The following is a 113960-nucleotide window of genomic DNA, read 5'->3' as shown; positions in this document are numbered from 1 at the left end:
CAGCGTCCGGATGTCGCGAAGACGTCTGACATGATACTAGCTCATGCGAAGTTCCTCGGCCTTCAAGCCGCATTTATCGGCGACGACAGAAGCCTTCTTCGGATCAGCGGGAGGCCCGATCAAGCTGAACTGATCGACGAATTTTTGTTCTTCATGGACCCCACGCAATACAGCCATCGGATTGCAGGCCTTCAATGAAACAAGGGATTTCGGTGTTTGAGACAAGAGAGGCGTCGATCCTATCGCCTCGCGACCTAGCGATCTGCCAGCGCGTTTTTGACCACGTTTGTGTGACGAAGCAAATCGCATTGGACATGCATCGGGAAGAGCTTGCCAAACGTATTGTGCTCGCATTCCGCAGTGGTCTGAGAGACGAGGGCACGCTCATTAAGGTACTGCTTGATGAAGATGGCGCCGCCTAGGGAGGGTCGGGCGAGCGCTCGTCAGCTGGCTTCACGCCCTTCCGCACGACGGATCGGAGCCACAATCCTCCCAGCATCCCTCCGTCCCCCGAATTCGCAGATGGCTCCATAGCTAATCTGAAGGAACTGTTCAGGGATTTCGGCGGTGCACTGGGGCCAGTCGTCGCCGGGTTGCGCAGTGATGTGCAGGTCCATCGCGCGGCCCTCCAGGAGGTGCAAGCACGACGCTGGATAGCAGACCGCCACGTCTTGATCGGGGACGCCGCACATGCCACGTCTCCAAGCGTGGCGCAGGGAGCGGCGATGGCGCTCGAGGACTGGGTCGTACTTGCGAACATCCTCACTCCGATGAACCTGTCGACCGAGCGCTGGAGCAGTTCCACACCGTTCGTTCCCCGCGGATCGCGTTGGTGCTGGAGAAATCGCGGAAGAGAGACGGGTTGCGGACGGGATCGGGATTCGTCCAAGATTCGATGCTCAGGCTGTCAGGCAACCACATCTACCGGAAAACCTACCAATCGCTTACCGGGCCTATCGTTTGATCGGGTTATGAAATCCCAACGCCAATTTCCTGCGCGACACGCTCGACCTTGGCTTCTGTCTGCGACGTGCACCATTAGCCAAGGCAGGTTGACGGTCTCGACGATGCGAGGAAGGCATTACGGACGTACGCGCCGGAGAGGTTTTATCTGTCAAAGCTGGCTCCAAGCTCCTACCCGTGTCACCGCCTTCGAAAGAGCACTCCGAATTCGCAAGACGATGCTGACGATCCAGCTCCATGCTTGCGAGACGTCTAGGTATACGCCGCACTTGTTCGGACGCTCTAGGCGACCGCGCGTCGGTGACCAAGAGGCCGGTACATGACGCTCTCGCCTTCCGCCACCACGGTGTGGATAAATCGAGTGCGACGAAATGGTAACAAAGGGCTTTGCACTCGCCGAAACGGGATCTGGTTTAAGGGGCGATAAGACTATGGTCGCCAACGCTTTACTTAGGAGCAGGCGGCGGACCCCGGTGAGCGCTACAGCGAGCACTCGATGCTCCCGCCGGTTCCACGCCCTGCTGAAAGGGCCATCTTCCACTATCTACGTTCTGAAATCGAACCCCACTCGCCGAGCTGTGCAAGGCGTCATCTTCCGTCTAGGCCCGACACTGAGAGAGTAAGCTTGGATTTAAAACGGTGGCACCTTGTCGAGATCGCGAAACGCAAGATTTCGGGCACTGTTGGAAAGATATCCCCAGTCGCTCGGCGACGGCCTTTGGGACAGCCCTGCCCTCTTCCTGACTTCCTTTAGGCGCGCACCAATAAGAGCATCGACAGACTTAGTCCCGCTCTTCTCGTCTCCAAGCCGCCACCGCTCCTCGATGCCAAAATCCACGTCGCAAATTTAGTGCATCCTGGACAGGCTTCACTAGCCCAGGAGGACATTGGCCCATGTATGCTGCGACCATCGGATTAGACATAGCGAAGAACGTGTTCCAAGTATATGGAGCCAACGCCGCCGGCGACCCGTTGTTCAATCGACGGGTTTCCCGAGCAGCCATTTTGGATTTCTTCAGCAAATTACCACCATGTGTGGTTGCAATGGAGTCGTGCTCGACAGCCCATTACTGGGGGCGTTCGATATCGGCGCTGGGCCATCAGGTGCGGCTTATCCATCCAGCATACGTGAAACCCTTTGTGAATCGCGACAAGACGGATGCCAATGATGCTGAAGCCATCCATGAAGCCTTGTTCAGGAGGTCAATGCGTTTCGTCCCATTGAAGTCCACGAGCCATCAGGCGTCGACAATGCTATTCAAAACAAGAGCGCTCCTGGTTCGCCAACGCGTTCGTGCTGTGAATGCGCTGCGCGCCCACCTCGCTGAACTGGGTATCGTGTCGCGGCCCGGGACATCGAATGTCTCGTCGTTGATCTCGATTGTCCGCGATCGACAAAGCAAGAGCTTACCGCCTTCAGCTATTACAGCATTAAAGATCATTGCCAGGCAGATCGATACCCTTACCAAAGACATCGAAAGTCTCGAAAAAACATTAAAAGGCCAAGCGAAGGAGGATGACGAGATGAGGAGGCTGATGACCATCCCGGGTGTTGGACCAATGACCGCTACCGCCATCAAGGCTTTCGTGCCAGACATTGGCGTCTTTAAATCTGCCCGCCACTTCGCTTCATGGACAGGTCTCACGCCCAAGTCTTTCTCTAGTGGGGAAAGCATCAAGATCGGCGGCATAACAAAAATGGGGAATGCGGATTTGCGGTCGCTTCTCGTCACAGGAGCTATGTCGGTAATTCGGAACACGAAAACGGATGACAACAAAAGCTGGACTGCGTCCTTAAAGCGACGAAGACCGTTCAAGGTGGCGGCGATCGCTCTGGCAAACAAAAACGCGCGCACGATTTGGGCCATCCTTACAAAAGGCGGTTCCTACGAGACCGCGCCCACAAGAGCCTGAGCCGCAACGGATGACCGCATGTCGGTCGTCGATCGGAGTTCGAGATAGCGGAATGCAAGAGTAGGCAAGCAACACCGGCGAATACCATGTGCCCATGAGCACGCTCGAGTGACGGGTGCTTGCCCCGCGTAAGTCGCTGAGGCTCAGCGCGGGTTTCGCGTGGAAGCCGTACACTTGGTTGCAGCATTCAAGAAATCGCTCATCGAACTCCGATCGGGCGGATCGTAGGCAACTGCGGTCCGCCTCTATCGTCAAGCCAAGGCGTCAGAAATACGCAGTTTGACTACTTGCGTTGTAGGACAGGTTCGGATCACATGTGAACAGCACGATATCCTTGGAGAAGAAGATGCCCCGTTTTTTGACCCGCGCCGCCTTCGTTCTGACCACGTTCATGATACCCGCCGTTGCATCCGCGCATACCGGGATAGGGCCGACATCGGGCTTCGTCCATGGCTTCGCCCATCCGATCTCCGGCATAGACCATACGCTTGCCATGGTTTTGGTGGGCCTACTCGCATACCAACTCGGCGGCCGGGCGATATTCCTCGTGCCAGCGGCTTTCGTAGGCATCATGATGGTTGGCGGCGTGCTTGGTGTCGCGGGCGTCGATCTCCCGATGGTCGAAATTGGGATCGCATTGTCGGTTGTTGTCCTGGGAGCCGCGGTCGCGCTTAGAATTAAGACGCCGACGACGGTTGCAATGGCGGTCGTCGGCCTCTTCGCTCTTTTCCACGGGCACGCGCATGGATCAGAAATGCCGGCGAACGCGACCGCCTTCACCTATGCTTCGGGCTTTGTCGCGGCAACTGCACTGCTGCACGGACTCGGCCTTGTCGCAGGTTTCATAACCGCACGCCTGAGTGACAGCAGGGGCGAACTCATTGCCCGCACCGCTGGAGGTTTGGCAGCTCTAGCGGGATTGGGACTCGCAATTGGCTTGGTGGCGTGACGCGCACATCATCATGTCAGGCGCGCCCGCATCGACTGTTGGAGGTTCTCGAACTGGGATACCCGACTGAAGCCGACATTATCATCTCTAGGTCGCCTTAATGCCCCATACTGAGAAACCGAGCTTGGGGTTTGGCGCTAATGAGTTTCGACCAGGGAGAACATGATGGCTCAGGAACCTCTAATTGGTAATCCAATCACAGTCGGGATAGTAGGCGCGGATGGTGAAGTCGAACAAGTCGCACTTCCCGAGCGAGGCGTAGCATGGCCGGAGACCACGGGCGTCGATACGCTAATCGTTACCCCGCTGAAAATCGCTCTGACGACCTCGCTGGTGACCATCGCAATCGCCTTCAATCCACTCGTTGTTCGGTATCGGCAACGCGCGTTGAAGGGGTTCGGATGGAGGTCCGTTGGGATAGCGAGTGGTCTGATCGATTGTTCACATCGGTGGAATATCAGCATCAGGCGATCGACGACGTGACCAATCTGCAGCCCACGCCTCGCCTGCCATGGTTGGAAGGAATTTCTGCGGACGCGTGTCGTTCCGCTTAACGAGCCCCATGAGCTCGAGAACGCGCAACGTGGAAAGATCGGACCCCTTCGGCGCAATAAACCCCTGCTCTACGCATGCAACCATCACCCGTGTCTGCGCTCTCGTGAGTCTTGTCGATATCGCCAAAACCACCGCCCTTCCCCTCGTGGCAGCTTCGCTCATCTGACGACCTGAAGCGCAATCAGACCAAAAATCCCGACGGCAATTCGCCACCAACCGAATGGAGCGTAACCTCTTTTGGAGACGAATTCGAGAAGTTGATGGACAACGAGAAGCGCAGTCAGGAATGCAAATACAAATCCGATCACGATCATCATGCCCTGGTCGGCGGTCAGGCCGTGGCGGCTCTTCCAAAGATCGAGCGTGAACGCACCGAGCATGGTCGGCATAGCGAGGAAGAACGAGAACTCGGCTGCTGATCGCTTGTCGGCACCCAGTAGAAGAGCGCCGACGATAGTCGAACCGGATCGAGATGTGCCCGGGATCATCGCCAGGCACTGAACGAATCCTATAGTAATCGACATTGGCCAGCTGAATTGCCGAGCATCGAAGTAGCGTGGCTCCGGCGCGACGCGATCAACCACAAGAAGCACTATACCCCCGAGTATCAGCACGATGCACACGAGGACCGGGCTCTCGAACAGCACCGCCTTGATGAAGTCGTGTGCGAGCGCTCCGATCACCGCTGCGGGAAGAAAGGCGAGGATAATTGCGGCGGCGAAATGCCGTGCCTCCCGGCTCGTCGGCAGCGCGGTCACGATGGCGATGAGCCGATGGAAGTAGATCGATATGATCGCCAGTATTGCTCCGAGCTGAACGAGGACGTCGAAGGTCGCGGCCGATTGGAGGCCAAGCAGTTTTCCTGCCAGGATGAGATGCGCGGTCGACGATACAGGAAGGAATTCGGTTAATCCCTCGATGGAGCCGAGCAGGGCGGCGGTCAGAAAATCGGGCATGGTCTCTCTCAGAAATGAATACGAGATCAGCGGTTTGCCACCCGTTCTTCGAAGGCGAGCATGCCGACAAAGACAGTGACGGAGAGGAGCAGACCGAGTGTCGCGTCGGATGCGTAGTGTGCACCGACTGCCACGCGAAGCCCTGCAGTTCCGATCGAAGCCAGGATGACCGGAGGTGCGATCCAAGTGCGATAGCGGGGCGGCAGCAGGAAAAGAAGGCAAATCAGCCAACCCGCTCCCGAGGCCTCGCCCGATACGAACGAGCAGTTCCTCTCACAGGCTCCGTCAAACGATCCCGCCGGCATAAACTCCATCTTGCCGCCGAACAGATCGGTCTGGATCGGACGTGGGCGGCCGGAATGTGCCTTCAGGAACACGTTGGCGATCAACCCGGTGCCGATGCCCAGACTGACCAGAGACGCCCAAAGGCGATGAACCGGCATCTGGTGCCGCAGCCTGGGTGAGAAACCCGCGACTGCCAAAGCTACGACAACCATCCCTGCGGCGACGTAAGGTAACGCATAAAGGATCCATCGAAGGGTCGTGATCGATGTGTCCCTGCTCAGCGGGAAATTACCGCACTGATCCCCGGCAGGCAGATTCACGCAGAGAGGACTGCTAAAGAATAGCTCCGAGATCTGGACGTCAATCATGGGCCAAGCGTGAAAAATGGCCAATAGCAGAAACCAGAACGCCGTCAGAATCAGAAATGAATCGAGGTATTTGCGCTGCCGAGCAACCGCGTGAAAAATGGCCATGAATGGGCTCTCTTGGTTCTAGGGAACGCCCGCCATATTTCGGCTCCGCCTGACACCAACCTGAACGAAGGCCGCCGGGTTGTTTACGGATTTGTAAAGAATTCCGAAAGCTCGGAGCTTCACCGAAATACCGGATGACCAGGTGTGGATGAGACACGATTGGAATGAGCGGGTTGCAGGACACAAAAGGGAGCCCGTGCCTCGGTGACGGGCTCCCTCTTCTTCAATGAGAAAGCCCCGTTGTTTCTCGCTGATCCTGGTTGGCGGTCATGTAGACGACGATCAGGATGATCGCGCCGAGGAAGGCGAAGCTCGTGTAGATCGTTCCGAAGCCAAGGCCTCCGTATTCGCTCGGTTGCGACAGCAAGTCCCCGAACGATGCGCCAAGCGGCCGGGTGAAGATGTAGGCCAGCCAGAAGGCAGCGATGCCATTCACCTTGAAGATGAAATAAGCCGCAGCGATCGTTGCAATCAGCGCCACGAAGATGAGCGCGGTCGTCAGATATCCGAAGTCGAACTTCTCGGCGACCAGATCGCCGGCAGCCGTTCCAAGTGCGAACGTGAACAGGATTGCAAGCCAGTAGAACCCTTCGCGACGGTTGGTGAAGATCGTGTGGATCGAAAGCGTACCTTCCATCAGATACCAGGCGAGGAACGTGACGGCCAACGCGACTGTGAAGAAGATCGTCGATGCTTCCAGCGGCACGCCGAAATTGTCCGTCAGGTTATCAGTCACCAGCGTGCCGACGACGCTGATCAGAACGACTGCCGCCCAGTAGACTGCCGGCACGTAGCGCTTTTGTGCGAATTGCGCTCCAACCACCATCATCAGGACGACAGTCATCATGATGGACGTCAATGTCAGGCCGAGGCCAAGATTGACGGCAAGGTAATCAGCCGCGGTTTCCCCCATGGTAACCGCCATGAGTTTGATGAGCCAGAAATCGACAGTCACTTCGGGAACGCGATTTTCCGGCTCGGCAAGGTGTTGGTTTGCCATGGTCATGCTCAGTCCTCCTATTACTTACCCATGATCTGCATGGCTTCAGCGAGGAACTTGTCCGAGCGCGTATCATCGTCAGCGTTGCAACGCTCGACAGCCTTGGTCTCGAGGTCCTCGACCTTCTTCATGTCGGCGTCTGACAGCTTGGCGGATCCCTTCGCAGTCCGCATTTCCTTCAGCATTTCTTCGCAGGGAACGGCGGCATGAACAGGCATGGCGAGCGCGATGAAGCCGAGCGCCACGACAGAGTTCAGAACGGTAGCGGCAACGATTGTTTTCATAATAGTATCCTCTCGGAACAGTGGGTGCCGCACCATTGCAGCGAGAGGGACGATATCGGCGGGGTCATACGGGCGCCTTGCCGGAACCATACGGTTTGGTAAGGTTTCGACATCCCACGACTTTACAAAACCGTATGTTGTAGCAGCGGCATCACAGCGGTTACATTCACCGAACGGACACAAACTGGCGAAGACACGACATGCGCATCCTCCTGGTTGAAGACGACCGCAAGACATCGGAATACGTGGCCAAGGGATTTGCCGAAGCCGGACACAGCTGCGACGTTCTGGGTGACGGCCGGGACGGGCTGTTTCAGGCGCAGCGCGAGTCCTACGACATGCTCGTCGTCGACCGGATGCTGCCGGGGCTGGACGGCCTGTCGATTGTCCGGTCTCTTCGCGCCGCCCGCGTCGGCACCCCTGCCCTGTTCCTCACGTCCGTTGGTGGCGTAGACGACCGTGTCGAAGGGCTGGAGGCAGGAGGCGACGACTATCTGGTCAAGCCATTCGCTTTTTCGGAGCTGCTCGCCCGCGTCAACGCGCTCGCCCGGCGCCCGCCCGTGCAGGAGCAAAAGACTGTCCTGAAAGTAGCGGATCTGGAACTCGACCTGATCCGGAGAGAGGCCCGGCGGGCCGGGCAGGTTATCGAACTACAGCCACGCGAATTCACCTTGCTCGAAGTCCTGATGCGTGGCGAAGGCCGGGTAATGACGAAAACGATGCTTCTCGAACGCGTCTGGGATTTCCATTTCGATCCGAAGACAAGCGTCGTTGAGACCCATGTCAGCAGGCTCCGGGCCAAGATCGACAAGCCCTTTCAGGCGCAACTCCTCCACACCGTGAGAAACACCGGATACAGCCTGCATGCGCCTCGCTAGTCTGCGACACAGCACGCCCTTCAGACTGGCCCTGACCTTCGGCGTCCTGTTCATCGTCACGTTCATCGTCAGCGGCGCGGTCATGTACCATATGCTGAGCGCTGGCCTTGCCCGCCAGATGGACGCGTCCCTGCACGAAATGAACTCCGTTATCGCCTCGACCTATGCTCCTGATGACATGGAGGATCTCGTGGCCACGCTGAACAGCTACGTAAACCTCCAGACGACAAAGGATGGCCTCTACTCGCTGGTCGATCCAAAGGGTGTAAGGCTGGCCGGCAATTTCACGGCAATCAGAATGCGGCCCGGCATCTACACAATAAAACCGGAAGACATCGGCCTTCCAGGCTCGGGCAGGTTCAGGATCGAAGTCACGCAGCTTGGCCCCAACATGCTCGTCGTCGGCGAGAGTTTCTCGGACATGGATGACCTCCTGAGGATCGTGCTCGTAAGCCTCGGCTGGGCGGCGGTACTCGTCGTCGTCGCCGCGCTCGGCGGTGGCATCTTCCTGGCAGCCAGGGCACAGCACCGTCTGGATGCGGTGGCCCGCACAATGCTCGACGTCTCCAACGGCCGACTCGACAGCCGGATACCTCTCCAGGGCCGCAGCGATGATCTCGATCGCGTGGGAATGCAGATCAACAGCGCGCTCGATCGCCTTTCTGGAATGGTCGAGGGGATGCGCCAGGTCAGCGCCGATATTGCCCACGAGCTCAAGACGCCGCTCAATCGCCTGAAGATGACTCTGGACGACGCCATTCGTGGAGCCGCGCGCGGCCGCGATGTGGGACAGCTGCTGGCGGATGCGCGTGCCGAAAGCAATCAGATCAATGCGACATTCGAAGCGCTTTTACGCATATCGCAGATCGAGGCGGGCGCTCGTCGACAGCGCTTCCAGAACGTTGATCTCACCGAGATCCTGACTTTCGTCGAGGAAGTCTATGCGAGCGTTGCCGAGGACAATGGACAGGCACTGAACCTCCTTCCCTCACCTATTGCCGCGTTCCAAGTCCAAGGCGACAAGGAGCTTCTGACCCAGATGGTCGTCAATCTCGTGGAGAACGCCATCAATCATTGCCCGCCTGGTACTAGGATCGACATGTCGCTCGTCTCGGCGCATGCCGAAATCGTGCTGCGCGTAGCCGATAACGGTCCGGGCGTGCCCGCGGAAGAACGAGACAAGGTATTCCGGCGCCTGTATCGGCTGGATAAAAGCCGCACGACACCCGGCAGCGGCCTCGGCCTCAGCCTCGTCAGGGCGATCGCCGATCTGCATTCCGCACATATCGGCCTCGCCGATAACGCCCCAGGCCTGGCGGTCACCGTCTCGTTCCAATCGGTGTAAACGTCCGCTTGACGGAATCCAGCCTTACAAAATCGTAAGAACCTGTCGAAGCCACGGTAAGAATGGTTGCCTAGGCATGCGTGGTGCCGCCCGTTCCCACGCGAGGCGGCAATCCTCTGACCCTGCCGCAACGGCACAAACACTACAGGAAAGATAATGCATCAACAGCTCAAGTATGCCGTCACCAAAGTGCCGGAAGTCACGTTGGCATTCTGGATCATAAAGATCCTCGCCACCACGCTCGGCGAGACGGGCGGGGACGCAGTGACGATGTCGATGGATCTGGGAAGACCTGGAAGAGCATTTCGAGCGCAAGGGTTGATCAGCAGATTAAGATCGATGCCCGGAAAAAGCGCCAGCAGAGCAACGTCCAACTGGTTCCAATGATCCAGCCCGCGAGCACGTCACTTGGATAATGGACACCAAGATAAACCCGGCTCATTCCGATCATGATCACAACCAGAGCTGCAGCACCGTAGAAGATTGGCCGGTGCGCGGGAATGCTTCCCAGTGCAGTACCAATGAGGGCAAGCGCCAAGTAAGTGGCCGCCGAGACCGTGGAGTGGCCGCTCGGAAAGCTGGCATCATGAACCTCGACCAGATGCGGGACGATGGAAGGGCGGGGTCTGTTGAGAAGCGTCTTCACCACATTGCTGATACACCACGCTCCGAATGCCGATAAGGCCAGAAAACCAGCAGCAGCGCTCCGTTTCGCCAAATACAGAAGCAAAACAGTGAAGAACACTATCGTCGCCAGAACGGCCAGACTGCCGAGGCTGGTCATGTTCTCGAAGTAGTTCTGTAACCAGTGGGGACCTGCCGGAACGTTCAGATCACTTGCCTTACGCAGTGCAAGAAGGACACGTGTATCGAGGCTTGCAGTCTCGCCTTCGACGGTTTCGTGACCGAGCCATGGGACAGCTACCACTCCGACAAAAAGCGCGACTGTGATCGCAATCTTTGACGGATGACTGCGTCGAACCAAGTTGTGCAAGCTGGTCATTGCTGACGCCCCTCTCCCACCAGACGCGATATCCTGATGCCGAGATCGGGAAGAGAGAAGGGTTTGATAAGGTAGTCGTCAGCCCCGCTCGCCAATCCTTCCATGCGGTCGCTGAGTTGATCGAATGCCGACAAGATCAAGACAGGGACATTGCGATCAAGCTTCCGAATATGCTCGAGAACCGACAGACCGTCGCCGTCAGGCAATCTGAGATCCAGCACGACGCAATCATAGGTGCCCTGCCCGGCTGCTGCCATCCCGTCCACCGCGTTTTGGCACCAACGCACGGAGTCACCACCGTCAGCCATGTGGCCCACGATAGCGTCACCGATCAGGTTGTTGTCTTCGATTAATAGGATGTCCACTCGGATCCCCGGAACACATGTCAGACTCCGGGGCCAATGAACTTCCAAACCTGACACCCACCTGAAGTCGACAGCATCGAATGGCCGTGGGCGGTCAGTGTGTTTCAGGTATCCGTCAGGTTCATCGGCAAAGCGACAGGCAGCCTGGAATCGGAACGGTAGCGTGATTGCGCTGCCGCGTCCGATCCGCCGATCGACAGTCGCACCGTGGGGACACCAAGAGGCATGAAACAATCTATTTGGCACCAGCGTCCCAGTGTCGGAAGCTTTACGATCAGTGCCATCACGACCGCATATCTCCTTTTGGTTGCCAACCACACCTTCTGGGCGCGCGCCGCTAACTATTTCAAGGACGACCAATTTGCTCTTGGCCTGTTCGTGACGGGCATCACCGCTGGAGCCATGGCGATACTCACGCTCGTATCGGCAAAGTACGTCACCAAGGCTTTCCTGATCTTCTTCGTTCTCACCGCATCCGCAGCGTCCTGGTTTACAGACCAGTTTGGCGTGATCGTCGACCGCGAGATGATCCGAAACATGTTGCAGTCCACGTCCGCGGAGACGGCTCACCTCATCACACTAAGGTTCATCACCCACTTCGCGTTGACCGGAATTCTCCCCGCCCTGCTGATTCTCTGGGTGCGGATCGTCCACCGACCGGTTCTCTCGAAACTGCTTCACAACAGCGCGATCATTGCGGCATGCCTCGTTGTCCTGGCAGGCTCCGCAATCAGCGACTACAAGTCCATCGCTGGCGTGGGCCGCGCGCATCCCGACATCATGGATCCGTTGACGCCATTCTTTCCGATGACCAGCGCTGTCCGCTACGGCATCGATGCGATGAAGGGTCCGCGCGGCGCTCCAACAGCCCTCGGTACCGATGCGCACCGCACCGCAGCCGGGAAGCCGAGGGTCACCGTCATCGTCGCCGGCGAGACTGCCCGTGCAGAGGATTTCTCGCTTGGAGGCTATTTGCGCGAGACGAACCCCGAGTTGAAGAAGAGGGACGTCGTCTATTTCCCAAACACGTCGAGCTGCGGCACTTCGACGGCAGTCTCCATACCCTGCATGTTCTCGATATATACGCGGCAGAGCTACTCTCATGATAAGGCGCTTGCGAAGGAAAACCTTCTCGACGTGCTCATGCATGCCAACGTGTCGGTCTCCTGGCTGGATAACGACACCGGGAGCTACAACGTCTCGGACCGCGTCCCCTACCAGTTTCTTCCCAAGTCCGCCGATCCTCGCTTCTGCAGCGGCGGCGAATGCCTGGACGCAATCCTTCTGGATCGCATGGACGAGTGGCTGGACCGGATTCACGGCGACAGCGTCCTGATCCTGCACCAGCTCGGCAGCCATGGCCCAGCTTACTTCGCACGCTACCCTGATGAATTCAGGCGGTTCGTCCCGGATTGCCGCGCCGAGGATTTCGGCAAATGCAGTCAGCAGGAAATCCGCAATGCTTACGACAACACGATCCTCTACACAGACTTCGTCGTCGCGCAGGTGATCGACAAGCTCAAGTCTCGCGAATCGTCCGTCGCTGCATCCGTGATCTATTTGTCGGATCACGGCGAGTCGCTCGGAGAGAATGGTCTCTATCTGCACGGCGCCCCATACATTGTCGCGCCCTCCCAACAGACGCATGTGCCGTTTCTCGCCTGGGTCGCTACGGACGTGCAGAAGACCAATGGTTTCAACATGGGCTGCCTCAAACAGAAAGCCTCGGCTCCGACGTCCCATGACAACCTCTTTCACAGCGTTCTCGGGATGATGGACATTTCCACATCCGCCTACGATCCCTCGCTTGATGTGTTTGCCGGATGCCGCGTGCCCGGCGACCTGGCCGAGGCGTCGCCCGCGGCTTTCGGCGGCACAAAGTAGGCGCTCCATATTCGACGGATGAGCCGCGACGCCCGAGCCAAAAACTGCGATGTCTCGTAGAATGCCCGCCATGGCAAAACAATGCAGTAGCAGGTCATGGGCAGCTTGAACTGCCTGAGGCCGTTCTGGAAGAGGGAGCCACGCTCGGCACTCTGACGTATAGGCTGCGGTTCCATGAACAGACCTCGTAATCCGGAGAGATGCTCAAGATCGAACGCGAGGTCGTAAGGCAACCGCATCGGAACAAGCTCATCAACGATCTACTTTGCAGCTCTGCGATTGATGAGATAGGCGCCCGACCCCTTCTCGCGCGTCAGGGAAATAGCCAGGCCGCGATAGGGCGTAAGCGGCTTCAGTTTGAACTTCCGGCCGCGATTGACAATCGAGAGACGGAGGATGTCCGACTCCCTCTGCTCGTCGAGCGCCGCGCTGAGTGCCGCCACGAGATCCTCTTCGAAGAGGAGAGCGTCCTCGAGGATGAGAGCATGGGCCGCTCTAGAATTCTGCATTCTCTACGCCCATTCGACATGGCTGAGGAAACACCCGATCTCGAAAGGGTTCGGCTTTCGGCCGTGCCGCTTCGTCGAATGTTGAGAGGGGCATCGTGATCTCGCGCCCGTCGAGCGCGGAAATACGTTCAAAGTCCAAACCCCTGTTGAGTACCCGCGCCTCCATCCGAAAGCGACGCTCAGGCGATCGGTCCAGATTGATCAGATAGACCGAAAGTCAGGAATTGAGTGTGGTGCTCAGGTCATTGATGGACGCCTGAGTACTGGAGTGCACGTTCATGGGAGCCTAAAAACGCAATGATCAGGCCATGAACCTGCGCTTCGAAGTTCTCCCGTTCCTGTCTGCATCCATACGGATTTGTAAAGTCACAGGCGTCCACGTTACCGATCCGTATAATCACGGAAAGGAAACCTCAAACTGCGTGTTGCAGGCTCCTTGCGTCCCAATGACGGGCACCACAAGGAGAAGAAGATGAACCACTATCGCTCTCTCAAGGCCGCCATGGCGGCGATGATCGCAGCCGGCGCCATCGGGCTTGCAATGCCGACGTTCGGCCAGGCCGCGGACCAGCAAAACGGCAAGGACGACACTGCCGAATATTCGGAGCTGTCGGGGGCAAAGATCAGCCTCTCCCAGGCTGTCGATGCCGCCGAGAAGAAGTTCGGCGGCAAGGCCGTCAACGCCGCGCTTGATAATGAGCAGGCCAGTGCTGCCTTCGAGGTCGAACTCATGACCGACAAGGGCTCTCAGACGGTCGCGGTCGATGGTGTCAGCGGCGAACCGACCGCCGCGCCCGACCTGCAGGACAACGGCGGCGAAGACGTCAAATAACTCCATTTGAGCGGCTGCGAGCCTTGCGCTCCGCAGTCGCTCTTTCGCTTTATCCTCGGGACCCGCAATGACGCTTCCCCTATTGCCGCTCCTCCTTGAAATTCACTATCGGTGCGCCGAAAGGCGTTGCGGACGGGCTGGTATTGGAACCTGGAGCGAGCGAGCCATCGCGGGGCTGATGGCCGACGCCAGATTGCTGCCGAGATCCCGGCGGACTCGCCTTCACCCTTGAAGCGTTGTTGAGCGTATGCGCAATCCTTACTGTGCTCTCAACTCTTCGTTCCAGTCTTGTGCATGGGGTCTGAGACGCACGAAGTCACACCCGAGGTGATCGGCAATATTGCGCAGCCTGTCAGCATAGACCTCGCCCTGCGGATCGGCATCTGTCGCTGCAACCAGCATCCGACCGGTGGTGATCGCCTCTATATGGTGCGCAACCGCCGGCGCCCAACCTCCTCCGGTGCTGGCATAGAGCGTGTCGCCCCGTGCTCCTTCGAGAGCGGCCAGGCTCAAGGCATCGATCGCCGCCTCCGTTATGCAGACGCGGGGAGCATTGCGGGCACCGAAGCAGAATAGCGTCTTGGTGCCTCCCGTCGAAAAGCCGCGCCAATCCGGACCGCGTTCCTCCCAACCCGAGACATTGCCGGCATCGTCGTCGTGGCGAAACCATGCACTGGCAAATGGTCCCTGCCGGATCCGGTCGGCCCTGATCGCGCGTCTTAGGATGGGCCCCGGCAATGCTCTCGCCTCAGTCAGGTACCGGAAGCCGGGCGATACCGGTGTCATGAGCGGCCGGTTTTGCCACCGTTCGAGCACCGGCGCGGTGGCAACGGGTCTGTCTGGTGAATGACGCGGTACAAATGACGGCGTGTTTCTCCCGGCCAATTCGCAGATACGCTCGACGGCGGCGGGGAACGAAATCCCTTCAAGAAAACCTGCAAGCGCAAAAACGTCTCCCTTGTGATCCGAGAGCGGATCGAACCAGCCGGCGCCCTCGTGGGTAACGATCAGAATTTCGGGACTGCGCCGGAATTTACGGGCACGCCGGCTGCTCTCCTTCTCATCAAGGACAAAACCTGCCTGCAGCAATACCCCCTCGCATGACACGAGGCCGCGTAATCTCTCGAGCTTGATCCGATCCATGTTTGTCTCCTTTCTCCCCTCCTTTGACTGGGGCTATATCCCTCCCCCGCGCGAAGGCCGTGGCTGCAAGGGCGCGATGACAGGACGTACGAGAAGGAAAGTATCGGCGCGGCGCAGCTTCCCTTGCGGCTAGTAAGCCGCAAGCGCTACGCAGGTCTCGCCTGCGAGACCCTACGGCGGCAGCGCCGCCAACAAAGATGAAGAGTATCGGAGAAATCAGCATAGCGCCGCCCGCAGGGCGGGATTTCGGTAATTCTCGCCGCGCGGGACCGGGCGAAGGGCAGCCGCAGGAGCCTCAACATAGTGGCCCATAGGGGAGGCGGGACCGACTGCTCCCGATCTGAGCGCTCCTTGCCTACGCAGTCAACGCTATCCTCAAGCAGCGTGTCGAGTTAGCAAGGCTTGAGATCAAAATTTTTGGCCGAGTTGGCTACGGTCGCGATATCTGACCGAAGCAGAAAATCGCGACATCCCTTTTTGAAACTGCCGGTCTAGTGAAGGCGATCGTCTCTCAGTCCGACGGAAAGCTGAACCCCGTCCCGAAGGCGGTATCGAGGAGTCGACAATTGTGCTATCTATCCAACGTGTGTCGCGAGGGATCGTCTGCCGTCCCGGAAAACCGAGGCGGCGGCCTATAAAGTTCGAAATGCTTCGCGAGTGAGCAACCTGGGCCACTTAGATGCGCGATCTAGGGGTCTGATCAGCCTGTATATCTCCTGTTAACCAGAAGCGAAGTCGGGGTTTATTTCCGTCATAGCTATTCAATTCTTAAAACGGACATCCATCTGATCGCAAAGTCTCGCGCCTGAATTGGCGCCTGACATCGGCAAAAGGGGTCAACCGCCTGTATCTCGCGACCGCAACAGTGCGTGAAGCATGGGAGCTGGAGTGAAGGAATGGTGTCGCGCTTTGAGGGTCAGGCTGCGAAGATATCCGCCAGGCGACGTGATGCGCTCGGCGTTTTCGAGAATGCAGGCAGTAACGATCGACGCGCTTTCGGCTCCCATTGCCGCGACTGCATCGTGGAAGGCCGAGTTGCTGATGCCGAGCATTGTGCGGACGATGCTTGATGCAGATGCGAGATCCGACCAGTTTCGAATAGTGCCGCCGGGTCCGTAGGCACCGACCTGTGGGCATGCTTGGAGGACGGCTGCGAGGCTCAGCGGCCTGACTGGGTTATCTTCCGCGCTTTTTCGGTCTTCAACATTTACCGTTGGCGCTGGCCGATCATGGTTGCGGGAGCGTTCAATTTCAAAATGGGATTCTGGATCTGAATCCTGTATGTGGCGCTCACTCTGCGATTCATTGGCGCGCAGATCCTTTGCTTTTACGTGATTTTCCAATTGGTTGACGATTGCGGTGCGGATGTCTTCAAGCTGTCGCAAGGCGGTCTCGACTTGCATCAGCGTGGCCTGACGCGGCAAGCTGTCAATGACGCTGCGGAACTGCACGTAAAGGGGTGCCCACTCACCTGCCACGTCTTCGAGCTCGGCTGCCGAGATGAGTTTTGCGATATCGCGGCGGCAAATCGACACGCGCTCCTTGGCGATACGGAGCCGTTCGCGATCCAATTGAATGCGAGCGGCTAACCTCTCGATCTCTTCGGCGCGGGCCAGCAGTGGAGCGAGATTGAAGCCGAAAGCCTCGTCAATCTCCCCTCCCCTACCCCGCCGGGCGTAGCGCTTGCCATTGGGGCTGTCCTTCCTGGCGATCAGACCGGCATCGACGAGCATGGCGAGATGCCGCCGAAGGGTTGCCGGGGTCATGCCGCGGGCCCGAATGGAGAGCTGGACATTTGAGGGGAACACCACGAGGGAAGTACCGGTGGACATCTCATCCTCAGGGAGAAACGTCAGGAGCGCATCGAGCACCGTGAGGGCACGATCGGTGACTTCAAGCTCGCGGCGTGCTTCGCAGACCGATCTGAAAAGCTTCCATTTGTTGCGGCGCTCGCCTTTCGGCAAAGCACTGGCCTTGCGCTGTGCCAGCATCATGGCAAGCGTCATCGGCCGCCGCCCGACAGGCGTCGTCACATATGTCGTATCCATCTTTCTTTCACCTGCGTTGAGGCAAAAGAAATCCGCTCACCAAAATGGCGCCTAGACTCTTGACTGTGATTCGGGGAAATGCGATTCTTGATTTGCTTAAGATCGAGAAGGGCTTCCACGACGGCGACGTTTGGGGGCCTTTTTCTTTTGCGCGGTTCGACCTCTATTGTTTGGGTTGAGTGCTTCGGACGAATTCGCTGTGCAGCGCTTCCATGCGAGTATTCAGGAAATCGACGAACTCTGCCGGTACAGCTTTGGTAAAGCTGATCCGTGGGCCGGAACTCGGATAAGACACTGTCGCGAGCACGAAGCCATTGGCCTTGATCTCGCTCGGCGCGGCCTCAGTCTCATTTGCCACCGGTGCCTTGTCCTGCAGGGCCATAGAGGCCACCTGGAAGCGCAGATTGGTGTCTGGCTGGCTGTGATCGGCCAGGCGACCGGAAACGCGCTCTGCAGCGTCCTGGCGAATAGAAAAAGTCTCCGCGAATGCCAGCCAGCGCCGGCGCCCAACTTCGGGTGCGGGGCCGATTGCGAAAAGGATAGCTCGCGGAACGGCAGAAGCGATCTTCAGCATTTCTGAAAGATGGGACTTCTTCGTCGACAACGATGCGCAGATCGTATCGCGGCGATAGCCCGCCTCTTCCTGGGCAAGAGCGAAAACGCATTTCTCGATGAAGCTGAGGTCGTTGCGGTTGGTATTTTCCTCGCCCTGACGGACGATTGCTTCCTCGTCGGGCAACTCACGAAGGATCGCCCTGAACTTGATGCCGAGCGCGGCGGCTGCAGCCAGGCGCCTGCGGCCAAAAACGATCTGGTAGGGCTTGCTGCCATCCTTGAGGGGACGCACGAGACCCGGAACGATCTGGCCGCGCTCCTTGATGGATTCCTTGATGGCTTCGATCGCAGATCCTTCATAGGCACCGTCGAAGCGGTCCGGGATCGCCGATGGCGCTACTTCGGACGGATCGACCTCGATAATATGGTCGCCGTCCTTCAGAAGTTGATCGAGCGCCTCGCCCTTTTCCTGAATCTGGCGAACACCGGCTGCAACCTTCATCAGATGTGGAGACGGGGTTCGGCCCGCAACCGGCGCTACGCTCGGTGCAGGCTGGTCGAGGCCTCCAAGGACGTTGGCGAACATACCACGGGAATCTTTGCGGCTCATTCACGCCCCCATGCTGCCCAGAGCAGCTTTTCGATCTCGCTATTGGCAGCGTTGATCGATTCCATCGCGCGGTCGTAGGTCTTCGGCGCCGAGAACCTGGAACGCTGCACTTCGTAGAGGCTCTGCTTCCAGGTCAGAGCGTCGGCGACGGCTGTGGATTTGGACACCATGTTGAGAAGGAGGTCATCACCGAATACCTGGCGCATCAGTGCCGTCATGTTGGCCTGCGGGTGATCGTTCGCCTCGAATTTGGTGACGAGGAACTTTGCGAAGTCCCACTGTGCCGGAGCACCCATTTCGCTGAGGATCTGCATGTAGGTGGCAGCCAGCTCCAGGAACTTGCCGGTTGAATCGACATCGAGCATGTGAGCCGGAACCGGAATGATGACGGCGGTGGCTGCCGTCAGCGAAGACAGCGTCAGGAAGTTGAGCGACGGTGCTGAATCCATCAGGATAACGTCGTAGTCGTCGGCAACCTGTTCGAGCGCCTGGGAGACCCGCAAGAGGAAACTTGTCCCCCCTGCCCTACGCATCTCCAGAGCCACGGCGGTTTCGAACTCTGTGAGGTCGAGACCGGCGCAGATGACATCGAAGCCGGTGATGTGGGTCTTGTGGATCAGGTCTTTCGTCGGGCGCTGCTCGGAAAAGCGGATCGCCGCATAAAGCGTGTCGTCTTCGCGCGGATCAAAATCGGGAAGATTGCCGTGCAGGCTTGTCAGCGAGGCCTGCGGATCGAGATCGACCGCAAGCACGCGGTAGCCGCGAAGCGCTAGATAATGGCCGAGATGGATCGTCGTCGAGGTCTTGCTCGACCCGCCCTTGAAATTGGTGACGGCGATGATCTGGCATTCCTCGCCATCAACGCGGCGCGGGTTCATGTATTTCTTGCGACCCTTCTCGGCAAGCGTCATGCGCAACTCGAGGACCTGGTCCAGCGAGTACATGCGCCGTCCGTTCTGCGTGACCTCAGGGGTCGGGCCCTTGTCCTTGAGGACGATCTGGCGAATGTAGGCTTCCGACACTTCGAGAAGGGCGGCCGCCTCCGACGAGGAGAACTTGCGCATTTCGCGGCGCGCGTCGGGCGGATATTGCGCCATGCTCAGGTTCTGGAGAGCAAAGTCGAGCTTGCTCGAGAAGCTCTGCATAAAATCGAGACTGCTTAGATGCCGATTCACTGGATTTCCCTCGGTTCGTTCCGGATAACTAAGCGCCGCTTGTGGTTAACGAAGCGTTACACCGGCCGTTGTTTCGCGAAAGAACGATAATTCGCATATTTTCCGTAGTTAGAGAGGTATCGCGATTCGCATCCACCGGCAAATGGCCTCCAGCGGCAATTCATTGACATGATTTTGCTGTTCGACAGAAAGTTCCCCGCGGGGAACTTTCTGGTCGGGTTTCGATCAATAGAGATCGTGACAGAGTAGTCTGTCCCAATGCGGCAAGGCAGCGGTAACCTGGTTACGCCGTCTTTGGCATCAAGCGCCCGTCTGTCGACGACCGTTTTGCGGCGGCCGGCCAAAAGTTCCCCGCGGGGAACTTTTCGATCGGACGGCGGGCGCCACATTATCATTGCCCATTGCTGGAGCCCAGGCTGGGTTCGGCGCCACACCAGCCATCCCGAGAAAGGCGCTCCCGCGGGACGTTTCGCTCTTGGTCTTGTAGCGGCGGAGGGCGTGCGGCGGGTACTGAGCGTCGATCCGGGTTACATGGCAACGAGGCGGTGTTGGTCAGGCGATGGGAGACGATGGTTGGAAAAGAGTGCTTCGGGTATAAACCCCCTCCCCTGCTCGGGGGCATTTGCGCGACCCGTCAGCCTTTCGACGGCTTTGGTTTAGTCAAGTTCTGAAAAGTTCCCCGCGGGGAACTTTTTGAGAGTGCGGGCACCAAGCATGGGGCTTGAGTGCAATCTCTGTCCGGGGGGGGGGGGGGAGGCTTAATCTATGGCAGTCTTGAGCATCGCGAACGCCGCCGCGGCTCCTCTGATTGAGACTGGTAAATTTGGCTCCCTCGGTCGATAGGCACAAAAGTTCCCCGCGGGGAACTTTCAGGATTCCGAATGGCGGCAAAGCGCTGGATAATACTCGAGTAGGCGTTTGGCCGAAGCGAGAGGCGCGGATCCGGAGAGGGCGGACACCGTGGTGTCGCTTGATGTTCCGGCAGCTTCATCGTTTGGCGCGGCCGCTCTCTGGAACCCTTTTCTCAAAATGCGAGGGCGGATGGACGGAGCCCAAAAGTTCCCCGCGGGGAACTTTTCCAATGCGCTTCAAATTGTGGCATTCGGAATGACGGCGATGCGATCGCCGGCAGGGAACGGATTGCACCGCTTCTTGCGCTCGGTTCACCGGCAGCCTGGGCCGGACAGCGAGGGTAAAGCGTCCAGTTAGAGAATTCGGCAGGCGGGTTTTTCTGCTGGGAGCGAGACGGCCTCAAGGCAGGCCGTAAGCTGCAGCCTCGAAGGGTTCGGCACCCACTTTAAAAAGTTCCCCGCGGTGAACTTTTGACACTGACCTTTCCGGCCAGGGCCAATCCCAACGGCGATCAGAGTAACCGTGCGGCCAGTCCGGTCTTGCGACGTGCATCATTATAGTAGCTGCCTGCCTGCTGCATCGAACGATGACGGGGCTGGTCCATCGCCTCGAGAAGAGAGACATTGCGCAGCGCAGCCTCCGTGAGGAAGCCCGAGCGCAGGCCGTGAGCGGAATAGTCGCTGGGTTCCAAACCGGCGCTCTCGGCCCGCTGCTTGACGATGGCATTGATCGACTGCGCATCGATTGCCCGCCGGGAGATGTTGCCCCATTGGTCGATTGCGCGGAAGACGCTGCCCTTCTGAATTTTGGCTGCCGCCAACCAAGCATCCAGCGCATCGACTGGCGCTCCGGTGAGAAAGACGATCTCTTCGCGGCTGCCGTCGCTTGTCTTGGTGCGGCCAAGGTCGATCGAGATTGACGGGAGCTTGGTCCCGTCTTCGAGCTCGACGGGATCCAGCCTGGCAATCTGGTCATAGCGCAATGAAGCGATCTCGCTACGCCGGCGGCCACCCGATCCGAAGGCAACCATGAGCACGGCGCGGTCACGAAGGTCGCGCAGACTTCCGCCGGCACAGGTGGCGATCAGGCGTGCGACAACATCGCCCGTCAACGCCTTCCTGCTTTTACGCTGACGCGGTCGCCCGGCGGCACGCACTGCAAGCCGAATCGCCGACTTCAGGGCAGGGGAGGCGAAGGCGCCCTCAAGGCCGCGCCACTTCGTCAGCGTCGACCAGTGCGCCAGACGGCGCCGAACGGTCGAAGGCGAGTGTGGGCCTGTCATGCGCAGGCAGCCTCCGTCACGCAAATTCAATTCGACATCTGCGGGCATGCCGTGATTGGGATCGGTCTCGCGCTTCTCCGGCAACCAAAGATGATGGGCAACGAACTTGAGAAGCAGCGCTTCGGGTGCCGGCCAGGGCAGGGCGCTTCCCGTCGCAGCCAGCGCCCACGCCTGCAGATAGGATAGATCCGATGTGAGAGCCCGCAGGGAATTTGCGCCCATCCCCTCATTGACCAGATGACGAAGGGTTTCGACGTCCTGGTCGGTCAGCAGCTCTGCTAGCTCATCCCGTCGCTCGATCGGCAGGACCGCGGCGAGTGTGTCGAGTTCGATCGCCCGGCGGCTAACGATATCGGAGGCTGTACGGTCAGTCACTGTGTGAGAACGGGCCGAGAACCGCTACCCCTTCCTTACGCGCAGCAGCGGACAGCTTGCGGTCCAGCGTTGCGAGGGGAATGACTCGATTGAGGGCAAGCGCCAAATACGCAGCATCGTAAGCGCTCAGCGTATAGCTGGCTGCCGACAGAAGAACCGAACTGTCGCCGCCAATCCCGGCGTCGTCGAGCGGCAACCGGCGGACACGCTCCATATTAACAAGCGCACCACCCGGCCGGATCCGGCCGCGTCTCTCGGACATAGTCAAAATGTTGCGAATCTCGAACCAGAACAGTGACGGCACCGGGCAGGGCTCCGAAATCGAGGCAATGGCTGTCTCCGCTGCTTCAGAATACTCTTCCTGCAAAAGCCAGGCGGCGGCGAGCGAGGCGTCAACGACGAAATGCCATCAGCGGCGTCCTTCGTCGCGCCACGACAAGATTTCCTCGTGGGTGGAGACGGCAGCTTTCAGACGCGATGCCCGGACTTCAGCGAGCAGCAATTGTAAGTCGGTAGGCTTGCGTGCACGCGTGACATGCGCGACTGGATCGTTGCCGCGTGTGATGATGAGATCTTCGCCAGCTTCAACTCGAACTAGCAGCTCGGAAAGATGGGTCTTAGCCTCAGAGATCTTAACTATCGTCACCTTGTAACGGAGCCTATTGAGGTTGGTTTCGAGCACTTAGAGTATGCTCGCGTTGCGTGTCGGTCAACAATATGGTCTCATAGCCATCGATAATGGGTACTTATCGATGGTTATACCACCGACCCACAATCGTACCATGTGAGGAACCGTAATATTCAAATAGCGTTCGTGCAAGAAATAATTTGCAATGATTTCAATGGCTTACGATCTCGCGAAAATCAGCATGACAGCCCTGATGCGGCCGGCTTTCGACGCTGGTATCGCGCTCACGCGTTTGGACGAGCGCATCGCCCGCTCGCCGGTCGGCCAGGGGTGGATCGAGCGCTCCCACTTCGCCGATGCCTGCGCGTCCCTCTGGATCGACGGCGAACTGGTCCATCTCGAAGATCTCGTCCTCCACGACGATATCAGAGATATTCGCACACCCACCCACGAACTGACAATCGCCCGCGACGTCCTGCGCACTCGCCGGCGCATTGCCGCCCAACTCCCCGGCTGGGCACTGTCGGCCGACGGTATTCGGATGCTGCGAAAGACCTCGGAGATCACGGCGGCTGACACGGGCGAGGCGACGACCGCTGATGCCATTCGGCGCGCGGACGCGTCAGATCCGGAAGGGGAGGGGGAAGATATCGACGACATCGAGAATCTCCCCGGCGTCGACTATGCCGCCATCGATGCGGTGCTCGCCCGATCGAAGGCGGCGATCGAAAACGCAAGCCGGCCCGGCCGCGGAGGTGGCCAAGACAAAGATCCGATGATCTACGATCTCGATTGGGACGAAGACGCGCGGCTCGGCGAATGGCGCGGCGTGTTGCGTCAGTTCGAAAATCTGCCGCCGGTGCTGCAGGCTATCGTCGCCATCGATGCCTGGAACGAGCTTTCCGTCCTCCAGCATGCACCCTGGCTTGGCCGGCTATTGGCCGCCTCGATCCTGCGACAGGCCGGCATCACGTCAGGCCCCCATCTCGCCGCCATCAACCTCGGACTGAAAGCCATTCCCGTCGATCGGCGCCGACATCGTGATCGGGAGACCCGGTTGATCGCCATTGCTCACGGCCTGATCGCAGCCGGCGAAATTGGCTTGAAAGAGCATGACCGGCTGACGCTGGCCAAGACAATGATGGACCGAAAGCTGGACGGGCGCCGGACGTCTTCAAAACTGCCGGAACTGGTCGAGCTGGTGATGGCGAAACCGCTCGTGTCGGCCGGGATGGTGGCGAAGGCGCTGGAGGTGACGCCGCAGGCGGCGCGGCGGATCGTTTTAGAGCTGGGCTTGCGAGAGATGACCGGGAGGGGGAGGTTTCGGGCATGGGGAATTATTTAGCCGCGACGCGCGATCGGCCGCCGATACATGGCGGGGTCGGATGTCGCCAGCCGCCGCCGGCAGCATTCTCTTTACGTCTATGAAACAGCTGAAAATTACAAGCTTGAGGCACTCTCCACGATGCAACTGAAGCATTTCTTGGAGACATAACGCGGCCGTTAAAGCAGTTGTTGCCTCAATACAAAGAAATCGAGTCGAACGTGGAGGCGGCCATCTTTGAGCGCTTTCATCTTGACTTAAATGCTAGGCCGGAGGTTAAGCAGGCCGACCTTCGAGTTCTGGCAGCGGAACAAGCTCAAGTGATGCCTGAAGGGACTGATTATTGGACGGTGCCCTCAAGAATCAAGCCCGCAGCTATCGACGTTCAATTCCTGTCGCCGACGGAAAGCTCTGAGCGATTTTTATCGAAATTTTTCGAGCTAACAGATGAATCAGGTGCGCTCTAGGTTTCAGTTCGCGAGTGTAGATCGGCGGATAGTCTCTTTCCACACAAGAGCTTGCGTGATAAAACCTCTGCTTTAATCTGCAAGAGCAGAGGAAACGTCACCGTCCATGCCATCCACTAACGCCCAGCGGCTTCGTGCGCTGAAGCTCCTAGAAGCCCGGGGTATGCTCCGGCTGAAGGAGTTCGTTGCCGAAGGCATCGGCCCAGAGACGCTTGCGCGACTTGTCCGGGAGGAGGCGGTCATCCGCCCGGCACGGGGCCTCTATCAACTCCCCGACGCACACGTCGAAGCTGCCCATACGCTGGCGGAGGCGGCGGTTCTGGTTCCAAAGGGTGTAGTCTGCCTAACCTCAGCCCTCCAATACCACGAACTGACGCTGCAGATGCCGTCGGCTGTATGGATGGCGATCGACCGTGCCGCCTGGCGGCCCAAGATCGATTATCCCCCTATTCGGTTCGTGCGCTTCACAGGGTCGGCACTGACCGAAGGGGTCGAGCGTCACCGCATCGAGAATGTCGACGTTCCCATCACGGATCCGGCGAGGACAATTGTCGATTGCTTTCGCTACCGGACGAAGATCGGCCTCGACGTCGCGATGGAGGGACTGCGCGAGGGTCTCCGCCGTCGCCGATGCAAACCGGATCAAATCTGGCGTTACGCGCGCAAGGCGCGGGTCTGGTCGATCATGCGTCCTTACGTCGAGGCAATGGTGTCTGATGCCGCGTGAGCCTCGCAACATCGGCGCATCAGTGCGAGCGCGGCTCCTCGATCGGGCACGTGCCGAGCGATCGGATTTCCAGATTCTCCTGACGCGATATGCGCTCGAGCGTCTGCTCTACCGGCTAAGCGCGTCGCCGCACCGCGACCGCTTCATCCTCAAAGGTGCGATGCTCTTCGTGACCTGGGTCGCCGATCCGTTTCGGCCCACGCGCGATCTGGATCTGCTTGCCCACGGCGACAGCGACGCCGAGGCAATTGCCGAAACCTTCCGGGCCATTTGTGCGCAGCCGGTCGCCGATGACGGTGTGACGTTTGATGTCGCCGCGCTGATGGCGGCCCCGATCCGTGAGGAAGCTGAATATGGTGGTGTGCGGGTCCGCACGACGGCAACCATCGCCGGGGCGCGTATTCCGATCCAGGTCGACATTGGTTTCGGCGACGCCATCACACCTGCGGCCGTCGAGATCGACTATCCTACCCTGCTGGACGCCCCAATGCCGCGCCTTCGCGCGTATCCGGTCGAAACGGTGGTGGCCGAGAAATTCGAAGCGCTCGTAACGCTCGGCGTGGCCAATAGCCGGCTCAAGGATTTCTATGATCTCTGGGTGATCTCCCGAACATTCGAACTTCGCAAGGCTCCCCTTGTCGAGGCAATTCAGCGGACCTTCGCACGACGCGGAACTGTCCTCCCGTCTGTTGTACCGGTCGGTCTGACCGATGAATTCGCGGAAGCATGGACCGCTCAATGGCGCGCCTTTCTGGACCGGGACCGGATGGCAGCCGCACCAGATGCTTTCGCCGCTACCGTCGCCGATCTTCGCCTCTTCTTGATGCCGCTGGTCGTCGGATTGAAGGAAGAACGAATTTGGCCGCCGAGCGGGCCGTGGTCGCCGGGGGCAGCAATCGATGAGGCATAGCGGAACGAGAAAATTTCTCCGTTCCGCATGGCGCGACTGACGAAGAAAGGAGCCGCTGTCGCGGTTGGGGGGAAGTATGGATAAGAAGCACTTTTATCGCGTAGGCAGCCACTCAGGCGCCTGGGACGATCTACCCACTGACCCAGATGAACTGGATTCCCTGACCAATAGTGCCCGAAAGCACATCGAGCCGTGGCTCTCTGCTGTCTTCCAAGCAGAGCACCTCAACCTGCTGCTCGGCAGTGGGTTCACCGCAGCGGTTGGTTATCTCGCGGGCGTAGGGGCCACAGGCATGGCCAAGGTTACATTTGGCACGTCTTATGACGCCGCCATTGATGCGCACGCCCAGGCCGGAGCGACGGCCATGAAAAGAGGTGCGGCAAACATCGAAGATCAGTTTCGAAGTGCGCTTGCTCTGCTCGAGGGCCTGGGGGTCATAGACAAGGGAGCAGAAAAAACTCTCAAGGATGGCATTGATGCCCAGATGTCTGGCTTCCTCACTTCATTATTGAAGACGGAAAGCGGGATTGTTGCTGGAAAGGATCCGACATCGAAAGATGCTGCCCAGGGCGCTCTGCAATCATTCCTGCTGAGTTTTGCGAGCCGCGCTGCATCCCGTGAACGTTTGCACGTCTTCACAACCAACTACGACCGCCTGATCGAACATGGTTGCGACTTTGCGGGTCTTCGGATCATCGACAGATTCGTCGGCGCGCTGAATCCGGTCTTCCGCGCGTCGCGCGTTGAAGTTGATGTCCACTACAATCCACCCGGCATTCGGGGAGAACCGCGGTTCATGGAGGGCGTCATTCGCCTGACTAAGCTCCACGGCTCACTGGATTGGTTTTTTGATAGGGACGAGCGGCGAATCTATCGCAAGGGCATCCCATTCGGAGCGCCCGCGGATCATACCGACATTCCCAAAAAACCCGTCGACACGGTGATGATCTATCCCAATCCCGCAAAGGACGTCGAAACAACACAGTATCCCTATGCGGAGCTCTTTCGCGATTTTGCGGCAGCAGCTTGCAGACCTAACGCCGTTGTCGTGACCTATGGCTATGGCTTCGGCGACGATCACGTCAATCGAGTGCTGCTCGATATGCTCACGATCCCGTCGACCCATTTGGTGATCATGGCCTATTCGGCTGACGATCGCCTCAAAGCATTCGTTGAAAAGACGCGAGATGCGCAAGTCTCGTTGTTGATCGGGCCTCATTTTTCGGATCTTGCAACGTTGGTTGCAAGCTACCTGCCGAAACCGGCGCTCGACTACATATCGGGCCGAATGACAGAGTTGTTGAAGCATCGTCCAGGCGATCCAAAACTCAGCGATCCGCCTGCCACACCGCCTTCAGCGACTGCAACCGGGCCGGTATGAGGCGATCATGACAACTCCAATCGAACGACTGTCGGGCCTTGTTGTCGGTGTCGTCGAGTCGGTCGCGCCTGACGAAGTTCGGGTGCTCCTTGAACTGGACGCTCCGCATTCCACGGCATTGAATACCGGAGTGCCGGCGGGGTTTCCGCGTCTCAATGGGTATGTGCTCATCCCAAATGAAGCCGGTGCGACAGTCGCCTATATAACCTGGATTGGGATCGAACGCTCTCCTTATCCAAAGCGCTCTGGCCTGAAAGACTTTGGCCTGATCGATCTTCCATTTCCACTACGGAAGATGTCGTTATCGCCAGTGGGTACATTGACATCCCGGCGCGACCGCGCTTCGGGAATGACCAAATACGAACTCTCTCGTGGCGTGGTCGCGTTTCCGTCAGTGGGGGACCAAGTCCTTATCCCGACACCCCCGCAGGTCGAAGCCATCGTGGGCGCGAGAGACGACGATAAGAGAGTCAGAATAGGCTCCTCTCCGATGGCATCGAACGCGGCCATCATGGTCGACCCTGACAAGCTTTTCGGCCGGCACCTGGCGGTATTGGGAAACACCGGCAGCGGTAAATCATGCACGGTAGCGGGCCTGATTCGATGGTCCATGGAGACCGCCGAGAAGGCCATCAAGGATGCCGGCAAGACGGGTGTGCCCAACGCGCGGTTTATCATCCTCGATCCCAATGGCGAATACGCCAGGGCCTTCGCTGATCGCGGAGACGAGCTGCGGTTGTTTCGCGTTCCACCCGTTGCAGATGGAGAGCGGCCGCTCGATGTCCCTGCGTGGCTCTGGAGTGGGCACGAGTGGACCGCGGTCGCTCACGCCCAACCAGGGGCGCAACGCCCGTTGCTTATGCAGGGGCTGCGGGAGCTGAAGGCCGGTCAAGCGGAGGGAGTGCCGAGAGAGGCGATGATCCGCCGCTACCTCGGTTCCTACTCGATCCGGATATCGGCGATGTTGAACACCGGCACGCAGGCCTTCGCGGGTGCTCCGAGACCGAGATTCGAGTGCGCGCGGCTCCTTGAAACGATCGCGTCAGATTGTTCGCAGTTTGGCGGGGAGGCCCTCGATACAGCTAGCGGCGCTCTTGCCGCGATTTCCACCACGATCACGGGGATTGTCGATAACCGACGATCTGGAAATTTCTTCAACGATTTTGCGATTTCCGACCTGGAAACGGTCCGCAGCGCACTGGATACATTGGCTCAGACGCTGCCGGATATCGGTCACGCAGCCCTCATCAGTGAGGACGCTCCACAGTTCTTTGACGTAAACATTCTCGCCGAACATCTTGACCGGGTGGCAACCGAGCAGGGAGGTAACCTCGCAGGGTTTATCTCGACGCTCGGGCTTCGGATTCGCGGAATGCTCGCCGATCAGCGGCTCGGCGCCGTAATTGGTCGCGACCCGCCGACTTCCTTCGAAACCTGGCTGAAGGATTATGTCGGCGACGATGGCGCGAGTAACGGCCAGATCGCGGTCGTCGATCTGTCTCTCGTCCCATCCGAAATCGTCCACATCGTTGTGTCCGTTTTGGCGCGGCTGATCTTCGAATCGCTTCAGAGATACCGCCGCGGCCATCCGAAGGGCCAGACCTTGCCGACAGTCCTCGTTCTTGAGGAAGCGCATACATTCGTTCGGCGCGGCAAGGACGATGACGGCCCTGCATCATCTCCGACCCAGCTCTGCCGCGAAGTGTTCGAGCGTATAGCCCGCGAGGGGCGCAAGTTCGGGCTCGGGCTCGTCCTTTCGTCGCAGCGACCATCAGAGCTTTCTCCAACGGTTCTGGCCCAATGCAACACGTTTCTGCTGCACCGTATCGTCAATGATGCGGACCAGAATCTCGTCGCACGCCTCGTCCCCGACAATGTCGGTGGACTCTTGCGTGAGCTGCCGAGTTTGCCTTCCAGGCAGGCCGTTCTCCTTGGTTGGGCAGCGCCGATCCCGGTTCTGGTGGAGGTGGACGAATTGCCTAATGCACAGAGGCCGCAGTCGGCAGATCCGGATTTCTGGAACGTTTGGACGCTGGCCGAAGAGCGGAATGTCGATTGGGACTCAATTTCGAAAGCATGGTCGGGCTCTGCTCCGGTGCAACTGCCGGAGGAAGGATGATCCGTATTCTGCACACGGCTGATTGGCATATCGGTCAAACTTTACGCGGGTTCTCGCGGGAGCACGAGCACCGTAAGGTGTTTGAGCGGCTTGAAGAGATCGTCGTGGAGCGAGATGTCGACGCCCTCGTTATCGCCGGCGACGTGTTTGACAGCCAAAATCCCTCCGGGGAAGCGCAACAGCTCTTCTACAATACGCTCGTGCGGCTGAGTCGCGCACATCCGCGCATGGCTATGGTGATCGCTGCCGGCAACCATGATGCCGCTGGTCGGTTGGAAGCGCCGCGGCCTCTGTTGGAGGCATTCAACATCCGCGTCGTGGGCAATGTTCGGCGACGTGAAGGGCGGGTCGAGGCCGCACGCCATCTCGTTCCTATCGCTGACGCAAGCGGTGCGGTAGCTGCTCATGTGCTTGCAGTCTCTCACCCAACCGCAGCGTGCCTCCCGAATTTGACACGGCTGGATGGTGCAGCAGGCTCGCCCGTCATCGCCGGCGTTCGAAGCCTCTATGCCGAATTGGTCGATACGTTGCGGGGACCAATGGATGGTCTACCGTTCGTCCTAACGGGACACCTCCATGTCGCGGGAGGTATCGAATCGGAAGGCGCAGAGCGTCGAATTCTGGTCGGTGGCCAGCATGCCGTGCCGCATGACGTATTCCCGGCAGAAGCGAGCTACGTGGCGCTTGGCCACTTGCATAAGGCTCAGGCTATCGGTCGCGATACCGTCCGCTATTCCGGTTCACTGATCCCTTTGTCCGCGACGGAGCTGCCCTACGCGCATGGGGTCACTCTTGTGAGCCTGGACGGTCCAACGGTTCTATCTGAGCACATCTCGATTGACCGGCCAGTTCCCTTCATCCGCCTTCCTGAAGCGGGCGACATGCGGTTGAGCGAATTTGGTGATCATCTGAAAGCAATGGACCTCTCATCGGACCTACCGCTTCATGAGCGGCCATTCGTCCAGGTCAGGCTTGCCCGCGAAGGGTTGTCTCCCGGGTTCAGAGAGGAGGTCGACCGCATCGCGGAGAGCTTCCCGGTGCGCATCGTCGATACCCGTGTTGCAGCAATACCCGGGGCGTTGAATGACGTGATCATCGCCGATCCTATGATGCGGCTGGCGGAAAGAGATCCGGAGGATCTGTTCAAGCTTGCATTTGAACGCACCCTCGGCGTCGCCCCGGATGCTGCTCACCTGGATGTCTTCCATCGAGCACGGGCGGAGATATAGCCTTGCGGATCTTGGCCATCCGCGGCGAGAATCTGGCAAGTCTTGGCGCTCCCTTCGAGATCGATCTTGCCGCAGAGCCTCTTGCAGGTTCCGGCCTCTTTGCCATCACTGGCGAGACCGGCGCCGGGAAATCGACTATCCTCGACGCGCTCTGCCTCGCGCTCTATGGCGAGTATCCGCGCGTCTCTGTTAACCGTCGTGAAAATACCCCCGATCCCAGCGGAGAGGCGATTTCAATTCATGATGGTCGGGCGATCCTGCGTCGCGGCGCTGGGAGCGGATATGCCGAGGTGGATTTCGTCGGGCAGGATGGCGAACGCTACCGCGTTCGCTGGGAGGCCAATCGGGCGCGGGGGCGAGCAAATGGGCGGCTGCAGAATGAGCAGCGCGCGCTGTATCGACTTGACGACGGCAGTGCGGTGGCGACCGGCAAGACCCAGGTCCGCGAGGCGGTGGAGACGAGAACTGACCTCACATTCGATCAGTTCCGGCGAACGGTGCTCCTCGCGCAGGGCGAGTTCGATGCCTTCCTGCTCGCCGCCGAAAGCGAGCGCGCGGAATTGCTCGAGAAGATCACAGGCACCGAAATATACGCAGCGATCTCGGTCCGCGTTCATGATGGCACGGAGGCACGACGAAGACTTGTCGTGCAATTGGAGCAGCGCCGAAACGACATCGGGCTTCTCGATGCCGAAGCCAGGCAAGCGCTGCTGGACGAGCAAAGTCAGCTTGTTTCGACCGTTGCTCAGAAAGGCACGGAGCGCGATCAACACAGCGAGCGGTTGGATCATTTCAAGCGCGTCGCTGCTGCTCGCGGCGATCTCGCACGGGCTGAGGCCCAGGCGGTCGCAGCGCGCGCCGCACGCGAAGCAGCCGCCAATGAGTATCAATCTCTTGCCGAGTTCGATCTCGTCGAGCCGCTTCGTCCGCTAGCGGGTAATGTACAAAATGCACGACGGACGGCAGCGGAGGCCAAGACCCGTCTCGACGGCTTGCTCATTGCGCGCGAGGAGGCGCGGACGCTGGATGCAGCGTCTACAACGCAATTGGCAGACGCTGTAACCGCCAACGTAGCGGCAGAAGACGTCCTCAAGAACTTCGGTCCCCTTTGGAGCGAAGCCGAGAGGCTCGACGCCGAGCTGACGACAGCTCGGACGGAGTTTAATGATGCGATGGAAAAATCGCAGCAAGCGGAAGCTACACTGCGCGATAAGGCCAATGCGCTGGCCACGATTGATCAGGCTCTCGGGCAGACATCAGAATCGTACCGCACAACCGCGGCGCAATTAAGCAATCAATCGGATCGCGTTCTTCTTGCTGATCGTCTTGGCGATGCGATGGACTTGTTGGCGAATCGGGGAGCGCTCCAGCAGGAACACGCTACAGCCACGGTGGCGGCCATTGGAGCGGAAGAAACAGCGACGCGATTGCAAAGTGAAATAACCACCCTGTTGGAAAAGCTCACCGAGGATCGTGAGCGAAAGAATGGCCTGAGTCGTGAAATCGCTGATCGAAGAGCCGGTCTTGCCGGCATCGACGAGGCGACGCTCCACGAACGAGACATCGATCTGCAGCGCGCGCTCGAGGCTCTGCGCGAGGCAAGTAGCGTCTGCGACCGGCATACTCGAGCATCGGCAGATCTAACACGGCGAGAATCAGAACACACGCTGGCGGCACAAGAGGTAAGCACGGCGAAAAGCCAAATTGTTGAAGCCGAAGCGGACCAGCTCCGCGATCGGACCGCACGTGCGGAAATTGTTCCAATCGCAGAGCTCGCCGACGAGGCTGTCTCATCTGAGGCCATTCATCTGCGCAGCCTGCTGGCCCCAAATTTGGCCTGTCCGGTGTGCGGCAGCACCGACCATCCGCATCTTGCGCATCCCAGCGCGCTGAATGAAATTGCTGCTAGGCTTCGCCGCCGACGCGAAGAACTCGATGCCGCGTTGACCACGACGGGCCAGCGTTTGGACGCTGCAACGCGCGCGCTCTCCGCTGGAGAAGCTCGCCAGACGGAGACAAACCGCGGAATCGATGTGGCGCGCGGACAAATTCTGGCTGCCAACAGCGCTTATGGCGAACAGTTGTCGTCCTTGAACGATCTCTGCACGAAGGCTGGGATCGAGGAGGGTGTACCTCCCGTTCTCGATGACCAGGCTGCGTCGAAACTGGCGGCCCATATCTCAGTCGCGATCGCAGAACGATCAGCCATTGCATCTCCACTCGCAAACGCGCGCCGTCTTCGGACTGAAATCGACGGTTTGCAACGGGAGCATGACGCGCTCGGCGAGGCGATCGAGACGACCGCGCGGTCCATCGACCAAAGACGTTCTGATTTCCACGCCGCGCAATTGAAGGCAACTGAGTACGCGGTTCAGGCGGCGGGCCTTGCTGAGCGCCTCATTTCCATTCGCCGTGAAATCACGCCGTTTCTCGCTGCAGCAGGTCTGGCCGTCGATGACCTCGATGTCGATCCCACCGGTGTTAGCGTTACGCTGTCAACAATCGCGACGGAGTATGCTGCCCTGCGCGAACAGGTTGGCCAACTTGAAATGACGCTCCAGCGTTTGGCGCCCGAGCGTGCAGCCGCGGGCGCCTCGCTTGAGCACGCGCAGGTGCAGGTGACGACGACAGCACTTCTTCTTGATCAACGTCGCATGGCCGAGGGAGAGAAGGCGCGCGCCAGAGCTCAACTTCTCGATGGCGAGGCGACAGCAAGCCACCGGACTCGGATCAATGAGGCTTGCCGGACCACCCGTGAGGCGCTCGCGCTCGCGCGCGAGACGAAATCCGCCACCGATGCAGCGTTCCAGGCGGCCGGCGCTCGTTGCGACGAGGCCGCCGCTGGATTGGAGACCGCCAAAGGCCGCAGTGCTTTAGCCGAAGAGGCATTCAACGCAGCGTGCCTGGATATTGCTCGCTCGTCAGACCAGGTTGCCGCGCTGATCGCAGCCGACCCAGCTTTGAGCAGAGCGTTGCGGGTCCGAATTCAAGAGATCGACCGAGGCGTGAACGATGCCGACACCGCAGTGGTTACGCGCCAGAATGACTTACACCGGGCGTTGGAAGGTTTCGACGAGACCACCGATGCAGAGGCGTTGGCCGCAGTCGTCGCGGCGTTGGCAACAGAAATCGGAGACTTGCAACAACGGACAGGTGTGCTTGCTGCTACGCTCGCGCGAGACGACGAGGCACGCCGCGCCACCGCAAATCTATCTGCGGAAATCGACACCGCGAAAGCTGAACTCGCAATCTGGCAGGCAGTCGACGATGCTGTCGGCTCGGCCAGCGGTGATCGTTTCCGCCGCTTTGTGCAGGGCATCACACTCGACCACATGGTGCTATTGGCGAATGATCACCTCCACGCATTGACCCCCCGCTATAGGCTCGCGCGGGGGGCAGCGTCCGATCTCACTCTGCATATCATTGATCGCGACATGGGCGACGAGGTCCGCGGGACGCGAAGCCTGTCAGGCGGTGAACGTTTCCTGGTCTCCCTTGCGCTGGCGCTCGCTTTGTCAGGTCTCGAAGGACGATCGTCCTTTGTCGATACACTCTTTATCGATGAAGGCTTCGGATCGCTCGATGCGGAGACGCTCGACCTGGCAGTAGATGCGCTAGAGACGTTACAGGGTAGAGGTCAGAAGGTTGGCGTCATCACGCACGTCCCCGCCATGATCGAGCGGATCGCCGTGCAGGTTCGTGTCGAAAAACGTGGGGCTGGCCGATCAGAGATTAGAGTTTCAGGCGGATCGACGCCGATGTGGCCTACGTAACGGTTCAACACAGTATTTGCATAAATATCAATAACCTGTGAAATTGGCCGAAGTGTTTGCGGTTCTGATCCTTTCAAGGCGACACCTCCTTAGGGCCAAACCGGGGTGCTATTGCGTCGAAAAATGCTGACGTTCCCCAACCCACCCATGACGCCGGTGCCTATTCCGTCTGAGTATTCAGTTCATCAAGAGTCTATGGTCTGCGACGGTGCGATCGAACTGAGCTTCGGTGATATTCAGATCAGAAGCAATCTCTCTAAGCTTGAACTGAAGATCGGTAGCCGCAGCGAGGTCATCCATCCACACTATGAACCTTTTCACCGTTTCGTCGACGCCGCCTTCTCCTTTAGCAAGCATAAAGATAACGGCGTCGACCGAATTGCGAAGGAAGGGCTTGTGGGGAATCTGCAACTTTCGGGATTCCACATAATCCTTCCTCAAGGCAGGCAGATAATTACGCTCAAACTCCAGACAATGAGAACAGGTTCGAGACGAATATACAGTGAGAGTGACAGGTGCTGGTGCTTGCCCATCGACGGTGTTTAACGGCTTGCTGTCGGCGGCTTGGTCGGCCAGCAGAGCCGCAAATGCGGCTCCATGAAGGAGCTTAAGAAGGGGACAGGCGGTTGGGAATTTGCAAAGTCGCACGGCAGTCGTCGTTATCGAAATGAGATTCATTCAGCCGCGAGGCAAGGCGCGACGAAGAGCGAACGATTGAGGATCCCGCGCACGGTCCGGATCGCAACCAATATCCACACGAAGCCCAGAAAGCTGATGAGAGTAGAGGCTAGCCAGGCTATCGGAGTAAGCGGAACAATCGTTGCAAGGCGCCCGGTGGCAACGGCGAAGACACCAAGCGGAAACGTATAGCCCCACCAGCCGATGTTATACGGAATGCCGTCCTTCAGGTAGCGCAGCGTGATCATTATGGCGATTGCGAGCCACCAGATGCCGTAGCCCCATAATATCAGCCCACCGAGAAGGCTTGCGCCCGCGATCGCAGTGGCCAGAGTGTTCAGACCGTTAGCCGAAAGAACTGCGGGTGCGTTCTGGCTCATTACGAACAAGCTGAGCGCCCCTGTTCCGATTGGTCCAAGTGCCAGCCAGCTCCCCCACCTTGCTGCGAAATCGCTCCTTGTGCCTTATGAGAAAGAAGGGACGAAGGCGGGATGGAAGCGGAAGTTCAACGAGAAGTCCGGCAGCAAGCTCGGCTTTTGCGGCACTGCGCGACGTCAGTGTGATACCCAAACCAGCTTCTACTGTTCCCAACACGGCCTCGTTGCTGGGGAGGACCATGACCACCTCGAGGGACGCAGTTTCGAGATGCATCTCCTCGGCAAGCGTTTCAAATGCGAGGCGCGTTCCAGATCCGGGCTCGCGCAGAACCCACGTGGCCTCCTGCAGGTGCGCGCCACCCAATCGCTTTTTCCGAGCAAGTGCATGTCCGGGAGAGGCCACGACGATCAACTCGTCGGTTGCAACAGCGCTGGAAGAGATCAAAGCGCGATTAATCCTACCTTCTACCAAGCCTATTTCCACCGATCCGGCTTCTACGGCGTCAGCCACGGCTTCAGTATTGCCGATCCGAACGTCGAACTTGATACCGGGATATCCGGCATGAAACGCAGCAAGCCGACGAGGCAGCCAGTAAGCTGCAATTGTGAGGCTTGCCATCACGGACAGCTCGCCACGTCGAAGCCCGGTCAAGTCATCCAGTGCCGCCTCGGCCGCGCGGGCTTCCGCCAGAACCCTCTTCGCGCGTTCCAGAAACACCCGTCCGGTCTGATTAAGGATAATTGAACGGCCAACGCGATCAAAAAGCGCGACCCCGTGTCTCTGTTCCAGCGCTAGTACCGCGGCGCTGACTGTCGACTGAGTCATGTTAAGGAACTTGGCCGCGCGCGTAACATGTTGATGTTCCGCCACCGCCACAAACATTCGCAGTTGCTCCAGGGTCATGAGCTGCATTCCTTCATCGATATCGACGATTATTTCGACAAGTATTATTCGATAGAAATGTTAAGCGCCATATCGATAATGCTGACAGCAACAACATTATGTCCGAGGTTCAGCACCCATGTCTCTGTTCACATCACCCAAGACAATTACAATCAGCGGCGCTGCAGGTCAGCTCTGTTATTCCCTTCTGTTTCGCCTTGCGGCGGGTGACCTTTTTGGTCCGCAGCAGCCAGTAGAACTGAGGCTCCTTGACCTGCCGCAGGCACAGACCGCACTCCGAGGCGTCGTCATGGAGATAGAGGATTGCGCGTTCCCGCTGGTCCAAAACATCGTAATGACGGACGATCCTGCTGTGGCATTCGACGACGCTGACGTTGTGTTTCTCGTAGGTTCGAGACCACGCTCGAAGGGAATGGAGCGGCGGGATCTAATGTCCGCGAACGCAGAGATCTTCAAGATCCAGGGCCAGGCTCTCAACGAGAAGGCAAAGCGGGATTGCCGCGTCTTGGTGGTTGGAAATCCGGCGAACACCAATGCCTCGATCCTGATCCGCAATGCGCCTGATTTCGACCCGCGCCAAGTGAGTTCGATGATCCGTCTCGATCACAACCGTGCACTCACCCAGTTGTCGCGCAAGGCCCGCTGCCAGGTCGGCGAGATTGACCGGCTTATCGTCTGGGGAAATCATTCCCCGACAATGTTCGCCGACTGGTCATATTCCCGCCTCGACGGGAAAGCCCTGTCCGACGTGATCCTTGACAAAAGTTGGTACTGTGAGGTCTTTATTCCGGAAGTGGCTCGGCGCGGCACCGCTGTCATCGAGACGCGAGGTGCTTCGTCGGCCGCCTCTGCCGCAAACGCGGCAATCGATCAGATGCGAGACTGGTTAAATGGCACGAGGGGTCGCTGGACATCGATGGCGGTGGCGTCCGAGGGGCATTACGATGTTCCAGAAGGGCTGATATGCGGCTTCCCGGTGATCTGTGAAAACGGGTCATTTCGGATTATTGAAGGACTCAAGCTCGACGACTTTCAACAGGTAATGCTGGCACGGACCGTCGCTGAACTCGTGGAGGAGCGGGACGCGGTCCGCTGACAGCTGTCAGCTGATAGGTCTCGGAGCTTCCGGTACGCGCGCAATCGCTCGTCAGGATACGAACCAGACCAAGAGCAAGATCAGGCCAAGTTAGACTTACTGCCAAGATCAAGCACTTTTATTGCCCTGCGCGAAAAATTTCGCAGGTAGCTGCTTGCTAAACCAGCCTGTGCAGCCATCCGCTCCAGTAGGTCCAGATCACGAGGCTTGTTTTCGCGCGCCGCGACCTGAGAGACGCTGATCTGAGCATTGATTTGTGATGCGCTTGACTTGCAAACGAACTGTCTCGGCAGATCGGGTGACGCTTCCGGTCGGAGGCAAAAACGCTGTAGCTCGCGGAAGCTTTCGAACGATCGAAGTTGAGCGCCGCACAGGCACGCCAAAACAGAGCCCACTCGTCGCTGGGCAATCACCCCAGCAAGCTAGCAATGAAAACTACTATCGAAAAACAGGCCATATAAGGTCAAGATTGAAAACGCGAGACTCTTCAGAAGGTGGAGGCAAGTTAGGTTAAAGGTCAAGCGCAACAAGATCGCACGGTCACCTGTCGGACCGTTGGTTGAGAACTTGAGTGACAAATTCGATGAAAGCGCGAACTTTCGGCGCGAGGTTTTTGCTCGAGGGAAACAGAATTGAAATCGGAGGGCCATCGCCTGCAAATGGCGCAAGCACTTCTACGAGCATGCCCGATGCGATATGGGGCTCCGCCATATACGTATGGAGCTGAACGACACCGCTGCCCGAAAGGCCGAAGTCCACCATTGCATCAGGGCTATCGCAGCTCAGCGTACCCTCGACATTGCGCTCAAGAGGCTTTCCCGTTTCCGTTTCTTTAAATTTCCAGGGGGCGAAGCCAGGCGGATCATGGGACACTCGTCTGACGCAGTCATGCTGGGCAAGATCGTCCAATGTCAGGGGCTCGCCATGAGCCGCAAGGTAAGCCGGAGAGGCGCAGGTTATGTATTTTACCGTTCCGACCCGCTTTACCATCAGGCGGGGATCTCGCGGATAGCCAATCCGCACCACTGCATCAATCCCCGCGGAAATCGGATCCGTCAGTGTGTCGGCGAATGTCGCCGCAATGCGCAGTTCCGGAAACCGGGACGTCAGGTTTCCCAGCATGGGAACGATACGGAGCCGGCCAAGTGCCGTCGGCATTTCAATCCGCAGTAGACCGCTCGGACGGGCGGCACGCTGCAGCATATCCGCTTCAGCTTGATCGAGTTCCTTGATGATTGCGCTACACCGCTCGAAAAAAAGTCTGCCGTCCTCTGTCATGGCCAGCGACCTTGTCGTGCGTTGAAACAGTCTCAGTTGCAACCTTTCTTCCAATCTGGAGACACTCTTGCTCACTGCTGAAGGGGAAATGCCAAGGGATCTACCGGCCGCCGCGAATCCTCCAAGTTCCGCCACGCGGATGAATGCCGTGATGCTTCCGAGCCGATCCGTTGCCAAACGCGCATTCCTTCAGATCTGCGACCGCACGGCGTCCGCAATGGGGTGCAGCCTATCGGGACCAAGCGAGCCGACCAGGCTATAACCCATGCCGTTCTCCGCCCAGCTCCAGCCATGAACGTCCTGTCGGGTGCTCGCGACCATGGGTTTATTCTGGTCAACCTGCATACGACGGGCTAGCATCACCAGGCGGTTTCCCTTGTCGTCGTCATACATCAGCATGAAGCCAGGACCGTGTGATGTCGGGATCACGCGCCCGCCCATGAGGCGATAGCCGACCTTGCTGAGATCCGGGATCGCGACCGCGCTCCCAACGGCCCCTGAGGCAATCTGTTTCAGGTCCGTCTTGCCATCTGCGCGTACTTCGACCGGTCTGACGGTGTCGGGCGAAAATACCGTATAGCTTGCGGAGGCCTCCTGCGCCAAGGCTGCGACGCCTTCACCCGAAGGCATGCTGAAACCTTTCAGCAACCAGCCGCCCGATCCGCCGATTGCCAAAAGAAGGACCGCGGCCGCAGCCATTGACGCAAACCGCCGCCCAGGAGCGGGTTCCTTGGCCTCGATCATGTGCGCCAGGTTTAGCCTGCTGGGAACTGCTTCGGCGGCGACCGGCGCGAGAGCCGACCTCAACGCTTCGGCGTCTCGTCGGTATGAACCGATACGCCGTGTAGCCTGATCGTTCTTTTCAAGAAAAGCCGACACTTCCAGATGCCGTTCCGCATCCAGTGCATTGTCGACATAGGCTTGAAGGTCGTCTTCGGTGATGGGTTTCATGTTCATTTCACCCTCCGGATATAGGGGCCGCTGGTGGAGGTGCCAACAGGCTTGCTTTCAAGGATCGTTCTTAACTGTTCGCGCGCGCGCGCCAATCGTGACATGACGGTTCCAACCGGTATGCTAAGGATTGTCGCGGCTTCCGCGTAGCTCAAGTCCTCCACCGTGATCAGGAGCAGAATACTTCGATGGTCGGGGGGCAGTCGCTCAATCGCAGCCAGGACGTCCTGTCCAAACAGCATATTTTCCTGACCTGCAGCAATGGAGGCCGTTCCTTCCGGCATATCGTCCAGTGGCACCATGCCGCTGCGTCGAGCATCTTGACGTAGCCGGTTGATCGCGAGGTTATGCAAGATGGTGAAAACCCAGGAGCGTGCGTTCTCATCGCGACGGCGACTCCAGTTCGACACAACCTTTTCAAGGCAGTCTTGGACAATGTCGTCTGCAGTCTCAGGGTTGCGCAAGAGACCGTGCGCATAGCGCCTGAGGGCCGGTATCATCGGCTCGACCTGGGAAAGCAAATCGCTCATGCCTTATAGTCTCCGTTGAACGCGATCCACGCAAGTGCGAAGATCGCGTTGGCTGTCGTCAGTCGGCTGACTGCACCTGCAGCACCTGGCCGGGCTTGCCATCGGCCGAAGAGGCGACGACGATGTAGCGGCGCTCGTCCTTGTGCTTGGATTCGACGATCTGGCGGATCGGGCCGACGGCGTTGACGATCGCAGAGCCTGCCGGATTAGTCATGAAGCTCGAAAGGCCCTGGAGCGGTCCACTGCCGTCTGCATTATCAGAGAGCGCCAGAACGTACATCTTCTTCGCCTCCAGACCGGTCACGGATGCCTGCAGAACCTGGGTGAGACCCTGATCGAACAGCGTCACACTTGTCGGTGCTTTCTTCTCCTTGTCCCCCTTTGCTTCAAGCGTGAGGTGCGCAGCAACACCCGCTGTGCCAAGCGGTTGCAGGTTCTGCAGACCATCACCTTCCGGCACCGCATTCGGCACGTAGTTGACGGCCTGAGCAGCCTGACCGATCGGAACAGTCGCAATGACCTTGTTTGTCAGTGTGTCGATCGCGGCCATCGCATCGGCGTTTTCCAGGCCGACATACACGCGGGTGCCGTCGCCTGACGGCCAGATGCCATGCGGCAGATTGCCGACGGGAATTGTCGCGACCTGATCGAAGTTATCCGTGCGGAACACCTTCACTTCGTTCAACCCACCGACCGTAACATAGGCAAAGCTGCCGTTCTTGTTGGTGACGAGGTTAACGTGGTTGGTGATCGGGCCGGTGTCGAGCGTCTTGATCAGATCGAAAGGTGCCTCGGCATTGAAGACCTGGGTCTTGCCGACATCCTTCAGTGTGAACCAGACCTGCTTGCCGTCGGGAGATGCGGCGATGTTAGGGCAGAACGGGCTCGCCTGCTTGACATGGCCGACGATCTGATGGTCCGCGACATTGACCACCACCGTCTCGGGATTGAAGGACGAGCAGATGTAGCCATACTTACCGTCGGGCGAGAAGATCTGCATGCCTGGTCCGGCAGGTACTTTAATCTGTGACTTTTCCTCATATGTGCTGGAATCGATGACGGAGATATAATCCTCGCCGCGCACGGTTACCCACACTTCTTTGCCGTCCGGCGTGAAGAAGGCTTCATGCGGAGAGCGGCCGACATAGGTCGTATGCTTGACGGTGTTGGTGGCGGTGTCGATGAAGGTTACGGAGTTGGAGCCGATCGAAACGACGGCAATCGTCTTCTTGTCCGGCGAAAACCCCATGCCATGTACGAGAACCTGGCCCTTGTAGAGCGGCGACAGGTTGCCCGGCTGGGGGTCGCCAAGCTTGATGACGCCGAGGAGTTTGTTTGTCGATGGATCGGTGACCGACACCGTGTTGGAGAACTGCTCGGCCGCATAGACGCGATCCTTGCTGCTGACGGGGATTTCAGGTGCGGAGGCTGCGAACGGCGCCTGGCCCGCAAAGGCTGAAAGAGGCAACAGGATGCTGCCCGCCAGCAAGCTGGCAGCAAAAGAGGTCCGGATTGTCATTGCTGATGTCCTTTTAGAATTACATTTTCATGTTGGGGTCCATGCCCTGCATGGTGTGGCCGGGCATGGGTTGGGCGGGGGAAGTCTCCGGTGCAACCTGTGTCGGGGCAGCCTCGGATGGGGGAAGCGGATCGCCGAGCGCGAGCTTCATGGCCGCGATCTCCTGCTGCTGATCCACGATGATTTCTTGCGCGATGCGCTTAAGCTGTTCGTTCTTGCCGTATTTCAGGAGGGCAAGAGCCATTTCGATCGCGCCCTGATGGTGGGGCGTCATCATGGCGACGAAGTCACGGTCGACATCGCCGGTCGGCTTAACCGACATGTCCGACATCATCTTGTCCATCGCTTCATCGTTCTCCGCTAGATAGGCAGCTTCCGTGTTCGCTGCCGCAACAACGGAGGGTTTTGGCGGCGCAACATCAGCGGCGAGCACAGCGGATGCCCCGCCTGCGGCAATCACTAGAGCAGCAAAAGCGTCTAAGATTTTGTAGGATCGTCCAAACATTGGTGTCTTCCTGTGTGAGGTCAGTTCTGTAGACATCCGGCATCCGGATCTATTCCACCACGCCCCAAGTTTTTTTAGGCGGGATCGTCGAGACCAAGCGAGGCCACCAGGGCAAAGGCTAAGAGGCCGAGCGCGATTTCAGCGGACGCTACCCAACTCAAAGTTCTCTGAGATGAACGCGGATGCGATCGGCAACGCGGTACCACCAAGTAGCGATTGACGATGGCCAGGCACGTCATGGACAGGGCGACAGCGATCTTGATGAGGAGCTTGACCTGATAGGGCGACGCCAGGTCCGTTGGAGGATGCCCGAGGATCAAGAGCGTGTTAGCCACGCCTGACAACAGAACCAGACCTACCGCGATATGGCCGGCCCCGGAGAAATTTCGGAGTGCGCGCGTCGCCTCAGCGCGTAGTTCCTGGTGCCTGACCATCCGCAAAAGCAACAGGAATGGAATGAGAGCGCCAACCCACGCCGTTGCGGAAAGGACATGCACGACATCGAGAAGGGCGGTGATAAGTGTCTCGCCACTATGTCCGGATGCCGCACTGCTGGAGAGTGCCAGAGCCGCTATTAGGACTGTTGTCTTCTGCCTACGACAGCATGCAGCGGCAAACATCAGGACGCATATCGCGGCATGGACAAGCATAACCCGTCCGAAAGTGGTGTCGAGCGCGACATTCAGGACCAAGTCCGGCATCAGGGCGGATGTCCATCCCGAGCCAATTGTTGCCACTTGGAGCGGAATCGCCGCCACGCTCGTTGCGGCCACCAGCACGCTGCCGATGAGAAGCGACCGCCGCAGCGCTCCTTGCAGATGGAGACGGACACTGCCCTGCGTAATGGCGGTGGCGAAGCCGCCGGCGCCCCAGCAATAGGCCAGAGCCGTGTCGTTGAGACACCTTCCAACAGCGAGGGCCTCCAGGGGGCTCATGGCGTTACGGTGAAGCGATAAGAGCCGGAAGTGGAATGTCCGTCCTTGGACAGCACGTGCCAATCGACCTTATAGATTCCCGGCCTAAGAGGCTCGGTCGGCATGATGGAGAGCTTGCTTGCATCCTCGCTACTCACGGTCGTGGCGCCCGTTGGGACCGGCTGGCCGGCTTCATCGGTGACTGCTATCGTCGAATATGCGGGCTCCAGGGCTTCGGTAAAGGTCAGAGTAACCGGGGAGGCTGAGGAGATTACGGTTGCTCCCTCGGATGGGGTTGCCACTTTCAAATGTGAATGAGCCCAGACCGGTCCGGCAAAAGCCAGCCCACATAGTAGAACGGTGAATGGCCCGGGGAGTTTGGAAATCATGTCTCTGATCCTTCGTGACAACTGCGTCTAGGATCGTAGACAGCCGGTTCATGGATATATTCCATTCCATCGACAGATTTCGCACACTATCGTCCAGCGCCCGAACCGTATTTGTAGTAGGAGCGGGAGCCAGTCCTACAGTGTGCTGCCCTTGCGCTCTCCGCCGCCACATTTCTTCGGTATCAGTGCTTCGTAGCAAGCGAAGGAGAGATGCTGAGTTTTGTCGATTCATCAAGCTTCAATGATTGGTCTCTTCACCATCTTGAAGCTAAAGGGCGTTACCGCAAAGGGCGTCAGCTCTGGTCAAGCTAGCGGGTTCAAACATGTCCTTATTTGCGAAAGGATTGAACGAGCAATGTTTGTTTCGAAAAAACCCTCTTTAGATCCATTATATAGCTATTCACCGAAACGGAAAGCTGGCAGTTCCGACGCGGATGTGCTTGACGGTTTTAATTTTGACCCTGTCGACGGTCCGAAATCAGAAACGTCTTCAAGAAGCATGAGTGGCGTCTCAGTAAAACCATCGTCGTCTGGCTCGGCCGTCGCAAGCGAAGGCTCCGCGCTCAGTGCACATGGTGAGGAAATGTTTCGACAAGCAACTGGCTACACCATGATCAGATCGAGCGAAGGTGTGAGTTTTGCCGATTCCAATGGTGAGCCACCGCCTCCAGACAAGTTGGCGATGCTCACGGCGGCTTCAAAGGCGTTTTCAACCGGGAACACCAATGGACATCCTCTACACTCAGGGATTAGCCTTCACACAGACGATCTGGAAACGTCTCTCTCGCAGATCGGCGTTCAAGCCAGCGATCTGGAAATGTACGAAAATCTTATGACCATATTGAATAAAAGCCTGATATCGTAGCGCGGAACGGAGAAGACCGCGCCGACTTTCACGGCCACGCTCCGTTCGGATTAAACGTCAACCAAAGCCCTATCATTAAGTGATAGCATTGAGGTCACCGTCGCGGCGGCGACCTCTGAATTTGACTGCACTGGAGGCGATACGGTATCTGAACCTGATGTCAGCGCTGAAGCGCTGGTGATGAGGCTGGTAGACGCGCTCCTGCGTGACAGCAAAGGTTTCATTAACAGTCTTCGCCAAACGTGTACCACGGCAGCTTCGAAGATTTCTTGCGAACAACTCCTTCAAAGGCGGATGCCGATCGCCGTATTTTCTTCAGGAGATGCAACCCAGTAGCCGTAGTCTGCGGCATGGTTCAGAAATGCAGCGATTTCTTCTGGCTACGGGGGGCGAGGACATCCAACGGTTGACGGCCAGCTTCCAGAAAAAAGCGGTTCATTGCACCTGTCGTGACAAGTAGCAGTTTTGCTCCAGCCGCTGACGCGTTCCTTAAGGCATGGGGTTCGTTAGGTGCAAGATCAACCAGTTCCCCAGCACCGACGCTATGCCATACCTCGGCTTAGTAAGCCTCGGCCTCGCCTTCCAGAACGTAGAATGTCTCGCGGTCCGCATGGCGGTGCAAGGGTACGACGGTGCCCCGCGTGACGAAGCCGAGGATAATTGCGTAATCTTCCGGATTTGTTGCGTTAAGGGTGAGTGCTTTAACAAGAGGGCCTAGCACATCGAGCCAGCCCTCGCCGTTTACGACAGTGAAGCTCATCATCTATCCTTTCCGTTGAAATGCGAGCCGCTTTACGGGCTGCCCAATGGTTCGCCACGCAAAATGGCATCTGCTTGGGAAGCGTGGCGTTGCCACCTGGAGATGGCGCCATCGACGTAGTGGCTTATGCGCCGCCGCGAGAAGTCTGAACCCTTCCAGGGCTCTACCGATTTCAGGGTAACAAAGTCGCGTTTCAAACGTCATAAGCGGCTGATGCCACGCGTTACCACATAGCGCCCGAACCTACGGGTCTGGAGCGATGCCGTACGATCTACGGCAAAGTCGAGACCCGCAATCTCCGCGTTCGACCGGAGAACTTGCACTTTTGAAGATGGCATTCGTGATTTACGGGAACAAGTGCCCGGACACTGGGGTGACTTCTGTCTTTGCCAAAGCGGCGCTAGCTCTAACGCGTAGACGTTCAAGCGCTCGCGCCGCTCAATGTCGAGGACTAGTTTCGCAAATGCACCCTCCAGATGAAGAGCGCTAGCTCTTCACTCCATGAGGGCACATGCGCAAGATTATTTCAGGCGCCGGGGAATAAGCTTCGAATCCTAATGTCTACGGTTCCGAAGATGCCAAGGAGCAGCATCAGACAGGCTGTGACCCACAATGTCTCCGTCGCCCCGCCATTGCCGCATGTCCGCCGTGACAGATGCAACATCGGGATTGGAAATTGAAATTTTGCTGAAGGAATGGATGCCTACTGCGGGCAAATTCAGCGCCCGTGGCGCGCAATGGCTGTTCAGGTACCAAGAGTTGCCATCACGTGCAATCGGCGCGCCATGTTTGCATGTCCATATCGATGATAATATGAGGAATACTGTGAAGCATATTTTGGTCGTTGACGACGATAGCGCCATCAGAAACATGCTGGCGGACTATCTGGCAAAGTTCGCCTACCGGGTCACGGCTGTTCCGGACAGCCAGACCATGTCACGCGTACTCAATACCGAAGCAATCGACCTCGTGGTGGTTGATCTCAATCTCGGCTACGAGGACGGGCTTGAAATTGTCAGAAACCTTTCTGGCAAGACAGATGCACCGATCATCGTCATCAGCGGGGACAGGCTCGAAGAAGCCGATAAAGTCGTTGGACTTGAGCTCGGAGCGTCCGATTATATCACCAAACCGTTCGGTTTGAGGGAGTTTCTGGCGCGTGTCCGTTCTGTCACGCGAGAGCGGCCCAAAAAAGCCAATGAAAAAGAACGTAAGATTTTTCATTTCGATGGGTGGAAGCTGAGCGTCCGTCTGCGTCAACTTCTCTCTCCCGAGGGAGATGAACTCAAGCTCACTGCTGGTGAATTCAATCTTCTTGTCGCATTCTTGAAGGCGCCGCGGCAAATTTTGTCCCGGGAGCAGTTGCTCGCGGCAAGCCGGGTCCACGAAGAGGAAGTTTATGACCGGAGCATCGATGTTCTGATATTAAGGCTCAGACGAAAGCTGGCTCTTTCGGTTGCGGGTTCGTCGATGATCAAAACCGAGCGTGGCGTCGGGTACTATTTGGACACCGACGTTGTCACCGAACAGTTAGCCCCATTGCGCAGTTCCCCTCGCATCAATTCCAATGGACCTTCGGACAGTTCCAATACGTGATACTTGAAGGCTTTCTCTGTACGATCTCCAGGTTAAGTTGATCGCGCGGCTGGTCACTTTTTTGCCTTCAACGGTAATCCTTTATATTCACCCGTGAGGGTGTTCAGAAAACTGACGATGGCGTCTATGTCTGCCTTTTGGATTTCCTCGCCCAACTGACTTTTCGCCATCACATCCACTGCATCAGCAAGGGTGGCAGAGCGGCCGTCATGAAAATAAGGTGCGGTCAACCCTACATTGCGCAGGCTGGGAACCCTGAAAACGCCTATGTCAGCATCGGCATGCGTGATGGTAAAACGTCCCAAATCGCCATCGTAGCTGGGATCGGTGTTGGGCTGTGGTCGCGAGAAGATCCCAAACACCTGAAAGAGGTTGCCGCCGATGTTGGAACCTTGGTGGCAGGATACGCAACCCAGATCCTTAAACAGTTGGTAACCGCGCATTTCTTGGGATGTGAGTATATCGGCTTCTCCCTTGAGATAACGGTCGAAGCGCGAATTGGGTGTAACCAGGGTCTTCTGGTAGGTGACCAAAGCATCGAGGACAGTGTCGCGCGATGGCTCCTCAGCGTAAGCCCTTTCGAAAAGCGGCGCGTAGCGACTGTGGCGCAGCTTCCCGAGTAATGTCGGCCAGTCACTCGCCATAAGATCCGGATCGAGCAGGACAACTTCATTTTGTTTTTCCAGGGACGTGAAATTTCCGCGCCATCCAAGCCTGTAATTGTTCGCGACATTAAATATAGTTGGGGCGTTATAGCGATGAAGGCGACCACTGTAGCCAACAGTTCTGGGCATGCGCGCGGTTCCCCCAACATCCAGATCGTGGCACGCCGAGCACGAGAGCTGGTTCTTGCCAGAGAGGATCGGATCTTGGAACAATTCCTCCCCGAGCGTTATTTTATGAGGATCGAGAGCCGGAGCCGGTTCGAGCGGGGATATCGCCTCGCGTGTTCTGACGCCGGTGTCAGATGAAAATACGCTGGCTACACCGCACGCGATAAACAGGGTGAAGGTAAGAATAATACCTGCCGTTCTCATAGACATAATCGTCACGTCAAAATCATCATGTTGCTGGGCATCATCTCTTTGTCTGTGACCGGGCCCTGGGCGCGGCCGAGTGGCAGCGGGTGACAGGCATTATAGCGCAAAGGTGACCAGCTCTTTCATCGAAGTTGGAAAGAAGGGTTACAATTGAAACGTCCACACTTCAAAATGGACGATCGACGAACAAGCCGCCAATCGGGGACTGCCGGGTTGCATAGCCGAGACCGTTAAAGCGATGAATTGGGGTTTTCCGCTGCCTCCGCGCCCAGGCTACGTGAACGCCTTTGAATGCGGTCATGAACAGCGTTTGCAAGCGTCTTCGCGCTCACGGGCTTGCGGAGGATCTCTGCGTCTGCGAAATTACTCCGGATGAAAGGGTCACTACGGCCCTGCGGTGTAATGACAATATATGGCCCACGCGGGTAGACTATTTCCTGACATCCTGGCGAAGGCGCCTGGATTGAGCCACTATCAATAATCAGAAGGTCGAGCTTTGACTGCTCCCCATTTAGCCATTGATCGAGGGAAATGACGTCTGAAAAGCCGATGGGCTCGTAACCGAGCGCCGCTAATTTTTCCTCATACATCATTCTTTGCGTTTGATCGCGTTCCAGGACGCCGACAAACTCTCCGCGGCCGACCGGGACGGCGGCCTCAATGAAGAAGTCGCTGAGCGATACAGGCGACCGTCGGCATAGCGGTAAATAGATCCTAAATTGCGTGCCCATGTCGGGCGCGCTTCGAACATCAACATGGCCGCTCAGCGCGACTACGTTGCCATGGACAGCCGCGAGACCAAGACCGGTCCCTCCTTGATGTGTTCTCGTGGTGAAGAAGGGTTCGAAGATGTGTGGCAGTACCATTTCTGGAATACCGCTTCCATTATCGGACACCGAAAGCAAGATCCAGCAACCGGCGGGGAGGTCGCCATGTGACAGAGTGGATCTCTCGGCCGTTTCGACAACAGACACTTCAAGCTCGATTCTACCTTTGGCCCCGATCGCCTCCGCTGCGTTCTTACAGAGATTCATTGCGATCTGCTGGATCTCGATCGGATTACCGAGAACGACCGCTTTCCGGTCAGGGAGCTTTGCTGACAGAGCAACATCGTCGCGGAGCGAGATTTGCAGCAGGGGCAGAATATCACTGACAATTTCCACCACGTCGATCGGTTTGGTAATCCTCTCTCGTCTTCGGCTGAGCGTGAGTATCTGATCGATGATTTTCTTAGCGCGCTCCCCAGCACTTATGATTTCCTGAACAAATTGGGATGTTGGCGATCTACGCTTCTGTGAATGTAGAGCCATTTCCGCATAGCCGAGCATTGCCCCCAATATGTTGTTGAACTCATGTGCTATGCCCCCGGCCAAGGTTCCAACTGCCTGCAGTCTCTCCGCGTGCTCAAGACGGCGCTCCAGTATCTCTCTTTCCGAAAGCATTTTGTGCTGGTCAATATTTTGCAAGATGACCTGCATCATCGCAGCCATAACGCCGATTTCCTCATCGTCTGGTCTGGTCTTTGCCTTGTCGTATTCAAGGGCCATGACGCCTGCCAATCTGTCCGACAGTCTGAGGCCGAGAACGAGCCCTCCGCTGACGGCGCGCCTGCATCTGACATCGACGCTTGGCGGTGGCAAAAGGATACTGATGGGCTTCGACGAAAATCCTGTCGTGGCTCCGCCATCGATTATCTGCTTCAGAACCTGATGTCGAAACGATGTCGTTGAAGGTCTCACGATTGCGGCACTACCGTAGGTTTCTTCGACCTCTCCACTTTCCTGGTGTATGGTCGAAAACTGAAACGCATCCGCTCCAGCGAGGTCCCGGACCTGTTGTAAACTTCCCTTAAGTGCTTCCTCGAAACGCTCAAGCCCGGCATTGTCGAAACACGACTTGAGGTTGGAAAGTGCCGCCTCAAAGTCGAGTTTCCGCTTCAGTCGATCGGTCTGGCGACGTAGCCTGTAGATGAGGCTGACGACATAACCGCAAAGGGCAACGGATATCGAGCCCAAAAAGATCCGGCTCCACGAGGCACGAAGGCTAAGGCGCCCATATTCCTCAAGATATTCCTTCTGGAGATTCTGGGCACGAACGGATGTAATCGAGGCCTGCACATCGGCCACCATGCGATCAACTTCTGGGAGGGTAGATAATATGAGAAGGCCATGAGAAACAAGGCTTTGAACCGAAGCGCTCTTTCCCGTTTCCGCGGCGGTCATGCTCTCCAGTTTCTGCCGCAAGGATGCAGCAAGATCAGCGTTTGGCTGCATCGAGAATTGCATCATCTGATTGCTGAGATCGGTGGGTATTCTAACGACGGGTTTTAACGGATCCTGCCCGGCATGAAAGCGACCAAGCGTCCGACCAAAGATCTGCAAAGAATTCTGAAGGAGGGAGTTCTTCGTCTTGAACCCTTCTACTACCTCTTCATTCTCGGTGACCGATCGATCAAGATAGTCAAGCAAGGTCCAGAGTTTTGTGTCTCCTGACGCGCTGCTATTGCTTAACAGCGTGCGAAGGCATTTCATAGTCTTGTGCAAGTCGACGATCGACGCGACGATCGGGTCGTAATTCTCCAGGATACCGTAACGGGATTGCAGAACGTCTCGCTGCAGCGAGGCAGCATTCACATCCACTGCGCGAAGAGCTGTGAGTGTGGCTTCGTGCGTTTCCCGGTCCGGACCTCGCCCTGTTGCCAGCGCAGCAAAAATCACGGCGGCCATTGTGAGTGAAATTATCACCCAAGGTTGACTCGCTACAGTGTGTCGCCCCCTGAAAAGCGAGCTCAGCCATCGCATCACATTCGTGGTGATCATTTTTTATCTCTGCGGCAGTTGTTCAGCGTCCGCAACTAACCTTCGCCTTGAATCCCCGAGGGTATTGTCCATCCAAATGTGAAGGAATTGCACCGCTGGCCGGAGCCGGAGCACATCCTTGCGCACCGAAATGTGCCTACCCACATGAGGTATTTAGTTCAACGCAAGAGTTGGCGAACGTCCACGATCGGGGAAAACATCTCCCGCTGGCTGGAGGCCACACTCGCATTCGTCGAGACGAACGCAGCGCAACAGAGAATAACTTAAACACGCGCTTGCAAAACGTAAGAAAAATCCGGTTACAAATGTAACCGAAGCACCGAAAGATGTTTTCTTCCGTCCGAGGGACTAGGATCCATGTCGATCAATCGACCCACATTCCTCTGCGCCAGGCCGGTCGACCTGTTTTCCTGCTTGAGCTGCGCATTCAGTAATCTGTAAAGCGCGCCCGCATCACAGCCTCCTCCTGTCGAATGCGTATTGTCAACGGAATGGCATAGATGACCAGCCCAACGAACAAAGTAACGTGCGCATTCAGAACCAGCGCCAGACCTGTCAGTTCAGGCAGGATGTTCAGGAAGTAATTAGGGTGTCGGAACCAGCGAAACAGCGGGTGTTGGATGAGCGTGTGATCGCGTGCGATCAGCAGCTTGACTGTCCAGAGCGGCCCAAGCAACCGGATGACTGACGCAAGCACCAACATACCGACAACATAAAGGAAAAGGCCTAACCAAACGTAGGGGCTAAGATCGTGCGGTCTCCACACGGCCTCAAGCATCGAAGAGACGTAGTATAGAACATGGGTGGTGGCGAGCACGGTCGAGTTCTTGCGACCAATTTCAACTGCGCCCGATTTTTTCAGGGCCGCTGCGTGCCGGACCGAAATGGCCAGCGACGCCACGCGAAAGAAGATTGCAAGAACACAGAATAGGACGATGTATGTGGCCATGAAATGTTTCCTGGTGATTAAGCTGAAGTAGCGGATTTCCGGTCGCAGCCATTGTTTCGATCGTGCTGACGGTTGCGCGTTAAAGGCAACCACGCCGGCGCAGCTTTACCGACACCGCCATTCGATGATGAGATTGTCAGCAACCAGCAGCCCCAACTCGAGATGCCGCACAGAAACCTCGACGTACTGGTGCAACGGGCATTCGTCGAGGCTATCGGTCAAGACGACCGTTGATGCAATGGATCGATCTTTTGCAAGCCGGAGGCATGCCTCGACTTCGAAAATCGAATAACATGGGCATATCACGGTCTGCTGCGCCGGTCGTGGCGAACACCACGACCGGACAATCGCAGACATCCGCACCCCGATCTTTTCAATGAAGCGGGTAATGTGCGATGTCACAGGGCTGCAAACGATGTGGTGGGGCAGGGGCATAGGGAGGTCCTCTTTAGGCGCTGCTAGGACGGCTGCTAGCTGAGGCAGGCATCAGCCAGGGCAACGGCGACTTGCTGAAGGCTCTCCGGCATATGGTTGGGCCGTGCCTCCGTCAGACAAAGATGACCACCGGTGGTGGCGACGCCGAACATTCGCTCATTACGGATACGTCCGAGAACCATCGGTCCCCACACCGCCCTGAGGCTTGTTGCGCCCTCTGAAAGATCTGTATCAACCGAGCCCAGATTGGAAACGACCGCATCATAGGCGAGCGAGCCGACAAGGCCGCAGGCGACGTCAACGGTGGCGTTCCTTGGCAATGCGCCATCCACCATGGAGACACTCTCGATAAGGTGCTGCGCCGATCGCAAAGGGTTGAGCTCATCGGTAAGCCGCCTTGCCAAGTCCCAGAGCGGGGCTCGTTCGGCGATGGAAACGCGAAGCGTAGCTGCTGTTATGAACAATCCCATTTCATCCGGGCCGATATTGAGTGCGTGACGGAGACTGATCGGCGACATGATCGCGTAGCTTTCAGCAGGGTGTTGTGAGCGGTTAGCCACCGCGACCGCAGCGCAGATTGCACCATGCACCGTGGTGCCCTCCTGCCGGGACCTCTTGATGAGCGCTGATGTCAGATCAACGGGCAGTGCGATGGCGTTCACCTTTGGCCGATCGGCCTCAAAAGGTCGCCACAACGGTCGTCCGGCAATAGCGCTTATGGTTTCAAGGTCGGGTAGTACAGGCGATGTTCTCTCGCCAGCGGCACGGGCCTCCGCGCCGCGAATCCGCCGCACCAGATCCTCAACCGAATCTCTCTCCGGCGAGAGCTTAAGCTCCGCGCCGTTCAACGCGTGAACCAGGTCCTGCAAGAGAGCGATTGCGGACAACCCATCGGCAATCGAATGATGGAAGGTCAGAACCACGACAGCCTGTTGAGGATCTGCGCTGCCTTTGAGGATAGATGTCCGGATCAGCGGCCCCATCCAGGGGAAAAATGGCTTCGCAAGCTCCGCTTCGACAACTGGCCTCCAATCGGTGGAGCCGTCGCAGGTGGTGACCTCTATCGTTAGTGGCTTGTTGTGATTGACAAAAGCTAGCCCGTCTTCACAATCTTCGATTGCAAAACGAAGATTGGCATGCCACTGCCGCACCTGTTCCAGCGCCTTTTGAAAGTCGGTTTCGTCGATATGACCTTCAAGTTCCCCAACGAGGCAGAAGTGACGGTGATGCCTTTTGGAGTAGAGATAGAGGAGTCGCTCATGCGCGCCAAGTTGGCGTGAGCTTCTGTCCCTGCGGCGGTTGGCATCATAGTTGCTCTTGGTCACTGGCCTCTCCAAATTCGTTGGCGAGGTTCTGTGCGGCCGATGTAGCCCTATTGTTTCAAGTTCCGGGAAGTGTGTTTCAGATGACGCCGAGTTAAGACGTAGGCGGGTCAGTTCGCGGTAGACGCTTTCGCCGAAATCCCGGCACCTCAACGCGTCTCATGATGCGGCTGAGGGCAGCGTTGCCAATAGAAAATGACATCTGAAACACGAAGCGCTCGAATTGTAACGGGATGGCGGCATAGCCCGGCGAAACCAGCCGGGGAACGTGGTCATGAAGTGACGACCTTCCTCACCCGTCTCGTAGTGAATGGAGCAGAAAATGGGTCCGCGCCTTTATGCAATGACATGCGGATGGCTTACCATGCCATACAAGCTATTCTTGAACGGCCGTGATGGCTGGCTGGCTATCCCAGTGCCGAGCTACCTCATTGTCCACCCAAAGGGCACTGCCCTGTTTGACACTGGTCTTGAAACAGCTCTCCAAAGCCCCGATCCGGACCATATCAGACGAACGCTGGGCAAATTCGAACCTCTCGTGAAGCCCGAGTTCAAGCCGGGCGAAGACGTCGCAGAGCGGTTGAGGGCATTCGGCGTCGATCCCGAGAAGATCGACTATCTGATCAATTCGCACCTGCACTTCGACCATTGCGGCGGTAACGAGCTGATCAAGAACGCTCGGCTGGTTCTCCAGAAAAAAGAATGGGTCGCCGCAACGGCGCCAGAAACGATTGAGCTGAACAGCTATTTGACCCGCCAGTATGACCTTGGTCACGATAAACTACTCGTTGATGGCGAACACGACCTATTCGGTGATGGCAGCGTGGTGCTCATCCCGACCCATGGCCATACGCCCGGCCACCAATCACTTAAGGTGAAGCTTGAAGACGGGGAGGTCATCCTTTCGGCCGACGCATGCTATCTGCGCCAGACCCTTGAAGAGATGATCATGCCTGATCCTCCGTTTGTTCGAGACGAGGCCGCAATGCTGGAGTGTTTACGTCGTCTCAAAAAATACCAGAATGACGGGGTTCTCATTGTGTTTGGCCATGATCCTGAGCAGTGGAAACAGCTCAACCAGGGTCCCATTCGCGAGTTGACTCACGCGACTGTGGCTGCAGCGGCTAGGGGGGTGTGATGGCTCGGCGGCGTGCCGGTCCGCATCCACCACATATCACCGGGGCGCCGGCAAGGCTGACTGCGAAATCGCTATGTTTAATTTGTAACAATGCAGCAGCATCGCGAAACACCCCTGTAATTTGGCGGCTCCAAATCTTCTCCCGTAATTGAGAGCAAAGCGTCCGATGGAAGAAGATCCTCGAAAGGCGGAATTCGGGACATTTGTGCGACTGGTCACAGTAGACGGGAAGTTCGTCGAACGGTCGGCTGTGGAGATGCCCATTCTAACCTCTGAAGGCACCGACACATGGTTGAAGACTGCTTGTTTTCGTCGGTTCGGCTACATGTCTTTCCTCGTCCATCACCTGATCGTCGGATGGGGAAAGGTGGGAGACGCGCAATATGCGGCAGTTGGCGACCCAGTTCGTCCCGAACCCGTGTCACTTGAACCGAAGCAGATGCCGGTCCTCGGCGGCCAAATCACCGTTAGTCCGCCAGCAGCAAGCCGCCAAACCCTTTGAGCAGGCATAGCCCTTTATCGAGGAGGCAACATTGCAAAATTTGATCCAAAAGATGCCGGACACCGCTCCACAAGATACCGTCGCTCATCTGACTGCATTATTGCCGACGCTACGGGGTCGCGGGGAGGAAACCGAGAGAATAGGCAGGTTGCCTCACACGACGATTGCGGATTTCGAGGATGCCGGTGTGTTTGGAAGTTTGGTGCCGCAGGTCAACGGCGGATCTGAGGTCTCTCTTCAAACCTATATGGACATGATCGTCGAAATCGGCCGCGGTGATGGCTCAGCCGCTTGGACCGCCGGAATTCTGAGCGGCGCAGCCTGGATGGTTGCGATGCTCTTCCCGCGTGATGTTGCCCAGGAGGTTCTGGCTGCTCCCCACAGCCGCGTTGCCACGGTCTTGTCGCCGCGCTCCATCGAAGCTCATGAGGTGGGTGGGGGTATCTGGATTGAACATGGCGTATGGAACTTCAATAGCGGAGCTCATAACGCGCAATGGAATCTTTTAGGTTTTCCACTGAAGAACCATCAGGGCCTGCCTGAAATCCTGACAGTACTGATGCCAATCCACGAGTGCAAGCTGTTGAACGATTGGGACACTTTCGGCCTTCGGGGAAGCGGTAGCACCAGCGTTGAAGTTGAGGACGTGTTTGTGCCGCGTAGTCATCTTGCGTCGCTGAGTGCAGTGATGAAAGGGGACTTTCAGTCGGTCCATCTTGATGCAGTTCCGTTATACAGACTTCCTCTGGTCCCGTTCCTCGCAACCAAGCTGCTGTTCCCGTCGCTTGGGATGGCAAAAGCGGCCCTGGAGCTGGCGTTAGCATCAGCATCGCGGCGTGGAATTCCGTTTACCGTTTATGCCAAGCAGGACGAAGCTGCAGTGACGCACGTGCAGATGGCAGAGTCTTCTGCGAAGATCGATGCCGCTGAGCAGATACTGCGCAATTCCGTCAAGGCGTTGTTGTCTCATGCAGACGGTTCGTCGCCAATGGATATCCCTACGCGCACACGTTTGATGAGAGACGCGGGATACGTGAACAAGCTCCTCTGGGAATCAATCGATGCGCTAGAGACTTCGTCTGGAAGCGCATTCGCCAAGAGAGACAATCTGCTGGGGAGGCTTTGGCGGGATGCCAAGGTCGCAAGTCTGCACGGCGCTTTGACCCCAACAACAAACTTCGAGTTGGCCGGGCGTGTTCAAAGCCACAAGGATCCGCAGAGCTGGTTCCTATGAAAATCACCCTTGGATCGAGCGCTGCCTTCGCCCGACTTGGCGCAGGGCCCCGGTCTTGGTTGCCGCTGAAGCCGCAGGCTGAGCAGCGGTATGATCACCGTTCAACATCTACACTTTTGAGGATCTTATGCGTCCCAACCAGGCTTTGTCTCTTTCTCTCGAGCAGATCGAAGCTCAGGCATTCGCGGATGTCTACCGCGCGGTTCCTGCTTCCTACGCGTCTGCGAATCGGGTTCACCTCAGGGATATTGAGGGTGGCGCTTGTCTGACACACAGCACCATCGTCATCCCTGAACTGGACCGAGTTGTCGGAGTGATGGCGCTCGACGACGTCAAGGTCGCCTGTGATTGGATGGCGGCCAATGCTGTGCCTGGTTGGGTCGTCCAAATGCCCCCAGTCTTCGAGGACGTTACCCGATATCTGAAAGAAAAAGGGTTCCGGCCGATCGGCAATGGTTGGGCAAAGTTCTGCCGCGAGGTGCCTACCGATGACATGGTGTATTCGTCCGAGCTGACTGTGCGCACGATCGAGCCGGCACAGGCGGAATCATTTGCAACCATCCTGGCAGATGGGTTCGGCCTTCCACTTAATTTCTGCTCCTGGCTCGCCGCGGTTGTCGGGCGGCCGAATTGGACGGTGCAACTTGCCTATTCGGGGGTGACTCCGGTTTCTTGCGGAGCTCTGTACAGCAATGGTCAAGTAGCCTGGATGGGGATGGATGCGACCCTGCCGGATCACCGCCGTAAAGGCGGACAATCTCTGCTGATACGCTCCCGCTTGCGCGTTGCGGCAGAGCTTGGCGTGAAAAGCGTAACAGCGGAAACGGGTCAACCGGACGCCGACAAGACCGAACAGCATGCATCGTTTTCCAACTACCGGCGAGCTGGCTTCACGCAGTTGTACACCCGACCAAACTTCGCCCATCCAGCGGATGAGCGCTGAAGCAGGATCGTTACAAGCGGCACCCGCAAATGCGTTGCTGGAAAGGGACTGAATATGGAAAAAACCGCCGCCTATCCCGGGGCGAAGATCATCAGGCGTGTTAGCGTCTTTATGTTGGCTTTGGGGACCACGATGGGCTTGGCGGAGGGCTCGGCAGAGGCGCAGACCCCTGTGGAGCGGGGTCGATATCTGGTGATGATGGGAGGATGCAACGATTGCCACACCCCAGGTTACCTCAATGGAAAGCCAGACCAAAACCGCCTTCTTGGCGGCTCGGATGTTGGGTTTATCGGTCCCGATAAAGGAACGTATGTCGGGCCAAATTTGACGCCTGATGCGGAAACCGGGCTCGGAAACTGGTCTGCGGATGACATCGTTAAGGCCATTCAAACCGGCCTCACTCCGGAGGGGCGCGAGCTTGCTCCGATGATGCCATGGCGCCGTTTTGCGGGCTTACAGAAATCCGACGCCTACGCAATCGCGGCATATCTGAAAAGCCTTCCTGCCGTAAAGCATCAGGTTGCTGGCCCCTTTGGCCCGTCAGAGCATGCGACCATTCCGGTCATGAGAGTTGTTCAACCTGAGCCGCCCCAGTGACCGCATTGCGTCAAGAGCGGCGTCAATATTCACCAAAAAAAATCTGTCGAGAACGCAGGAAGTGAAGCTTTATGAGTATTTTACCTGGTCAACACATCGCGGCGATCAACGGCGTTGATATTGCCTATACCGTCAGCGGAACGGGTCCCCTCCTGTTCGCTGTCTCGTCCGGCTGGGGTGTTGGATCGAGCTACCTTCGTCATGCCCTCACGCCCCTTGCTGATCGTTTCACCGTAGTCGTCATTTCGACCAGAGGCAGCGGCGGCTCGTCGCGTCCCGTTGACGAAAGCGCAATGGGCACGGCGACAATGGCGGATGACATTGAGCACCTGCGCAGGCACCTCGGCCTGGGGGCAATTGACCTGTTCGGGCACTCGAACGGTGGCGCTATCGCCATTGGATTTGCCGGAAAATATCCTGATGCCTGTCGCAAGCTTATCCTCGCGGATAGCCAGCTTGTCGGCCTCTCCGCTCGGGAAGCGACGTCCGCAATCGTCGCTCAGCGTGCGGGTGATCCGCGCTTCAAGGAGGCTGTGGCAGCCCTGGCAGGAATGGGGCCGTTTGTGTTTGAGGACCAAGCCATTACGGATGTACTCATCTCAACTTTGCCGCTCTACTTCTTCCATCCGGAGAATGCGGGCAAGGCGATCGACACATTTGATTTGCCTATCAACAGTTGGGCGACTCGGACGCACATGACGGCAGACGCCCTGCCGGAGGCACGTCAGGACGATCTGCTTGCGAGGATCAGGGCACAGGCCCTCGTCCTTGTTGGGAAAGATGATTTCCAAACACCGGTTTCGATATCGGAACATATAGCGGCAGGTATTCGAGGCGCCGCGCTCAAGGTCATCGGGGAATGCGGACACATGCCCTGGTTGGAGCAGCCTGAAGTCTTTTATTCCTCAATCACCGACTTCCTAGCGCACTGATGACCCACCGAAACTCGATGAGGAGGGTTGAGCCTTGCTAAGCCGCAAGGTCTTGCCTCCTTGCAGAATTGAGTGCCGCCTTCAAAGTCTGCGGAACTCTGCGGCAATTGGATCGCCGGATATAACGACAAACGACTTCGCGCGTCGAGGGCGTAAGCAATCCCAGCCGCGCGCACTGTTCACAGCAAGTTTTGGCATCACATAACAGGATGGATGACACGTCATGAAGAACAATGAAGATTCGAAGCTCCTTCGAGTGCCCGCGGGCGGGGGCCGGGGCTTCTCGGTTGCGGGAGCCAACCTCACCTGGAAGGTCAGAAGCGATGACGCGGCGGGCGAGCTTTGCATGTTCGAGCAGGTGATCGAGCCCGGCGAAGGGGTGCCGGTCCACACTCACAGCTATCCCGAGTCCTTCTATGTGCTGAGTGGGACCATCCACTTCGTATCCAGTGACGCCTCGGACCTGGGCTGGGATTGCACGAGCGGCGACGTGGTCGTGGCTCGCCCACACACGCCCCATGGTTTCTTCAACAAGGGCAAAGATACAGTGCGGATGCTGAGTATCTCGGTCGCTGCGCATGAACAGTTTTTCGATGCGGTTGAGGATGCAGACAAGCAGGATCCGTTTGCCACGCTCCCGCCGACTGACGCTTTTGCTCGCGTTATCGCCATCGGCGCGCAAACCGACACCCACTTTCTACCACCGTCTTCGGAGGCGAGCGCCTCGAAGGGATAGTGCTGAGATTCACACGCCGTTGAGCGGGAGGAGTCCGACCTGCGGCGCACGCGGGCGCGCCCAGCTGGCTGTAATAGACGCCAGCCGGGCGCGGTGGTCGAGGCCGACGCTGCCTCTGCCCGCTCACCCGTCATTCGACTTACAACTGAGGAGGACAGATATGAGTCCCTTTGAACATCATCGCGTCCGGGCAAACGGTATAAACATGCATTATGTCCAGGCTGGAGAAGGCCCGTGTGTGGTGCTTCTGCATGGCTTCCCGGAAACATGGTACGCATGGCGCCACCAAATAGGTCCAGTTGCCGCGCGTTATCGCGTCATTGTACCCGACCTGAGAGGCTACGGAGCAACGGAAAAACCCGCAACCGGCTATGACAAGAGGACGATGGCGAACGACATTCGCGATCTTCTTCGTGTGCTCGAGATTGAGAAGGTCGCAATAATCGGACACGACCGCGGCGCCCGAGTTGGCACGCGTTTCGTGAAGGATCATCAGGATGTGACAACCTGTTTTGCCGCTCTGGACAACATTCCGACCAAGGTTATCTTCGAAAATATGAATGCTGAAGTGGCGCAGGCGGCGTGGTTTTTCTTGTTCCAAGGCATCCGTGACCTGCCGGAAGCCTTGATCCATGGCCGGGAAGAGCTCTGGCTACGATCCATCCTCACGAGCTGGACCTACAATCCGCATGCTTTATCAGAGGACACCTTATCCGTTTACACAAAAGCGTATTCCCAGCCCGGTGGTTTGCGCGGCGCGTTTGAAGATTATCGCGCTTGGCGCTCTGATTTTGAACAAGATAAGTCTGACGCCTCCAAGTCCATTGGCTGCCCTGTACTGTCTCTCTGGGGCGCCGATTACGAGGCCGCAAAGATGGTCGACATGGCGGCCATTTGGAGCGCCATGGCACCCAAGCTTCAAACACTCGCTGTCGCGCAATCCGGCCATCTCCCCCATGAGGAACAGCCGGACCAGGTCACAGCCGCGTTGCTAAACTTTGTCGATCAGTTCCACAGGTCGGCATGACCGACTGACGGTTCACCGCCACGCCCGTGAAAATCCAACGAGCCCCCCGCAAGGAGCGTGCGACGATGTCCCTTGTTCATTTTGTGATGCGAGAAAGGCCAGGAGACATAGAATGCCCAATATTTGGTTTATCACAGGAAGCTCGCGAGGCCTTGGCCGACACGTTGTGCTTTCCGCACTCGACGCAGGCGACACCGTCGTGGCAACGGCACGTCGTGTGAGCGATCTCGATGATATCGTCGCGCGGTATGGTGCCCGCGTGATGCCGATCAGCTTGGATGTCAGCGATCCCGAGGCAGTCCGGGCCGCCATTGCGACCTGCATGTCCACGTTCGGCCGGATCGATTACGTGGTCAACAACGCCGGTTACGCCAATCTTGCATCCGTGGAAGATATGACGGCGGACGATTTCCGCGAGCAGGTGGAAACGAACTTTTTCGGCGCAGTCCACGTGTCCAAGGCCGTGGTGCCGATCATGCGGCGCCAGGGGTCGGGTCATATTTTCCAGATCGCGTCCATCGGCAGTCGCATTGCTTCTGTGGGGTTAGCCCCGTACCAGGCTTCCAAATTTGCAGTTCGGGCGTTCAGCCTCGTTCTCGCGCAAGAAGTCCAGCCGCTCGGCATACAAGTGACGACGCTCGATCCGGGCGGAATGCGGACTGAATGGGCAGGCGCGTCGATGCGTATACCTGCCATCAGCGTCAACTACATCGAGACGGTCGCGCCTTTTGCCAGGATGCTGCGCGACTACTCCGGTAACGAACCCACAGATCCCAAAAAGGTCGCCAAGCTGATCGTCAGTCTCGCAGGACGGCGTGACGCTCCGGTGGAACTCTTGGTCGGAGACGACGCTTACGCCTTTGCTCAGGCCGCAGCCGATACTGTTGCCGCGTCGGACAAAAAATGGAAGGGGCTGACCACGTCGGTCGCCTACTAAGGCTTCGTTTCACGACCGCAGAATCTCTTCGACAATGCCCGCACCCCTGCCGTCAATTTAGGAGTCTCAGGCCCCGGCTCGAGCTGGTCCGTTGCGCTTATGCCCCCTGCTTTGCCCGGAGCGCTTCTTGCGTCGAGGAGGCGCTCAAAACTTCACAGCCTGTCTCGTAGTGCGCCTTCGAACCGTGTCGGCGCGTATCGTCTTCAACTCAGAATGAGGTTTCGATGAATATTCTTATTGTTGCATCGCCACTGACCGGTCATCTCAACCCGCTGCTTGGTGTTGGCCGCATCTTGATAGATGCCGGCCATCAGGTGACGTGCTTGTCCGGGTCTCATCTGGGGGGACGCGCCACCGCTATCGGCGCCGATTTCAGAAGCTTCTCAGCAGCAGCAGATCTCAATCAGAGGCAACCCGCCTTAGTTGCTGGCGAACTCAAAGAGCTGCCACCAGGAGTGAAACGGCTACGTCTCGCGATCGAGCGACGGTTTATCGAGACAATCCCTGCGCAACAAGATGACATCATGAGGGTCCTGCAAGAGGTTCCCGCCGATATCATTATTGCAGACAGTATGATGTTCGGCCTGCTTACAATGCTTATGAAACCGCGCTCCGAACGGCTTCCCATCGTGCTTTGCGGAACATCCTTTCTACACTGGCAACGACAAGATGGGGCGCCGCATTTCGTTGGATTGCCTCCGCCGACAGCTGCCAATGAGCGTGAAAGCTACGCAAGGATCGCCGCGGAGTACGACAGGCAATTCAACAAACCGATTGCCGATGCGCTCGTGAGGGCAGGGGTGAGGGAATTGCCAAATGGCCTGTTTGACTCGGTCGTCGAACTACCGGACGCATACTTGCAGCTAACTGTTCCGGGATTCGAATTTCCGCGCCCGGTACCGAATGCTGTGCATTTCGTCGGTAGGCTTCCTATCATCCCCAATCAGGCGCCACTTCCTCCGTGGGCGGGCGATTTGGACGGTAGACGCAAGGTGGTGCTTGTCACACAGGGGACAGTTGCCAACGACAATCTTGGGCTTCTGATCAGACCGACGCTCCAGGCACTGGAAGGCGAATCCGACCTTCTTGTCCTCGTCACCATGGGCGGACGTTCCATTGACGAGCTCCGGATTGCAGTACCAAGCAATGCACGTGTCGCGGAATATCTGCCCTTCGAATGGGTCTTGCCGAAAATCGCCGTGTTTGTGACCAACGGCGGTTATGGAAGCGTCAATCAGGCGTTGAGTTTCGGCGTGCCCCTGGTCACAGCAGGATTGACAGAGGATAAGGCAGACGTGAACGCGCGCGTTGCTTGGTCGGGTGCCGGAATTGATCTTCGGACCAATTCTCCCACGCCGGAGGCGATACGCACCGCCGTGCGAACAACACTTGACACGCCGGGCTACCGCCTGAGAGCGTCAGGTCTAGCGGCCGATTTCTCCCGAACCGATGCGCGCTCGGAAATCGTGCGCATTGTCAAAGATGTTGTTCATGCGGCAGATACAGGCACCTCTGATCGATAAAACACCGGACTTCGCTGAGTTCGTTGTCCGCATCCTACAATGGTAACACTGCAGCAGCTTTTTATCATCGAGAGATAGCACCCTCTCACGATATTCAACATGCACCCCAGTGCGGTTGGCACAATCGTGGAGGAAAATCATGAAGAAGCTCGCCCAAGCAAATGACATTGATAGCTGGTTTCTCAACCAAGATCCCGATCGCCTAGGTAGCGGCGATGGGCTCGCTTTGCTCGCAAGGTTGCAACAGAGTGCTCGTCGAGGGGCAACCATGCCCCTAGACGGTGTCCCTACGCGGAAGTTCTTTCCGGTCTTCAAGAATTTCGTTTCCTGCCTCGTGTCATCTAGTCCGCGCGTTCACCAGCTCTCGCCTCACATCCAAAGAGATATCGGCCTCTGTGACGTATCTTGTAATAGACGCGGCCGAATTTGGTGCGACGACCATCCCATCATGGATATCCTCTATCGCATGGGCGGCCATCCGCGCTTTTGACGGGAACCTGATTTCCTGAGCTTCTTCCTGCGCAAGCAGCAAGAAGCTGGGATGCTTAGTCCTTCCGGCGTCTCATCATCAGAAGCGGCTTCAGAAACCAAATGGGATCCTGTTTTGACGCGTTCGCGGAGGGGTTAGATTTCTGTCGTCCGTGTTGCAGATGAAGCTCGAACAGAGGCATGCGTAATTTGACTGCAAGTGCGGACCAGCAGTCTTCTGTGGCTCAGGATCCTCGGCGCTGCGGCGTTCCTAGCAAATGACATAGGAGCACCACATGCCGATTACCGATAAAGGCGAGCCGAAATCTTCCATTGAGGCGCACCCGTTTGATGAGGAAGTGAAGGATGACGAAATCGCAGTCTCAGCCGTGGATTTGTTGCTGAAGGGGCTTTTTGGAACTACAGAAAAGAAATGCAGCAACAATGGCTTAAGACAACTCCGGCTTCGAGGTAAGATCCACCATTTCAGCCGATGGTACGTTCGAGCTTTCGCTGGAGCGACATGAGGTGCCGGTACCATTGCCTGAAGAGGTTACGGTCCGTGTCGAAGGTGCGCCAATCAACCCTGCCGACCTTCTGGTTATGTTCGGCCCTGTTGATACGACGTCCCTGGAAGCGATAGGGTCGACCGACCGTCCAGTGGTCAGAGGAGTAGTCCCACCTCATCGGCTTGCGAGCGTCAACAACCGGCTTGGGCAATCCATGGCGATTGGCAACGAAGGCGCAGGGACTATTGTCGCCGCGGGGAGCGGCACAACTCACCTCCTTATAGAAAGCCGGCGTCCAGGCGAAAGTTTCTGGTTATCCCTAAAGCGGATCGACCCCACTAAAAATCCGTCCGTCCGCCTTTCGGCTGGGACTCAACCTTTGACCATTTGATCCGGCTTGAGGTAAGCATCCGCCATAAGGCGATCTAGCATCCTCCACTGCCAGTGCCGGCGCTTGTGGAATTTCAGAACGATATCTCCGTCTCCTGATTGGTGACATCTGGGAACGAGTGCAGGGACAATGGACCGTCTTATGCTGGCCAAAGAAACGCCTATTTTCAGCGTGTCCACTTTGGAACAGAGGAATTCGTCCCATGAAAATCGATTTGACCGGCAAACGCGCAGTTATCAGCGGTTCTACTGCCGGAATTGGCCTCGCCATTGCCACAGGGCTCGCTCAAGCTGGCGCTGAGGTGGTTGTCAACGGTCGCACCGAGGAGCGCGTGCGGCACGCAATCGCACATATCCGCAAGATTACCCCGGAGGCGATCTTATCCGGCGTCGCGTCCGACGTCGGCACTGTCGAAGGCGTCGCCAAGCTTGCCGCCGAAGCAGCAGAGGCCGACATCCTCGTCAACAGCGTCGGTGCCGCCTTGTTCAAATCCTTCGATGACCTCACCGACGAGGATTGGCTGTTCATGTACCAGCTCAATGTGATGAGCGGCGTTCGCCTGACGAAACACTATCTGCCCGGCATGATGCAAAGGGGCTGGGGGCGCGTTGTTTTCATCAGCAGTGAATCGGCCCTCAACCCGCCGAAGGAAATGATCGACTACGGGATGACCAAGGCGGCTCAGCTTGCCGTCTCCCGCGGCATCGCCGAGCTGGCCGCCAAGTCCGGCGTGACGGTGAATTCGGTGCTTCCTGGGCCGACGCGCTCCGAGGGCTTCGGCAATGTTCTGGAGGGAATTGCTCAACAGACCGGTCAGACCATCGAGGCCGTGGAGCAGGGCTTCCTGGAGCAGAATCGACCGACATCGCTTCTCGGCCGCTTCTCCACGACCGAGGAGATTGCCAACATGGTCGTTTATGTCTGCTCGCAGCAGGCATCCGCAACCAACGGGACAGCGCTACGGGTGGACGGGGGCGTGGTTCGCTCGATCGTGTGACGGCGTTGGCGGCCGACCGCCGGTCGGCCGCGACCTCGCTAATTGTTGAGCAGGATTTAACCCACTCGTGAGGAAAGACCATGAAAATGGATTTCAAGAATGCCCGCGTCCTGATTGTCGGCGCCTCGGGCGGGATTGGTGGCGCCGCCGCTGACGCGTTTGAAGCTCTCGGCGCCCGCATCGAACGCCCCACAAGCGACGTGCTGGATATTACCGACGACGCATCCGTGGAAGAATTTTTCTTCGATAAGCCGCCCTTTGATCATGTGGTGGTCGCTGCCGCAAGGACGAAAACCGGTTCGGTCGCCACCTTGAACGTGGGCGATGCGCAGATCTCGATGAACAGCAAGTTCTTTGGCGCCTATCGTGTGGCGCGCGCAGCGCGGGTAAATGATGGTGGCTCCATCACGCTCGTCTCAGGCTTTTTGTCGCAACGGCCAAGCGCCACCTCCGTGCTGCAAGGCGCCATTAATGCTGCCCTGCAAGGGCTTGCTCGGGGCCTTGCACTCGAGCGCGCACCGGTACGCGTGAACGCCGTATCACCCGGCCTGATCGACACGCCGCTCCACGCCAAGATGACGGAGGAAGACCGGCAAGCCATGTTCGGCAGAGTTGCCGCGCGTCTGCCCGTGCAACGGATCGGTCAGGCAGAGGACGTCGCGCAGGCTATCCTCTTCGTGGCGGCCAATCCATTTGTCACGGGATCAACTGTCACTGTCGATGGTGGCGCAACGATAGCCCCCTGAGTAACAGTCTCTTGTCCTGCGCTACCCCCACAGGCCAGCAATCAAATTCAATCGTGAACACAAAACAGAGCCGCTGCCTCTCGAACATTGGCGTGTGAGGTAGGCGGCGAAGACGTGTGCAATTCCAGTTTCGCCGCGCCGCCGGATCAACGCTCGGCGTCGCCGGTCAAAACCAGTCGTTGATAAACACTGCAAGGATAAAATCATGTCCATGAAAACTCCCCTAGAACTGACACGGCGCAGCTTCGTCGGTGTGGCGGCAACCGGAGCACTGGCATCCCAGGCGCTGCCCGCCGTTGCAAAGACGAGCGACAAAGATCCCAGTGCAACGGCGAATTCCGCAAATGCAGGGACCTTCTGGCCAAACGGCGCGCGCATGGCGATCAGCATCTCCCTGATGTTTGAAGGCGGCGGACAACCGATCTCCGGAGCAGGTGGCGCGCTGCCCGAGCCCATCAAGCCCGGCTTTCCGGATCAGCCAACCAATGCCTTCTTTGCCTATGGCGTGTACGAGGGCATTCCCCGGGCGCTAGACCTCTTTGACAAGCACGATATCAAGGTGACGTCCTTCATGATCGGTAAGGCCGTTGAAGCGCAACCGGATCTGGCGCGCGAAATCGTTCGGCGTGGTCATGAGGCCGGTGCCCACGGGCCAACCTGGACGGCCTCCTATGATCTGTCGCCGGAACACGAAAAGGCCTTCATCAAGGAATCGGCTGAGACGGTCGAGCGCATCACAGGACAGAAGCCTGTCGGTTGGAATGCGTATTTCATGCGCAATTCGATCCATATTTCCGAAACCCTGCAGGATCTCGGCTTTCTTTACAGCATCGACGAGCCGAGCCGAGATGAACCGTTCATCATCCCGGTGCGCGGTCGGGACTTTGCCATGGTGCCGTACACGCTACACATGAACGACATGAATTTCCCGTTTCAGGGCTATGACCCACACGCCCACGAGCAGGCGCTACGCGACGAATTCGACCAGCTCTATGAGGAAGCTGCAACCAGACGCCGGCTGATGGTCATAGGCATGCATGATCGTATTAGCGGGCACGCAAATCGAATTCGCGTGCTCGACCGTTTTCTGAGTTACGCAAAAACCCGCGGAGATGTCTGGTTTGCGCGCAAGGACGAGATAGCGCGGTGGGTGCTAACCCAGCGGCAGCACACTCCAATCGTGCACCGGGAGCCGCCGGCCGAAAGCGGGCTGCCATGAGCCCCTCTCGCAAAGGGATTTATTGAATGAACCTCGCGATTACGCGATGCATAGACGTGTTTGAAATCGCAACGTCGGGACGCTCGGCGGACGAAAAGTTGGCCTCGACTTTCCGACCAACCCGCTTAGCGCTAGGGTTCATCGGGTGATAGTTTACCGTCGCGGATATGCACGACGCAAAGGATGGTGCTGCAGATTTCGTCAAGGCGCTGATTCAGCCGCTTGTCCGTCATAAATTCCTTATCGTGCATTACCTCCATGGTGAAGCGATTGCTGAAGTAGTGGTAGCAGAGAGCGTCGATCGTCAGAGAAAGCTGTTCCGGATCGATATCTCGGAACAGCCCTAGCTCCCTGCCGCGCGCGAGTGTGTCGCCGATCAATGCCACCGCCTTAGGAGCGCGGCGCTTCAGCATGAAGCAGTGCCGAAGATGGCTTGCTCGATGGACGTTCTCGTCGTTCATCAGCACGATGAACTCCGGTTGATCGCGGTAAAAGGCCCAAGTTGCTTCCACGATCTTCTTCAGAGACGTCAGAGGATCTGTGGTGTCGGCAGCCGCCGCATTCTGGGCGTCCTGGAACGTCGCATAGGCCTCTTCGAGAACTGCCCCGAACAGGCCGTCCTTGCTACCGAAGTAGTGGTAGATCATCCGCTTGTTCGTTTCGGCTCTGGCGGCGATCTCGTCCACTCGAGCGCCGCTGAGGCCATGAGTGGCAAACTCGACCATCGCCGCGGTCAGAATTTGCATTCTGGTCTGGGCAGGATTTCGTTTAGTTGCGTTAGCCTCTTTCGCCTTGGCCAGATCGATCAGCAAAACTCGATCATGCGCTCTGCGCATGTCCTCAGCACTTCCTCCTCCGGGAGGCTCCACCAATACGTCGAGAAGATCTCGGTTTCGGTAAAGCCGTTGAATCCGGCAGTCGCCGCGGCAGATCGCAGTCTCCGGATATCAGCGACGCCGTCGCCCATCATGCCACGATCGAGCAGGAGATCCTTGGTCGGTACGAGCCAGTCGCAGACGTGAAACGCATCGATACGCTTCTCTGCGCCTGCGCGGCGGATCTGCTCAAGCGCTGCGATATCCCACCAGACGTGATACACGTCGATTGCGACGCCGATACCGCCTGCTTGGTCGGGATCAACCCTGGAGCAGATGTCGAGCGCCTCATCGAGACGTGTCACGCAGGAACGATCGCCCGCATACATCGGGTGCAGGGGTTCGACGGCAAGCGATACGCCGATCTTGCGCGCGTGTTCGAGAAGCTGTCCGAGACCGTCCTCCACCTGACCGCGCGCTCCAGCCAGATTCTTGCTGCCTTCGGGAAGTGATCCAACGACAAGAACGAAACATGGCGAACCCAGTGTCGCCGCATCATAGAGAGCCCGCCTGTTGTCCTCGACGTTATGGCGCAGTCCCTCCGCAGTTGCCGCTGGAAAGTACGTACTTCGGCAATAGCCGCTGACGCCCAATCCGGCGTCGCGGATTTGGCGGGCGACCACGGCAACATCGTTGCCTTCGACGTCGCGGCGCCAAGGAGCAATGGCGCCGAAGCCTGCTCTTGCGACCTTGTCGATCACATCGGAGATATGGGATCTGTGCCCGAGAGTGGCGGTATTGATCGAGCAACGATCGAGTGAAAGTCTGTCTGTCATCGCAACCTCATTTGAAGACCGGGCGCCGCTTGTCGACGAATGCCGCTTTTCCTTCGATGGCATCGTCACTAAGGCCTAGGGGTACGGTGTTGGCCTCTTCGAACTTGAGGCCGGACAGATATCCCTCTCGGATGGCGGTCGAAACCGCGTGTTTGCATGCAGTGACGGCTTCTGGAGAAACCCTTGCGATCTGGATCGCGAGTTCCAACGCGCGTGACTGGAGCCGGTCGTCGTCCACCACTTCTTCGAAGACGCCCATCGCATGAGCCTGTTCGGCTGTTGCGGGTTCTCCGGTCAGCATCAGCTTCAGCGCGTTACCGCGTCCGACGAGCAACGGCAGGCGCATCGTTCCGGTCGCCGTAGGCATCGCCCCCAGCTTGACCTCCGGGACCCCGAACTTCGCACTGCGTCCGGCGACCCTGATGTCGCATGCAAGCGCCAGCACTGCGCCACCGCCAAGCGCGAACCCATTGACGGCCGCGATGACTGGGACGCGGCCGAGTTCAATTGCTTCGTTCAGGCCCGTCTCCGCAAGCCGCGCCGCCTCGATCCATTCTGCCGTGGCCTCGAACTCCTTGATGTTCGATCCAACCGAGAATGCGTTGTCCGAGCCTGTCAGAATGATGCACCTGACGCTTTTGTCGCCGTTTGCTTTCCGAATGAAATCGGTGAACTCTGCGCGGGCAGCCTTCGTGAAGGCGCCCATTGGCTTCGATACGATGGTGACGTGGAGGATATGCTCAGCGGGCGACGTAACCTTGAACCCCGTAGTCTCTATCAACAGTTCCGAATTCATCGTCATCCTCCTAGCTCGCCTTTTTCAGCGCAGCTTTAGGCTGGCCTAGTTCCAGGCCCATCGGTTCCGGACGGAACAGACGTGCGTCCATGACGCGGAGGTCGGAGGCAACGCGAAGCGGGATCTTGGCCTGTTCCAAGACATCCTTTTGCAAATCCACGCCGGGCGCGATCTCGACCACAGTTAATCCTTCGACACCAAGCTTCAGAACACAACGCTCGGTGACGTAGGTCACGTCCTGATTATGGAGCGCTGCACGATGGCCCGCGAAGGTGACATGTCCGACCTTGGGAACGAACTTGGCGATCTTGCCTTCCTGTTCGATCTTCAGACGGCCATCCTCTGCGGCGACCTTCAGGCCGCCGGCGGTGAAATAACCGCTGTAGACGATCTTCTTGGCACGAGCGGTAATGTCGATGAACCCACCACACCCAGCGGTTAGATAAGGGCGTGAGGGAAGGCTGGAGACGTTGACGCTGCCATCCTCGCCAACTTCAAGGAAGGAGAGGAGGCTGCAGTCGAAACCGCCACCCTGGAAATACGTGAATTGCTGAGGCGTCGGGAAGATCGCCTGCGCATTGGCGGCGCATCCGAAGGCGAAGCCTGTGAGCGGGATGCCGCCGACCGGACCCTGCTCGATGACCCAAGTCACCGCCTCTGCCTGACCTTCTTCAAGCAGGATCTGCGGCACCAGGGCCGAGATGCCGAAGCCGAGGTTCACTGCCGAGTCGTCCGCGAGCTCCATAGCCGCGCGGCGCGCGATGACCTTGTCGACACTGAACGGTGCTTCCGGGAAGCTGGAATAGTCGCGGCGTACTTCGCCACTGATGGCCGGATCGTAGCGTATTTCCGTTGCCTGACGCTGTTCGGCGTCGACGACGACGTAGTCCACGAGCGTCGACGGGATGTGAACCTGATGGGCCGGGATGGAACCCGACGCGGTGGTCCGCTCAACCTGGCAAATCACGATGCCGCCGGAGTTGCGAGCGGCGAGTGCGATGTCCACCATGCCGAGGACAGCACCCTCGCGTTCCATAGAGATGTTGCCGCGATCGTCGGCAGTTGTGCCACGGATGACCGCGACCTGCGGGAAGTGATTAGGGAAGTGAAGCCAGCTTTCGCCGTTGAACTCCACAAGTTTGACGACGTCGCCGGAAGTGGCGGCTGCCTCGTTCATCTTGCCGCCGTTCAAACGGGGGTCGACGAAGGTTTCGAGACCCACCTTCGTAAGAACGCCAGCACGCTTGGCCGCGGCATCGCGGACCATGTCGTACATCACGCCGGACGGCAGATTGTACGCTGCGATCTCGTTCCGCTGGATCATGTCCCATATCGCCGGCGAGGGAAGGCTCGACGGACCGCTAGGGTAGGACCCAGCCAGTATCTTCTTGATGAGCCCCTTCTGTGCGATGTGGTCGACGCCCTTGATGCCGTACATGTCGCCGGCTGCGATCGGTGAGAAGATAGTAAGATCGCTGGGATGGCTTTCCTTGTCGAAACGCTCGCCGATTGCCTTGAGCACGGCGTCCGGGCAGTTCAGGCCCGCCGAGGAACCGATGGCGAGGACCGCGTTGTCGGGAACCAAGGACGCAGCCTCTGCCGCGGTGACGATTTTGTTACGCATCTTAATCCTCCGATAGTTCACGTTCCGCCATCAGCGGGCGCGTCCGACGATCTGCGTCGGGTTCACGAATTTCAGGGCGATCACAAGCCAGATGAATGTTGTGACCATGTAGACGACCGCCATTGCGTCGATCGACTGCACCGCACGGACGCCCGAGGCGAAGACCGCGTAGTACAGGGCGACGACAAGCGTCGTGCTGTCAGGACCGGCAACAAGGAAGGTGAGTTCGAACATCGCGATGGTGCGGACCAGCACCAACAGCAGAGCCGCCATGATGCCGGGCAGAAGAAGTGGCAGTAGCACGTGGATGAAAAGCTTGAATGTTCCGGCGCCGAAGACACGGGCAGCCGCTTCGATTTTCGGATCGATCTGCTCGATGAACGGGATCATCACCAGGATCACGAATGGGATCGTCGGAACGAGGTTGGCAGCGACGACGCCTGAAAAGGTTCCAGCGAGACCTGTCTGATAGAGGACGCTCGCGAGCGGGATACCGTAGGTGATCGGCGGCACGAGCATTGGCAAGAGGATCAGCAGCATGACGATCCTCTTGCCAGCGAAGTCGCGGCGGGCGAGAGCATAAGCTGCTGTCACCCCGGCAATGCCGGAAATAACGACGACGGCGAAGACGACCTGCAGGGTGACTTTCAGTACGTCGAAGAGCTGAAACTCGCTCCAGGCGGAGCTGTACCAGCGCGTGGTGAACCCCGTGGGAAACCAGGTTCCAATCCAACGTGTTGCAAACGAGCTGACGATCACGGTGGCAATCATCGCCAGGAGATTGAGGATAAAGAAGCCGATCAGTGCCCACACGGCGTAGATCCAGATTCTCGAAGAAAGCGTGTTGTCTCTGATCATTGTTCAGCCCTTTCCGCCGCTGACGGGGCCGCGATAGAGCAGGCCGCGCATTGCCAGGATGACGAGAACCACTGCGAACTGGACGAAGCCCATGATCATCGCGATGGCGGAAGCTTTGGAGTAGTCGTATTCCTCGAACGCCGCCTGGTAGGCCGCGATGGAGATCACACGCGTCAGGCCAGCGGGCGCACCCAGAAGCACCGCTGAGGGGAACACCGAAAATGCCTGCACGAAGCTCAGGCAGAAGGTGATGGCGATCCCCGGCATCAGGAGAGGCATATAGACGTTCATGAAGCGCTGCCGGCTGTTTGCGCCAAGCGTCGCTGCGGCCTTCTCAAGCGAGGTGTCGATCCCTGTCACGTAGGACAGAATGAGCAGGAACGTGAAGGGAAAGCCTGTGATAAGAAGCGAGAAGAAGACGCCCCAGTAGTTCTGGATCAGACGGATTGGCTGGTCGACGACACCCAACGTCAGGAGCGTCCGGTTTACCCAGCCCTGAGGGCCGAGGTAGTTCAAAAGCCCCTGAGCAACGAGAACGGTCCCGAGCGTGATTGGGAGGATCAGGATCGTCGTCAGCACCTTCTGGTTCTTCAGCAGCCTCACTCGGAACGCGACCGGAAGTGCAAAGCCGATATTGACGATCGTCACTGGAAGCGCGAGCAGGAGGGTCTTGTAGATCGTGTCGTATTGGAACGCGTCCGAGAAGAAATGGACGTAGTTGGTCAGCACTCCGCCTTCCTTCGGCTCAAAGGACAACATCAGACCGTAGAGGAATGGGTAGATAAACAGCGCGCCCAGCAGCGCCACAGCCGGAATGACGAGTAGCGTCACACCATCGAAACCACGTGCGGCAAGCTTCTGGGACAGGCGAGGCGCCTCTATCGTCGGATGGAGTACAGTTGACATGTCTGCCATCACGCCCTCCCTGCGCCATCCGCGAAGATGATCACGCGATCGGGGTCCGCGCGGAGTTCGACGGATGAACCGATCAGCGCCGATGTCGGCGAGTGGAAGATCAGGTCGATGCCGTCCTGTGTTTTGGCAGTGCCGACGAATTCGCGTCCCCGATACTCAATTGTCTCGACCGTCGCGCTGAAGGCGTTGTCGTTCGCGCTCCCGGCGACTAGATCGTCGGTGCGGATCGCGACATATGCATTCTGACCTGCTGCCAACGAAGCATGGGTTATGCCGGAGATCTGACGGTCGCCGATCTTGACGGTCGCACGGCCGGAAGCCGCCGTCTCGACTTTGCCGCGAAGGCGGTTACGGAAGCCCATGAAATCGGCGACATCGACGTCGGATGGCTTTTCGTAGAGTTCGGTTGGGGTTCCGATCTGGCGGACGACGCCGTCCTTCATGACGACGACCCGGTCGGCCATCGAAAGCGCTTCGTCCTGGTCATGTGTCACGTAGATCGTCGTGGCGCCGAGGGCGTTGTGGATGCGGCGGATTTCGGCGCGCATTTCCAGACGGAGCTTCGCGTCAAGGTTCGAAAGCGGCTCGTCCATCAGGACAAGTGGCGGCTCGATGACGATCGCTCGGGCGATGGCGACGCGCTGCTGCTGCCCGCCTGAAAGCTGGCCCGGTAGCTTCGCATCCTGACCCTGCAGCCGGACGAGAGCGATGGCCTCGTCGACCTTTCGCTTGATCTCAGCTTTTGCGAGACCGCGCATTTTCAGGCCAAACCCAATGTTGTCGCGAACACTCAGGTGAGGAAAGAGCGCGTAGTTCTGGAAAACCATGCCGAAGCCACGGTCTTCAGGCTTGAGAACATCGATCCGCTGCTTGTCGAGCCATATGGAGCCACCCGTCGTCGAAAGCAGGCCAGCTAGCATGTTCAACGTGGTGGATTTTCCACAGCCCGACGGCCCCAGGAGTGCGATGAACTCGCCACGCTTGATGGTCAGGGTGATGTCGCGGAGGGCGTTGTGGGATCCGAAGTCCCGGCGCACGCCTTCCAGCCGCACTTCCTCGAAACGGCGAAGAGCAATAGCCATTGTCAACCTCATTCAGATTGGATGTCTGTCCCCGGCGGTCACACTCCTCGTGAGCCGGGGACCAGGAAAGATGATCAGTTCTTCTTGTCGGCGCCGACGCGCTCGTCCCAAAGACGGAATGCCGCGACCATCTTGTCCGGCATCAGCGGGATTTCGATTGGGGTCTCGGCAATCAGCTTGTCGTACTCGGGGCGTCCGAATTCCTCGATGACCGCCTTGCTCGCATCCGGAGCCTTGTCGAGACCGACGTCCTTTACTGCCGGACCGGGATAGAAATAGCCCTGGTCATAGGTCGTCGCCTGCTGTTCCGGCGAAAGCACCCATTTCACGAGTTCGAGCGCGACGGCGAGTTTCTCATCGGAAATGCCGTTTGGAACCATCAGATACTGGGCGTCTGCGATCCAGTGGAAGCCCTTGAGCGTCTGGGTCTTCGCTTCGGCGGGGACGATGCCGAGCGCGCGCGGGTTGATGTCCCAACCCAATGTTGTGACCGTCATGTCGCGCGAACCTTCGCCGAATTCCTTCATGAGAGCGCCGGTCCCGGTCGGGTAATATTCGATATGCTTGCCGAGTTCGACGAGGAACGACCAGGTCTTTTCCCAGCCGTTCACTGGATCCTTGGGGTCCTTGTCGCCGAGAATATAGGGCAGCCCCATTAGCCAGGTGCGGCCGGGACCTGAGTTGGCCGGGCGGGCATAGAGAAAGCGGTTCGGATTCTGCGTCGCCCAGGCAAGCAGCTCATCGGCGCTTGTAGGCGGTGTCTTCACGCGGTCGGGCGCGTATTCAAGCAAAGGGCCGGATGGAGTGTAGACAGCGATGAAGGCCTGATCCTGGGCGAGCTTCTGAAGTTCGATCGTTGTCGGCTGCAGAATGGCGTCCGGCTTCGGGAGCACCGCTCCATAATCGGCAAGCAGCGGTACCCAGAGCTTCTGGTCGATGCCGGCAGAGAGAACATCGAGCCCGCCAATGACGAGATCGATATCAACCCGTCCGGCGCTTTGCTGCGCCTTGAGCTTGCCCGGAAGTTCGGGCGCCGGCGCCTTCGAAAAAGTTACTCGGGAAACGAGTTCCTTTTTGGTGTCGCGGAAGGATTCGAGGGATGGCTGCAGAAGCGCGAGCGCACCGCCAACGTCAATCACATTCAAGCTTACTGGCGACGGAGGCAGTCCTGGCGTGTCCTTAGCCATGGCAAGGAGGGGCGACAGGCCCGCGATGCCCGCGCCGATCACAAATGCACGTCTATTCAAGATGATAGGCATAATCTCTCTCCCAAAAATCTCTTGTAGAAAAATCTACTTGATCGTTCTACTAGATCGGTCTAGTACATCGTCACGATACGACATGCAAGATTTTTTTGGGAGCGAGCATGACAAGAGGCGAAACGAAGCGGGCTCTGGTAACCGGGGCCGGACGGGGTATCGGCAGGGCGATCGCTCTCGATCTCGCCAAGAGCGGGTTCGACGTCGTCATCAACGATATGGTTGGTTCAGCCGATCTTGAGGAGACTGGAAGGCTCGTGCGCAAAACTGGGCGTTCCGCGCATCTGGTCACAGCCGACATCAGCGATCTCGACGACCACGAAAGAGTTGTTTCCGAGGCCTGGGACGCTTTCGGAGGCATCGAGTGCTTGGTCAACAATGCAGGGGTATCGGTCGCTCAGCGTGGTGACATGCTCAAGACCACTCCGGAAAGCTTCGATAGGCTGATGAACATCAACCTTCGCGGGCCCTTCTTCCTAACCCAGGCCGTCGCGACACGGATGTGTGAGGTGCCGGGCGAAGCGTTCCGGTGCATTATCACCATATCGTCATCGAATGCAGAGTTCGCTTCGACAGACCGGGCCGAGTACTGCATTTCGAAGACTGGCCTCGCGATGATGTCTTCTCTCTATGCCCTGCGTCTCGCGGGCGACGGCATCAATTCGTACGAAGTCCGTCCGGGCGTCATCCGCACGAGCATGACCGCCGTGGCAAGGGAAAAGTACGACAGGTCGTTCGCCGAAGGTTTCGCCCCGATCAGCCGCTGGGGCGAACCGGAAGACGTCGGCAGGGTCGTTGCATCGCTGGCGTCGGGCGCCTTCGGCTACAGCACCGGCGAGGTTTACCGCGTTGATGGCGGGCTTGCAGTGAGGAAGCTGTGATGGGCGCGCATCCAGCCGAGCTCGCCCCCGGCGAGTACTGGTTCGAGGATCTGCCCGTCGGTGCAGTTTGGAGAACTGGTGGGCTGGTCATCACAGAAAGCCACATCGTCGGATTCGCAGGCCTTTCCGGGGACTTTTTCGATGTTCACATGGACGACGATTTCGCGCGCAGCCAGGGTTTCACAGCCCGGCTGGCCCATGGTCTTCTTGGCCTTGCGCTAACGGACGGCCTCAAGAACCGCGCGTCGGTCAAGCTGATGGCTGTGGCGTCGCTGGGGTGGGATTGGCGCTTCGTCGGGCCGATCGTAGCCGGCGACCGTATCGCGGCGGTAATCTCCATGCGTGAGAAGAGGCTTTCATCACAGGGAAAGGGCATTGTCACACTGCAAATCGAGGTCTCGAACCAGCGAAACGAGATCGCACAAAAGGGCTCGACGACACTGATCGTTCGCAAGAGGGACGAAGACATGCGCAACACCGTACCAGTGCAGGGCATCAATTGATAATAAGATCCTCGCCAGCAACCGATTTGGACTCGAGCGAGGAGAGACAGGGCATGGATTCGAAGGCAACACGACAGAGACCGACACTTGTGGACATCGCAAACGCCTCGGGCGTTTCGAAGGCCACGGTGTCGCTGGTGCTGCGAAACAACCCCTCGATTCCTGAGAGGACGCGCGAGCGCGTCCTGCAAGCGGCCAAGGAGCTCGGCTACGTCTACAACAGGGGAGCGGCAAACCTTCGGGCCACAGGTTCGAAGCTTATCGCCATGGCGGTCAACGATCTCACGAACCCGTACTTCGCCGAAATCGTTGCAGCGATGGAGGACTCGCTCACAGAGCAGAATCGCGTCGTCATCATGTCCAACACGGGCGAATCGGTTGCGCGACAGGAGGCATTCGCAACAGTGGTGCGCGAGTACAACGTCGACGGCATGCTGGTCGTCCCGGCGGTCGGGACGGACATATCTTTTGTCGAAACCCTGCGCTCGTGGCGCATGCCGCTCGTCTGCGTCTCGCGTTCGATTCCCGGCGCGGACGTCGATCTTGTCCAGGCAGACCATCGCACAGGAATGATGAGCGCCATGGCTCATCTGATCGAGCTTGGCCATCGACGTATCGGTATCATATCGACGAACGAGCAGATCTCGACAGGTCGCCAACGGTTCGAAGGCTACCGCATGGCGCTTTTGCAGGCAGGCATTTCGCTGGAACCAAGACTCGTCAAGGCGGGCGCTCCCACGCGTGATGTCGGCATGCAGCACATGCTGGAACTTCTCGATCTTCCAGAGCCGCCGACCGCGGTCGTCTGTTTCAACGACGTCGCAGCTTTTGGTGTGATGCTGGGTCTGCGTGCCAGCGGACTGGTAGTCGGCAGGGATATTTCCGTTGTGGGGTTCGACGACATCGCGGAGGCGACGCTATGGCGCCCATCACTGACAACGGTTGCAGTTGCTAGGCAGCAGGTCGCCAAGACCGCTGTCGAGATGCTGCTCCAGCGAATTGAGGATTTTGACGCGCCCACCAGGACCGTCTTGCTGCCAACCAAGCTAGTCGTCCGCGAGACGACAGGAGCCCCGATACCCTGAGCCGAAGGTAGATCTTCGGCGCAGGGTCAAGTCAGAGAGGAGACACTGAATGACACTGAAGCTAGCACTGCCCGACACTGCGGCCTCGAAGATCGAATACTCGCTCGTTGGTACGCCCATCGAACGTCCGAACGAAGTTCCGGAATTCAGCCGCATCGCGTACGCAGCCGCTCACGTCGTGTCTGATCCGGCGCGTGATCACAATCCCTGGCAGGACCCGGCAATCGACTGGGACGCGACCATCGCATTCCGCCGCCACCTCTGGAGCCTCGGCTTCAAGATCGCTGAAGCGATGGACACCTCGCAGCGCGGAATGGGCTTGAACTGGAAAGGCGCGCAGGAGCTGATAAGCCGCTCGCTTGCGGAATCGCGAACGGTGGCAGGAGCGGACTTGGCTTGCGGTGCAGGTACTGACCAGCTCGCCGCCGCCGAAGCCCGCTCTCTCGACGATGTGGTCAAGGCCTATGAAGAACAGTTCGAGTTTGTCGAAAAGCACGGCGGCCGCGCGGTGATGATGGCGAGCCGGGCACTCGCCAGTGTCGCGGCGTCGGCGGGTGACTACGAAAAGGTCTATGGGCACGTACTTTCGCAAGCCAAAGACAAGGTGGTCCTTCACTGGCTGGGCGATATGTTCGATCCGAATCTCGCAGGGTATTGGGGGTCGTCGGATTTCGGCCCGGCGCTCGAAAGCGTCATCCGCATTATCGAAGCCAACAAGGACAAGGTCGAGGGCATCAAGATTTCGCTTCTCGATAACGAGAAGGAAGTCATCCTTCGGCGCCGCCTTCCAGATGGCGTCCTGTGCTTCACCGGAGACGATTTCAACTACGCTGACATGATTGAAGGGGATGGCGAACATTACAGCCATGCGCTGCTCGGGATCTTCGATGCGGTTGCACCTTCGGCCTCGAAGGGACTGGCAGCTCTGGCGCGCAACGATCTCTCGACGTTCCGCGAGGTGCTCCATCCGACGGTCGCGCTCTCCCGCAAGATCTTCGAAACCCCGACACAATTCTACAAGGCGGGTGTCGTATTCCTCGCGTGGCTCAACGGTCATCAGAATCATTTCAGCATGCCTGCCGGGATGCAGTCGGCGCGCGGCATTCTGCATTACTCGGAAGTGTTTCGACTTGCTGACCAGGCCAACGTGCTCGACCAACCGGAACTCGCCGTGGCCAGAATGCGCCATTTCGTCGGTCTCTACGGAGTAAAGTAGGATGAAATCCCCGTGTGATCTTCAAACGTCGCATAGCAACTTCGGTCCGAGGCTGTTTCTCAAGAGCCTCTTCGAGGCGGCCGTCGCGGCGGCGGACCCCGTTGCGGGAATTCGTCATCACCTCCCAGCCAAGCCAAAGGGCCGTACTGTTGTCGTCGGCGCAGGGAAAGGTGCGGCGCAGATGGCGCGCGCCCTTGAAGCGCTCTGGGACGGTCCACTCTCCGGGGTGGTGGTGACCAGATATGGGTATGCCTGTGCAACTAGCAGAATTGAGGTCGTCGAGGCCTCCCATCCCGTTCCAGATGCGGCGGGAATGGTTGCGACGGAAAAACTGTTGGACGCGATCAAAGACCTCAGCGCGGACGACCTTGTGATCGCCCTAATTTGCGGGGGTGGCTCGGCGCTTCTGCCCGCTCCACCTCCGGGCTTCTCGCTTGAAGATGAAAAGCAGCTCAATGAAATCTTGCTCTCTTCCGGCGCCTCGATTTCGGCGATGAATGTCGTGAGGAAGCATTTCTCAACGATCAAAGGCGGGCGGCTGGCTGCCGCGACCAAGGCAAAAGTCATCAGCCTTATCGTTTCGGATATTCCAGGCGACAACCCGGCTTTCGTGGCGTCCGGCCCTACGTTGGCAGATGATGGGACAAGGTCTGACGCGCTGGAGACTGTCCGCCGACTGGGCCTTCGTCTCCCAGATCGGGTGTTGAGACACATAGCTTCGCCCCTTGCTGATGCACCTTCCCCTCAAAATCCAGTCTTCGCTAGGAATTCGGCGCACATTATTGCGTCGGCCGCGATTTCGTTGGATGCTGCTGCTTCAGTAGCGCGCAAAGCCGGGATAGAAGTTGCAATCCTTTCGGATTCCATCGAGGGTGAGTCTCGCGACGTTGCGCTTGTGCATGCTGCGATCGCTCGCGAAATTGCAACTCGAAATCGCCCAGTCAAAAAACCTGTCGTCCTACTAAGTGGGGGCGAAACGACAGTGACTTTGCGAGGGAAAGGTGGGAAAGGCGGCAGAAACTCCGAGTTTGCTCTCTCGGCCGCTCTCGCGCTGGAAGGTCTGGACGTGGTCGTACTAGCAGCAGATACCGACGGGATCGACGGTTCAGAGAACAATGCAGGGGCTTACTGCGACGGATCGACCGTTCGCCGTTTGGCGGCCTGTGGCTTAGACGCTCAGAGGTTGCTTGAAGAGAACAACAGCTTCAGTGGCTTTTGCGCAATCGATGATCTTTTTGTGACTGGTCCAACCGGCACTAACGTCAATGATTTTCGAGCGATCCTTGTAGTTTGAGCGTTCAACGTCGGGTAGGGCGCGGTCCCTGCTGACTGAAACGCTTAAGCGGCATTTTATCCGGGTTGCGATTTGCCATCGCCCTAGATAACCGTTGCCAACTAGCTAATAGCAACCGGCGTCATCGGCCGGGTCCATGGTTGTCGTAGGGTGGTACCTTGACAGAGGCGAAATAAGTATTTGGAACATGCACACTGCTCCTTATGGTGTTAATCTCAATCTTTCTAATGGCGCTTTTCGATCTTCAAGCCTCACCGAAAAAGAGTTGAGTGAAATCAGCCAGTTGTGATTCCTTCGGATCCGCTTAGGATTCGATTGAGGCCGCAATGGGCTGGACTGATTTCGCCCGTCGCCAATATGGCCGACAGACAGGGCGTTACGCAAGTGTTGTAACTGACAGAGAGTGGTTGCTGATCGTTCCGTTTATGCCGAAGCCACGCAGGCTCGGCCGCCCACGCAAAACGGAATTACGCGAGGTTGTGAACGCACTGCTTTAAATCGCATCGACCGGATGCCAATGGCGGATGCTGCCGAAGGACTTTCCACCCTATTCCACGGTGCAGGCTTACTTCTACGAGTGGCGGGCAAGTGGCTTGTGGCTGCAGATCAACCACCATCTCGTTATGGAGACGCGAGAGCTGGAGGGAAAGGAAGCCTCACCAACGGCAGGAGTGATTGACATTCAGAGTGTGAAAACGACTGAAAGCGGCGGGATTACGGGATATGACGCAGGCAAAAAGATCAAAGGGAGCTAGCGCCATATCGTTGTCGACACGCTTGGCTTGATGGTGGGTCTTATCGTCCACAGCGCAGATATACAGGACCGCGATGGTACAGCGGCGGCTCTCAAAACCATCCTCGGACCCTGGCCGTGGCTCAGGCATATCTTTGCTGACGGCGGTTATGCCGGCCCGAAACTTCGGGCCGAATTGGGCAAGTTCGCGAAGTTTACGGTGCAGAACGTCAAGCAAACAGACAAGACAAAGGGCTTTGAAGTTCTGCCGCGTCGGTGGGTCGTGGAACGCACGTTCGCCCGGCTTGGTAGATGCCGGCGGCTGGCCAAAGACCGAGAGAAATCAATCGCTTCCGCCGAAGCCTGGATGCTCGTTGCCCACATCCGGATTCTCACCCGGAGGCTCGCTAGGTACCATGTCTATTGAGTTCTTTTCGAGTCAGCCTCTTAAAGATTGCCAAAGCAGATATATTTCATCTCGAGGTAATCATCGGCGCCATGGCGCGAGCCTTCGCGGCCGAGGCCAGACTGCTTGATGCCTCCGAGCGGGGCAGCCTCACTCGACATCAGGCCGGTATTGATCCCGACCATGCCGTATTCCAGTGCTTCCGCGACCTTCCAGACCTTCTTGAGATCGCCGGCGTAGAAGTAGGCGGCAAGGCCGAATTCGGTATCATTGGCCTGCTGGATCACCTCCTCGACCGTCTCGAAGCGGAAGAGGGGCGCAACCGGGCCGAAGGTTTCTTCCTTGGCCACCTTCATGCCCTTGGCAACGCCCGTCAGAACCGTCGGCGTGAAAAAAGTGCCGGCACCTTCGATGCGCTTGCCACCGGTCAGAACCTTGGCGCCCTTGGCAACGGCATCGCCGACATGGTCCTCTACCTTGGCGAGACCCTGCTCATCGATCAGCGGCCCAATGGTGACGCCCGAGGTAAAGCCGTCGCCGACGGACATCGCTTCGACCTTGGCGGCGAGCTTGGCAGCAAAGGCGTCATAGATGCCTGACTGGACATAGAGACGGTTGGCGCAGACGCAGGTCTGGCCAGCATTGCGATATTTAGAAGCGATTGCGCCTTCGACGGCAGCATCGAGGTCGGCATCATCGAAGACAATGAACGGTGCATTGCCGCCGAGCTCGAGGCTGACCTTCTTGATCTGATCCGAGCACTGGCGCATCAGGATACGGCCGACTTCGGTGGAGCCGGTAAAGCTGATCTTGCGAACCTTTTCGTTTCCGCAGAGTTCTTTGCCGATAGCAGGGCCGTTTTCGCCGACGATGACGTTTAACACGCCTGCCGGAACTCCCGCATGTTGAGCAAGTACGGCAAGGGCGATCGCCGAAAGCGGTGCTTGCTCGGTCGGCTTCGAAACGACGGTGCAACCAACGGCAAGTGCCGGTGCAATCTTCCGCATCATCGTTGCAGCGGGAAAATTCCAAGGTGTGATCGTGCCCACAACGCCAATGGGTTGCTTAATGACGAGCATGCGTTTGTCGGCAGACGGTGCCTGAATGGTTTCGCCGTAAATGCGCTTTGCTTCTTCAGCAAACCACTCGATGTACGAGGCGGCAGACAGGACTTCCCGGTGCGCTTCAGCTAACGGCTTGCCCACTTCAGCCGTGAGGATTCTCGCGAGATCGTCCACGTGGGAAACAATTAAGCTAAACCATTTGCGCAGAATAGTGCCACGCTCCTTGGCAGCCATTGCCGCCCAGGACGGATACGCCGCATAGGCTGCGTCGATCGCTTTACGGGCGTCTGCAGCGCCCATGTCGGGTAGCGAAGCCAGTACTTCGCCGCTTGCCGGGTTGAACACGTCGAAGGTTGACGTCGCGTCGCCCTTCGTCCATTCGCCGTTAACGAAGCCGGCGCTCCGCAAAAGGCGCCGGGAAAATTGCAAGTGTTTTGTGAGCGCGGTTGTGACAGCCATTTGATTTTACCGCTCTTCAGCGACCGGCACGTCTGTCAGAGAGCCGCGTCTCATGCACTGAAGAAACGTCCGGAGGAAACGCCTGACTGATTTCCGATCCAACGAGTTCTGCTGTCGCAGCTGAGAGCGTCCATCCTAGATGGCCGTGGCCGGTGTTATAGAAAACTCCACGCCTTTTGCCAGGTCCAACACGAGGCAACATATCGGGCATCATCGGTCTCAGACCGGCCCAGGGTACAACATTTGCCGTACTCATATTCGGAAACAATTCTCTGCTCCAGGAGAGCAGCGGCATAATTCTATCATTTCTGATATCGCGGTTGTCACCGTTGAACTCTGCTGTGCCGGCAATGCGCATCCGACCCACGCCAAGCCTGCTCGTCACAATTTTAGCATCGTCATCAAGCAAACTCACCCATGGCGCTGCCGACTGGCTCTCCGTGTCATTGAGGTTCACAGTTATCGAATATCCCTTCACGGGGTAAACATTTACACGGTCACCCACCTGCGAGGCAAAGCGACGGCTTGCCACGCCTGCACAAATGACAACCGCATCGAATTCGGCGCACCCGTCATCGGTCTTCCAACGCACTCGTATCGACTTTCCATTATGCTCAAGTGAATTCACATCCGCATCTTGCACGAGGCGAACCCCGCGACGCACTGCGGCGGCGGCGAGGCCGCGCGTAAATTTGTGGATGTCGCCTGTAGAATCTGAAGGCGTATGGAACCCTCCGTAAAACTCACCTGTGAGGGCTGGTTCGAGAAGATGAATCTCCTCGTTTGTAAGCTCCGTCCGTTCGAGGCCGCCCGCCAGCAACATACTGTTGACCTTTTTGGCATGCTCGAAGCCTGAACGGGAACGATAAATGTGAAGGATTCCACGGCGTTCGTGGTCGAAATCAATGCTCTCATCCTTGGCAATCTGGAAAAGGCGTTTGCGCGCTTCAATCGCCAATTTCGTTGTATAGATCGTGTTCTTTTCGTAGTTATGGATGTTCGAAATAAACTCTGCCATCCACGAATATTTGTGTAATGACGGTTTCGGGTTGACGAGTAGGGGGGCATCTTTACGAAGCAGCCATTTAAGCCCCTTAAATATTGTGGACCAATTGTTCCAGACTTCCGCGTTTGACGCAGACAACTGCCCTCCATTCGCGAAGGACGTTTCCATGGCCGGATAGCGATTTCTGTCAAAAAGGGTAACGTCGTAACCACGTAGAATGAGATCGTACGCTGTAGTCACACCGGCAATGCCGGCTCCGATGATTGCAATCTTCGTCAAAACAGAGCTCCTTGTTTGCGCATGTGATGCATCCCATCGGTGCACCGAGCCCCATCTGTCTTGAAACCTGAGAGCTTCACCCAGCCAACCGTTATCTGGTGCTAGGTTTTCTCCGTCGGTAGGCAATGATTGATATCGCCATTCTCCAGATATTCGCTGCTAGTCTGGTCCTTTTGCCTGAAAGTTTCCGGGGCGGTTGCTCCTTCGGCGGTAGTCTCAGTAAAGTCTACTCTCTCCCAGATCGCACGTGCGAACACCCGATCTTCTAAGTGCCGATTGGAGTTAGCGCCAATTGGTGATGCCTTTGGTCCAATAGGCCAGAGCTATAGACTCAACCCGCCGCGCGAAAGAACAAGACCGACATTATTAATCCTGTCACGATGACGAAAATGCGTACTATGTGATTGGGCAATCGACTTGCAAGTTTCCCGCCGAAGAATCCGCCGAACGCGGCCGCAACCATCATAGGCAAAGCCCATTGCCACTCCACGATCCCCGCCAGCGCAAAGGTCACTACTGCTATGACTGACAGCGTCAAGGAAACGACATTCTTGATGGAATTCATCAACGGCATATCAGTCATGCCGGCCATGCTCAGAGCTGCCAAAAGCACCACGCCAAGACCGCCATTAAAATAGCCACCTAGCACAGCGACACAAAACACGCCGGGAATTAGCCATGACGAAGCGCTGCCATCTCCCCGTCGTTGTAGATATCTCGAGATTGCAGGCCCAGCAGCAAACATTGCTGTGCTAGCAAGTAGGAGGTAGGGAACAATCTGCTGGAACGTTTTGTTCGATGTGACAAGTAGGAGGAGTGCACCCATGAGCCCTCCCGCAAGTGCGACGAGGCACAGGCCCAGAAGCATCGAACGGCTCAACTTCCTCAACTGGGGTAGCAGCGCGCCAGTCGCAGTGACATAGCCTGGCAACAAAACAACTGCGCTCGTTGCGTTTGCAGTTACTGGCAAGACGCCGAAATGCACTAGCGCGGGAAAAGTCAAGAAGCTTCCACCTCCCGCGAGAGCATTCAGCATTCCAGCAAGGAACGCGGCAAAAAATAACATGAAGATCGCGCTTATCTCAAAATCTCACTGCGTCTTCGCTGTTTAGGGACGCTTCTAAGATTAACGGCCTTTACTCCCGGAAAGAAAAATCCTCCAATAGTGCGAGGCTATAGCTGCCCATAGTTCGTTTATTGGCTTCTATACATGGACAGCGATTAGGCTCTTCCCGTGCTCAACTAGCCCGGATGTCGAACTTCCGGTCCGTCAGGCGACAATCATGGGAGGAACCGTCATGTCGCAAATCAATCAAACACCCAAAAAGTCGAACGGCGCGAGGGTCATAGCTGCCGCGATGATCGGCAACGCGCTAGAATTCTATGACCTCTTCATCTACGGATTTCTGGCAATCATAATCGCCAAAGTCTTCTTCCCCGCCGAGTCTGAATTCGTCTCGCTGCTCATCACGGTAGGCACTTTCGGGGCTTCCTATATCATGCGTCCGCTCGGCGCCGTCGTACTTGGCGGCTACGCCGACCGCCGCGGCCGCAAGGCGGGGATGATGCTCACGATCTGGAGCATGGGGCTGGGGACTGCGCTAATTGCGTTCGCCCCTTCATACGCGGCGATCGGCTTGATTGCACCGATGCTCGTTATCCTCGGGAAACTGCTCCAAGGTTTCTCCGCAGGCGGCGAGTTCGGGACGTCTGTATCGTTCGTGACGGAACACGCACCCAAGAACAGCAAGGGCTTCTATGCGAGCTTTCAGGTCGTTGGCATAGGCCTCGCTACCGCGCTCGCTGCTGGCGCTGGCGTGGCTCTCAACAGCTCACTTCCGTCAGAGGCGATTGTTGAATGGGGATGGAGACTGCCCTTCATCTTTGGTCTGATGATCGTTCCGTTCGGTTACTTTATTCGCAAGGGTGTAGACGAGACGCCGGAATTCCTGGCATCTTCAAAGACCGACGAACTTCCTATCGTGGCAACCATGGCAAGTGCGAAGGCCAAGATTGCGTTTGCAATCGGCGTCTACTCGCTGGCAGCCTCGACGAACTATCTCTTGGCAGTCTATATCCCGACCTATGCAATGCGCGAATTGGGCCTGAGCGCTGATGTGTCATTCTGGGGAGCTTTTGCCTTCGCAATCATTCAGATCTTACTGCCTCCTGTCATTGGTAGCCTATCGGACCATTTCGGACGGCTCAAGTTCATCACGGCTGGCGTTATCATGGTAGCTGTCCTCACCTATCCGATGTTTGCGTGGATGATCAGCCGACCAGAACCTGCCGTTTACATGATCGCCATCTCGACGCTGGCCGTGAGCGTAATTGTTTTCCAGGGTGCAATGCCTGCATTTCTCGCGGAACTGTTCTCCGGGCAAACTCGGACAACCGGCCTCGCACTTGTCCACAACCTGAACTTCACATTGTTTGGCGGGATGGCTCCATTCATCTGCACCCTACTCATCCAGGAGACCGGGAGCAAATTCGTCCCAGCCTATTATGTCTTGACGACGGTGGCACTTGCACTTGTCAGTCTGATCTACTTTCGCTCGAAAGTCGGGAAGCATTCCCCTCAGAATTTCGGGCAGCCAGTCAAGTCCACCTGATCTCGTCGACAAAACGATAAGTTAAAATAAGGGCTGCCATCGGCAGCCCTTATCGATTCAACTCACCAACCCCTAAATGCGTTTTAAGCAATCCTATGAATTGACCGGCTATAAGCGAGCTTGATGCTTCAGGATAGAGCAAGCCGATCTCGTAAACGATGTCCGGATCAAACGGCCGCCTTACAACATTCTCGGTAAAGGGCGTGCTGATGATTGAATCGACGATCCCCACCCCACATCCCGCTGAGACCAGTTCACATACTGACGCAAAGTAGTCCACCTCAGCGACAACATTCCATACCGAACCTGCCCGGGAGAACGCCGACGCCAGTTGATGGTGTGTGGAATGGTCAGGGAAGAGCGAGATGAATGGCACGCTGTCGAGATCTTTTGCGGTTATTCTCTCGAGTGAAGTCAGGGGATGGTCGGTTGGGAGTATGCAGTCGCATCGATAAGCAAACCGGTCTAGACGGTCTGCGGGATGGGCGGTGGGAAGTTCTGCAATAGCAATGTCGCACTGCTTCATCGCAGCGAGATCGCTGACCCGCTTGGAGCTTCCAGACACAAGTCGTACGTGGACGTCCGGCCGATCCTCAATGAACAAAGATATCAGTCGGGGAAGAAGCGCTGTCGATATGCTCGGATAGGCTGCGATCGATAAGCGACCATACTTTCCAGTCCGTATCTCCTTTGCGGCACGTTCAGTGCTCTCCATTGCCGCCAGTGACCGGCTAACTTCTTCGAAGAACAGATGCGCTTCGGGCGTCGGATAGAGACGTCCGGCTTTTCGTATGAAAAGCGTGAAGCCGAGGTCTGACTCCAGGCCCGCTATCGTATTGCTCACCGATGGCTGGGTGATCCCCAGCAGTTCGGCGGCTTTGGTCATGGTGCCATGCACCATGAGCGAACGGAAGCACTCTAACTGTCTGATCTGCATCGTTATTGGCCAAAGCTATGAGCGATGGCGTTCCCTTTATTTGCCTGCCACGTACGGCCATGTTGAATATCATCTCAAACGAGAAAGAGGAACTTTGAAATGGACACGTTTAACACTGACAAGGTGAACCGGGACGCGTTGTCGCGTCTCGCTCGACAAAACCGGCAATCGGTAATTGATCATACATTGGAACTCTTGGCCCGGCCGAGTGACAATCCTCCGGGCGATACACGATCAGTCGCCGACTATCTCGTGAACGTTCTGGAGCAAATTCCTGGCGTTACCGTCGAACGTCACGAGACCGCTCCGTTGATCCAGAATGTTGTGGCACACGTCAGTGGCCGCGGGCCGGGCAAGCGCCTCATTTTCAACGGACACCTCGATACATTTCCGATGGGTGACAGGTCCGCATGGACCCGAAATCCTAAGGGTGAAGTCTTCGATGGCAAGATATTCGGTCTCGGTGTCTCGGACATGAAGGGTGGCCTCGCGGCATGTCTCTTCGCTTTCGAAAACATGGCTGCAAGCCGAGACGATTGGGCGGGAGAGGTGGTTTTAACCTTTGCCGGCGACGAAGAAACAATGGGGGTGCTTGGGTCGAAATTTCTCATTGAGAACGTGCCGCATGCCCGCGGCGATGCGGTCATTTGCGCCGACGTTGGATCCCCCGCTGTCTTGCGGATCGGAGAAAAGGGCCTGCTATGGCTGAAGATATCAGCCACCGGCAAAACTGCCCACGCCGCTCATGTGCACCGTGGTGACAGCGCGATCGAAAAGCTATTGGTCATGCTGTCTCACGTAAAAGCCCTGACGGCAATGCGCCCGAAAGGTCGGGATGACGTCGAGAAGATTGTTCGCAAAGCTGCTCACATCTCGGAAGCATTCTCGGGTGCTGGTGAGTCCGACGTCCTCCTTTCGCTTACAGCAACTATCGGAACCATCTCGGGTGGCCGATTGTCGAATCTCATCGCCGATCACGCTGAGGCCACTGCAGACATCAGAATTCCGCTTGGTATTTCGACGGATGAGGTCCTTACCGCACTGAACGCCGCGGTCGCCGATCTGCAGGGCGTGAAGATCGAGGTGGTAAGACGCTATGAAGCGAGCTGGACCGATCCGCAGCATCCACTGGTCAAGACGCTCACTCGCGCCGCTTGCGAAGTTCTTCGAATTGACCCTGTCGTCAACATGCGAGTAGGCGCATCGGATTCGAGACTGCACCGGGCCGCCGGCATGGCAACTGTGGTTTGCGGTCTAACGCCCAACAACATGGGGTCCGCCGACGAGTATGTCGATGTCGACGAACTCACTGGGCTGGGCGAACTGCTCACGCTCGCTGCTTACGACTTCCTAACAGCCTAAGGGGGCAGGAGATGAACGTGCCAACATTCGCGGACGTGTCTCGAGCTCGCGAGCGGATCCAGCCGCACATACACCGGACGCCGGTACTGACCAGCCGCTACATAGATGGTCTCGTCGGTGGAGAAGTGTTCTTTAAGTGCGAGAACTTTCAGCGCGCCGGTGCCTTCAAGGTGAGAGGTGCGTGCAACGCAGTATTCTCGCTCAATGATCAAGCAGCAGCAAACGGTGTCGCAACGCACTCATCGGGAAACCATGCACTTTCGCTCACTTACGCCGCAATGCGTCGTGGCATCTCGTCTACCGTCGTCATGCCTAGAACCGCCCCCCAGGCGAAGAAAGATGCGGTAAAGGATTATGGCGGGAAAGTACTTGAATGCGAACCAAGTACCGCGGCGCGTGAAGCAATGCTGAAAAAGCTGGTTGAGGAGACCGGTTCTGACTTTGTCCACCCTTACAATGATCCACGCGTGATTGCTGGCCAGGCTACTTGCTCATTGGAATTGATAGAGGAAATCGGCCTCATTGATGCGGTCATTGCGCCAATTGGAGGCGGGGGGATGATCTCGGGCACATGTCTGACGTTGGCCGAGAAGTTGCCGGGGGCAAAGATCTATGCCGCCGAACCATCGAATGCAGACGACGCGTATCGCTCCCTAAAAGCCGGGCGGATTATCGAGGACGACGCGCCCCAAACGGTAGCAGATGGCCTGAAAGTTAGCCTCCGGGGTCGGACCTGGCATTTCGTTTCCCGGTTTGTCGATGACATTCTGTTGGTGAGCGAGAGCGAGATCGTTGAGGCAATGCGTCTAGTCTGGCAGCGCATGAAAATCGTCATCGAACCATCTTCCGCAGTCGCCGTCGCCGCCCTGATACGGAACCGAGATCTCTTCGCTGGGAAAAAAGTTGGCGTGATTCTGACTGGTGGCAACGTGGATCTCGACAAGTTGCCTTGGCTCAAGCAGTAAATAAAGGAGTTAAAAATGACACACACTTTGCCAGCACTGATCGGTACGCGTATCGAGGACATCGACACGCCGAGCCTGATCGTTGACCTCGACGCGTTCGAGCGCAATGTAAAAAAGATGGGTCAATTCATGAAGGACAATGGCCTTCGGCATCGTGCCCATGCCAAGACCCATAAGTCCTCTGACATCGCTGCCTACCAGATCGAGGTGGGGGGGGCATGTGGCGTTTGCTGCCAGAAAGTAAGTGAAGCCGAAGCGCTCGTAAACGCAGGTGTTCGCGACGTGTTGGTATCGAACCAGGTCGTAGCTCGCAATAAGATTGCACGCCTTGCCGCAATGGCAAAGCGTGCACGGGTGCTTGTATGCGTGGACGATCTCTCCAATGTGGATGACCTGTCAGCAGGAGCGGTAGACTACGGCTCTCAGATTGAGTGCTTAGTCGAAATTGACGTTGGCGCCGGTCGCTGTGGAGTTACGCCAGGTACTGCCGCGGTTGAAATTGCAAAAAAGATCGACGCGGCTCCCGGTCTTAAGTTTGCCGGTCTCCAAGCGTACCAGGGCCGTGCTCAACACGTCTACGACCACGCGGAACGCAAGGCCTTGATCGAAGGGGCCGTCAAGATGACAGCTGATACGATCGCGCTTCTTAAGGACGCCCGCCTGAAATGCGATATCGTTGCCGGCGCTGGAACCGGAACCTTTGAAATGGAAGGCACCAGCGGCGTTTACAATGAATTGCAATGCGGCTCCTACATTTTCATGGACGCTGACTATCAGCGCGTCCGTGACGAAAAAGGCGAGTTCTTGAGCTCTTTCGAAAATAGCCTGTTCATCTACACAAGCGTGATGAGCAAGACAAAGACGGACAAAGCGATCTGCGACGCTGGCCTGAAAGCTCAGAGCGTCGACAGTGGTATGCCTGTGATCTTTGGCAGAACTGATATCGAATATGTCAAATGCTCGGATGAACATGGGGTGATAAGCGACCCAGGGAACGTTCTTCGTCTCAACGACAAACTGAAGCTAATCCCGAGCCACTGCGATCCGACGGTCAATGTCTACGATTGGTATATCGGCGTCCGCAACGGGCGCGTTGAAGCAATTTGGCCGGTGACCGCCCGCGGCATGGTTTTGTGAGGAGACCGCGATGACTGGAATCATACCTATCAAAACTGAAGGAGCGCCGGCCCCGCTTGGACATTATTCCCAGGCTGTCATGGCAGCCGGGCTGGTTCACATTTCTGGGCTTCTGCCAGTTGCGAAGAATGGCGAAATCGATCCAACGATCGATTTCGATGAGCAAGCTAGGCGGGTCCTCTCAAGCTTGGAAGCCATTCTTCAGGAGGCCGGGGCCGAAATTACTGACGTGGTGAAGGTCAATGCTTACATCGTAGATGTCGAGAATTGGCCGACATTCAACAGGCAGTTTGCCGAACTGTTTGGCACTCATCGCCCCGCGCGAAGTGTTGCGCCTGTACCTGAGCTCCATCATGGCTTTAAGATTGAGATCGATGCCATTGCGTTGGACGTCGGTCGTGTGAGGCAATCACAGTAATGTGGATCGTTGCTGAAAAAGACATTCCTAAGCTACTAGACTCTCAGGCGGCGCTCCGCGCCGTCGAGGGGGTTTTCGCTTCAATGGGAAAAGGTGCAGCAGATAGCTTTCCTGTCGTACGGGAGTCGCTTGGCGTTGCAAGCGCGCTATTTGGGTTTAAGGGCGCCTTCGACAAATCCGCCATGGTTCTGGGTTTAAAGGCAGGCGGTTACTGGCCAGAAAACACAAAGAAGGGCCTTTCCAACCATCAATCGACCACCTTCCTTTTTGATCCCCAGACCGGGCGCGTCGAGGCGGCGATTGGTGCTAACCTGCTCACGGCGCTGCGTACAGCAGCCGCATCGGCAGTGTCCATCAAGCACTTGCGCCCTAAGGGATCAAGTACCTTGGGAATTATCGGAGCAGGACACCAGGCGGTGTTTCAAATACGAGCGGCGTTGGCGCTCGGCGGATTTGAGCGAGTAGTAGGATGGAACAGGACCCCCGGACGACTGGAAAATCTGAGAGTCGCTACTGAGGAACTGGGAGTCCGCTTTGAAAGCCTGGAACTTGATGGGCTCGGCAGGGAGGCGGATGTCATTATCACGATTGCCTCAGCTTTCGAGCCATTGCTTCTCGATCAGCACGTGAAGGGGCCGACGCACATCGCTGCTATGGGGACCGACACGAGGGGAAAGCAAGAACTTGACCCGGGGCTGCTCAGCAGAGCAGATCTGTTTAGCGATAGTGTCGCGCAGTCTCTGACCATTGGTGAGTTCCAGCATCTTGATGTTGACGATAGCGCCAAGCGCGCGTCGATACGACGACTCGGCGACCTTATCGTCAGCGATCAACAAAGACCTCGCTCGGAGTTGACAATATTTGACGGTACAGGCGTCGGCACCCAAGATATTGCCGTTGCTAATGCCGTCTTGGCGATGGCGCGCGAAAGCGGGGTGGCGCAATGGGTCGAAATTTGAAGTCCGCTTTCGCGTGTCCCCAGCTCTTCATCCTTTCGATAGGTCGTTGAAGAAGAGGGTTGATAAGGACCATGGGACGTCTCTATTTCGGTCAGATCACGCATTTGCACGAAGAGATTGATCAGATCGATCGTCGTGCGGCGGAGGCGAAACAAAGCGACATCGTTCGACGGCTGCAGAAAGTGCCTGAGATCGGGCCGATCTGCGCGATGGCAATCATGGCGTTCGCGCCGCCTATGGAAGCATTCCGAAGTGGTCGCGATTTTGCAGTCTGGCTTAGCCTTGTCCCGCGACAGTCTCGAGCGGATGCAAGCATAAGCTTGGCCGCACCTCGAAGATGGGCCAACGAGATATAAGAAGGCTTTTGATTATAGGCGCGATGTCTGTTGTGCATTGGAAGAGACCAGGCGGTGGAAGACCGGGTTCCTGGCTCTCGAATATGCTGGTCCGAAAGCCGCGCATGCTGGTGGCGGTCGCGATGGCAAACAAGCTATCGCGGATCGTCTGGGCAATGCTCGCGCGCAATCAAGAATACCGAGATCCAAACGGAGCGGTCTCGTGAGAGTAGAAGTTCTAATTGGAGGGCCGGGGATGTGAGGAGGACATGATCCGTATCGGCAAGTAATCGAACAGATCGGGATTGGACAAACCAGTAGTTCTCAGGGAGCTCCGAGCTCGTTCTTTTGATACGGAATCCAATCCGAGTATCGCCATACCGACCTGCGGCATGTCATGGCCGCAACAGGAAGTCTAAAACATTTACGCACCCGATCACTCGCTCCGGCGGTAGAAGAGTCCCTACATCGAAAGGGGCATCTAAACATGAGAACTGACCCGGCGTAGCCCGATATTCACCGAAAAGATGGGCCCAGGGTGAGCGTCCGGCGAGCGCATTTTCGGGTGTCGAGAGATGGAAGCTATAGGCCGCGTTTCATCTCATCGGCCATGATGCGGTCGATTATTTCAGGATCGCACTGTGTGTCGATGAGGAACTCGCGGATACCGCCATCCCACGTCCTGATGTCAGCGAGTAGGCTTTGCAGTTCTTCGATGCCATTCTCGGTCAGGCCCTTCGTGCCATCTTCAGTGCCGCCGCTAACGTAAACCAGTTCGCCCTCGGAGATGTTGTCCGAGTTTGCGGTCAATTCTTCGATCAGTTCGAGGTTCTCGCCGATCATGCCGGCGACTTGGCTGAGTGTGTAGATGAACCGAGCGTGCCATCAGGCGGCCTTGTATGGAGCGGTTGCTGGCGTCCAATTCCAGGGCAGCAGGTCTTCAATTCGATCCTTTGGATGATCCTGGATCCGGGTGAGGACATCTGTCAAATACCCCTCCGGATTATGGCCGTGCAGTTTGACCGTTTCGATGATGGTCAGGATGTTGGCGATGCGCTCACCGCCCTTGTCCGAGCCGGCAAACAGCCAGTTCTTCCTGCCGATTCCAAGCGGTCTCATTGCTCGTTCAGCAATGTTGTTATCGATCTCGACCCGACCATCATCGAAATAGACGCTCAAAACCGCCCATCGAGACAGGGCGTATCGCATCGCCTCGGCCAGCCTCTGCTTCTGTGGCAAAGTTGAGAGTGTCGCCTCGATTCAGGCCTTGAGCTCGTGCAGAATGGGCCGGGCATGGTGTTGGCGCAAGGTGCGCCGCTCGTCAGCCGACATGCCTCGGATACGGTTCTCAATATCGTAGAGAGCGCCGATGCGCGACAGTGCCTCCTCAGCGATCGGAGAAGGCTTCAGCTTGATCACATCATGGAACTTGCGGCGCACATGCGCCATGCAGGCGGCTTCAATGATCTGGTTGCCGTAGAGTTTCTTGTACCCGCCATAGCCGTCGGCATGCATGACGCCGCTGAAGGTGGCGAGGTGGTCAGCCGGATGCGCGCCCTTGCGGTCCGGGCTATAGTAGTAGGCAATGGCTGCGGGAGTGGTGGCTCGATAGCCACTGCCGTCGAAGACGTAAACCCAGACTCTGCCGGTTTTGTCTTGCCCCGCCCAGGGTCGAGAACATCGACGGGGGTATCGTCCGTATGTATTCGGTCAAGCGCGGCGATATGGGCCCTGATAGCCATGACGAGAGGCGCCAGCAAAGCGGATACGCGGCCGACCAAGTTGGCCATAACGGATCGGGAGATGTCTATCCCCAATCGATCGTACATCTCGGACAGGCGGTAGAGGGGGATATGATCGTCGAATTTTGTGATCATGATATGGGCGAGCAGCCCCGGTCCGGGTTTGCCGCGCTCGATCGCCAAGGTTGGCATCTCGCCAGCCACTATCGTATTGCATTCCCTGCAGATCATGCTCTTTTCGACATGCCGGACAATCTTAACTGACGCCGGCACGTGCTCCAGCACCTGGACCACTCTGTCGGCAGCCTTCAGGAACGAAATGCCACCGCAGGTCGGGCAATTGCACGGAGCCGGATAGACCAGTTCTCCGGTGGTGAGATCATCGGGTAGAGGCTTGCGCTTCGGCTTCTCGGATGCGTCGTCCAACTCCGGCAGAGGAGGTTTCCCGGAGCGTAGTTCAGCTTCGGCACGAGAGGCCTCGATCTCCTCCAGCATCAGCTCGAACTGCTCGATCTTCCGGTCGATCTTTTCCGAAGACGCGCCATGTTGCCGATGTCGAAGAAGTTTCAGTTGCGCGCGAAGAAGCCCGATTATGGAGTCTCGCTTGATGACCTCGGCTTCCTGGCTTTCAAGTTTCGCCGCCTGTTCCGCGACGAGTGCGCGCAAAGCAGTGAGCTCGTCCTGACTGTCCAGCGGCGCTGTTTCCATACCCGCGAAGCTAGCCGATTTGCATCTGACGTGCCAGCGTTAAGCCTTGGATGCCCCCGCAAAATATGGCTTTTATCCCGTTCAGCCGGGAGCGGACGTCCACGCCGGGCGTCGCCAATCAATCCCCTCAACGAGCATGGAAAGTTGCGCCTGCGTCAGGTGCGCTACACCCTCTTTCGCTGTCGGCCAGGGAAAGTACCCGCGCTCCAAATCTTGTAGAATAGGCAGAACCCCTGGCCGTCCCACCAGAGAAGCTTGATCCGGTCAGCGCGCTTTCCGCGGAAGCCGAAGATCGCGCCCGAGCCCGGCGCCTCCTTCACGGCCGTTTCGACCAGCGCCGATAGGCCATCGATGCCACGCCGCATATCCGTCACTCCGCAGGCCAGGTAGACCCGCACATTCCCCGATGGCCCGATCATGCCACCTCCACGCAAGCGACGAGCGGGCCAAGCAGCTTCAACTCAACGTCAACCGGGACCTTCAAGCTCCGACCGTTTCGAAGCACGATCTCGACGATCGCCGGCCTCGTTGCTGCGGTAGACGGCTGGCTTACGCCAACGTCCTCGGTGATTTCCACCGGGAGGAACCCGTTGGCCGATCGGCATAGCTGAATGATTGCCGCCACAAACGGATCTGGCCCGGATGAATGTCGTTCCGGCGCGCCACATCGCCGCGGACCACGCGAAGGCAACCGCTCAGGCCGTCGTCGCCATCGGAAGGGTCGTACGGCGTCAGGCACTCATCATGGGATTTAGCGACACGTTCGCTGTGATTGGTGGAGTGTTGGCAATCGCGGCTAGGACTGGAACGTCCTTCGGGGGACCTTTTACCACCGGCGCAGACGACTACAGCACCAGTCTCGGATATGACACTTCCGTCGGTGGCAAGGTCGGCGGGTACACATGGGCCGTGTATGGAGGATATGATAGCGGCAACGATGAAGGTGCGGTGACCGCGCGGGTCGGCACCGATATCGGACAAGGCAAATTCGACTTCGCGATCCTTTGGTCCAGTGGACTGGGTCGAGGGGCGAACGGCGGTAACGCTTACGACAATCTCGGAGAGTGGGGCTTCATTGCTCAGTACGCTTTTGTAAACGACAAGTTTTCGGTCACCCCGGCCGTGCAGTATAATCAAAACATCACCACTGACGAGTTACTTGTTGATCGATAGGCAGCCTTGAGGGGCGTAAACGTCATGAAGCAAACATGTGCAACAACCGTTCGGCATTCTAGCAGTGTTCGTGTTTCGAACCAGGTCGACTGCGCCAGACGCTTTGAGTCTGGCGAATATCGAAGGCCGCTCGGGTGAGGTTGCACCCCGCGTCACATCGAGTTGGCAGCTTCGCGGAAACGTTCAGCGCCTTTCTGACCGCCTCCAGCCCATCCAGCTGCTAAAGTTTTCCCAGGTTAAGACGATGCCCGCAAAGGTGATTAGCAGCGGCGGGATTCCGAAAGCTAAGGCTGTAAAGAAGCTGTTCTCACGGATTAGGCAAACCGAAGTGTAGGCTCCGGCTAACATCATCACGAGACCGACAATCGTTGATAGGATATGCCGCATAATGACCTTCCATTGCGAGACCGCGGTCTAGGACACACTGCGAGCCTCGCCTTTGCCTACCACGAAAGGTGAGGGCGGCTCTTCCCTTGAATCTCTCGTCCGCCGTTCAGGTTCGTTGGGGTGAATGCTAGCGTACTGTTGATGGGCGGAAGGCGGACATCACCACTTTGAGAGAATTTCATCGTTCTCTTCCAGGAGAACCGCGCCGGCTAACCCATCCCGACCAAACCAATCGGAAGCAGGATGGCGGCGAGCCCCGGCAGACTTCAGATGTTACACTCACAAATCTTCCGAGGCATCGAACAAGTGCCTGATCCGGTCAGCGAAGGAGTATGTCTGCTGCTTCGGAGTCTTTACCAACTCGGCCATGACGTGGTGATCATGCTCGGTGTGACGATGGGAGAGGGCCCGCAACTGATCCCGTAACCACGGCTTATCGCCAAGGATCGGGCGTAGGAGTTCCGAGGGTATCTCGTAAGCGACCACTGGTGTCAGGGTCCGCTTCGACGCCGTTTCCCGGCAAACTCGACAATATGCTTCGTTCGCCAAAGCAGTCATGCGGAGCAAGACGGGTGAGTTCGACCACCTTCTCGGCAAGCTGCCTTTCGACGACGACAACGCCAGTCCGCACGATGAACAGGCCGTGGCAAATCTCGCCCTCCGATACGACCATGGTATCCTTGTCGAACACTCGCCTCACCAAAGTCTCCGCCACCTTTTCCTTTTCGTCATCAGAGAGCGCCGCGAAAATCGCGATGGAATTGACCAGCCGCCACGGCGTTCCCCTGGACTGGGCTTCCGTACTGTGGTTGGGGGATATTCAGGAAAGCCGGCAGTCGACGCCATTGCCAAGTTCGACGCACGAGCGTGGCGAAAGACGAGATCGAAGAGTTCGTTCTTGGCATCTACGAATGTAAATTCAGTAGCTTAGAATGTGAGGGGCGATAGTTCGAGTCTGTTCGAGGCGCACGATGCGGAGTGGGTTCAATTTGAAAGCGGTCGCAAACAATGATGACTTGCTGAAATTCTGCATCTCCCGGCGCACTCGTTCAGCCAAGTGGCAAAGCGGCAGTCAAGAGTTGACCGTCCCAACATGCATTGCGTCGCGATACAGACTACGGTAACGCGCGGGTGATTGGCCAAGCGCGCGGCGGAAGCTGGCAGCAAAAGCGCTGTCAGAAGAGTAGCCGAGCGACTGTGCAATCCGTGGCAGTGGCTCGTTGCCACGCCGCAGCCGGGCCGCCGCAAGCCGCATCCGCCAGCCCACGAGATAGTCTATCGGGGATGCTCCGACGGTGGTGCGAAATTTCTCGGCAAATCCGGAGCGGGACTGGCCAGCAAGAGACGCGAGTGCCTCAACCGTCCAGCGGTGCGACGGATCGGCGTGTATTGCCCGCAGTGCCGGCGCCAGGCGGGCATCCGCAAGGCCGGCGATCCAGCCGGGATGCTGCGATGTCTGGCGCGCCATGTAGGCACGCAGAACGTGGATAAACACCAGCCGCAGCAGGTCGTTGCATGCGATGCGAGCGCCCGGTGCTGCGCTGTTCCACTCCAGGTCCAAATATTCGAGCAGCCAGCCAATCGGTCCGGCCTCCTCGCGGTCGACAACTACGACCGGCGGCAGTGCGTCGGTGAGGAGTGATCCGTCGACGGTGTCGAGGTTGACGCTGCCGCCGAGCAGCACGAAATCCCGGCCATCGCCCACAGAGACATCGAGATTGCCCCCGGCGAACACCTCTGCCGCCGCAACCGCCTTCACATTGGTATCGCTGCAAAGCGTAAACGCCTTGCCGCTGACCACAAGACAATCGCCCGCTTCAATGCGCAACGGCGCCTCTCCCTCCGAGACGAGCCAGGCACCACCTTCGCGGATCGCGTTGAATTTGAGGTAGCCCGGTGGTGGAAAAGCAACAGACCACGAGCCTCCGGCGGCAAATCGCACAGAGAATAGCGCCCGCGCATCGATGGCGCTGAGCACGTCGGACAGGGGATCCTGGATGTTTTGGACGATCACGACAGAAATCTGGATCCTACAGGCTGGGGGCTCCGAAAGTCTATCCGATATAGGGAGCGGGCACCAGAGCCATAAATGAAGGAGTAACGACATGTCCGAACAGAAACCCATTGGATCTCGTTTCAACGCATCCAGCACGGCACGCGAGGTCACCGTAGGTGTCGATCTTTCCGGTAAGACGGCGATTGTCACCGGCGGCTATTCCGGTCTCGGCGTTGAGACGACGCGGGCACTCGCAGGTGCCGGCGCTCGTGTCATCGTACCAGCCCGCAATCGCGAAAAGGCCGAACGCACACTTGCCGGTATCGACAATGTTGTTATCGAAGCGATGGATCTTGCGGATCCCGCATCGGTTGCCGCCTTTGCTGGCAGGATCGTTGTGGCGGGCATGCCGATCTCAATCCTGGTCAACAGCGCCGGCATCATGGCGACGCCGCTTGCCAGGGATCAGGCTGGGCACGAGAGCCAGTTTGCCACCAATCATCTCGGCCATTTCCGACTGGTTGCAGGTCTGTGGCCGGCTCTTGTCAAGGCGGACGGCGCGCGGGTGATTTCGGTGTCGTCGCGCGGGCATCAAATCGGCCAGGTCGATTTCGACGATATCGATTTCAAGACGCGCCCCTATGACAAGTGGCGGGCCTATGGCCAGGCGAAGACGGCAAATGCTCTGTTCGCGCTGGAACTTGATCGCCGCGGAGCCGCGCTTGGCGTGCGGGCATTTTCGCTGCACCCCGGCGTCATCCTGACTGATCTCGCCCGCCATCTGAGCGAAGACGAGATCAATTCTTTCGATGTCTATGACGAGAATGGCAATCGCCGGGTGGATCCATCGCGCGATCTCAAGACGCCGGAACAAGGGGCAGCAACAAGCGTCTGGGCAGCAACGCGGCCCGAACTCGACGGTATCGGCGGTGTGTATTGCGAAGATTGCGAGGTAGCCCTGCCGCAGGCGGAGACGGATGGCACCAAAGGCGTGGCGCCATGGGCCATGGATCCACAGGCTGCTGGACGGCTCTTGCTGCTTTCGGAGCAGTTGACCGGCTTGTCAGTAGGTAATCGTTGAGGCTGAGCGCATATCGGCACACGAGCGCTTTGGCCCTTGATCTGGCTCCGCGGCGCATCACCGTCAACAACATCCAACCTGGTCCAACGGACACTGACATGAACGCCGGCGCCATTGAGATGTTGTTTGACCGCAGCCCTTTGAAGCGCGTTGCCGACCCCAGGGAAATTGCGGGAATGGTGTCCTATCTCACGGGTGCAGACACGTCCTTCATGACTGGATCGAGCCTGACAATCGACGGAGGCTGGACGCTATAAATTCAGCGCTCCAGGGGTAGGGCCGTTGACAGCGGCCCTGTCCACCACGCCGGCATCTTTCATCCTGCAAAAGTCTGCTGGGCAAAACTCACCGCCGGTCAATCTTTTGGCTTATCGCGGTACAGTTCGCGAGTTCCACTCAGTCCAAGAGCTCACGTATCCGGCATCACCCATGAAAATCGCCAAGAACGATCTTGCCGAACACTCCGCCGGCTTCCATCCGGCGATGGGCATCCGATGTCGCTGAGAGCGGATACAGTGCCCCGACAACGGGCTGAAGTTCTTTGCCCATCATTGGCAACACATCGTCCCTGAACCGGCGGATCATTGCTCTCTTCTCTGAGCGCGATCTTGATTTCATGACCGTGCCAAGCAATTGCAAGTGATTGTGAAGAAAAGCCCCGAGCGGAATGATGGCGTTGTCATCCCGCCCCAACAGGCCCACTTGGACAAGCCGACCACCGGGAGCAAGACTACGAATGTTGCGAGCGAGGTAGGACCCGCCGACAAAGTCGATGATGAGATCGACCCCGCGAGACGCCGTCGCATCGACAACTTCCGCCTCGAAATCCACCCGCTTGTAATCAAAAACAGCATCGGCGCCAAGTGACAGCACGTTGTCGATATTGCTTGCCGAAGCAGTGGCCAGGACAGTGGCTCCGGCAGTCCTTGCAAGCTGGACGGCAGCCGATCCGATGCCGCCTGCTGCAGCATGAACGAGGACGGTGTTACCTTTTGCGACGTGTCCGAGATGGGCAAGAGCCTCCCAGCCTGTGACGAAGCTTTCCATGACTGCGGCAGCCTCCATGAAGGACAAGCCGGCCGGAATGACAACTGCCATTCCACTATCGACGCGCGCATACTGGGCATATGCGCCCCCACCAACAATGCCCATGACACGGTCTCCGACAGCAAAACCGCTAACGGTGTCTCCAATGGCCACGACTTCGCCAGCGACCTCCAGCCCGAGAATAGCGCTGTCCCCGTAGCTTTGCGAGCCATAGACGCCTTCGCGTTGAAGAAGGTCGGCGCGGTTGACGCCAGCCGCCATGACCTTGATCAGAAGATCGTCTGGGCGCAATTCGGGCATGGGTGCATCGTCGAGGCGCAGAACATCCGCGCCTCCGAAGTCATCGAAGATGATCGCCTTCATTTGGATATCTCCTTACTTGGAAAGGGCCCGGCGGGCGATGCTTGCAGCAAAGAGAGGGGTTTCACGACTGTTGTGGTCGCCGCCTGCGGCCTGACGGGCTGCTGCAGCATCTTCGAACTTGATGCTGTGCTCGCTGAGGAAAGCCATGAACACATCCGTCGGGTGGGCGGTAACCTTGTTGGTATAGCGGGTCCTGCCATCGTCGATCTTCTCGGCAATCAGTTCCCAAACGACATTGACCTGAGTCCGGCCATTGGCTGTGAACACATCGGAGATCGAGTTCATGCGGCAGTAGGCAGGCTCGGCGACCTCGGCCACATAATGCTGCACGACGAGGCCCGAGCCGATCTGCTCAACATTGATCGACATGCGACGACCGTCGTCGGTCCATGTGACGCCGGCTGCAATGTGATCAGGCGGGCAGCAGCGCAGGTATTCGACTTCCGGCAGGGTGAAGAGCCAGTCGGCAATGTCGATCTTTTCGAACGGGACGTCGATCTCTGCGGAATAGGCGGACTGGGAGAGAATTGTGTCTAGGACCTTGACCATTGGAGTGTTCCTTCTGTTTGTTGGGCGACCGCCCGTTGATGAGAAGGAAGATGCTCCGGATGCCCGCAGATGATAACGAACTGAATGGTCGAAACGGTTTTGCGCTGTAGGCAAAGATGAGAGACCCACGGTTCGCTGAACATCTTGCTGTTTACGTTGACGTTGTCCGCACAGGGAGCTTCTCAGCTGCCTCTCGGCGGAGGGCTGTCACGCCTTCGGCTGTCGTTCGACAGATCGATGCGCTCGAACAGGACCTGGGCGTTACTCTCCTTGTTCGCTCGACACGGGCGTTGTCATTGACGGACGCGGGCCGTCACCTGTTTGAACGCGCCCAGCGCCTGCTCGATGATTTGGCCGATACCCATGCCGAGGTTGCCGCCTTCGATAGTGCGGTCAGCGGCACGCTGCGGATCGCTTGTTTCCCGACTTTCGGAAAACGCTATGTTATTCCTGTTCTCGCATCGCTATCCCATCAACACCCGGGCCTGCATGTCGAGCTGGATCTTACCGAGCGGCTGGCTGATCCCGTGGCCGAACGGCTCGACCTGGTGGTGAGGATGGGGGAGCTTGCGGATAGCTCCCTGATTGCCACGAAGCTTGCTCCGCTTGACCGCATCCTCGTTGCAAGCCGTGGCTATGTCCAACAGCATGGCGAGCCGGAAGACGAGACTGCGCTCCGCCATCATCGCCTTCTCGACAAGCTCCATGGCAATGATCTGCTCGGATGGTCTGACATTCTCGGAAGCCCCGCCGGCGAAGCCTGCAAGCAGGTGGCTTTCCGGTCCGATGATTTTGAAGCGCTAAACAGCGCCGCGATCGCCGGAATGGGAGTGGCCTTTTTGCCAAGCTGGGTTTCGGGCCCCTCCACGCAGGCAGGTGATCTCATCCGGCTGAAACTCCGTGGCGAGCGATGGAACGAGCGATCGTCAGGCATCTATCTCCTACGTGCCCTCCAGGTGCCGTCTGCCAAGGTCAGGGCGTTTACGGAAGCGCTCAAGGCCCATATCGGCACACCGCCGCGGTGGGGTTGAAGTGGAGCCTTTTCGTGTGACGGTTCGATTCTCATCAAGAGTTCGAATTCGACGGCTGCGATCTCAGAAAGTCGAGAAACGCACGCACACCCGTACCGAGGTGGCGATGTCTCGGGTAGTACAGGCAAAGGCCAGGATAGGGCGGGGTCCACTCGGATAGCACCTGCCGGAGTCTCCCGTCGGCGAGTGCATCCGCCGCCATCCACCGCGTCACGTAGGCGAGACCGCAGCCGTCCAGAGCCGCGGCCAGAAGAAGTCGGGACTGGTCGACGACGAGGTTGCCGGTCGTCGCCACGACCACATGTTCGCCGCGACGCTGAAACTCCCACCGATAGATCGTCCCGCTCGCCATGCGAAGCTGGATGCACTGGTGCATGCTGAGATCCGACGGACTCTCTACCGTTGGCCCTCCGTCGAGATAGGCAGGCGACGCCACGACGATATGCTGCTGGTCCGGGCCGATCGGGATTGCGACCATCTCGCCGGGAACGAGTTCCGCCGCGCGGACTCCGCAGTCGAAGCCTCCCTCGGCGATGTCGACCAGTCGGCCCTCGGATTTGATCTCGAAGCGCACCGCAGGATTGAGCTTCATGAAGCGCGTCAACAGCGGCATCAGCACCTGATCGGCGGCGTTGGCATCACAGTTGATCCGTACAAGCCCGGACGGCGAGGCGGCCTGTTCGTGCAGTTCCTCGACCGCGAGTCCGATTTCGCTGAGCGCCGGCATGAGCCGCTCCGCAAGTCTCCGCCCAGGCTCTGTCAGCGATACGTTCCGCGTCGAACGGTGGAAGAGCTTTACCTTGAGACGCCTCTCCAGTCCGGCGACTGCGTGACTTAGTGCCGACGGCGTCTGGCCGAGAACTCGGGACGCGGCGCGAAACCCTTTGTGCTCAGCCACGGCAAGGAAGGCCGCTAGCTCGCCAGGGGGGAGCAAGCCGACTGTACGAATTAACTCATCATTGCGTGTAGTCTCAATCATCTAGTTCACGAATGCCACGTGCTTATCTTCGGGACAAGTCGATTACTGAAGGAGTACGACCATGACTTTACCTATACCGTTCGGATTTTCATCTACGGCCGCCAACGTTCTGGAAGGCGTCGAGCTTGCCGGCCGGAACGTCATCGTAACCGGAGGAGCAGCTGGCATCGGGCTGGAGACGAGCCGAGCTCTTGCCGCCGCAGGCGCGGCCGTAACCATTGCAGCTCGGCGTCCGGACGAGGCCGAGAAGGCACTCGCTGAGCTGAAAAAGAGTATGCCCGAGGCTCGGCTGCGTGTTCGCCGGCTCGACCTCTCCGATCTTTCTTCCGTCCAGGAATTTGCTGAGAACTGGAACGACCCTCTGCACGTCCTCGTCAACAATGCGGGCGTCATGGCCATTCCGGAAATCCAGCGGACTGCGGAAGGACGGGAGATGCAGTTCGCCACAAACTATCTGGGGCATTTCGCACTGACGCTAGCGCTGCGGCCGCATCTAGCCAAGGCAAATGGTGCCCGTGTCGTTTCCGTCGCCTCGACTGGCAACCTGTTCGCGCCCGTGTTCTGGGACGATCCGGACTTCCGCTTCATTCCATACGATCCGCTGCTTGCTTATGGGCAGTCGAAGACAGCCTGCATCCTGCTGTCCGTTGGGATCACCAAGAACTGGGTTAGCGACGGGATAACGTCCAACGCGCTCAATCCCGGAGCGATTGCCACGGGGCTTCAGAAGCACACCGGAGGCCTGCGAACCCCCGAGAATTTGCGCAAGACAACAGAGCAGGGGGCAGCCACGTCGGTGCTGCTGGCGGGTTCGCCGTTCGTCAAAGGCATTTCCGGTAGATATTTCGACGATTGCCAGGAGGCCTCGGTCGTTGACGAGCGCGGACCTGGACCCTTCAAAGGCGTGGCGAGATACGCCGTTGATGAGGACAACGCGGACCGGCTCTGGGAGATGGCGACACGGATGCTGGGATTGCCTCTGTGAGCGGAACACCCTGTCGACCTGGACGGACCGGCAGGGTGTTCGTCGAGCGATGACCGGACGCTGATCAGGCCTTGGCCGCCACCGGAAGCCGGAATGGCGCGCCCAAGCGGTTGAAGGCGTTCATCGCGGCGATCGTGATCGTCAGATCGACGAGATCCTTCGGTTCGAAGGCTGACGCGGCTGCTGCATAGGCCTCGTCCGAGGCGTGGGTCTGGCTGACATTCGTGACTTCTTCAGCCCAAACCAGTGCTGCTCGTTCCTGCTCGCTGAACAGGTGAGGCACCTCGTCCCAGACCGGAACAAGCGTGATCTTATCGACGGACATCGTCTTGCGCAGATCGCGACTATGCATGTCGATGCAATGGGCGCAGCCGTTGATCTGCGACACGCGCAGGAAGACGAGATGAATCAGCTCTTCAGGCAGGTTCGTTTTCTTGGTGACGTAGTGATGGACGCCGAAGAGCGCCTTGGCACCCTCGGGGGCGACTTCGGACCAGTTCATGCGGGTCATATCGTTTTCCTTTCTCGTGGACACGGTTCTCCGTTCGCCGGGTAAGCCGTCGTTGCTTGTGCAGTAGTTGAGGAGGTAGGTCTGGTAGCTAGCGCTACGGCTTGCGCGGCGTCGTCAGGGCGTCGTCATCGGTGTCGACGACGAAGACAGCGAGCAGCTTCGCTGGCTCGGTCTTGCTGGCGTTAGCGCTGACGTCGTGGCGGTCGCCCGGCAGCTCGGTGAAGTTCTGACCGGCGAAGAAGGTCTTCGTCTCGCCACCGTTCACGGCGCTTAGGATGGCGCCTTCGAGAACCGTCGCATAGATCAAGGCGGATTTTGCATGCGTATGAGCGGAACTGTAGCCGCCGGGGCCGTACTCGACGAGCACGCCCTTGACGCTCTTGCCTGGAACGTCCGGGAGGGGATGCTCGTAAACCAGCGTCACCTTTGCGTCCTTCGTGTCGAACGCAAGTCCAGGCTTGACGACGTCGTGAGCGGAAGCTGTGGCCAGAGAGACCGCAAGTGCCGTAGCGGCATAGAGGATGGTCTTCATGATTCTTTCCCTCCTATGTTCTGAGCCACTCGGCGATCGTGATCGCGCCCTTGATGTAGTCTCCGCTGGGAACCAGTGAGCCGGCGACAACGGGAGCGCCGAAGTAGTCGACGGCCGCGTCGGCTTTGACCGGACGAGCGTCGCCCTTGGCATCGAGATAGGTCCGGATGAAGGATTCGAACGGTCCCCGTTCAGGCCCGGCAAGATCGACGGATCCGTTCTTCGCCTCGCCGAGTGCTGCTTCAACCAGGGCCGCGGCGACGTCGTTGGCCGCGATCGGCTGGAAGTCGATATCCGGCACTTCCACCGCGCCGTCCGCCGCATAAGCGCCGGCAAGGGTCTCGATGAACTCATGGAACTGCGTCGCGCGGACGATGGTGTAGGCCTGGCTGGATGCGGCGACGGTCTCCTCCTGCGCCAGCTTGCCGGCCATGTAGGGATTGGCCGCGAGCTGATCGGCGTTGACAATGGAAAGGACGACGTGATGGCGCACGTCCGCGGCCCGTTCGGCGCTCGTCAGATTGCGGCTCGACTTGTCGAAGAAGTCGGTGATGACTGCTTTGTCGAAGGACATCATGTTCGACACGTCGATGACGGCGTCGGCGCCCGCAAGGGCCTCGGCCAGTCCTTCTCCAGTATAGGCGTTGATGCCGTTGCGGGAGCTTGCGGCGACGGCTTCGTGGCCGGCGTCCCGCAGCAGTTTCACTGCCTTTGAGCCGATCAGGCCCGTGCCGCCGATGACGACGACTTTCTTCAACTTGCTCATGTTGCTTTCTCCTATGACGAGGCGCGATTGCCAGTCTTCCGTTCGTGGAGTTCCAGGAAGGCGCATCCCCGGGCGGCGATACCGCCGTCGTCGTCTGCACCGAGGTCCGCCAGAAGCTCCGCGACGGACACCTTGGCGAGTTCTGCGCGATAAGCCTTCTCGGCTTTCAGCATTGCGGCGTTGATCTGGCAGGGCTTGGTGAAGTAGCGCTGCGGCAAAGGGTTCGGCCCACGCTGGCGGATCTCGGCGCAGCGAAAAGCAGGCGCCGGTCCTTCGACTGCGAGAACGATGTCGAGGAGACTGATGTCCTTCGGCGCCCTGGCCAGCCGATAGCCGCCTTTCGGCCCTGGCGTCGTCGCGACGATCCCCGCGCCGGACAGCGCCTGCAGATGCTTCAGCAGGTAGCTCGTCGATATGCCGTGCAGTTCGGCGAGCGCGGCCGCCGACAGGACGCCGTCTTCCGACAGCCCCGCCAGGAATGCCGTGCAATGGATGGCCTGCTCTACGCCTTCGCTCAGTTTCATGTTGCACCTCGTAATCGTGGATGAAACATATCCATGATTAAAGTGGCCGTCAATCCTCAATTGGTGAACGCTGCGTGTCACAGAACCGAAAGATCCCGGAAGCGGCAACCGGACCTCTGAAGCTTCACGATCCAAACCGACGCGCCGGTCGTTGCTCGCGCCCGAACCGCTGCAGATTGTGCGTGGGCGTGTAGCGATTGACACCGGAATACCATGACTTCGCAGTTGGACTTCTTTGCAGCTCCTGGCTTGGCGGTGAACATCAAGCCCACGAAACTTCGACCTATGTCGGAAAGGGGACAAAGCGTGGACGGTCCTGACCACGAAGCGATGGCCCGTGATCTGGAAGCGACCGGCGACTATCGCATACTGCGACGGCTTCCCCGTCGGCCGGTCGTCGAGCACTCAAGGCCAGGATTCTTTCGGAAGGGCGTCATCCTCGATACCGAAACCACCGGCCTCGATCACCGCCGCGACGAAATCATCGAAATCGGCGCTGTCGCATTCACCTTCAACGATGCCGGTGAGATCGGCGATGTCACCGGCGTGTACGGCGGGCTTCAACAGCCGAGTGTTCCAATCCCGGCCGATATCACCCGCCTGACCGGGATTACTGACGACATGGTCGCGGGACAGATGATCGACATCACCTGTCTCCGGTCCCTTATCGAGCCGGCTGACCTCGTGGTTGCCCACAATGCGGGTTTCGATCGGCCCTTCTGCGAGGCATTCTCGCCCATATTCACGCACAGGGCCTGGGCCTGTTCGGTCTCCGAAATCGACTGGGCCGCACGCGGCTTCGAAGGAAGCAAGCTCGGTTACCTGATCGGGCAGTCGGGATATTTTCACGACGGGCATCGAGCGGTCGATGATTGTTTCGCGCTCCTCGAAGTGCTCGGGCAGACGCGAGCCGGTGTGAGCGTGGCGCCGTTTGCAGAGCTCTACGAAGCCAGCCAGAGGTCACGGGTCCGCATCCATGCGAAAATTCCCCGTTCGAGATGAAGGATCATCTGAAGGCGCGCGGCTACCGCTGGTCCGACGGCACCGACGCGCTCCCGAAATCCTGGTGGATCGAACTTCCGGAAGAAAGGCTGGAGGACGAGCTCAAATTTCTGAGGACGGAGATCTATCGATGGGATGCCGACCCGCTGGTCAGGCATCTCACGGCATTCGATCGGTTCCGGCGCGCGTGAGACGAGAAGCAATGACAACCATCCTCGGTATCGACGCAGCCTGGACCGCAACACAGCCGAGCGGTATCGCGCTCGTTTCATCCGAGGCGAGTGGGTGGCGCGTGACCTTTGCCGGGTCATCCTACGGTCACCTGATCGACCACGCGGCAGAGCGTATTCCGAGCCTCCGACCGTCCGGCTCGGTCGCCGAGGCAGCGGGTGTTCTTGCAGCCGCGGAGCAGATCGCCAGAGCACCGATCGACCTTGTCGCCGTGGATATGCCCCTGTCTATTCAGACCATGGCGGAACGCCGGGTCTCGGACAACCTGGTTTCGAAGGCCTATGGCGCGCGCCATTGCAGCACCCACACACCGAGTTCGATCAGGCCTGGCAGGATCAGCGACGATATGAGGGCCGGCTTCGAAGAGTGCGGATACAAACTGCTGACGAAAAATCTTGCTGTGCCGGGTCTTCTGGAGGTTTATCCCCATCCGGCTCTGGTCGAACTGACCGGCGCTGCAAGGCGACTGCCCTACAAGGTCGGGAAGATCCGAGATTACTGGCCGAACGACACAGCCGTCGGCCGGCGGACCAGGCTTTTTGAAACCTGGCGAGTGATCGTTGCCAGCCTTGACGCAAGGATGCCGGGCGCCGCCGACGTCTTGCCGCTTCCTCCACTCGATGCGCCGACATGGCAGTTGAAGTCATTCGAGGACATGCTCGACGCCGTGGTCTGCGCCTGGGTCGGGATATGCGCATTCGGGGGAACCGCCGTGCCCTTCGGCGACGAGACCTCGGCGATCTGGATTCCTCAGTCGCACCTCCTGGCAAGGCAGCCCGGCCAGCCATGATGGAAGCGTTCTGGTGATAGATCGAACAGCCAGCATGAGAGACGAGATCACTTCCCCCGTGGTGTATGCCCCATGGTTCGCTTGAATGCGTGGGCAAATGCGCTTTGGGAGGCATAGCCAACAGCTGCGGCGACTTCCGGAACACCGCGTCCCCGAGCCAGTTCCCGCTCAGCCAGGATCATGCGCCACCGCGTCAGGTAGTCGAGCGGTGGCCGGCCCACGCGCCGAGAGAAGCGCAACGTGAGTGCCGAGCGCGACATCCCGACTTCCCGCGCCAGGGCCTCGATCGTCCAGCGACGCGCCACATCCTCGTGCATGAGCCGAATAACCTTGGCGAGGCGAGGATCAGCGAGCGCCAGACCCAGCCCACATTGTCTTCGGGATGAGTGGCGACATAAGCCCTGATGGCCTCCACCACGAGTATGTCGGCGAGCCTTGCAGCGACAAGGCCGCCACCGAGCCTCTCGGCGTCTGCTTCATCCTTGAGAGAACCGTCGCCTCCGTCACCCAGACCTTGCCGTCGATGTCTTCACCCCGGCGGATCGCAGCTGCGGCCAGGTCGCGATAATACTCGGCAAAACGAACGAGCCGTCGAAGCGACATTTCCGGCGGGGATGCCGTGGCCTTGATGGCTTCGCACGTGATGATCACAAGCCAGACGGATTCGCCGTCGGTCACAGCCATCCGACCGTTCTCAAGGTACAGGAAGGGTCCGATGTCTTCGCACGGGAAGACGCCATCTGAGTTGCACGTCAAGTGTCCCGAGGATGATCAATCCCATGCCATGGTAACGCATCTGAACTCGTCAGCGTGGCATTAGGCTTTGCGGATAAAGCCACGTATCGAGGCATTGCAACGTCTCCTTGCCGTTCAGGCCGCTGGAGAAGCTGCTTGGATTAGCAGATGCCGAACCGGCTTACGCCTTACAAATTCCGCCTCCACATGCCTCAGTACATGACGTTGCCCAGCAAATGGCACCATTCCCAAGGCGGTCTCGAACGACACCCATCGAAACTCGCTGTGCTCGTGATTGATGACGACGGTCGCATCAGCATCGACGAAGCCGACAAAGACCGGTAAAAGGCTGATGGCATCACGATCAGCCTCGTAGAACTGCTCACGAATGTCGGCGGAATACAGACGCTCGCAGGTGAGATTTGTCTCCTCGTGAACTTCGCGCAGCGCTGCTTCCCATGCTTTTTCGCCCTCCTCGATCGCGCCGGCGATCTGGCACCATTCACCAACCAGCGTATTATTCCGGCGCAGAAGCAAAACCTCGTATCCGGCGGGCACGATCCGTAGAACGACAACTGATACCGCGGAGCATCGGATCGGAATTTCAGTCATGGGTGCTCCCTTCTAATCGGAGGTATCGGTCAAGCAATTTCTTCTGGAATAAAGCCACCCGTCTGGCGCTGCCAGAGGCGTGCGAACAACCCGTCGCACTTGATCAATTCCTCCGGGCGGCCTTCCTCGATGATGCGGCCGTTGTCGAGGACGACGATCCGGTCCATACTTGATATGGTCGACAGACGATGGGCGATTGCGATCACCGTCTTTCCCTGCATCACGACATTAAGCCGCTCCTGGATGGCGGCTTCGGATTCGCTGTCGAGCGCCGAGGTTGCCTCGTCCAAGACTAGAATTGGTGCATCCTTCATAACTACGGCGCTCCGTTGATCTCGACGACATTGAAGTCGGGGTCACGGAGGTAGAGCTGTGGAAAGCCGGCAAGGCCGTTACGAAAGATCAGCAGACAATGTGGATCGCCCTGAGGCAGGTCTTCGCGGAAACCAAGTCGCATCAGTCGATCGACGGCGTCGTCGAAATTGTCCGTGCGGAAAGCGAAATGCCAGTCGTTACGATCGACAGCAGGGTTCTGTCGGAACGTGCCTTCCGGATATTCGACAAGATGCACTTGTAGGTCGCCACACGCCAGCCAGGCACCGCTAACGGAAAAACTCGGCCGCGCGATCTCGGTGAGGCCGAACGCGTCGCGATAAAACGGCAATGATTTACCAAGGTCGGCGGTGATAATCGATACATGATGCAACGCAAGCAAAGACATGGCTGCTCCTAACGATACTGGAACGTCCTACACTACCAAAAGCCTGCCGTGCACGCCATCGGAGGGGATAGGCCTGCACTACACGGCTAATGCTGATGCGGCCAAGCCACCGCCTGCGTTGGTCGGGTCTTTTCTCAGCGAACGCTCATCGTATTCGTGCGAAGAATACCTCTATCTGGTTTGCAACCTCATCAGGGGACTCTTCTGCCAAGTGATGTCCACTTTCGATACCATGCCGCAGCACGATCCGGTCGCTCCAGTCCGACCAGGGGTCTGCTGGGTCTCCGTACAGCCTTTCCATGTCGTCCTGCCGTGACCAGAGAACTCCCAGGGGGCATTGGAGGTGTCGCTCAGCCTCCTTGTCGCGTTTGTCATCGTCGTAATCAAACTCCAGTCCTGCGCGATAATCAGCAAGCATGCCACGCACCACCTCAGGGTCTCGGGTGGCGGTGAGGTAATCCCGATTATTTCCTGACCCAATGGCTGCTTCTGCGGGATACCAAAGTTCGGGATTGCTGCGGATTGCAGCTTCAGCCTTTTCACTTTGCGCAAAAAAGAACCAGTGCCACCAGCTCTTTGCAAAGCGCCAATCTGCGCGGCTCAAGACCTCGTAAATCGGAATGCCGTCCATGACGACAAGGCCTGACACACTTTCAGGAAAGTCCATTGCCAGCCGAAATGCGCGATACGATCCACGATCGTGGCCCGCGATCCCGAATCTGCGGTGACCGAGAATTGCCATACACTCATGTAATGCCGCGGCCTTCGCTTTTCCCGAACTATCCGCGAGTGTTTTCGGCTGATAGCTCCGCCCGAACCCGGGCATGTCTGCACAAACAACGGAGAAATGACGCGCAAGTTGGGGAGCCACCCTGAACCAGGTCGTATGCGTTCTCGGGTGCCCGTGAAGAAGGAGGATTGGGAAGCCAGACCCGCCATGCCGCACACGAATCTCGCCATGCGATGTGGTTACATACTGTTCAGTGAAACCTTCAAAAAAGTCGGCCATCGTCTGTCCTTCAATCACGTTGCTGTTCACTCGCCGGAAGACGGAGTGTTCGCAAACAATTCCAGCCAGATTTAGGTTTCGAACCATATCGACTCTCTGCCTCGGTAATGAGTAGTTTGTTCGCTCGCCATCTGCGGAACTCACCAGCTGCCAGAACTCCTGCCTTGTCTAGCCGGCATCAACCTTCCCGAATTCGTCCAATAGCGCTTCGACGAACCTTCGTAGCTTGGCGGGAGGCCGGTGCCCGACGGGGTAAATCACGTGCATTGGACGAGACGGACCCTTGTGGTCGGGCAGCACCTGGACAAGTCGCCCGGCAGTGATTTCTGAGTTCAGCACACTTTCCGGCCCCCACGTGATGCCATAGCCTGCGATCGAGGCATGCAACAAGGCCCTCCAGTCGTTGCTACGGATTCTACCGCTGATGCGCACCTCCTCGCTTTTGCCGCTGCGAGTGAACTCCCAGCGGCAGGGAGTCGAGGACGGCCCGTCGCCATAGGCAAGGCAATCATGCTGCTCCAGATCCAGTGGAATTCGAGGGGTGCCGCGCCGGATAAGATGGTCCGGAGACGCACATGCAATCAGCCGAAAGGGAGCGAGAGGAAGCGCGATCAGCGACGGGTCTTCGACCTCTATCGTTTTCCTACCACCGGCCGTCCAGAGGTTTGGGCGTTCAAGAATTCAGACCAGGCAACGCCAATCAAGCCGTTTACGATTTTGAACGACGGCGAAGCACTTGCATCGGCCGCAAATGCGTTTCAAATAAATCGCTCAGCCGCTGAAGTGGCCGAAGGTTCGAATCTGTTCAAGACGTACGAATTGAACGCCCGCTCCGACACGCCTCCGCTCACTCTTCTCGATAGCTGGCGCATCCCTCCGAGTTTCCGAAATGGACGGCTGTAAGTTCCGGATTGGACGAAGTTGCAAACCGAATTGGACGGATGTAAACTCCGACCTGAACGCAGCGGCAATCGTAGAATTTGGAAGCGGTCAGGAGGAAAAATAGATTGAAAGGGGAAAGTCCTTCTGAC

At 57.9% G+C, this 113960-nt stretch carries 109 protein-coding genes, 8 pseudogenes and 1 riboswitch (1 of these 118 cut by a window edge); of the genes and pseudogenes, 57 read left to right on the top strand and 60 right to left on the bottom strand.

Annotation, left to right across the window (positions count from 1 at the left end; genetic code table 11):
- Positions 1–194: 194 nt before the first annotated feature.
- The 4 genes from J2X43_RS29770 (at position 195) to J2X43_RS29755 (ending at position 3826) form a co-directional block, all read left to right on the top strand.
- The gene (locus J2X43_RS29770) at positions 195–422 is read left to right on the top strand and encodes a hypothetical protein (protein WP_112390687.1); all 228 of its coding nucleotides are present in this window, start codon (positions 195–197) and stop codon (positions 420–422) included.
- A 183-nt stretch (positions 423–605) separates the two neighbouring features.
- Complete coding sequence (locus J2X43_RS29765) at positions 606–1286, top strand: FAD-dependent monooxygenase (RefSeq protein ID WP_310301151.1); 681 nt, start codon at positions 606–608, stop codon at positions 1284–1286.
- Between the two features lie 571 nt (positions 1287–1857).
- Positions 1858–2877, top strand: coding sequence for an IS110 family transposase (locus tag J2X43_RS29760; protein ID WP_310301148.1), 1020 nt, complete (start codon positions 1858–1860; stop codon positions 2875–2877).
- A 346-nt stretch (positions 2878–3223) separates the two neighbouring features.
- Positions 3224–3826 (top strand): HupE/UreJ family protein, encoded by a 603-nt coding sequence (locus J2X43_RS29755; RefSeq protein WP_112390690.1) that lies wholly within the window; start codon positions 3224–3226, stop codon positions 3824–3826.
- Between the two features lie 713 nt (positions 3827–4539).
- On the opposite strand, the gene J2X43_RS29750 is transcribed toward J2X43_RS29755, so the two are convergent.
- The 4 genes from J2X43_RS29750 to J2X43_RS29735 form a co-directional block, all read right to left on the bottom strand.
- A complete protein-coding gene (locus tag J2X43_RS29750; RefSeq protein ID WP_112445774.1) occupies positions 4540–5337 on the bottom strand; it encodes an undecaprenyl-diphosphate phosphatase in 798 nt (265 codons plus the stop codon).
- A gap of 26 nt (positions 5338–5363) precedes the next feature.
- Positions 5364–6095, bottom strand: a complete 732-nt coding sequence (locus J2X43_RS29745) for a phosphatase PAP2 family protein (protein ID WP_112518735.1) — start codon at positions 6093–6095, stop codon at positions 5364–5366.
- Between the two features lie 223 nt (positions 6096–6318).
- Positions 6319–7101 carry a hypothetical protein gene (locus tag J2X43_RS29740; protein ID WP_405049662.1) on the bottom strand — a complete coding sequence of 261 codons (783 nt, stop codon included), beginning with the start codon at positions 7099–7101 and terminating at the stop codon, positions 6319–6321.
- A 14-nt stretch (positions 7102–7115) separates the two neighbouring features.
- Entirely contained in the window at positions 7116–7379 is a 264-nt protein-coding gene (locus J2X43_RS29735; RefSeq protein ID WP_112390694.1) for a hypothetical protein, read from the bottom strand.
- Between the two features lie 200 nt (positions 7380–7579).
- Between J2X43_RS29735 and J2X43_RS29730 the strand changes: the two genes are divergently transcribed.
- From J2X43_RS29730 to J2X43_RS31220, 3 genes and pseudogenes are all read left to right on the top strand, one after another.
- Entirely contained in the window at positions 7580–8257 is a 678-nt protein-coding gene (locus J2X43_RS29730; RefSeq protein WP_310301141.1) for a winged helix-turn-helix domain-containing protein, read from the top strand.
- Positions 8244–9602: a HAMP domain-containing sensor histidine kinase gene (locus tag J2X43_RS29725; RefSeq protein WP_112518737.1), complete on the top strand. Its 1359-nt coding sequence runs from the start codon at positions 8244–8246 to the stop codon at positions 9600–9602. Before J2X43_RS29730 ends, J2X43_RS29725 begins: the two co-directional genes overlap by 14 nt.
- A 156-nt stretch (positions 9603–9758) precedes the next feature.
- Positions 9759–9890: pseudogene (locus J2X43_RS31220) on the top strand (hypothetical protein); the annotation flags it as partial.
- 34 nt (positions 9891–9924) lie between these two features.
- Here J2X43_RS31220 and J2X43_RS29715 read toward each other — a convergent pair.
- Both J2X43_RS29715 and J2X43_RS29710 read right to left on the bottom strand, forming a co-directional pair.
- Positions 9925–10605: a phosphatase PAP2 family protein gene (locus J2X43_RS29715; protein WP_112390697.1), complete on the bottom strand. Its 681-nt coding sequence runs from the start codon at positions 10603–10605 to the stop codon at positions 9925–9927.
- Positions 10602–10970, bottom strand: coding sequence for a response regulator (locus J2X43_RS29710; protein ID WP_112390698.1), 369 nt, complete (start codon positions 10968–10970; stop codon positions 10602–10604). Before J2X43_RS29710 ends, J2X43_RS29715 begins: the two co-directional genes overlap by 4 nt.
- A gap of 225 nt (positions 10971–11195) precedes the next feature.
- On the opposite strand from J2X43_RS29710, the gene J2X43_RS29705 reads away from it, so the two are divergent.
- Positions 11196–12854, top strand: coding sequence for a phosphoethanolamine transferase (locus J2X43_RS29705; RefSeq protein WP_112390699.1), 1659 nt, complete (start codon positions 11196–11198; stop codon positions 12852–12854).
- A gap of 260 nt (positions 12855–13114) precedes the next feature.
- Here J2X43_RS29705 and J2X43_RS29700 read toward each other — a convergent pair whose 3' ends face one another.
- Both J2X43_RS29700 and J2X43_RS31215 read right to left on the bottom strand, forming a co-directional pair.
- Positions 13115–13363 (bottom strand): hypothetical protein, encoded by a 249-nt coding sequence (locus J2X43_RS29700; protein WP_310301134.1) that lies wholly within the window; start codon positions 13361–13363, stop codon positions 13115–13117.
- The gene (locus J2X43_RS31215; RefSeq protein WP_405049661.1) at positions 13350–13529 is read right to left on the bottom strand and encodes a hypothetical protein; all 180 of its coding nucleotides are present in this window, start codon (positions 13527–13529) and stop codon (positions 13350–13352) included. Before J2X43_RS31215 ends, J2X43_RS29700 begins: the two co-directional genes overlap by 14 nt.
- Before the next feature lie 306 nt (positions 13530–13835).
- Between J2X43_RS31215 and J2X43_RS29695 the strand changes: the two genes are divergently transcribed.
- Complete coding sequence (locus J2X43_RS29695) at positions 13836–14195, top strand: PepSY domain-containing protein (protein WP_112445765.1); 360 nt, start codon at positions 13836–13838, stop codon at positions 14193–14195.
- 258 nt (positions 14196–14453) lie between these two features.
- Here the strand turns inward: J2X43_RS29695 and J2X43_RS29690 are convergent, their stop codons facing one another.
- From J2X43_RS29690 to J2X43_RS29660, 7 genes are all read right to left on the bottom strand, one after another.
- A complete protein-coding gene (locus J2X43_RS29690) occupies positions 14454–15338 on the bottom strand; it encodes a DUF3991 and toprim domain-containing protein (RefSeq protein WP_310301131.1) in 885 nt (294 codons plus the stop codon).
- 836 nt (positions 15339–16174) lie between these two features.
- Positions 16175–17386 carry a plasmid replication protein RepC gene (gene repC, locus J2X43_RS29685; protein WP_310301130.1) on the bottom strand — a complete coding sequence of 404 codons (1212 nt, stop codon included), beginning with the start codon at positions 17384–17386 and terminating at the stop codon, positions 16175–16177.
- Positions 17387–17549: 163 nt separating this feature from the next.
- On the bottom strand, positions 17550–18551 hold the full coding sequence (gene repB, locus J2X43_RS29680; RefSeq protein WP_310301129.1) for a plasmid partitioning protein RepB: 1002 nt from the start codon (positions 18549–18551) through the stop codon (positions 17550–17552).
- Positions 18548–19726, bottom strand: coding sequence for a plasmid partitioning protein RepA (gene repA / locus J2X43_RS29675; protein ID WP_310301128.1), 1179 nt, complete (start codon positions 19724–19726; stop codon positions 18548–18550). The genes repB and repA overlap by 4 nt, the downstream gene beginning before the upstream one ends.
- A gap of 1363 nt (positions 19727–21089) precedes the next feature.
- On the bottom strand, positions 21090–22235 hold the full coding sequence (locus J2X43_RS29670) for a tyrosine-type recombinase/integrase (protein WP_310301127.1): 1146 nt from the start codon (positions 22233–22235) through the stop codon (positions 21090–21092).
- The gene (locus J2X43_RS29665; RefSeq protein WP_310301126.1) at positions 22228–22602 is read right to left on the bottom strand and encodes a type II toxin-antitoxin system VapC family toxin; all 375 of its coding nucleotides are present in this window, start codon (positions 22600–22602) and stop codon (positions 22228–22230) included. Before J2X43_RS29665 ends, J2X43_RS29670 begins: the two co-directional genes overlap by 8 nt.
- 42 nt (positions 22603–22644) lie before the next feature.
- Positions 22645–22917 (bottom strand): type II toxin-antitoxin system prevent-host-death family antitoxin, encoded by a 273-nt coding sequence (locus tag J2X43_RS29660; RefSeq protein ID WP_310301125.1) that lies wholly within the window; start codon positions 22915–22917, stop codon positions 22645–22647.
- Positions 22918–23068: 151 nt separating this feature from the next.
- Here J2X43_RS29660 and J2X43_RS29655 point away from each other — a divergent pair, with 151 nt between their 5' ends.
- The 8 genes from J2X43_RS29655 to J2X43_RS29620 all read left to right on the top strand — a co-directional run bounded on the left by J2X43_RS29655 (position 23069) and on the right by J2X43_RS29620 (position 34793).
- A complete protein-coding gene (locus J2X43_RS29655; RefSeq protein ID WP_310301124.1) occupies positions 23069–24208 on the top strand; it encodes an RHE_PE00001 family protein in 1140 nt (379 codons plus the stop codon).
- 200 nt (positions 24209–24408) lie between these two features.
- Positions 24409–24654, top strand: coding sequence for a hypothetical protein (locus tag J2X43_RS29650; protein ID WP_310301123.1), 246 nt, complete (start codon positions 24409–24411; stop codon positions 24652–24654).
- 106 nt (positions 24655–24760) lie between these two features.
- Entirely contained in the window at positions 24761–25381 is a 621-nt protein-coding gene (locus tag J2X43_RS29645; protein ID WP_310301122.1) for a type IV toxin-antitoxin system AbiEi family antitoxin domain-containing protein, read from the top strand.
- Positions 25371–26291, top strand: coding sequence for a nucleotidyl transferase AbiEii/AbiGii toxin family protein (locus tag J2X43_RS29640; protein WP_310301121.1), 921 nt, complete (start codon positions 25371–25373; stop codon positions 26289–26291). Before J2X43_RS29645 ends, J2X43_RS29640 begins: the two co-directional genes overlap by 11 nt.
- Positions 26292–26367: 76 nt before the next feature.
- Positions 26368–27672, top strand: a complete 1305-nt coding sequence (locus J2X43_RS29635; protein ID WP_310301120.1) for an SIR2 family protein — start codon at positions 26368–26370, stop codon at positions 27670–27672.
- A gap of 7 nt (positions 27673–27679) precedes the next feature.
- Complete coding sequence (locus tag J2X43_RS29630) at positions 27680–29791, top strand: helicase HerA domain-containing protein (RefSeq protein ID WP_310301119.1); 2112 nt, start codon at positions 27680–27682, stop codon at positions 29789–29791.
- Positions 29788–31020, top strand: coding sequence for an exonuclease SbcCD subunit D (locus J2X43_RS29625; protein WP_310301118.1), 1233 nt, complete (start codon positions 29788–29790; stop codon positions 31018–31020). The genes J2X43_RS29630 and J2X43_RS29625 overlap by 4 nt, the downstream gene beginning before the upstream one ends.
- 2 nt (positions 31021–31022) lie before the next feature.
- Complete coding sequence (locus tag J2X43_RS29620; RefSeq protein ID WP_310301117.1) at positions 31023–34793, top strand: AAA family ATPase; 3771 nt, start codon at positions 31023–31025, stop codon at positions 34791–34793.
- 177 nt (positions 34794–34970) lie between these two features.
- Here J2X43_RS29620 and J2X43_RS29615 read toward each other — a convergent pair whose 3' ends face one another.
- The 3 genes from J2X43_RS29615 to J2X43_RS29605 are packed head-to-tail and all read right to left on the bottom strand — an operon-like array spanning position 34971 to position 36752.
- Positions 34971–35471, bottom strand: a complete 501-nt coding sequence (locus tag J2X43_RS29615) for a thioredoxin domain-containing protein (RefSeq protein WP_310301116.1) — start codon at positions 35469–35471, stop codon at positions 34971–34973.
- Positions 35468–35860: a hypothetical protein gene (locus J2X43_RS29610; RefSeq protein WP_310301115.1), complete on the bottom strand. Its 393-nt coding sequence runs from the start codon at positions 35858–35860 to the stop codon at positions 35468–35470. Before J2X43_RS29610 ends, J2X43_RS29615 begins: the two co-directional genes overlap by 4 nt.
- Positions 35817–36752 (bottom strand): LysR substrate-binding domain-containing protein, encoded by a 936-nt coding sequence (locus J2X43_RS29605; protein WP_310301114.1) that lies wholly within the window; start codon positions 36750–36752, stop codon positions 35817–35819. Before J2X43_RS29605 ends, J2X43_RS29610 begins: the two co-directional genes overlap by 44 nt.
- A 118-nt stretch (positions 36753–36870) precedes the next feature.
- On the opposite strand from J2X43_RS29605, the gene J2X43_RS29600 reads away from it, so the two are divergent.
- Positions 36871–37848, top strand: coding sequence for a malate dehydrogenase (locus tag J2X43_RS29600; protein ID WP_310301113.1), 978 nt, complete (start codon positions 36871–36873; stop codon positions 37846–37848).
- Between the two features lie 540 nt (positions 37849–38388).
- Here J2X43_RS29600 and J2X43_RS29595 read toward each other — a convergent pair.
- The 7 genes from J2X43_RS29595 to copC all read right to left on the bottom strand — a co-directional run bounded on the left by J2X43_RS29595 (position 38389) and on the right by copC (position 43934).
- Positions 38389–39303 carry a LysR family transcriptional regulator gene (locus tag J2X43_RS29595; RefSeq protein WP_310301112.1) on the bottom strand — a complete coding sequence of 305 codons (915 nt, stop codon included), beginning with the start codon at positions 39301–39303 and terminating at the stop codon, positions 38389–38391.
- Between the two features lie 12 nt (positions 39304–39315).
- On the bottom strand, positions 39316–40083 hold the full coding sequence (locus tag J2X43_RS29590; RefSeq protein WP_310301111.1) for an anti-sigma factor: 768 nt from the start codon (positions 40081–40083) through the stop codon (positions 39316–39318).
- Entirely contained in the window at positions 40080–40607 is a 528-nt protein-coding gene (locus tag J2X43_RS29585) for an RNA polymerase sigma factor (RefSeq protein WP_310301110.1), read from the bottom strand. The genes J2X43_RS29590 and J2X43_RS29585 overlap by 4 nt, the downstream gene beginning before the upstream one ends.
- Before the next feature lie 58 nt (positions 40608–40665).
- Positions 40666–42126 (bottom strand): YncE family protein, encoded by a 1461-nt coding sequence (locus J2X43_RS29580; protein WP_310301109.1) that lies wholly within the window; start codon positions 42124–42126, stop codon positions 40666–40668.
- A gap of 19 nt (positions 42127–42145) precedes the next feature.
- Positions 42146–42631, bottom strand: coding sequence for a DUF305 domain-containing protein (locus J2X43_RS29575; protein WP_310301108.1), 486 nt, complete (start codon positions 42629–42631; stop codon positions 42146–42148).
- A gap of 74 nt (positions 42632–42705) precedes the next feature.
- Entirely contained in the window at positions 42706–43566 is an 861-nt protein-coding gene (locus J2X43_RS29570) for a CopD family protein (protein ID WP_310301107.1), read from the bottom strand.
- Entirely contained in the window at positions 43563–43934 is a 372-nt protein-coding gene (gene copC / locus J2X43_RS29565; protein ID WP_310301106.1) for a copper homeostasis periplasmic binding protein CopC, read from the bottom strand. The genes J2X43_RS29570 and copC overlap by 4 nt, the downstream gene beginning before the upstream one ends.
- Before the next feature lie 220 nt (positions 43935–44154).
- On the opposite strand from copC, the gene J2X43_RS29560 reads away from it, so the two are divergent.
- Complete coding sequence (locus J2X43_RS29560) at positions 44155–44799, top strand: hypothetical protein (RefSeq protein WP_310301105.1); 645 nt, start codon at positions 44155–44157, stop codon at positions 44797–44799.
- 559 nt (positions 44800–45358) lie between these two features.
- Here the strand turns inward: J2X43_RS29560 and J2X43_RS29555 are convergent.
- Positions 45359–45559 carry a hypothetical protein gene (locus J2X43_RS29555; RefSeq protein WP_310301104.1) on the bottom strand — a complete coding sequence of 67 codons (201 nt, stop codon included), beginning with the start codon at positions 45557–45559 and terminating at the stop codon, positions 45359–45361.
- Between the two features lie 825 nt (positions 45560–46384).
- Between J2X43_RS29555 and J2X43_RS29550 the strand changes: the two genes are divergently transcribed.
- Positions 46385–47155 carry a response regulator gene (locus J2X43_RS29550; RefSeq protein ID WP_310301202.1) on the top strand — a complete coding sequence of 257 codons (771 nt, stop codon included), beginning with the start codon at positions 46385–46387 and terminating at the stop codon, positions 47153–47155.
- Positions 47156–47208: 53 nt separating this feature from the next.
- On the opposite strand, the gene J2X43_RS29545 is transcribed toward J2X43_RS29550, so the two are convergent.
- The 4 genes from J2X43_RS29545 to J2X43_RS29530 all read right to left on the bottom strand — a co-directional run bounded on the left by J2X43_RS29545 (position 47209) and on the right by J2X43_RS29530 (position 53723).
- Positions 47209–48198, bottom strand: coding sequence for a cytochrome c peroxidase (locus tag J2X43_RS29545; RefSeq protein WP_310301199.1), 990 nt, complete (start codon positions 48196–48198; stop codon positions 47209–47211).
- Between the two features lie 227 nt (positions 48199–48425).
- Entirely contained in the window at positions 48426–50996 is a 2571-nt protein-coding gene (locus J2X43_RS29540; RefSeq protein ID WP_310301197.1) for a two-component system VirA-like sensor kinase, read from the bottom strand.
- Positions 50997–51441: 445 nt separating this feature from the next.
- Positions 51442–51963, bottom strand: a complete 522-nt coding sequence (locus J2X43_RS29535) for an isoprenylcysteine carboxylmethyltransferase family protein (protein ID WP_310301103.1) — start codon at positions 51961–51963, stop codon at positions 51442–51444.
- A gap of 470 nt (positions 51964–52433) precedes the next feature.
- The gene (locus tag J2X43_RS29530; RefSeq protein WP_310301097.1) at positions 52434–53723 is read right to left on the bottom strand and encodes a condensation domain-containing protein; all 1290 of its coding nucleotides are present in this window, start codon (positions 53721–53723) and stop codon (positions 52434–52436) included.
- A 361-nt stretch (positions 53724–54084) separates the two neighbouring features.
- On the opposite strand from J2X43_RS29530, the gene J2X43_RS29525 reads away from it, so the two are divergent.
- From J2X43_RS29525 to J2X43_RS29460, 14 genes are all read left to right on the top strand, one after another.
- Positions 54085–54858 carry an N-acyl homoserine lactonase family protein gene (locus J2X43_RS29525; RefSeq protein ID WP_310301096.1) on the top strand — a complete coding sequence of 258 codons (774 nt, stop codon included), beginning with the start codon at positions 54085–54087 and terminating at the stop codon, positions 54856–54858.
- Positions 54859–55024: 166 nt separating this feature from the next.
- Complete coding sequence (locus tag J2X43_RS29520) at positions 55025–55360, top strand: hypothetical protein (protein WP_310301094.1); 336 nt, start codon at positions 55025–55027, stop codon at positions 55358–55360.
- A gap of 31 nt (positions 55361–55391) precedes the next feature.
- Positions 55392–56594 carry an acyl-CoA dehydrogenase family protein gene (locus tag J2X43_RS29515; protein WP_310301092.1) on the top strand — a complete coding sequence of 401 codons (1203 nt, stop codon included), beginning with the start codon at positions 55392–55394 and terminating at the stop codon, positions 56592–56594.
- Between the two features lie 127 nt (positions 56595–56721).
- Positions 56722–57537, top strand: a complete 816-nt coding sequence (locus tag J2X43_RS29510) for a GNAT family N-acetyltransferase (RefSeq protein WP_310301089.1) — start codon at positions 56722–56724, stop codon at positions 57535–57537.
- A gap of 54 nt (positions 57538–57591) precedes the next feature.
- Positions 57592–58134, top strand: a complete 543-nt coding sequence (locus tag J2X43_RS29505) for a c-type cytochrome (RefSeq protein ID WP_405049660.1) — start codon at positions 57592–57594, stop codon at positions 58132–58134.
- Between the two features lie 71 nt (positions 58135–58205).
- The gene (locus J2X43_RS29500; RefSeq protein WP_310301085.1) at positions 58206–59066 is read left to right on the top strand and encodes an alpha/beta hydrolase; all 861 of its coding nucleotides are present in this window, start codon (positions 58206–58208) and stop codon (positions 59064–59066) included.
- A 223-nt stretch (positions 59067–59289) separates the two neighbouring features.
- Positions 59290–59802 carry a cupin domain-containing protein gene (locus J2X43_RS29495; protein WP_310301083.1) on the top strand — a complete coding sequence of 171 codons (513 nt, stop codon included), beginning with the start codon at positions 59290–59292 and terminating at the stop codon, positions 59800–59802.
- 160 nt (positions 59803–59962) lie between these two features.
- Complete coding sequence (locus J2X43_RS29490) at positions 59963–60829, top strand: alpha/beta hydrolase (RefSeq protein WP_310301079.1); 867 nt, start codon at positions 59963–59965, stop codon at positions 60827–60829.
- A 112-nt stretch (positions 60830–60941) separates the two neighbouring features.
- Entirely contained in the window at positions 60942–61766 is an 825-nt protein-coding gene (locus J2X43_RS29485) for an SDR family NAD(P)-dependent oxidoreductase (protein ID WP_310301076.1), read from the top strand.
- Between the two features lie 224 nt (positions 61767–61990).
- Positions 61991–63289 (top strand): glycosyltransferase, encoded by a 1299-nt coding sequence (locus J2X43_RS29480; RefSeq protein ID WP_310301073.1) that lies wholly within the window; start codon positions 61991–61993, stop codon positions 63287–63289.
- 764 nt (positions 63290–64053) lie between these two features.
- On the top strand, positions 64054–64284 hold the full coding sequence (locus tag J2X43_RS29475; RefSeq protein ID WP_310301068.1) for a hypothetical protein: 231 nt from the start codon (positions 64054–64056) through the stop codon (positions 64282–64284).
- 575 nt (positions 64285–64859) lie between these two features.
- Positions 64860–65654, top strand: a complete 795-nt coding sequence (locus J2X43_RS29470) for an SDR family oxidoreductase (RefSeq protein ID WP_310301065.1) — start codon at positions 64860–64862, stop codon at positions 65652–65654.
- A gap of 80 nt (positions 65655–65734) precedes the next feature.
- Positions 65735–66400: an SDR family oxidoreductase gene (locus J2X43_RS29465; protein WP_310301062.1), complete on the top strand. Its 666-nt coding sequence runs from the start codon at positions 65735–65737 to the stop codon at positions 66398–66400.
- A 205-nt stretch (positions 66401–66605) separates the two neighbouring features.
- Positions 66606–67619 carry a polysaccharide deacetylase family protein gene (locus J2X43_RS29460; RefSeq protein ID WP_310301058.1) on the top strand — a complete coding sequence of 338 codons (1014 nt, stop codon included), beginning with the start codon at positions 66606–66608 and terminating at the stop codon, positions 67617–67619.
- Positions 67620–67750: 131 nt separating this feature from the next.
- On the opposite strand, the gene J2X43_RS29455 is transcribed toward J2X43_RS29460, so the two are convergent.
- The 8 genes from J2X43_RS29455 to J2X43_RS29420 all read right to left on the bottom strand — a co-directional run bounded on the left by J2X43_RS29455 (position 67751) and on the right by J2X43_RS29420 (position 75804).
- Entirely contained in the window at positions 67751–68431 is a 681-nt protein-coding gene (locus J2X43_RS29455; RefSeq protein ID WP_310301056.1) for a TetR/AcrR family transcriptional regulator, read from the bottom strand.
- Positions 68425–69270, bottom strand: a complete 846-nt coding sequence (locus J2X43_RS29450; RefSeq protein WP_310301053.1) for a sugar phosphate isomerase/epimerase family protein — start codon at positions 69268–69270, stop codon at positions 68425–68427. Before J2X43_RS29450 ends, J2X43_RS29455 begins: the two co-directional genes overlap by 7 nt.
- A gap of 7 nt (positions 69271–69277) precedes the next feature.
- A complete protein-coding gene (locus J2X43_RS29445; RefSeq protein WP_310301050.1) occupies positions 69278–70066 on the bottom strand; it encodes an enoyl-CoA hydratase-related protein in 789 nt (262 codons plus the stop codon).
- 10 nt (positions 70067–70076) lie between these two features.
- Positions 70077–71690, bottom strand: coding sequence for a CoA-transferase (locus J2X43_RS29440; protein WP_310301047.1), 1614 nt, complete (start codon positions 71688–71690; stop codon positions 70077–70079).
- Positions 71691–71720: 30 nt separating this feature from the next.
- Positions 71721–72548 (bottom strand): ABC transporter permease, encoded by an 828-nt coding sequence (locus tag J2X43_RS29435; RefSeq protein ID WP_310301044.1) that lies wholly within the window; start codon positions 72546–72548, stop codon positions 71721–71723.
- A gap of 3 nt (positions 72549–72551) precedes the next feature.
- A complete protein-coding gene (locus J2X43_RS29430; RefSeq protein WP_310301041.1) occupies positions 72552–73463 on the bottom strand; it encodes a sugar ABC transporter permease in 912 nt (303 codons plus the stop codon).
- Positions 73463–74545: an ABC transporter ATP-binding protein gene (locus J2X43_RS29425; protein ID WP_310301039.1), complete on the bottom strand. Its 1083-nt coding sequence runs from the start codon at positions 74543–74545 to the stop codon at positions 73463–73465. Before J2X43_RS29425 ends, J2X43_RS29430 begins: the two co-directional genes overlap by 1 nt.
- 74 nt (positions 74546–74619) lie before the next feature.
- On the bottom strand, positions 74620–75804 hold the full coding sequence (locus J2X43_RS29420) for an extracellular solute-binding protein (protein WP_310301036.1): 1185 nt from the start codon (positions 75802–75804) through the stop codon (positions 74620–74622).
- Positions 75805–75911: 107 nt separating this feature from the next.
- On the opposite strand from J2X43_RS29420, the gene J2X43_RS29415 reads away from it, so the two are divergent.
- The 6 genes and pseudogenes from J2X43_RS29415 to J2X43_RS29390 all read left to right on the top strand — a co-directional run bounded on the left by J2X43_RS29415 (position 75912) and on the right by J2X43_RS29390 (position 81943).
- On the top strand, positions 75912–76685 hold the full coding sequence (locus J2X43_RS29415; protein WP_310301032.1) for a 3-ketoacyl-ACP reductase: 774 nt from the start codon (positions 75912–75914) through the stop codon (positions 76683–76685).
- A complete protein-coding gene (locus J2X43_RS29410; protein ID WP_310301029.1) occupies positions 76685–77188 on the top strand; it encodes a MaoC/PaaZ C-terminal domain-containing protein in 504 nt (167 codons plus the stop codon). Before J2X43_RS29415 ends, J2X43_RS29410 begins: the two co-directional genes overlap by 1 nt.
- 53 nt (positions 77189–77241) lie before the next feature.
- A complete protein-coding gene (locus tag J2X43_RS29405) occupies positions 77242–78273 on the top strand; it encodes a LacI family DNA-binding transcriptional regulator (protein ID WP_310301027.1) in 1032 nt (343 codons plus the stop codon).
- A gap of 49 nt (positions 78274–78322) precedes the next feature.
- Entirely contained in the window at positions 78323–79489 is a 1167-nt protein-coding gene (locus tag J2X43_RS29400; protein WP_310301024.1) for a dihydrodipicolinate synthase family protein, read from the top strand.
- 1 nt (position 79490) lies between these two features.
- Positions 79491–80783 (top strand): glycerate kinase, encoded by a 1293-nt coding sequence (locus tag J2X43_RS29395; RefSeq protein WP_310301021.1) that lies wholly within the window; start codon positions 79491–79493, stop codon positions 80781–80783.
- A gap of 326 nt (positions 80784–81109) precedes the next feature.
- Positions 81110–81943: pseudogene (locus tag J2X43_RS29390) on the top strand (IS5 family transposase).
- A gap of 20 nt (positions 81944–81963) precedes the next feature.
- Here the strand turns inward: J2X43_RS29390 and J2X43_RS29385 are convergent.
- The 3 genes from J2X43_RS29385 to J2X43_RS29375 form a co-directional block, all read right to left on the bottom strand.
- On the bottom strand, positions 81964–83445 hold the full coding sequence (locus J2X43_RS29385; RefSeq protein ID WP_310301018.1) for an NAD-dependent succinate-semialdehyde dehydrogenase: 1482 nt from the start codon (positions 83443–83445) through the stop codon (positions 81964–81966).
- A gap of 16 nt (positions 83446–83461) precedes the next feature.
- A complete protein-coding gene (locus J2X43_RS29380) occupies positions 83462–84730 on the bottom strand; it encodes a D-amino acid dehydrogenase (protein ID WP_310301014.1) in 1269 nt (422 codons plus the stop codon).
- A 155-nt stretch (positions 84731–84885) separates the two neighbouring features.
- Positions 84886–84979, bottom strand: a riboswitch (glycine riboswitch).
- 82 nt (positions 84980–85061) lie between these two features.
- Positions 85062–85796 carry a sulfite exporter TauE/SafE family protein gene (locus J2X43_RS29375; RefSeq protein ID WP_310301010.1) on the bottom strand — a complete coding sequence of 245 codons (735 nt, stop codon included), beginning with the start codon at positions 85794–85796 and terminating at the stop codon, positions 85062–85064.
- A gap of 232 nt (positions 85797–86028) precedes the next feature.
- On the opposite strand from J2X43_RS29375, the gene J2X43_RS29370 reads away from it, so the two are divergent.
- Positions 86029–87342, top strand: coding sequence for an MFS transporter (locus tag J2X43_RS29370; RefSeq protein ID WP_310301007.1), 1314 nt, complete (start codon positions 86029–86031; stop codon positions 87340–87342).
- 49 nt (positions 87343–87391) lie between these two features.
- Here J2X43_RS29370 and J2X43_RS29365 read toward each other — a convergent pair whose 3' ends face one another.
- A complete protein-coding gene (locus tag J2X43_RS29365; protein WP_310301004.1) occupies positions 87392–88279 on the bottom strand; it encodes a LysR substrate-binding domain-containing protein in 888 nt (295 codons plus the stop codon).
- 99 nt (positions 88280–88378) lie between these two features.
- Here J2X43_RS29365 and J2X43_RS29360 point away from each other — a divergent pair, with 99 nt between their 5' ends.
- The 7 genes and pseudogenes from J2X43_RS29360 to J2X43_RS29330 all read left to right on the top strand — a co-directional run.
- Positions 88379–89641 carry a M20/M25/M40 family metallo-hydrolase gene (locus tag J2X43_RS29360; protein WP_310301001.1) on the top strand — a complete coding sequence of 421 codons (1263 nt, stop codon included), beginning with the start codon at positions 88379–88381 and terminating at the stop codon, positions 89639–89641.
- A gap of 11 nt (positions 89642–89652) precedes the next feature.
- Positions 89653–90606, top strand: a complete 954-nt coding sequence (bhcB, locus tag J2X43_RS29355) for a beta-hydroxyaspartate dehydratase BhcB (RefSeq protein ID WP_310300999.1) — start codon at positions 89653–89655, stop codon at positions 90604–90606.
- A gap of 15 nt (positions 90607–90621) precedes the next feature.
- Complete coding sequence (locus J2X43_RS29350) at positions 90622–91743, top strand: DSD1 family PLP-dependent enzyme (protein ID WP_310300997.1); 1122 nt, start codon at positions 90622–90624, stop codon at positions 91741–91743.
- Positions 91744–91753: 10 nt separating this feature from the next.
- The gene (locus J2X43_RS29345; protein WP_310300994.1) at positions 91754–92161 is read left to right on the top strand and encodes a RidA family protein; all 408 of its coding nucleotides are present in this window, start codon (positions 91754–91756) and stop codon (positions 92159–92161) included.
- Complete coding sequence (locus J2X43_RS29340; protein ID WP_310300990.1) at positions 92161–93120, top strand: ornithine cyclodeaminase family protein; 960 nt, start codon at positions 92161–92163, stop codon at positions 93118–93120. Before J2X43_RS29345 ends, J2X43_RS29340 begins: the two co-directional genes overlap by 1 nt.
- Before the next feature lie 71 nt (positions 93121–93191).
- A pseudogene (locus J2X43_RS31210) lies at positions 93192–93682 on the top strand (transposase).
- A gap of 311 nt (positions 93683–93993) precedes the next feature.
- Positions 93994–94158: pseudogene (locus J2X43_RS29330) on the top strand (IS5/IS1182 family transposase); the annotation flags it as partial.
- 182 nt (positions 94159–94340) lie between these two features.
- Here J2X43_RS29330 and tnpC read toward each other — a convergent pair.
- Positions 94341–95905, bottom strand: a pseudogene (gene tnpC / locus J2X43_RS29325) (IS66 family transposase).
- Between the two features lie 81 nt (positions 95906–95986).
- Positions 95987–96270: pseudogene (gene tnpB, locus J2X43_RS29320) on the bottom strand (IS66 family insertion sequence element accessory protein TnpB).
- Positions 96271–96547: 277 nt separating this feature from the next.
- Here tnpB and J2X43_RS29315 point away from each other — a divergent pair.
- On the top strand, positions 96548–97078 hold the full coding sequence (locus J2X43_RS29315; protein WP_310300984.1) for a porin: 531 nt from the start codon (positions 96548–96550) through the stop codon (positions 97076–97078).
- Between the two features lie 820 nt (positions 97079–97898).
- Here the strand turns inward: J2X43_RS29315 and J2X43_RS29310 are convergent.
- Positions 97899–98156, bottom strand: a complete 258-nt coding sequence (locus J2X43_RS29310; protein ID WP_310300982.1) for a cyclic nucleotide-binding domain-containing protein — start codon at positions 98154–98156, stop codon at positions 97899–97901.
- A 381-nt stretch (positions 98157–98537) separates the two neighbouring features.
- Positions 98538–99479, bottom strand: a complete 942-nt coding sequence (locus J2X43_RS29305; RefSeq protein WP_310300979.1) for an AraC family transcriptional regulator — start codon at positions 99477–99479, stop codon at positions 98538–98540.
- Between the two features lie 91 nt (positions 99480–99570).
- Here J2X43_RS29305 and J2X43_RS29300 point away from each other — a divergent pair, with 91 nt between their 5' ends.
- Complete coding sequence (locus J2X43_RS29300) at positions 99571–100542, top strand: oxidoreductase (protein ID WP_310300976.1); 972 nt, start codon at positions 99571–99573, stop codon at positions 100540–100542.
- Complete coding sequence (locus tag J2X43_RS29295; protein WP_310300972.1) at positions 100539–100799, top strand: SDR family oxidoreductase; 261 nt, start codon at positions 100539–100541, stop codon at positions 100797–100799. Before J2X43_RS29300 ends, J2X43_RS29295 begins: the two co-directional genes overlap by 4 nt.
- 166 nt (positions 100800–100965) lie before the next feature.
- Here J2X43_RS29295 and J2X43_RS29290 read toward each other — a convergent pair whose 3' ends face one another.
- Together J2X43_RS29290 and J2X43_RS29285 are read right to left on the bottom strand one after the other, a co-directional pair.
- A complete protein-coding gene (locus tag J2X43_RS29290) occupies positions 100966–101952 on the bottom strand; it encodes an NAD(P)H-quinone oxidoreductase (RefSeq protein WP_310300969.1) in 987 nt (328 codons plus the stop codon).
- Between the two features lie 12 nt (positions 101953–101964).
- Positions 101965–102501 (bottom strand): hypothetical protein, encoded by a 537-nt coding sequence (locus J2X43_RS29285; protein WP_310300967.1) that lies wholly within the window; start codon positions 102499–102501, stop codon positions 101965–101967.
- Positions 102502–102617: 116 nt separating this feature from the next.
- Between J2X43_RS29285 and J2X43_RS29280 the strand changes: the two genes are divergently transcribed.
- A complete protein-coding gene (locus J2X43_RS29280; protein ID WP_310300964.1) occupies positions 102618–103532 on the top strand; it encodes a LysR family transcriptional regulator in 915 nt (304 codons plus the stop codon).
- 34 nt (positions 103533–103566) lie between these two features.
- On the opposite strand, the gene J2X43_RS29275 is transcribed toward J2X43_RS29280, so the two are convergent.
- Positions 103567–104511: a LysR family transcriptional regulator gene (locus tag J2X43_RS29275; protein WP_310300961.1), complete on the bottom strand. Its 945-nt coding sequence runs from the start codon at positions 104509–104511 to the stop codon at positions 103567–103569.
- A gap of 61 nt (positions 104512–104572) precedes the next feature.
- Between J2X43_RS29275 and J2X43_RS29270 the strand changes: the two genes are divergently transcribed.
- A complete protein-coding gene (locus tag J2X43_RS29270) occupies positions 104573–105496 on the top strand; it encodes an SDR family NAD(P)-dependent oxidoreductase (RefSeq protein WP_310300958.1) in 924 nt (307 codons plus the stop codon).
- A gap of 64 nt (positions 105497–105560) precedes the next feature.
- Here the strand turns inward: J2X43_RS29270 and J2X43_RS29265 are convergent, their stop codons facing one another.
- The 4 genes from J2X43_RS29265 to J2X43_RS29250 all read right to left on the bottom strand — a co-directional run bounded on the left by J2X43_RS29265 (position 105561) and on the right by J2X43_RS29250 (position 107829).
- The gene (locus J2X43_RS29265) at positions 105561–106007 is read right to left on the bottom strand and encodes a carboxymuconolactone decarboxylase family protein (protein WP_310300955.1); all 447 of its coding nucleotides are present in this window, start codon (positions 106005–106007) and stop codon (positions 105561–105563) included.
- Positions 106008–106101: 94 nt separating this feature from the next.
- Positions 106102–106539, bottom strand: coding sequence for a cupin domain-containing protein (locus J2X43_RS29260; protein ID WP_310300952.1), 438 nt, complete (start codon positions 106537–106539; stop codon positions 106102–106104).
- A 13-nt stretch (positions 106540–106552) separates the two neighbouring features.
- Complete coding sequence (locus J2X43_RS29255) at positions 106553–107305, bottom strand: NAD(P)H-binding protein (protein ID WP_310300950.1); 753 nt, start codon at positions 107303–107305, stop codon at positions 106553–106555.
- Positions 107306–107316: 11 nt separating this feature from the next.
- The gene (locus J2X43_RS29250) at positions 107317–107829 is read right to left on the bottom strand and encodes an Rrf2 family transcriptional regulator (RefSeq protein ID WP_310300947.1); all 513 of its coding nucleotides are present in this window, start codon (positions 107827–107829) and stop codon (positions 107317–107319) included.
- Between the two features lie 213 nt (positions 107830–108042).
- Here J2X43_RS29250 and J2X43_RS29245 point away from each other — a divergent pair.
- Both J2X43_RS29245 and J2X43_RS29240 read left to right on the top strand, forming a co-directional pair.
- Positions 108043–109022: pseudogene (locus tag J2X43_RS29245) on the top strand (3'-5' exonuclease).
- An 11-nt stretch (positions 109023–109033) separates the two neighbouring features.
- Positions 109034–109852: a DUF429 domain-containing protein gene (locus J2X43_RS29240; protein WP_310300946.1), complete on the top strand. Its 819-nt coding sequence runs from the start codon at positions 109034–109036 to the stop codon at positions 109850–109852.
- A 47-nt stretch (positions 109853–109899) separates the two neighbouring features.
- Here J2X43_RS29240 and J2X43_RS31205 read toward each other — a convergent pair whose 3' ends face one another.
- The 7 genes and pseudogenes from J2X43_RS31205 to J2X43_RS31200 all read right to left on the bottom strand — a co-directional run bounded on the left by J2X43_RS31205 (position 109900) and on the right by J2X43_RS31200 (position 113511).
- Positions 109900–110169: a helix-turn-helix transcriptional regulator gene (locus J2X43_RS31205; protein ID WP_405049659.1), complete on the bottom strand. Its 270-nt coding sequence runs from the start codon at positions 110167–110169 to the stop codon at positions 109900–109902.
- A gap of 28 nt (positions 110170–110197) precedes the next feature.
- Positions 110198–110536 carry a hypothetical protein gene (locus J2X43_RS29235; protein WP_310300944.1) on the bottom strand — a complete coding sequence of 113 codons (339 nt, stop codon included), beginning with the start codon at positions 110534–110536 and terminating at the stop codon, positions 110198–110200.
- A 186-nt stretch (positions 110537–110722) separates the two neighbouring features.
- On the bottom strand, positions 110723–111199 hold the full coding sequence (locus J2X43_RS29230) for an NUDIX domain-containing protein (RefSeq protein WP_310300941.1): 477 nt from the start codon (positions 111197–111199) through the stop codon (positions 110723–110725).
- Positions 111200–111228: 29 nt separating this feature from the next.
- A pseudogene (locus J2X43_RS29225) lies at positions 111229–111519 on the bottom strand (ABC transporter ATP-binding protein); the annotation flags it as partial.
- Positions 111516–111920, bottom strand: a complete 405-nt coding sequence (locus tag J2X43_RS29220) for a VOC family protein (RefSeq protein WP_111785094.1) — start codon at positions 111918–111920, stop codon at positions 111516–111518. The gene J2X43_RS29220 and the pseudogene J2X43_RS29225, both read right to left, overlap by 4 nt.
- A gap of 145 nt (positions 111921–112065) precedes the next feature.
- The gene (locus J2X43_RS29215; RefSeq protein WP_310300939.1) at positions 112066–112929 is read right to left on the bottom strand and encodes an alpha/beta hydrolase; all 864 of its coding nucleotides are present in this window, start codon (positions 112927–112929) and stop codon (positions 112066–112068) included.
- Between the two features lie 168 nt (positions 112930–113097).
- Entirely contained in the window at positions 113098–113511 is a 414-nt protein-coding gene (locus tag J2X43_RS31200; protein ID WP_405049666.1) for a substrate binding domain-containing protein, read from the bottom strand.
- Here J2X43_RS31200 and J2X43_RS29210 point away from each other — a divergent pair.
- Both J2X43_RS29210 and J2X43_RS29205 read left to right on the top strand, forming a co-directional pair.
- Positions 113440–113832, top strand: coding sequence for a hypothetical protein (locus J2X43_RS29210; RefSeq protein ID WP_310300937.1), 393 nt, complete (start codon positions 113440–113442; stop codon positions 113830–113832). The genes J2X43_RS31200 and J2X43_RS29210 overlap by 72 nt on opposite strands.
- A 104-nt stretch (positions 113833–113936) precedes the next feature.
- A protein-coding gene (locus tag J2X43_RS29205) for an ATP-binding protein (protein WP_310300935.1) crosses the window boundary here: on the top strand, positions 113937–113960 show its beginning. It continues 1227 nt past the right edge of the window; only the first 24 of its 1251 coding nucleotides appear in the window; the start codon lies at positions 113937–113939; its stop codon lies beyond the right edge, outside the window.

The organism is Rhizobium sp. BE258 (genome assembly GCF_031457345.1).
Taxonomy (GTDB): Bacteria; Pseudomonadota; Alphaproteobacteria; order Rhizobiales; family Rhizobiaceae; genus Rhizobium.
The sequence above is the reverse complement of the archived record's forward strand: the minus strand, read 5'-3'. Positions and strand labels throughout refer to the sequence as shown.

What these genes read in the sequence shown, in the direction of transcription:
- J2X43_RS29770 (WP_112390687.1), top strand. Translation starts at nt 195, where the DNA reads ATGAAACAAGGGATTTCGGTGTTTGAGACAAGAGAGGCGTCGATCCTA.
- J2X43_RS29760 (WP_310301148.1), top strand. Translation starts at nt 1,858, where the DNA reads ATGTATGCTGCGACCATCGGATTAGACATAGCGAAGAACGTGTTCCAA.
- J2X43_RS29755 (WP_112390690.1), top strand. Translation starts at nt 3,224, where the DNA reads ATGCCCCGTTTTTTGACCCGCGCCGCCTTCGTTCTGACCACGTTCATG.
- J2X43_RS29750 (WP_112445774.1), bottom strand. Translation starts at nt 5,337, where the DNA reads ATGCCCGATTTTCTGACCGCCGCCCTGCTCGGCTCCATCGAGGGATTA.
- J2X43_RS29745 (WP_112518735.1), bottom strand. Translation starts at nt 6,095, where the DNA reads ATGGCCATTTTTCACGCGGTTGCTCGGCAGCGCAAATACCTCGATTCA.
- J2X43_RS29740 (WP_405049662.1), bottom strand. Translation starts at nt 7,101, where the DNA reads ATGACCATGGCAAACCAACACCTTGCCGAGCCGGAAAATCGCGTTCCC.
- J2X43_RS29735 (WP_112390694.1), bottom strand. Translation starts at nt 7,379, where the DNA reads ATGAAAACAATCGTTGCCGCTACCGTTCTGAACTCTGTCGTGGCGCTC.
- J2X43_RS29730 (WP_310301141.1), top strand. Translation starts at nt 7,580, where the DNA reads ATGCGCATCCTCCTGGTTGAAGACGACCGCAAGACATCGGAATACGTG.
- J2X43_RS29725 (WP_112518737.1), top strand. Translation starts at nt 8,244, where the DNA reads ATGCGCCTCGCTAGTCTGCGACACAGCACGCCCTTCAGACTGGCCCTG.
- J2X43_RS29715 (WP_112390697.1), bottom strand. Translation starts at nt 10,605, where the DNA reads ATGACCAGCTTGCACAACTTGGTTCGACGCAGTCATCCGTCAAAGATT.
- J2X43_RS29705 (WP_112390699.1), top strand. Translation starts at nt 11,196, where the DNA reads ATGAAACAATCTATTTGGCACCAGCGTCCCAGTGTCGGAAGCTTTACG.
- J2X43_RS29700 (WP_310301134.1), bottom strand. Translation starts at nt 13,363, where the DNA reads ATGCAGAATTCTAGAGCGGCCCATGCTCTCATCCTCGAGGACGCTCTC.
- J2X43_RS31215 (WP_405049661.1), bottom strand. Translation starts at nt 13,529, where the DNA reads ATGGAGGCGCGGGTACTCAACAGGGGTTTGGACTTTGAACGTATTTCC.
- J2X43_RS29695 (WP_112445765.1), top strand. Translation starts at nt 13,836, where the DNA reads ATGAACCACTATCGCTCTCTCAAGGCCGCCATGGCGGCGATGATCGCA.
- J2X43_RS29690 (WP_310301131.1), bottom strand. Translation starts at nt 15,338, where the DNA reads ATGGATCGGATCAAGCTCGAGAGATTACGCGGCCTCGTGTCATGCGAG.
- repC (WP_310301130.1), bottom strand. Translation starts at nt 17,386, where the DNA reads ATGGATACGACATATGTGACGACGCCTGTCGGGCGGCGGCCGATGACG.
- repB (WP_310301129.1), bottom strand. Translation starts at nt 18,551, where the DNA reads ATGAGCCGCAAAGATTCCCGTGGTATGTTCGCCAACGTCCTTGGAGGC.
- J2X43_RS29655 (WP_310301124.1), top strand. Translation starts at nt 23,069, where the DNA reads ATGATTTCAATGGCTTACGATCTCGCGAAAATCAGCATGACAGCCCTG.
- J2X43_RS29645 (WP_310301122.1), top strand. Translation starts at nt 24,761, where the DNA reads ATGCCATCCACTAACGCCCAGCGGCTTCGTGCGCTGAAGCTCCTAGAA.
- J2X43_RS29640 (WP_310301121.1), top strand. Translation starts at nt 25,371, where the DNA reads ATGCCGCGTGAGCCTCGCAACATCGGCGCATCAGTGCGAGCGCGGCTC.
- J2X43_RS29635 (WP_310301120.1), top strand. Translation starts at nt 26,368, where the DNA reads ATGGATAAGAAGCACTTTTATCGCGTAGGCAGCCACTCAGGCGCCTGG.
- J2X43_RS29630 (WP_310301119.1), top strand. Translation starts at nt 27,680, where the DNA reads ATGACAACTCCAATCGAACGACTGTCGGGCCTTGTTGTCGGTGTCGTC.
- J2X43_RS29625 (WP_310301118.1), top strand. Translation starts at nt 29,788, where the DNA reads ATGATCCGTATTCTGCACACGGCTGATTGGCATATCGGTCAAACTTTA.
- J2X43_RS29615 (WP_310301116.1), bottom strand. Translation starts at nt 35,471, where the DNA reads ATGAATCTCATTTCGATAACGACGACTGCCGTGCGACTTTGCAAATTC.
- J2X43_RS29605 (WP_310301114.1), bottom strand. Translation starts at nt 36,752, where the DNA reads ATGACCCTGGAGCAACTGCGAATGTTTGTGGCGGTGGCGGAACATCAA.
- J2X43_RS29600 (WP_310301113.1), top strand. Translation starts at nt 36,871, where the DNA reads ATGTCTCTGTTCACATCACCCAAGACAATTACAATCAGCGGCGCTGCA.
- J2X43_RS29590 (WP_310301111.1), bottom strand. Translation starts at nt 40,083, where the DNA reads ATGAACATGAAACCCATCACCGAAGACGACCTTCAAGCCTATGTCGAC.
- J2X43_RS29585 (WP_310301110.1), bottom strand. Translation starts at nt 40,607, where the DNA reads ATGAGCGATTTGCTTTCCCAGGTCGAGCCGATGATACCGGCCCTCAGG.
- J2X43_RS29580 (WP_310301109.1), bottom strand. Translation starts at nt 42,126, where the DNA reads ATGACAATCCGGACCTCTTTTGCTGCCAGCTTGCTGGCGGGCAGCATC.
- J2X43_RS29575 (WP_310301108.1), bottom strand. Translation starts at nt 42,631, where the DNA reads ATGTTTGGACGATCCTACAAAATCTTAGACGCTTTTGCTGCTCTAGTG.
- J2X43_RS29570 (WP_310301107.1), bottom strand. Translation starts at nt 43,566, where the DNA reads ATGAGCCCCCTGGAGGCCCTCGCTGTTGGAAGGTGTCTCAACGACACG.
- copC (WP_310301106.1), bottom strand. Translation starts at nt 43,934, where the DNA reads ATGATTTCCAAACTCCCCGGGCCATTCACCGTTCTACTATGTGGGCTG.
- J2X43_RS29555 (WP_310301104.1), bottom strand. Translation starts at nt 45,559, where the DNA reads ATGAGCTTCACTGTCGTAAACGGCGAGGGCTGGCTCGATGTGCTAGGC.
- J2X43_RS29545 (WP_310301199.1), bottom strand. Translation starts at nt 48,198, where the DNA reads ATGTCTATGAGAACGGCAGGTATTATTCTTACCTTCACCCTGTTTATC.
- J2X43_RS29540 (WP_310301197.1), bottom strand. Translation starts at nt 50,996, where the DNA reads ATGCGATGGCTGAGCTCGCTTTTCAGGGGGCGACACACTGTAGCGAGT.
- J2X43_RS29535 (WP_310301103.1), bottom strand. Translation starts at nt 51,963, where the DNA reads ATGGCCACATACATCGTCCTATTCTGTGTTCTTGCAATCTTCTTTCGC.
- J2X43_RS29525 (WP_310301096.1), top strand. Translation starts at nt 54,085, where the DNA reads ATGCCATACAAGCTATTCTTGAACGGCCGTGATGGCTGGCTGGCTATC.
- J2X43_RS29520 (WP_310301094.1), top strand. Translation starts at nt 55,025, where the DNA reads ATGGAAGAAGATCCTCGAAAGGCGGAATTCGGGACATTTGTGCGACTG.
- J2X43_RS29510 (WP_310301089.1), top strand. Translation starts at nt 56,722, where the DNA reads ATGCGTCCCAACCAGGCTTTGTCTCTTTCTCTCGAGCAGATCGAAGCT.
- J2X43_RS29505 (WP_405049660.1), top strand. Translation starts at nt 57,592, where the DNA reads ATGGAAAAAACCGCCGCCTATCCCGGGGCGAAGATCATCAGGCGTGTT.
- J2X43_RS29500 (WP_310301085.1), top strand. Translation starts at nt 58,206, where the DNA reads ATGAGTATTTTACCTGGTCAACACATCGCGGCGATCAACGGCGTTGAT.
- J2X43_RS29495 (WP_310301083.1), top strand. Translation starts at nt 59,290, where the DNA reads ATGAAGAACAATGAAGATTCGAAGCTCCTTCGAGTGCCCGCGGGCGGG.
- J2X43_RS29490 (WP_310301079.1), top strand. Translation starts at nt 59,963, where the DNA reads ATGAGTCCCTTTGAACATCATCGCGTCCGGGCAAACGGTATAAACATG.
- J2X43_RS29485 (WP_310301076.1), top strand. Translation starts at nt 60,942, where the DNA reads ATGCCCAATATTTGGTTTATCACAGGAAGCTCGCGAGGCCTTGGCCGA.
- J2X43_RS29480 (WP_310301073.1), top strand. Translation starts at nt 61,991, where the DNA reads ATGAATATTCTTATTGTTGCATCGCCACTGACCGGTCATCTCAACCCG.
- J2X43_RS29475 (WP_310301068.1), top strand. Translation starts at nt 64,054, where the DNA reads ATGCCGATTACCGATAAAGGCGAGCCGAAATCTTCCATTGAGGCGCAC.
- J2X43_RS29470 (WP_310301065.1), top strand. Translation starts at nt 64,860, where the DNA reads ATGAAAATCGATTTGACCGGCAAACGCGCAGTTATCAGCGGTTCTACT.
- J2X43_RS29465 (WP_310301062.1), top strand. Translation starts at nt 65,735, where the DNA reads ATGAAAATGGATTTCAAGAATGCCCGCGTCCTGATTGTCGGCGCCTCG.
- J2X43_RS29460 (WP_310301058.1), top strand. Translation starts at nt 66,606, where the DNA reads ATGTCCATGAAAACTCCCCTAGAACTGACACGGCGCAGCTTCGTCGGT.
- J2X43_RS29450 (WP_310301053.1), bottom strand. Translation starts at nt 69,270, where the DNA reads ATGACAGACAGACTTTCACTCGATCGTTGCTCGATCAATACCGCCACT.
- J2X43_RS29445 (WP_310301050.1), bottom strand. Translation starts at nt 70,066, where the DNA reads ATGAATTCGGAACTGTTGATAGAGACTACGGGGTTCAAGGTTACGTCG.
- J2X43_RS29440 (WP_310301047.1), bottom strand. Translation starts at nt 71,690, where the DNA reads ATGCGTAACAAAATCGTCACCGCGGCAGAGGCTGCGTCCTTGGTTCCC.
- J2X43_RS29435 (WP_310301044.1), bottom strand. Translation starts at nt 72,548, where the DNA reads ATGATCAGAGACAACACGCTTTCTTCGAGAATCTGGATCTACGCCGTG.
- J2X43_RS29430 (WP_310301041.1), bottom strand. Translation starts at nt 73,463, where the DNA reads ATGGCAGACATGTCAACTGTACTCCATCCGACGATAGAGGCGCCTCGC.
- J2X43_RS29425 (WP_310301039.1), bottom strand. Translation starts at nt 74,545, where the DNA reads ATGGCTATTGCTCTTCGCCGTTTCGAGGAAGTGCGGCTGGAAGGCGTG.
- J2X43_RS29420 (WP_310301036.1), bottom strand. Translation starts at nt 75,804, where the DNA reads ATGCCTATCATCTTGAATAGACGTGCATTTGTGATCGGCGCGGGCATC.
- J2X43_RS29415 (WP_310301032.1), top strand. Translation starts at nt 75,912, where the DNA reads ATGACAAGAGGCGAAACGAAGCGGGCTCTGGTAACCGGGGCCGGACGG.
- J2X43_RS29410 (WP_310301029.1), top strand. Translation starts at nt 76,685, where the DNA reads ATGGGCGCGCATCCAGCCGAGCTCGCCCCCGGCGAGTACTGGTTCGAG.
- J2X43_RS29405 (WP_310301027.1), top strand. Translation starts at nt 77,242, where the DNA reads ATGGATTCGAAGGCAACACGACAGAGACCGACACTTGTGGACATCGCA.
- J2X43_RS29400 (WP_310301024.1), top strand. Translation starts at nt 78,323, where the DNA reads ATGACACTGAAGCTAGCACTGCCCGACACTGCGGCCTCGAAGATCGAA.
- J2X43_RS29395 (WP_310301021.1), top strand. Translation starts at nt 79,491, where the DNA reads ATGAAATCCCCGTGTGATCTTCAAACGTCGCATAGCAACTTCGGTCCG.
- J2X43_RS29385 (WP_310301018.1), bottom strand. Translation starts at nt 83,445, where the DNA reads ATGGCTGTCACAACCGCGCTCACAAAACACTTGCAATTTTCCCGGCGC.
- J2X43_RS29375 (WP_310301010.1), bottom strand. Translation starts at nt 85,796, where the DNA reads ATGTTATTTTTTGCCGCGTTCCTTGCTGGAATGCTGAATGCTCTCGCG.
- J2X43_RS29370 (WP_310301007.1), top strand. Translation starts at nt 86,029, where the DNA reads ATGTCGCAAATCAATCAAACACCCAAAAAGTCGAACGGCGCGAGGGTC.
- J2X43_RS29365 (WP_310301004.1), bottom strand. Translation starts at nt 88,279, where the DNA reads ATGCAGATCAGACAGTTAGAGTGCTTCCGTTCGCTCATGGTGCATGGC.
- J2X43_RS29360 (WP_310301001.1), top strand. Translation starts at nt 88,379, where the DNA reads ATGGACACGTTTAACACTGACAAGGTGAACCGGGACGCGTTGTCGCGT.
- bhcB (WP_310300999.1), top strand. Translation starts at nt 89,653, where the DNA reads ATGAACGTGCCAACATTCGCGGACGTGTCTCGAGCTCGCGAGCGGATC.
- J2X43_RS29350 (WP_310300997.1), top strand. Translation starts at nt 90,622, where the DNA reads ATGACACACACTTTGCCAGCACTGATCGGTACGCGTATCGAGGACATC.
- J2X43_RS29345 (WP_310300994.1), top strand. Translation starts at nt 91,754, where the DNA reads ATGACTGGAATCATACCTATCAAAACTGAAGGAGCGCCGGCCCCGCTT.
- J2X43_RS29340 (WP_310300990.1), top strand. Translation starts at nt 92,161, where the DNA reads ATGTGGATCGTTGCTGAAAAAGACATTCCTAAGCTACTAGACTCTCAG.
- J2X43_RS29315 (WP_310300984.1), top strand. Translation starts at nt 96,548, where the DNA reads ATGAATGTCGTTCCGGCGCGCCACATCGCCGCGGACCACGCGAAGGCA.
- J2X43_RS29300 (WP_310300976.1), top strand. Translation starts at nt 99,571, where the DNA reads ATGTCCGAACAGAAACCCATTGGATCTCGTTTCAACGCATCCAGCACG.
- J2X43_RS29290 (WP_310300969.1), bottom strand. Translation starts at nt 101,952, where the DNA reads ATGAAGGCGATCATCTTCGATGACTTCGGAGGCGCGGATGTTCTGCGC.
- J2X43_RS29285 (WP_310300967.1), bottom strand. Translation starts at nt 102,501, where the DNA reads ATGGTCAAGGTCCTAGACACAATTCTCTCCCAGTCCGCCTATTCCGCA.
- J2X43_RS29280 (WP_310300964.1), top strand. Translation starts at nt 102,618, where the DNA reads ATGAGAGACCCACGGTTCGCTGAACATCTTGCTGTTTACGTTGACGTT.
- J2X43_RS29275 (WP_310300961.1), bottom strand. Translation starts at nt 104,511, where the DNA reads ATGATTGAGACTACACGCAATGATGAGTTAATTCGTACAGTCGGCTTG.
- J2X43_RS29270 (WP_310300958.1), top strand. Translation starts at nt 104,573, where the DNA reads ATGACTTTACCTATACCGTTCGGATTTTCATCTACGGCCGCCAACGTT.
- J2X43_RS29265 (WP_310300955.1), bottom strand. Translation starts at nt 106,007, where the DNA reads ATGACCCGCATGAACTGGTCCGAAGTCGCCCCCGAGGGTGCCAAGGCG.
- J2X43_RS29260 (WP_310300952.1), bottom strand. Translation starts at nt 106,539, where the DNA reads ATGAAGACCATCCTCTATGCCGCTACGGCACTTGCGGTCTCTCTGGCC.
- J2X43_RS29255 (WP_310300950.1), bottom strand. Translation starts at nt 107,305, where the DNA reads ATGAGCAAGTTGAAGAAAGTCGTCGTCATCGGCGGCACGGGCCTGATC.
- J2X43_RS29250 (WP_310300947.1), bottom strand. Translation starts at nt 107,829, where the DNA reads ATGAAACTGAGCGAAGGCGTAGAGCAGGCCATCCATTGCACGGCATTC.
- J2X43_RS29240 (WP_310300946.1), top strand. Translation starts at nt 109,034, where the DNA reads ATGACAACCATCCTCGGTATCGACGCAGCCTGGACCGCAACACAGCCG.
- J2X43_RS31205 (WP_405049659.1), bottom strand. Translation starts at nt 110,169, where the DNA reads ATGCACGAGGATGTGGCGCGTCGCTGGACGATCGAGGCCCTGGCGCGG.
- J2X43_RS29235 (WP_310300944.1), bottom strand. Translation starts at nt 110,536, where the DNA reads ATGGCTGTGACCGACGGCGAATCCGTCTGGCTTGTGATCATCACGTGC.
- J2X43_RS29230 (WP_310300941.1), bottom strand. Translation starts at nt 111,199, where the DNA reads ATGACTGAAATTCCGATCCGATGCTCCGCGGTATCAGTTGTCGTTCTA.
- J2X43_RS29220 (WP_111785094.1), bottom strand. Translation starts at nt 111,920, where the DNA reads ATGTCTTTGCTTGCGTTGCATCATGTATCGATTATCACCGCCGACCTT.
- J2X43_RS29215 (WP_310300939.1), bottom strand. Translation starts at nt 112,929, where the DNA reads ATGGCCGACTTTTTTGAAGGTTTCACTGAACAGTATGTAACCACATCG.
- J2X43_RS29210 (WP_310300937.1), top strand. Translation starts at nt 113,440, where the DNA reads ATGCTGCTCCAGATCCAGTGGAATTCGAGGGGTGCCGCGCCGGATAAG.